Below are 113282 nucleotides of genomic sequence, written 5' to 3'. Positions count from 1 at the left end.
GAGGCGTCGGGGATGGTGGTCCATTCCACGCGGTCGAAATAGGCGACCTTGGGGCCGGCCGTGCCGCTCGGCGTGCCGCCCTCGCGCGGCCTGTAGCCGGCGAAGCGCTCATAGACGTTGCGCGAGCCCTGCAGCCGCTCATCCGCCTTGTAGCGGAACGGGCCGCTGCCGACGATCTCCTTGACCTGCTGCGTGGCGTCGGTCCTGGCCAGGCGCTCGGGCATCATCGCCGGCATGTAGACGGGCGACTTGCCCAGCGCGTCGGGCAGCAGGGGGAAGGGCTTCTTCAGGCGGAAGCGGATGGTGCGGTCGTCGGGCGCCGAGAGTTCGTCGGTCGCGCGCATCAGCGCGCCGCCGAAGGCATCCCGCTGCGCCCAGCGGCGGATGCTGGCGACGCAGTCGCGGGCCAGCACCTTCTCGCCATCGTGCCAGAGCAACCCCTCGCGCAGGCGCAGCGTCCACAGCCTGCCGTCGTTCTCGACGGTGTGGCCCTCGACCATCTGCGGCGCGGCGGCGAAGTTCTCGTCCTGCCCGTAGAGCGTGTCGAAGACCATGAAGCCATGGTTGCGGGTGATGTTGGCCGTGGTCCAGTGCGGGTCGAGAAAGGCGAGGTCGACATGCGGCACGTGGCGCAGCGTGCGGGCATCGGCGCCGCGCGAGACACGCGGCATGGCGATGGACAGTGCGGCCGTTCCGGCTGCCTGCAAGAGCGAGCGGCGACGCATGGCTTTTCCTCCGGCTGTTGCTTGTGGTGCCTTTCCGCCGGCAGGTTACCGCCGCGGCGGCGGGACGCAACCGCGCCGCCGCCGGAAAGGCCGCCGCCCCGGCCCCCTCGTGCGAGGGCCGGCACGGCGCTCATGGCCTCACGCCCAGACGCTGTCGCCCACGGGCGTGTGGAAGGCGACGCCCTCGTACTGGAAGCCGGGCAGGGTCTGGATCACGGCGTCCTTCTCCTCCGCGCTGGCGGTGAAGAAATGCGATCCGGTCTGGGTGTTGAAGAAGCGGTGGACCGCCGTCATCCCCTCGCCGCCCGTTGCCGCGGCGTGGAAGCCCACGCCCTCGAAGCGGTATTCGGGTAGCCGGGCGATGATGCTGTCCCGCTCGTCCTCGGAGATGGTGAAGAAGTGATAGCCGACCGAGGAATTGTAGAAGCGCCACATCTGCTCGGCACCCGGGGTGCTGGCCGTCAGCGTCTGGAAGCCCACGCCCTCGTAGCGGTAGGCGGGGAGGGTGGCGATGACGTTGTCCCGCTCCGCCACGCTCGGCGTGTAGAAATGCGTGCCGTTCTCGGTGTTCCAGAAGCGGTGGGCGGCCACGGTGGGGTAGGCGACAGGTCCCTCCGGCTCGGGCGGCGCCGGGTCGTTGTCCTGCACGGTGAGCGCGGCCGAGGAGCCGACGCCGGGCGGCGCCGCGTCGGCCACCTCGCCATTGTACCAGAAGGTCGTGGCCTTCACGATGGTGGCGGTCAGCGTCTGCGTGCCCTGATGGGTCGCGTCGTCGGGGAGCGCCAGCTCGATCGGCCTCGACTTCTCGCCATAGCCGAAGCTCAGCTCGATGAGGTCGTCGGAGGCGCCGTAGCGGCTGAGCGGGTTGCGGGCCGTGTCGGCGGTGTCGAGCTTGATCCACACCTTGGTGCTCTCGACGCCCGGCGCCTGCGTGTTGGAGCGGAAGACCTCGAAGGAGATCTTCTGGTCCGCGCCCTCCTCGACGGTCCATTCCCGCGCGCCGAGGCTCAGCGTGGGCAGGTTCTCGTTGTCGTGGTAGGCCACGGGGAAAAGCGTGCCGCCATTCCCGTCGGCCGAGGTGTAGGTGAGCTCCGGCCCCGTGATGCCGGTGACATTCTGGCCCGGCCGCAGGTACCAGGCGATGTAGTCCGGCCCCGGGCCCGCGATGTCGTCGTCCGGCACGTCGATGGTGAGGAACTTGGAGGAGGCGTCGCCGGCTTCCCACACCACCTTGAAGGGGTTGGCCGGGTCGTAGCCGAGATACTCCCGCGCGAACCCCTCATGCTCCGCGCCGGGCTGGAAGAACACCTCCATGCGCTCCCAGGCTTCCGTCCGGTCGAACTGCCAGCGGATCTGGCCGCCCTCGTTGGCGTACACAGCCGAATCGCCCGGCTGCCCGCTCAGCAGCGTCGCCCGCACATTGGGGGAATCGTTCTCCGCGATGCTGATCTGGAAGTAGGCGGGATAGTTCGGGTCGGTCGGGTAGCCGAAGACGTCGAAGCTGTCGCGGGAAGTGCCGGCGCCGGGGACGATGTCGAAGTTGAGGATCTCGCCATAGGACTTCGCGACGCGGTCGTCCAAGGCCTGCAATTCGATGATCTGGGGCTGGTTGTCGCCCGCGGCGAAGCGCACCTTCAGCGGCGCGCGGAAGTCGTAGTTGGTGATCGCGTCGGGCGTGGCCCAGTCATGGATCTGGCGCCACCTGATCTCGAATTCCTGATCCGCCGAGAAGTCGTCCCGGAATACCGAGATGACGAACTTGTCGCCCTCCGTGCCATTGAGCACCCCATAGCTGGGGCTTGACGGCGAGGTCAGGAAAATTTTCGACATGCGTGCCTTGGCTGGAAGATATTGCCGCGTCGAAATGGCGCGAGAAGAACAAAATACTGGCTCCTTCCGGCCGGGGCCTCCTGACGTTTTTGGGAGTGGTGGCGGGCTCCCGAGTTCCCCGCATTTGGTTCGGAACGGCTCCCCACCGCGCCGTTCCGCGGCCTTCCCGCCGCCCTCCGCCCCGGGGCGGGCCTGAGCTTGGCGGTTAATGTCCGTGCCCTGCCGCGCGGGAGGCGGCGAGGGGGCAGGGCGGGCGCCTCTAACCCCAGGCGCCCGGCTCATGCCCGCCCGGCGCCGGGGCCCGTGGAAATCCGTTGCAGGAGACGGGCATCCGCTCTACGGAAGGAACCGTTGTAACTTTCTCGCGAGTTCCGGGCTCCGGCGCCGGCAAGCTGGTCAGGAAGGCCCCCCGGGAGCTGCCATGTCAGGCCGGCACACGCACCAGATGCCCATCCCTCAGATGCCCCCCCACCCCATGCCCGCTGGCGAGGACTTCCTCCTTTCCATCCTGGAAGGCAGCACCGACTGCATCAAGGTGCTCGACACGGAAGGGCGCGTGCGGTTCATCAACGGCCCGGGCCTCCGCCTGTTCGAGGCGGGGGGCGCGGCCGAGGTGATCGGCGCCGACTGGGTGGCGTTCTGGCCGGAGCCGCTCCGCGGCACCGCGCGCGCGGCCGTCCGCGCCGCCGCCCGCGGGCGGGCGCTGCGCTTCGACGGCGCCTGCCCCACCCTGCGCGGCACGCCGAAGCAGTGGGACAACGCGCTGGCGCCGATCGCGGACGAGAGCGGCGCCGTCGCCTGCATCGTCTGCATCTCGCGCGATGTCAGCGAGCGGCGCGCGGCCGAGGAGAAGCTGCGCGTGACGCAGGACTTCCTCGACCAGATCCTCGAGCACGTCCCGGTCGGCGTCTTCGTCAAGAGCGTGCCCTCGGGCATCTATGAGCGGGTCAACCGCACCGCCGAGCGCATCTTCGGCCTCGGGCGCGGCGGCTGGATCGGGCGGACCGATGCCGAGCTCTTCCCCGCCGACCAGGTGCGCTTCTTCCGTGAATGCGACCGCCGCGCCGCCGAGACGGGCGAGACGGTGGTGATCGAGGAGGAGCCGCTGGACACGCCCGACCGCGGCACGCGGCTGATGCGGACGAAGAAGGTCCCGCTGCGCCACGAGGACGGGACGCCCCTGCACATCGTGGGCGTCACCGAGGACATCACCGAGAGCCGGCGCACGGAAAAGGCGCTGCGCGAAAGCGAGGAGCGGCTCGCCCGCGCCATCGCGGCGGCGCGGATGGGCGTCTGGGAATGGTACGCGGCCACGGACGCGTTCCACGCCTCCAACGGCCTGGAGGCGCTCTACGGAATGCCGCCCGGCTCCATCCGCAGCCGCACGGATATCCACGCCGCGATCCACCCTGAGGACCTGCCCCGCGTCCAGGCGGCGATGGCGCGGTGCATCGCGGGCGCGGATGACGACGCCTTCACCCAGGAGTTCCGCACTACCCCCGCCCGCGGCCCCGTGCGGTGGCTGCGGGTGACGGGGCGGGCGGAGCGGGACGGCGATGGCACGCCCTTCCGCCTCAGCGGCGTGACCCAGGACATCACCGAGAAGCGCGAGGCCGAGGAGCGGGTGGCCTACATGGCCCACCACGACGCGCTGACCGGCCTGCTCAACCGGGCCGCGCTGCGCGAGCGGCTCGTCGAGGCGATCGGCCGCAGCCGGCGGGGCGTGCGCTGCGCTGTGCTGCACCTCGATCTCGACCGCTTCAAGGAGGTCAACGACGCCTTCGGCCACGCGGCGGGGGACGAGCTGCTGCGCTCCGTCGCGGCCCGGCTGCTGGCCTGCGTGTGCCGGGGGGACGTGGTGGCCCGGCTCGGGGGGGACGAGTTCGTCATCCTCCGCCACGGCCAGGAGCAGCCCGAGGGCGCGGCGCGGCTTGCCGCCGGGGTGATCGCCGCGCTCAGCCGGCCGCACGCGGTCGATGGCCGGCAGGTCTCGGTGGGCGCGAGCATCGGCGTGGCCGTGCTGCCGGAGGACGGCGCCGACGCGGCCCAGGTGATGCGGCACGCCGATCTCGCGCTGTATGGCGCCAAGCGCGAGGGCGGCGGGCGCTTCCGCTTCTTCGAGCCGGGCATGCAGCTCCGCGTCCAGGCCCGGCGCCAGCTCGAGGAGGACCTGCGCCGCGCGCTGGAGAAGGGCGAGTTCGAGCTGCACTACCAGCCGCTGGTCAACCTGGCGGAGGGCTCGGTCGGCGGCTTCGAGGCGCTCCTGCGCTGGCGCCACCCGCAACGCGGGCTGGTCTGCCCCGACGAGTTCATTCCCGTGGCCGAGGCGATGGGCCTCATCGTGCCGCTCGGGCGCTGGACCCTCGCGCGCGCCTGCGCCGATGCCGCCTCGTGGCCCCAGCCGCTGAGGGTGGCGGTGAACCTTTCCGCCGCGCAGCTCGCCGACCCGGCGCTGGAGGAGACGGTGGCCGCGGCCCTGGCGGCGGCCGGGCTGCCGCCGCGCCGGCTGGAGCTGGAGATCACCGAATCCCTGCTGCTGCGGGACACGGAGGACACCATCGCCCTGCTGCGCCGGCTGCGCGCCTCCGGCGCCGCCATCTCGATGGACGATTTCGGGACGGGCTATTCCTCGCTGAGCTACCTGATCAAGTTCCCCATCGACAAGGTCAAGATCGACCGCAGCTTCGTCCTCGCCATGGATGAGAGGCCGGAGGGCGCCGCCATCATCAGCGCCATCGCGGGGCTGTGCCGGACGCTCGGGATCGTCACCACGGTGGAGGGGATCGAGACGCCCGCGCAGAGGCGGCAGGTGGCGGGCCAGGGCTGCACGGAGGGGCAGGGCTACCTGTTCAGCCCGCCCTGCCCGGCGCAGGCCATCCCGGCCCTGCTCGAGCGGTGGGAATGCCTGGTGTGCCCCGGCGGTTGATGTCTGGCGGTTGATGTCTGGCGGCTGATGTTGGGTGGCTGATGTTCGGCGGCGCCCGGCCGGACGGAAGCGGCCGGCCGGGCGCCCATCCGCTTCAGGGCTGGGCGGGGCAGTCCATCCCCACCAGGATGAAGCCGTAATCGTCCTTTTCCGGGTCCCCCGTGGCGGTGCCGATCGGCCGGGCCTCGGCGGAATAGCGCGGCTGGCAGCTTGCCGGGCCGCCATCCCGCGCGCCCAGGTCGATTTCGGTCTCGCGCCTGTCGTCCGGCGCCCGCGTCTCGGGCGCGCTCATGGCCGGGGGCGTTCGCACGTCCACGGCGCCGGGAGCCTGGGCCCAGCCCGGCCCGGTCACGGCCACCAGGCCGATCACCGGCAGGAGCCGAGTTCCGGCGGTGCCATATGTCATGACAAGCCCTCCTGCACGAATGCAGACCGGCGGGGCGATGGATGGGTGGGAAGGCAGGCTCCGCGGCTGCCGTGCGGCGCATTCTGTGCGCCTTTGCGGGCCGTCTTGCACCTGTGTTCGGCCCGGCCGGGCGCCGTTCCCGCTTTTGTGCGCCCGCCCGCCCGCCGGACGCCGCGCCCCGGAGCGGTTGCCCTTCGCCCTGGCTCCCGGCAACCCGTCCCGCCCTTTCTCCGGGCAAGCAGATCGCGCCATCCGCTGACGGGGCCGGCTCGGCATCTGCTCTAGCCGGGCGCGGCCTTCAGCAGCGAGGCGACGCAGCGGGCGAGCTCCGGGCCGATCACCGGCTTGCGCAGCAGGCTGAAGCTCGCGCCCTCGGCCTCGCCGCCCCGCAGCTCGGCCGCATCGCCCGCGAAGCCGGTGAGCAGGATGGCGGGCAGGCCGGGCCTCCGGCGCTGCGCCTCGCGGATCAGGGCGACGCCGTTCATGCCCGGCATGGACAGGTCGGAGACAAGCAGGTCGATCGTCTCCCCCGCCTCGACCAGCGCCAGCGCGGCCACGCCGTCCTCGGCCTGGACCACCTCGTAGCCGGCATCGGACAGGTTCTCGGCCAGCATCTCCCGCATCAGGTCGTAGTCGTCCACGAGCAGGATGCGGCGCCGCTCCGCGGCCGGGGGGGCGGCACCCTCCGCCCGCTCCGCCGGCGCCGCGCCCGCATCGGCCACGGGCAGCCAGAGCGTCACCGTGGTGCCCTGGCCGGGTGCGCTGGCGATGTGCAGGCCCCCCCCGCTCTGCTCGGCGAAGCCGCGGGCCATGGCGAGGCCGAGCCCCGTGCCCTTGCCCGGCTCCTTGGTGGTGAAGAACGGTTCCGTGGCGCGCGCCAGGGTTCCGGCATCCATGCCATGGCCGGTGTCGGAGACGGACAGCCGCACATAGCGGCCGGGCTTCAGCGCCACCGGGTAGCTCGGGCCGCCGCGGCCCGGATAGGTCTCGGCCGCGGCGAGCAGGGCGAGGGTGCCGGAGCCGCCCATGGCGTCGCGGGCATTGGTGGCCAGGTTGACCAGCACGGTCTCGAGCTGCCCCTTGTCGGCCAGCAGCGGCGGCAGCCCGGCCTCGGCCTCCACCCGCACCGCGACGCCGGCGCCGAGGCTGAGGGGCAGGATCTCCCGCAGGTCGGCGAACAGGTCGGCCGGCTCCAGCGGCTCGCCCCGCAGCTCGTCGCGCCGCGAGAAGGAGAGCAGGCGCCGGGTGATCGAGGCGCCGCGCCGGGCGGCGTCGATGACCATGCCGGCCAGGTGGCGCACCGCCTCGGGCTTGCCGGCCCGCCGCTCGATCAGCCGCGCCCCGTCCTCGATGGCCTGCAGGACGTTGTTGAAGTCGTGCGCGATGCCGCCCGCGAGCTGGCCGAGCGCCTCGATGCGCTGGGCGTGGGCGAGCTGGGCCTGGGTCTCGCGCAGGTCCCGCGTGCGCTCCTCGACCAGCCGCTCGAGCTCCGCCTTGCCGCGGGCGATGATCGCCTCGGCCTTCTTGCGCTCGGTGATGTCGAGCGAGGTGCCGACGAGGCCGATGGTCCGCCCCGCCTCGTCGCGCAGCGGCGCCTTGGTGGAAAGCCAGGTGATGGGCTGCCCGTCGCGGAAGCCCAGCTCCTCCTCGAACTGCTTGGCATTGCCCGTCTCCATCACCGCGCGGTCGCTCTCCATCAGCGCCGCCGCCTGCTGGCCGTCGTCGATGAACTCGCCGGCGGTGCGGCCGATGAAGGCCCCGGACGGCTTGCCGATCAGGGCCGTCAGCCCCTCATTGGCGAAGAGCATGCGCCCCTCGAGGTCCTTGGCGTAGACGATGCCCGGCACCGCCTCGATGAAGCTGCGCAGCAGCGCCATGGCGCTGTCGCGGTCCGCCTCCGCGGCGCGGCGCTCGGTCACGTCGAAGGTCAGGCCGAGCAGGCGCACCGCCCGCCCATCCGGCCCGGGAAGCGCCCTGCCATAGTCGGTGAGCCAGCGCGTGACGCCGCCCGGCAGCTGCACGCGGTATTCGCACTCATAGGTGCCGTCGCCCGCCTCCACGGCGCCGCGGACCGCCGCCTCCAGCCGCGGCCGGTCCTCCGGGTGCACCATGGCGAGAAAGGCGTCGAGGCCCGGCTCCTCCGTGTCGGCGCCCAGGCCGAACAGCTCGAACCGCTTCCTGTCCCATCTCCACCGCCGGGCGACCAGGTCCCAGTCCCAGGCCCCCATCCGCCCCGCCTCGAGCGTCAGGCGCAGCCGCTCGCTGCTCTCCTCCAGCGCGCGCTGGCTTTCCTGCAGGCGCTCCAGGATCAACCGGCGCTCGGTGACGTCGAAGGTTGCGCCGTAGATCGAGCCGGGGCGGCCCGGATCCGCCGCCATGCGCGCGCGGCTGCACAGCCAGCGCACCGCGCCGTCCGGCAGCAGGACGCGGTATTCGATGTCGGTGGAGCCGCCCTCGCGCAGCAGGCGCTCGAAGTCCTCCCGCAGGCGCGCGCGATCCTCCGGATGGACGGAGGCGAGCCACCGCGCATGGTCCAGCTTGTCGCCCGGCGGGATGCCGAACAGGCCGCGCAGGCCGTCGTCGCAGCGGGCGACCCGGTCGGAGCCGAGCTCGAACAGGTGGACGTCGCCCGCCTCCTGGGCCCGCAGCAGGCGGGTCGTCACCTCGGCACTGGCGCCGCCTTCCCCGGCGGCGGCCTGCCGCGCGTCATGTTTCAAGCCGGACACCTTTGGCGATGGGGCTGACAGTGCGAATTCCTTAACGGAGCATTTCCGTTAGCCAACCTATTGCGATTTGAGAACAGATTCGCGGGGAAAGGGTTTCCCGCGGGCCAGCGGTTCCGCGCCCAGGGGTTCTGCGCCCAGGGGTTCCGCGCCCAGGGGTTCTGCGCCCAGGGGTTCTGCGCCCAGGGGTTCTGCGCCAGGACGGGTGGCCGGGGGCCGGGAAAGCGGGCGGCGGGGCCGGCGCGAGCGGGGCGCTTCCGGGCGCGGACCCGGGGATCGGGCCGGAACGCGCGGGCCGCCGCGTTGACATCCCCCCCGCCGGAACCAAGTTCCAGGAAGCCGGGACCCGTCCTGTCGGAGGATCGGGCCGGGCGATGATGGAGGGTGCGAGAATGGCCTGGACCAAGCCGCGGATCGTCGAAGTCTGCCTCGGGATGGAGATCAACTGCTACGAGGGCGCCGAGCTCTGAGGCCGCGCGCGGCGCGGGCCGCGCGGGGGTGCCGCGAAGGGGAGGGGGAATGATGCCGGCCGCCGATCCGCCCCCTGCCCAACCCCTGGCCCAACCCCTGGCCCAACCCCTGGCCCAGCCCCCGCCCGCAGCACTTCCGCCCCTTGAGCCACCGCTGGGCCTGCTGGCGGAGCTGACGCATCGCTGCCCGCTGCGCTGCCCCTATTGCTCCAACCCGCTGGAGCTGGAGCAGGCCGCGCGGGAGCTTTCCGCCGCCGAATGGGGGCGGGTCTTCGAGGAGGCCGCGGCGCTCGGCGTGCTGCAGCTGCACCTGTCGGGCGGGGAGCCCGCGGCGCGGCGCGACCTCGAGGCCATCGTCGCCCATGCCAGCCGCGCCGGCCTCTACACCAACCTGATCACCGCCGGCGTGTCGATCGACGCCGCCCGCCTGGCCGCCCTGGCGGCGGCCGGGCTCGACCATGTGCAGCTCTCCATCCAGGCGCCGGACGCCGCCACGAGCGACCGCATCGGCGGCATGCCCGGCGGCCATGCGCGCAAGCTCGCCTTCGCCCGGATGGTGCGCGAGGCGGGCCTGCCGCTCACCGTCAATGCCGTGCTGCACCGGCAGAACCTCGACGCGGTGCCGGAGATGATCGCACTCGCCCTGGAACTGGGCGCGGGGCGGCTGGAGCTGGCGCATGTGCAGTACCATGGCTGGGCCTACCGGAACCGCGCGGCGCTGCTGCCGGAGCGCGGCCGGCTGGAGGCCGCCAACGCCGCCATCGCGGCGGCCCGCGCGGCGCTGCGCGGCCGGCTGGCGATCGACGAGGTGGCGCCCGACTACCATGCGCGACGCCCCAAGGCCTGCATGGGCGGCTGGGGACGGGCCGTCATGGTGGTCAGCCCCTCGGGCGCGGCGCTGCCCTGCCACGCCGCCGCCGAGCTGCCCGGCTTCACCTTCCCCAATGTGCGCGACGCCACGCTGCGCGACATCTGGGAAGGCTCCGACGCCTTCAACCGCTTCCGCGGCACCGGCTGGATGCCGGAGCCCTGCCGGGGCTGCGACAGGCGCGAGCGGGACTGGGGCGGCTGCCGCTGCCAGGCCTTCGCCCTGACCGGCGACGCGGCGGCGACCGACCCGGCCTGCGCCCTGTCCCCGCATCACGGGCTGCTGGAGGCGGCGCTGGCGGAAGCGGCGGCGAGCGACGGCGCCTTCCACTACCGCGAGATGCGCCGTCAGCCCGGCGCGACGACACCCTTGTCGGCCAGCTCCTGCAGCAGCGGCAGGATGTCGGCCTCGATCACGCCGGGCGGCGCGGCGTAGCGCCGGGCCAGCTCCTCCGCGACCTGCGCCACGCTGCGCTCGCCATCGAGCAGGCGCAGCACCTCGAGCGCCGTCGCGTCGGGGACGAACATGCGCTCGGGCGCCAGGATCACCCAGCGGCCCCGCGCCGTGTCCTGCCGCAGCCGCGCCCCGCGCGCCAGGCGCGGCCGGCTGGCCGCCTCCAGCCGGGGCACGGGGCCCGTTGCCGGTTGCGCTGGAGGTCCCGCCGGCATGTCACCCATGGCCCATGCTCCCGCCGCTCGATCCACCTCTCCCCGGTGCGCGCGCGGCGCGGGCCGGGGCGGCCGAGACTAGGGCAGATCCCGCCCCGGTGGAATCGCCTGGCCGCGCGAGGATGCGCGCCAGGGCGGCAGGGCCGCGCGCAGCCGGAGCGGAGCGGTTGACAGAAGGATGGGGGCCAAACGATACTCGGTCCCAATCCCGCGGGAGAGAGAGGCCACCGCCTCCGCCGAAGGCGCAAGCTCCCATAATCGCTCAGGCAGGTCGAACCGCGGGAGCGTCATGTGTCGTCTGGAGAGAGGCCGGTGCCGCGTGTTCCGCGCGCCCCGGCCCACCGAAGGGGCAGGCGCCGCGCGCGCCGAAACTCTCAGGTAAAAGGACAGGGGGAGAGGCACGCCAGGACCGCCCGAGGGGGTGGCGCCTGGCTCCGTCCGGAGCCCTTCCCGTGCACGCCTTCCTTCACCCCGAATCCGTCATGACCGGGATCTACCTGGTCGCCATCACCGCCGAGGCCATGTCCGGCGCCCTCGCGGCGGGGCGGCGCAACATGGACATCTTCGGCGTCGCCGTCATCGCCTTCGTCACGGCGCTGGGCGGCGGCACCATCCGCGACGTCATGCTGGGGCGCTTCCCCATCGGCTGGACCCAGCACCCGGAATATGTCTACCTGGTGATCGGCGCCGGGCTGCTGACCACGGCCATCGCCTTCCTGATGCACAACCTCAAGCGCCTTTTCCTGCTGCTCGACGCGATGGGGCTGGTGGCGTTCTCGCTGATCGGCTGCGGCGTGGCGCTCGGCATGGGCTACCCCACGGTCGTCGTCATCATGTCGGGCATGATCACCGGCATCTGCGGCGGCATCCTGCGCGACGTGCTGTGCAACCAGGTGCCGGTGGTGTTCCGGCGCGAGCTCTATGCGAGCGTCTCCCTCGCCACCTGCGCCCTCTTCCTTGGCCTGCACCATCTCGGCCTCGGCACGAACCTGAACACCGCGATCAGCTTCGCGGCCGGGCTGGCGCTGCGCCTGCTGGCCATCCGGGGGGCGTGGCGGCTGCCGGTGTTCTCCTACCGGCAGCGCTGGGACTGAGGCGCGGCGCGGCCGGGCGGCGCCGCCCGGCCCGCCTCAGGGCGCGCCGCCCCGCAACCCGCCACCCCGCAGGCGATCACCCTGGCCGTCACCCTGGCCATCCTCCTGGCCGTCCTCCTGGCCGGAGGGCCCGAGCGCCCGCTCATACTCGCCCCTGAAGGTGCGGAGCGAGGAGGCCAGCACCGTGGCCGCCCCGTCCACCAGCCCGCAGCGGCCGCTGCCGGGCAGCAGCCCGGCCAGGTTCTCCAGCGCCCGCAGGTCGCCGGGGCGGCCCGCCCCCGCCTCGACCCGCTCCAGGATGCGCGAGACCTGGTGCGTGCCGATCTTGCAGGGCGGGCACTGGCCGCAGGAATTGGCCGCGAAGAAGGCGACGTATTCCGCCGTCTTGCGCAGGATGCTGGTGCCCTCCCCCACCACGATCATCGCCCCCGTGCCGAGGCGCGAGCCGCGCGCGCGGAGGCTGTCGAAGTCGAGCGGCACGTCGAGGTCGGCGGCCGTCAGCAGGGTGTTGGAGGGGCCGCCGGTGAACACCGCCTTGAAGGCCCTGCCGGCCAGCACGCCGCCGCCATGGCCGAAGACCAGGCTGCGAAGCGTGGTGCCCATGGGCAGCTCGTGCAGCCCGGGGCGCAGCACGTCGCCCGAGAGCGAGAACAGCTTGGTGCCCGGCGCGCCGCCGAGGCCGAGGCCGCGATACCATTCCGGCCCCTGCGCCAGGATGTGCCCGGCATGGGCCAGGGTTTCCACGTTGTTCACCAGCGTCGGCGCGTCGCCCACCCCGCTTTCCGCCGGAAAGGGGGGCTTCAGGCGGGGAAAGGGGAAGCCGCCCATGACGCTGGCCACCGCCGCCGTCTCCTCCCCGCCGATGTAGAGGCCCGAGCCGGTGACCACGCGCAGGCGCGGCGCCTCGCCCAGCGCCCCGGCGAGGCGGGCGAGAAGCGGGTGCGCCTCCCATTGCGCCACGGCCTCCCGCGCCACGGCCACGGCCGCCGCCTCGCGCGGGTTGATGTAGAGGACGATGTCGGCCGCCCCCACCGCCAGGGCCGCGACCAGCGCCCCCTCGATCACCTGGTGCGGCGTGCGCGACAGCAGGAAGCGGTCCTTGAAGGTGCCCGGCTCGTCCTCGTTGCCGTTGCAGATCACCCATTTGCCGGGGCCGGGCTGGGCCGCCACGGCCGCCCATTTGCGGTGGGTGGCAAAGCCCGCGCCGCCCAGGCCGCGCAGGCCCGCGGCCTCGATGGCGGGGATGATGCCGCCGCGGTCGGCCAGGGCGCGTTCCAGCCCGGCGCCGCCGCCCGCCGCCATCCAGGCGCCGAGATCGGCGCCGACGCAGCGGCGCTCATCGGTGAGCACCCTCATGCCGCCCGCCCCCGGTCCTTGGCCATGTCGAAGTTGCCGTAGGGCGGAAAGACCAGCGGCGCCTTGCGGGCGAGCGGCAGCCCTTGCGCGATCAGGGCGCGGCGCCAGTCGGCCAGGTGCGTCAGCCCGATGTTGCGCGGCCGCTCGGCCCGGGCGTCGGCGGCGGCGGCGGCCCCGGCGCGGCGGCCGAACGCCACCAGCTCCAGCAGGGCATTGCCCATCATGCGGTTGCGGCCATGCAGCCCGCCCGTCACCTCGCCGGCGCAGAGCAGGCCGGGCACGCCGCTCCACCCGTCGGGGCCGATGGCGATGCCGCCGTTCTGGTAGTGCAGCGTGGGGCGGACCAGGAAGGGCTCGGCCGCCGCGTCGAGGCCGGCGCGATGCGCGAGATGGGTGAGGGTGACCAGGCTGCGGCCGAGGATGCCGGGCTTCGCCCGCTCCAGCCCCGGCGTGTCGAGGAACACCCCCGCCTGGCCGTCCCGCGCCACGCCGCGCCCCTCGGCGATCTCGCGCAGGATGGCGGCGGCGACCACGTCGCGCGTGTCCAGCTCGTCCACGAAGCGCTCGCCCAGCCCGTTGACCAGGGCGGCGCCGGAGGCGCGGGCCGCCTCGCTCACCAGCTGCCCCGCCATGCGCGGCGGCCAGGCGATGCCGGTGGGGTGGTACTGGAAGCTGTCCACCTCGCGCAGCGCGGCGCCGAGCCGGTAGGCCAGCACCAGCCCGTCCGCCGTGGCGCCGTAGTGGTTGGAGGTGGGAAAGCCCGCGACGTGCAGCCGCCCCGCCCCGCCCGTGGCCAGCACCGTGGCCCCGGCGCGGGCCAGCACGGGGCGGCCGCGCGCCAGCTCGTGCAGCACGGCGCCGGCGCAGCGGCCGCGGTCGTCGGTCAGCAGCTCCAGCGCCGGGTGGCGCTCCAGCAGGGTGATGCCGGGGGCGAGCAGCACCGCCTCGCGCAGCGCCCGCATCATCTCGAGCCCGGTGAAGTCGCGGTAGGAGAGCAGCCGCGCCGCCGTGGCGCCGCCGGGCTTCCTGCGCAGCAGGTTGCCGCCCATGCGGTCGCTGCCCTCGGCGAGGTCGAAGCCCATGCCCTCCTGGATCAGCCAGCGGATCACGCCCGGCCCGTCGGAAACCAGCGCCGCCACCAGCGCCTTGTCGGCGGCGAAGTGGCCGGCGCGCAGCGTGTCCTCGAAGTGCCGCTGCAGGCTGTCCTCGGGCCCCATGGCGGCCTGGATGCCGCCCTCGGCCATCACCGTGTTGCTGTCGCCCAGGCGCAGCTTGGTGGCGAGCAGCACCCGCGCCCCCGCCCGCGCCGCCGTCAGCGCCGCGACGCAGCCCGCGCCGCCGCCGCCGATCACCAGCACGTCCGCATCGAGCAGCGGCGCGCCGGCGATGTCCTCGTCCTCCACTAGCGCGTCGGATTGCAGCAGGGCGGCGAGCTCCGCCCGGCAGGGCAGGCCGGCGCTGGCGCCGACGCGGAGCGGCACCATGGCGCCGGGCCGCCGGTCGGGGTGGAAGCGCTCCAGCAGCTCCGGCGCGGGGAGCGCCAGGGCGCGCGGCGGCGCGGGCGCCCGGCCGCGCCAGGCCGCCAGCGCCGCGGCGTGGGGGATGCCGTGGGCCGCCGCGGGGGCGCTCATGGGCCGGGCGGGGGATTGGCGCCGGGCGCCTCGGGGTCGATCGGCTGCCCGCCGCGCTCGATCTCGCGCAGCCGCGCGATCAAGTCGCCGGGGCGCAGCGTCAGCGCGGCGCTCATGCGGCGCACGAACTGGCCAAGATGGGCCGGGTCGATATGCTCCGGGCAGGCGGCGACGCAGAGGTTGCACATCACGCAATGGTCGAACAGCGCGGCGGCGGCGAAGGCCTCGCCCCCGGCCGCGAGGTTCACCATGCGCTGCACCTCGATGCCCTTGGGGCAGGCGCGGTCGCAGCCGCTGCAATGGCGGCAGTTCTTGGCCTCGGGAAAGACGGCGTCGATCTGGTCCAGCGCCGTCCAGCTGTCGGTCAGCGCGCGGAGGTCGTAGGCATGCGGGCGGCGGGCGGGGAAATGGTCCAGGAAGGAGACCTGCATCCCCTCCTCCGCCGGCGTCTCGCAGGCCAGCGCGGTGTCGGCCAGGCGCTCGCCCTCGCGCCGCACCAGCACGCGGCAGGCGCCGCAGACGCCCTGGCCCATGCAGCCCACATTCTCGGTCAGCGGCAGGCCGGCGGCGGTCCAGGCCTGGAGCAGCGACGCGCCCGCCTCCGCCTCGATCGCGTGGCCGTCGAACATGAGGCGCACGCCGGCGCCACCCTCCAGCCCATCCTCCCGCACAAGCGCCTCCTCCGGCCCGCGTCTTGCCGGCCCGTGTCTTGCCGGCCCGCGTCTTGCTGGCCGCCCAAGCCCCGCCCCCGCGGGGGCGGCGTGATCCGGGCGGCAGTTTGAACAAGCCGGGCGCCAAAGGCAAAGGCCGTGGAGGAAGGAGGGGCGGGCCCTTTCCCGGCCTGGGCTGGACGAAACGGCCGCCCTGCGGAAACTAGGCGGGGCAACAGCGCGGGCGGAAAAGCATCGTGTCCCTTGAACTGGCCCTCGTGCTCGCTCTGCTGGGGGTGGCGGTCGTGATGTTCGCGCGGGGCTGGCCGCGCACGGACGCCGTCGCGCTGATCATGCTCGCGGCCCTGCCCATGACCGGGGTGCTGACGGTGCAGGAGGCCCTGTCGGGCTTCAGCGATTCCAGCGTGGTGCTGGTCGCCATCCTGTTCGTCATCGGCGAGGGGCTGGTCCGCACCGGCATCGCCGGGCGGCTGGGGGACTGGCTGGCGGCGCGCACCGGCGGCAGCGGCGTCCGGCTGATGGCGATGCTGATGCTGGCCGTGGCGGCGCTGGGCTCGATGATGAGTTCCACCGGGGTCGTCGCCATCTTCATTCCCGTGGTGCTGCGCATCGCGGCACGGCTGCGGATCGCGCCGGGGCGGCTGATGATGCCGCTGGGCTTCGCCGCCCTCATCAGCGGCATGTTGACGCTGGTGGGCACGCCGCCCAACCTGGTGGTGAACAGCGAGCTGCTGCGGCACGGCCATGCCGGCTTCGGCTTCTTCAGCTTCACGCCCTTCGGCGTGCCGGTCCTGCTGCTGGCCATCGCCTACATGGCCGTGGCGCATCGCTGGCTGAGCGACGAGGCGCCGCCCGAGGCCGCGCGGGGCGGCGGGCTGACCCTGGCGCAGCTCATCCGGGACTATGGCCTGGCGGAGAATTCCTGGCGCCTGCGCGTCGGCCAGACCTCGCCGCTCGCGGGGCGGAGCCTCGCGGCGCTGCGGCTGCGCGCCAGCCACGGGCTGAACGTCATGGCCATCGAGCGGCCGCAGCGCTTCGCCACCCGCGTGCTGCACGCCGCCGGCGAGGCGGTGCCGCATGTGGGCGACGTGCTGATCGTCCACTTCACCGGCGCGGAGGAGGAGCTGCGCGCGCTGTCCGGCCGGCTCGGCCTGCACGCCCTCTCCTTCGACGATTTCGACCCCGTCCGCGAGCCGCGCCCGCTGGGGCTGGCCGAGGTGATGATCCCGCCCGATTCCTCCCTTTGCGGCAAGTCGGTGCTGGAGGCCGAGTTCCGCTCCGCCTACGGGCTCACGGCGATCGGCCTGCGGCGCGGCCGGGCGGCCTGGGGGGAGGGCTTCCTGGAGGAGAAGCTGCAGCCGGGCGACACGCTGCTGCTCACCGGCCCGTGGAAGGAGCTGCGCCGCTCGCAGCGGGGCAAGCGGCCCTTCCTGCTGCTCAACCAGCCGGACGACCTGGAGGAGCTTTCCCCCGCCGCCGACCGGGCGCCGCACGCCCTGCTCAGCCTCGGCGTGGTCGTCGCGCTGATGGTCAGCGGCGTGGTGCCGCACGCCCAGGCGGCGCTGATCGGCGGGCTGATGATGCTGGGCTTCCGCTGCATCGACCTGGACGGCGCCTACCGCGCCATCCACTGGCCCACGGTCGTCCTCATCGGCGGCATGCTGCCCTTCTCGCTGGCGCTGCAGAAGACGGGCGGCACCGCCCTGGCGGCGGAGGGGCTGGTCGGGTTGATGGGCGCGGCCGGGCCCCATGCCCTGCTGGCCAGCCTGTTCGCCGCGACCGCCGTGACCGGCCTGTTCATCTCCAACACCGCGACCGCCGTGCTGATGGCGCCCGTGGCCCTGGCCGTCGCGGAGGAGATGGGCCTCTCGCCCTATCCCTTCGCCATGATCGTGGCGCTCGCCGCCTCGGCCGCCTTCATGACGCCGGTCTCCTCGCCGGTGAACATGCTGGTGCTGGGGCCGGGCCGCTACCGCTTCGGCGACTTCGTGCGGGTCGGCGTGCCCTTCGCCGTGCTGGTCATGGCGCTGAGCGTGGCGCTGGTGCCCCTGCTGCTGCCCCTGCGCTGAAGGTCACCACCCTTCCGGCGGGGCCGGAACCATGCCAACCCGCCCCGCGCGCCCCATCTCTGGACCCATCCGGGAGAAACGCCATGTCCGCCACCCCGCCGCCCGACGCCGCCAGCCAGGCCAGCCCGGCCTGGCACGCCCTGCCGGCGGAGGAGGCGATCCGGCGGCTGGGCTCCGCCGAGGGGGGCCTCGCCGCCGCCGAGGCGGCGCGCCGCCTGGCGGAGCACGGCCCCAACCGCCTGCCCGAGACGAGGCCGCGCTCGGCGCTGCGCCGCTTCCTGGCGCAGTTCCAGAACCTGCTGATCTATGTCCTGATCGCCTCCGCGGCGGTGACGGCGCTGCTCGGCCATCCGGTGGACACCGCCGTCATCATCGGCGTGGTGGTCATCAACGCGGTGGTGGGCTTCATCCAGGAGGGCCGCGCCGAGGAGGCGCTCCACGCCATCCGCAACATGCTGACGCCGCGCGCCTCCGTGCTGCGCGGCGGCCGGCGCGCGACGGTGGACGCGGCGGAGCTGGTGCCGGGCGACATCGTGCTGCTCGAGCCGGGGGACAGGGTGCCGGCCGACCTGCGGCTGGTCCACGCCCGCGGCCTGCGCATCGAGGAGGCGGCGCTCACCGGCGAGTCCGTGCCGGCCGAGAAGGCGGCGGAGCCGGTGGCCGCCGCGGCGGCGCTGGGCGACCGCGCCTCCATGGCCTTTTCCGGCACGCTGGTCACCATGGGGCAGGGCGTGGGGGTGGTGGCCGCCACGGGGGCGGCAACCGAGCTGGGCCGGATCAGCGCCATGCTCGGCGAGGTGCGGCAGCTCACCACCCCCCTCCTGCGCCAGATGGACATCTTCGCGCGGCGGCTGACCGTGGTGATCCTCGGCGTCGCCGCCCTCGTCTTCGCCATCGCCTGGCTCGGCCACGGGCAGCCGGCGGAGGAGGTCTTCCTGGTGGTGGTCGGCATCGTCGTCGCGGCCATTCCGGAGGGGCTCCCGGCGGTGCTGACCATCACCCTGGCCATCGGCGTGCGGCGCATGGCGGCGCGGCGCGCCATCATCCGCCGGCTGCCGGCGGTGGAGACGCTGGGCGCGGTTTCCGTCATCTGCACCGACAAGACCGGCACGCTGACGCGCAACGAGATGACGGTGGCCGTGGTGGAGACGGCGCTCGGCCGCTTCGGGGTGCAGGGCCAGGGCTACGCGCCGGAAGGCGGCGTGCTGTGGCCGGACGGGCGGCGAAGCGACGACGCGGCCCGGCTGCTCGTGGAGATCGCGCGCGTCGCCGCGCTGTGCAACGATGCCGGGCTGTGCCAGGAGGGCGGCGCCTGGCGGACGGAGGGCGACCCGATGGAGGGCGCGCTGCTCGCCTTCGCCGCCCGCGCGGGCGAGCCGCACGAGGCGCTGCGCGCGGGCTTTCCGCGCGGCGACGAGATCCCCTTCGATTCGCGTCACCGCTACATGGCCACGCTGCACATGCGGCCGGACCATGGCCTGGTCTGCGTCAAGGGCGCGCCGGAGCGGCTCATCGAGATGTGCACCCGCCAGCGCGGCGCGGATGGCGAGGCGGCGCTGGACGCGGCGGCGTGGCATGCGCGGGTGGAGGCGCTCGCGGCCGGCGGCATGCGGGTGATCGCGGTGGCCATGCGGCAGGTGCCGCGCGGCACGGGGCGGCTTTCCCCGGCCGAGACGGAGCGGGAGCTGGTGCTGCTCGGCCTGCTCGGCCTGATCGACCCGCCGCGCGAGGAGGCGGTGGCCGCCGTGGCGGAGTGCCAGCGCGCCGGCATCCGCGTGAAGATGATCACCGGCGACCATGCCGCGACCGCCGGCTCCATCGCGCGCCAGGTCGGGCTGCGCGGGGCGGGCGCCGTCGTCACCGGGCACGAGCTCGACACGCTGGACGACGCGGCGCTGCGCCGCCGCGTGCGGGAAAGCGACGTCTTCGCCCGCACCAGCCCCGAGCACAAGCTGCGGCTGGTCGAGGCGCTGCAGGCGGACGGGGCGGTGATCGCCATGACCGGCGACGGCGTGAACGACGCGCCGGCGCTCAAGCGCGCCAATGTCGGCGTGGCCATGGGGGTGAAGGGCACGGAGGCGGCCAAGGAGGCGGCGGAGATGGTGCTGGCGGACGACAACTTCGCCACCATCGCCGCCGCCGTGCATGAGGGCCGCACCGTCTACGACAACGTGCAGAAGGTCATCGCCTGGACGCTGCCGACCAATGGCGGCGAGGCGCTGACCGTGATCGCCGCCATCCTGCTCGGCCTGACCCTGCCGCTGACGGCGGTGCAGATCCTCTGGATCAACATGGTCACCACCGTGACGCTGGGCCTCGTCCTCGCCTTCGAGCCGGCGGAGGCCGACATCATGCGCCGCCCCCCCCGCCCGCCCTCAGAGCCCCTGCTGTCCGGCCTGCTGGTCTGGCGCGTGGTGCTGGTGTCGCTGCTGGTCATGCTGGCCGCCTTCGGCATCTTCGCCTGGTCCGAGTGGCGGGGGCTGCCGGTGGAGACGGCGCGCACGGCGGTGGTCAACGCCATCGTGGTGCTGGAGATCGCCTATCTGCTGAGCGTGCGCAGCCGGGGCGGCGCCTTCTTCACCGGGCGCGGCAGGCTGGCCACCCCCGCCCTGCTGGGCGGCGTGGGCGCGGTGGTGGTGCTCCAGCTCGCCTTCACCTACGCGCCGCCCTTGCAGGCGCTGTTCGCCACCCGCCCCCTCGAGCCGGTGGCCGACTGGCTGCCCATCCTGGCCGCGGGCCTGGTGCTGATCCTGGTGCTGGAAGGGGAGAAGGCGCTGCGCCGGCGCCTCGGGGCGCGGCGCGGCGCGGGCGGGTGAGGCGGGGGAGGGGGAGCCGCCCCTCCCCGGGTTCTCCCGGCGCCGGGCCGCCCGGGGGGGGACAGCCCGGCCCGCCGTCAGGGCGTGCCGAGCAGGAAGGGCGGCGTGGGCGCGAGGTCGAGCCGCACCTCCTTCACGCCGGCCACCCCCTCGGCCAGCACGCGCAGCGCCCGCATCACCTCCTCGGAGCGGCAGAAGCCGCGAAAGGTCACGACGCCGTCCTTCACGTCGGCGAAGAGGTAGTAGGCGTCCACCCAGGGCTGGGCGCGCATCTGCGCCAGCACCTCGCGGCGGATGCGCGCATCCGGGGGCGCCTCGCCGGTGAGCTGCTGGGGCGGCGATTGCAGCGCCAGCATCATGTCGGCGCGCGAGACGACGCCGACGAGCCGCCCGTCGCGCACCACCGGCACGCGGCGGATGCCCTTCTTCTCGAGCAGGGCGGCGACCTTGCCGATGTCGTCGTCCTCCTGCGCGGTGACCACGTCCTGCGTCATCAGGTCGCGCGCCCGGCGCCCCTGGGTGCGCGCATAGTGCTCCGCCTGGCGCGGCGCCGCGTCGAACAGGCTCCAGAGCCAGGAGCGCGGGCGGTCCTCGGTCGCGGCCAGGCGGCGCACCAGGTCGCCCTCGGTCACCATGCCGAGGAGCTTGCCGTCGGTGTCCACCACCGGGGCGCCCGAGATGCCGCGCTCGGCGAAGAGGCTGGCGATGGCATGGACGGGCGCGTCCGGGGGCAGGGTGGCCACGGCGGCGGACATGATGTTGCGCACTTTCATTCCAGGCATTTCCTTCCTCGCTTTCAGCATCCGCCGGGCCGCGCCGCTGGGCGGGCCGGCCATCGCGCGTAGAGTAGGGCGATGATTGACCACGGATGTTGATATATCTCAATTCGTTTTCATGAAATGGCAATGTTTCGGGGCGTGCCGCCAGAGGCGCGGCGGGCTTTTCCGGCCAGCCGCCAACGGCGCGGCGCCCGGCCGCTTCACCGGGGCATGGCCGGGATGGAAAGAGAGGGGGCGCGGCCCGCGGGCGTTTGGCGCTTGCTCCCGCCTGGGGTCTCGTCTAACCAGCGGGGGCCGGTTTCCGAGAGGAACTAACAGGGAATCCGCCACGTCCCGCGAGGGGCGTGAACCGGAACTGCCCCCGCAACTGTAGGCGGCGAGACCGCGTCCGATGATGCCACTGGGAGCGATCCCGGGAAGGCCGGCGCGGGCGGCGACCCGCCAGTCAGGAGACCTGCCGGCGCGCGTTCGTGAACCAGCCGGCGGGGTGTCCGGGGAAGGATGTGGATGACGAGACCGAAGCCGCGCCGCGCCCTGCGGCGCCGGGCACTGGCGGCTGGCGCCGTCGCGCCCTTGCCATGTGAGGCCGCTCCCGCTCCGGCACCGCCCTGAGCGAAGGAGCCCATCATGCGATCATCCGTGCTTCTGCTGGCCATGGCGGCGGGCCTCGGCCTCGCCGCGCCCGCCCTGCGCGCCGAGCCCACCCGCTACCCGCTCGAGATCGGGAATTGCGGCCACACGCTGCGCTTCGAGGCGGCGCCCCGCAACGCCGTCACCATCGGCCAGTCCGCGACCGAGATCCTCTACGCGCTCGGGGCCGGCGACCGCATGGCCGGCACGGCGCTCTGGTTCAACGCGGTGCTGCCCGAATACGCGGAGGCGAATGCGCGCGTGCCGCGGCTCGACAACAACGCGCCGAGCTTCGAATCCGTTATCAACAAGCGCCCCGGCCTGGTGGCGACGCAGTTCGAGTGGATGATCGGGCCGCAGGGCGTCGTCGGCACGCGCGAGCAGTTCCACCAGCTCGGCGCGCCCACCTATGTCATGCCCGCCGATTGCCAGGGCAAGAACAACCTGGTCGGCGCCGACGGCACCCGCACCGCGCCCTTCTCGACCGAATCGCTCTACAAGGGCATCACGCAGCTCGCCGCCATCTTCGACCGGCAGGAGCGCGGCGCGGCGCTGGTGGCCGATCTCCGCGCCCGCGAGGCGGCGGCCATCGCCCGCGCCAGGGGGCTGAACCTGGCGGACGCCTCCGCCGTGTTCTGGTTCTCCAGCGCCGACATGGACCTCGACCCCTATGTGGCGGGGCAGAAGGGCATCCCCGGCTACATGATGCGGATGCTGGGCCTGCGCAACGTGGTGCAGTCGGACGAGGAATGGCCGACCGTGGGCTGGGAGCGGATCGCCCGCGCCAACCCTTCCGTCATCGTCGTGGCCCGCATGGACCGCCGCCGCTTCCCCGCCGACGAGGTGGAGAAGAAGCTCGCCTTCCTGCGCGCCGACCCCGTGACGAGCCAGATGGAGGCGGTGCGGAACAACCGCATCGTCATCCTCGACGCCCATGCCATGCAGGCCACCATCCGCCTTGTCGGCGGGCTGGAGGCGCTGACCGACGCCATGGCCAAGCTGCGCCCGTGAGGGAGAGCCCGTGAGGGAGAGCCCGTGAGGCGCGCGGCATGACGCGGCTGGCGGCGCGCTGGCTGGGCCGGGCGGCGCTGGTGGCGGTGCTGCTGGTGCTGGCGGTGCTGGCCGGCACCAGCATCGGCGAGACCGCCATCCCGCTGCCGGTGGTGGCGCAGACGCTGGCCAACAAGCTCTACGGCGCCGGCTACCCGCTGGACCGGATCGACGAGGGCATCGTCTGGAACTACCGCCTGACGCGCGCCATCGTCGCCGCCTGCTGCTGGGCGGGGCTGGCGGTGGCCGGCATCATCCTGCAGGCGCTGCTGCGCAACGCCCTGGCCGACCCCTACCTGCTCGGCATCTCGGCCGGCGCCTCCACGGGGGCGGTGCTGGTCACGGTGGCCGGGGTGGGGGCGGGGGCGGTCTCGCTCTCGCTCGGCGCCTTCGCCGGCGCGGTCACCGCCTTCCTGCTGGTGGCGCTGCTGGCCCGCGCGGCGGGGGGCGGGCAGGGCGCGCGCGGGGCGGGGCAGATCGTGCTGGCGGGCATCGCCGGCTCGCAGCTCTTCAACGCGCTCACCGCCTTCATCATCACCCGCTCGGCCAGCGCCGAGCAGGCGCGCGGCATCATGTTCTGGCTGCTCGGCAACCTCAGCGGCGCGCGCTGGGACAATGTGGCGACCGCGCTGCCCGTGGCGCTCGGCGTGACGCTCGTCTGCCTGTGGCATGTGCGGGCGCTCGACGCCTTCACCTTCGGCGCGGATTCGGCCGCCTCGCTCGGCGTGCCGGTGCGGCGCGTGCAGGTGCTGCTGATCCTGGCCGCCTCGCTGGCGACGGCGGTGATGGTGAGCATCGTCGGCGCCATCGGCTTCGTCGGGCTCGTGGTGCCGCACGCGGCGCGCCTCATGGTCGGCGTGCGGCACACGCGGCTGGTGCCGGCGGCGGCGCTGATGGGCGCGATGTTCCTGATCGCCGCCGACGTGCTCTCGCGCATCCTGGTGCCGGGGCAGGTGCTGCCGATCGGCGTGGTCACCGCGCTGGTGGGCGCGCCCGCCTTCGCGCTGATCCTGGCGCATGGCAGGACAGCGCGATGAACGGCCCAATCGACGCCCCGCCGAGCCTGGAGGCCGAGGCGCTGTGCTGGCCGGCGCGGCGCGCGCCCATCCTGCGCGGGGTGAGCCTCGCCGTGCGGGATGGCGAGATGCTGGGGCTGGTCGGGCCCAACGGCTCCGGCAAGTCCACCCTGCTGCGGCTGCTGGCGGGGCTGCTGCCGCCGGCGCGCGGCGAGGTGCGGCTGCTCGGCCGGCCGCTGCGCCGCACGCCGCGGCGCGAGGTGGCGCGGCTCGTCGCGCTGGTGGAGCAGCAGGCGGAAACGCTGGAGCGCATCACCCTGCGCGACGCGGTGGAGCTTGGCCGCACGCCCTGGCTGTCCGCGCTCCGCCCCTGGGGGGCGGAGGATGACGGGATCGTCGCCGGCGCCATGGCGGCGGTGGACGTGCAGCATCTCGCGGCGCGGGACTGGGCCAGCCTCTCGGGCGGCGAGCGGCAGCGCGCGCACATCGCCCGCGCCCTGGCGCAGCGCCCGCGCATCCTGCTGCTCGACGAGCCCACCAACCACCTCGACATCCACCACCAGCTCGCCCTCCTCGAGCTGGTGGCGGCGCTGCCGGTGACCAAGGTGATCGCGCTGCACGACCTCAACCAGGCGATGCGCTGCGACCGGCTGGCGGTGCTGCAGGCCGGCCGGCTGATCCGCCTCGGCCCGCCCGCCGAGGTGCTCACCCCGGAATTGCTGCGCGACGTGTTCGGCGTGCGCGCCGCCTTCGTCACCGACCCGGAGGATGGCGCGCGCCTCCTCCGCTTCCTGTCGATATCATGAGGACCGCCCGATGCGCCCGATGCTCGGCCTGCTGCTGCCCCTGCTGCTTCTCGCCCCCGCCGCGCGGGCGGAGCTGCACGAGGGGAGGATGCTCAACCGCAACGCCACGGGCGGGATGGTCTATGAGCCGGACTTCCTGCGGCTCCGCCCCGGCGACCGGGTGCGCTTCCTGGCCACCCACGCCACGCACAACGCGGCCTCGATGCCGGAGATGCTGCCGGAGGGCGCGGCACCCTTCAAGGGCGGCATCAACGAGGAGATCGAGGTCACCTTCACGCAGGAGGGCCTCTACGGCATCAAGTGCATCCCGCACTACGCCATGGGCATGGTGATGCTGGTGCAGGTGGGCGACGCGCCGGTGACGCCCGCGCAGATCCCGCAGGCGCTGCCCGAGCGGGTGAGGCAGCGCCTCGGCGAGATCCTGCGCCGCGCGGAATGATCCGCGGCCGGCCGCGCGGCGCCGCATGTTGTTAGCTGCCGCGGGGCGCCCGGCGGTGTAGCAGGGGGCATGCACCGGCCCTCCCGATCCCCGCTGGCGACACCTTTGCAGCGGCGGCATTTCCTCGCATTGCTCGGCGGCGCGGCCGCCATGCCGCGCGATGCCACGGCGCTGGAGCTCGCCGATGCCCACCGGCTGATCGCCGAGAACCGCGAGGACGGCGTGCGGATCCTCGGCGCGCGGGGCGAGTTCGTCGGCGCGCGCGGCGCCTATTACGGGCCGCCCGTGCCCTTCGCGCAACTGCCCCGCCATCTCATCGACGCGCTGGTGGCCAGCGAGGACCGCCGCTTCTACGAGCATTGGGGGCTGGACCCGCGGGCCATGGCGCGGGCCGTGTGGTCGACGCTCACCGGCCGCACCCAGGGCGGCAGCACGCTGACCCAGCAGACCATCAAGGAGATCTACCTCAAGGAACACAGCCCCATCGTGCGCAAGCTGCTGGAGGAGCCGGTGCTCGCGCCGATCCTGGAGATGAACCTGAGCAAGGACGACATCCTGTTCGTCTACCTCAACCGGGTCTTCTTCGGCGGCAACGCCTATGGCATCGAGGCCGCCGCGCGCGTCTATTTCGGCAAATACGCGCGCAGCCTGGGCATCCTCGAATCCGCCATGATGGTCGGGCTGCTGCCCGCGCCCAACCGCTACAACCCGCACCGCAACTTCGCCCTCTCGCGCGACCGCGGCTTGCGCGTCATCGAGCAGATGGTGGATGCGGGCTCTCTTTCGCGCCGCGCGGCGGACCGCGCGAAGCGGCAGGAGGTCGCCATCGCGCCGTCCCGCTCCGCCTGGGGCGGGGTGTATCCGCGCGGCACGCAGATCGGCTGGTTCGCGCGCTGGGCGGAAAGCGAGGCCAACGCCAACGCCGCGCCCGCGGCCCGCAGCGGGACGAGGACCATCTCCACGACGCTGGACCTGCGGATGCAGGAGGCGGCGGAGCGGATCCTGCGGCAGGCGCTGCGCCAGCACGCCGAGGCGCGGCGGATCGAGGAGGGCGCCATCGTCGTCATGCGGCACGACGGCGCGGTGGTGGCGCTGGTCGGCGGCCGCGACTACCGGGAAAAGGAATGGGACCACGCCACCCAGGCCAGGCGGCAGCCGGGCTCCATCGCCAAGCTGTTCGTGTACCTGGCGGCGCTCCAGCAGGGCGATGGGCCGGACAGCATGGTGAGCGACGCCGCGCTGACGCTGGGCGGCCGCGCCGTGCGGAACTTCGACGACAGCTATCTGGGCGAGATCCCGCTCTCGGCGGCGCTGGAGAAGTCGTCCAACACGGCGGCGGTGCGGCTGGCCATGGAGCACGCCCCGGCGGTGCGGCGCCTGATCCGGACGCTCAACATCGCGGAGGCGCCGGAGGGCGAGGCGGGCGACCTGGCGCTCGGCACCTACGAGGCGAGGCTCGTGGACCTGACGGCCGCCTTCGCCAGCGTGGCCAACCAGGGCCGGATGGTGGTGCCCTATGCCGTGCGGAAGGTGCAGGATTCGGCCGGCACCGAGACGCTGACGCGCGTCTTTCCGGAAAGCTCGGAGATCCGGCAGGTCATGGCGCCGCAGCACGCCGCCGCCATGCGGCAGATGCTGGCCGGCGTCGTCCGGCGCGGCACCGGGCGGGCGGCCGACCCCGGCTTCTGGGCCGCCGGCAAGACCGGCACCACCAGCGCCAACCGCGATGCCTGGTTCATCGGCTTCACCGAGCAGTATGTGGCCGGGGTATGGCTCGGCAACAGCGACAACCGGCCGATGCTGGGCGTCTCGGGCGGCGGGCTGCCGGCGCAGATCTGGCGCGCCCTCATGCTCGGCGCGGGGCCGGCGGAGGACTCCGCCTCCTGACCCGCCGGCGTCCCGCCGTGCCTTGCACCGCCTCGCCCGGTCTCAGCCCATGGCGTGGATCCGCCGCGCGACGTCGAGATGGCGCTCCGCCGCCGCCCTGTTGCCCGGCCGCAGCCTGGTGCGCTCGGCCAGCAGCATCCGCGCGCGGGACAGGCGCCGGGCGCGCAGATTGGCCTCGATCAGGTACTGGTCGATGATGTCGCGCTGCGCGTGGCTCGCGCCGATGGCCGCGTCGTTGTTGTGGAGCGGCTCGAGCAGCGCGGCGGCGCCCGCGTGGTCGCCCTGCTCGAACAGCAGGATGGCGCGGCACAGCGGCAGGCCGAGCTTGCGGACCACCTCGGCGCTGTCCGGCCCCTCCTGGGCGGCGAACTCCTCCATGGAAGCCAGGAGTCGCGCGGTGGCCCCGAAGCGGCGCTCGCGGGCGAGGGCCATCATGTAGTGCAGGTCGGTGAAGATGAGCCCGTGGTCGCCGATGGACTTCTCCGCGAAGTCCGCGAGCCCCGCCCAGCGCTCGCCGACATCGACGCCCAGCAGCTCGAGCCGCGCCAGCAGGGAGGCCGCGTTCTGGATGTCGAGGTAGAAGGTCGATCCGTCGTTCCGCACGGAGCGGTCATAGAGCGACAGCACCTCGCCATGGTTCCCGCTTTCCAGGTGGAACAGCGCCAGGTGCCACCAGAGATGGCCCTTGAAGGGGTTGCGGTCGGACCAGTGGTCCTGCGGCCGCGTCAGCCAGGCGATGCCTTCCTCCTGCCGGTCCTCCATCTCCAGCACATGCGCGACGGCGTGGATGGCCCAGAGGTCGTCCGGGTTGTGGCGCACCGCTTCCCGCCCGAGGCGCTCCGCCTCGCGGTACTGGCCGCATTCCTCGTGGCCGAAGGCGAGCATGCCGAGGACGTTGCCATAGCCCGGCACGGCGCTCGACCAGCTGCCGAGCACCGAGGCGGCGCCGCCGCGCAGCGATCGCTGGCGCCCCGTCCAGAAGCAGTTGAAGTGGTGCAGGCGCAGCGCGACGATGTCGAGCGGGTGGTCGCTCAGGATCTGCTCCCAGACCAGGATGGCCTGGCCCGTGCGCCCCTCCGTCCAGGCGCGCAGCGCCCCGACATGCATCCGCTCGCGCGGGGTGGCGCCCTCGGCCTGCGCGCTGGCCTCGCGCAGCGCCGCCCGCGCGCTGCCCAGCACGGAAAAGGAGCCATACATCATGAACTGGTAGCCGCGCAGGCAATGCGCCATGGCGAAGCACGGATCCGCCTCGATGGTGTCCTTGATGGACTGCATCGTGTTCAGGCGGTACTCGAGGAGGTTCTGCTGCGCGGCATTGTAGCGCCGCGCCGCCTCCTCGCTGGCGGTGGTGAGGCGGTGGCCCTGGGCATCGCGCATGGCGATCCTCCCTCGATGTCTCGCCGCGCCCGGCGGCGGCTTCACCGGCCCGGAGGCCATGGCGCGGCCGGAGGCGTCATCCGGCGGCCCGTCCCCTATTCCGCCGCCGGCCGCAGCGCCTCGCCCCGGTAGCCGTCGCGGCCCTGCGGGAACTTGCGGCCGAGGATGCGGCTGGCGATCTGCGTCCGCAAGATCTGCGCCGTGCCGCCGCCGATCGTGAACATCCGCGCGTCCCGCACCATCCGCTCCAGCGGCAGGTCGCGGGAATAGCCGCGCGCGCCGAAGACCTGCAGGGCGTCGTTCGTCACCCTGATGGCCATTTCGGAGGCCAGGACCTTGGCCTGGGCGGCGAGCAGCGGATCGGGGAAGGGATCGGCGCTGGCCGCCGCGTCGTGGAGCGAGAGCCGGGCGGCATTGAGCTGGATGGACATGTCGGCCAGCATCCATTGCAGGCCCTGGAACTCCGCGATGGGGCGGCCGAACTGCTCGCGCGCGCCTGCATGGTCCAGCGCCAGCTCATAGGCGCCCTGCGCGATGCCGAGGGCCACGGTGCCCGCGCCCACGCGCTGGCTGTTATAGGCGTCCATCAGCTCGGCGAAGCCGCGGCGCCAGCCGCCCGGCGGCCGCAGCGCCATCGAGGCCGGCACCTCGGCATCCTCCAGGATCACCTCGCTCTCCGGGATGCCGCGCAGCCCCATGGTCGGCTCGCGGCGGCCGATGCGGAAGCCCGGGGTTTCCGGCACCCCTGGCACGTCGCGGGCGATGATGAAGCCGCCGATGCCCTGCTCCTGCCCCGCCTCGTCGAAGACGCGCGCGAAGACGAGGTGGAGCTTCGAGACACCCGCGCCGGTGATCCAGTGCTTCCGCCCGTTCAGCACATAGGTGTTGCCGTGGCGGACGGCGGAGGTCGTCATCTCGGTCGCGGCGGAGCCGGCGCCGGGCTCGGTGATGCAGATGGCGGGCTTGTCGCCGGCCAGCACGATGCGGGCGGCGAGCTGCTTCTGCTCCTCCGTGCCGTACTGCATCACCGCGGAGATCGCGCCCATGTTGGCCTCGACCGCGATGCGGCCGCTGACGCCGCAGACGCGCGCCATCTCCTCGACGATGAGCACCGCGTCGAGGAAGCTGCCGCCGGCGCCGCCATAGGCCTTCGGGATGGTGTGGCCGATCAGCCCCGCCCGCGTCATCTCGCGCAGGTTCTCCCAAGGGTAGGCTTCGGTGCGGTCGGTCTCGGCGGCGCGGGCGCGGATGGAGCCTTCCGCGACCTCCCGGGCCAGTCCCCGCAGGCGCGCCTGCTCCGGCGTGAGCTTGATCGGCATCGGCCATGTCCCCCCTGAGGCTTTTCTTGCCGGCAGGATGGCAGAAAAGCGCGCCGGCCGAAGGGGCAAAATGAGCCGGGTCGCGGCGACGCGCGGGCCGCCACGGGCTGCGCCGCCTCCATTCGGAACGGGAATTGCTATTCCGTATCGGAAATGTATGTTCCCCGCCATGCCGGCGGGCGCCTGCCTCCCCCGTGGGCGCAGGCGGAGCCAGGGCGCTGGTTTTCCTCGCCTCTCCCACGCGGAAGGCCGGAATCTCCGCGCTCCAGGTCGTTCATTCCAGACCCGGGATCGCACCGCGCCTCCGCCGGGGGGGGCGGCAAGAACCGTCCAGCACAAGAAGAACATTCAGAGGGAAGAACCATGGAAGAGAAGTTGAGCGGCGCGGCCACGCCCGCCGGACCGGCCCTGTCCCGCCGCGCCCTGCTCGCGGCCGCCATCGCCACCCCCCTCACGGGCGTCATCGCCCGCTACGGCAACGCCCAAGGGGCGCCCACCATCCGGATCGGCGTCCTGGCCGACATGTCCGGCGCCTATCGGGACACGGGCGGCCCCACCTCGCTCGCCTGCGCGCAGCAGGCGGTGGAGGATTTCCGCCCCGCCGAGCGCGGCATCAATGTCGAGATCCTGGCGGCCGACCACCAGCAGAAGGCCGATGTCGGGGCGGCGCTGGCGCGCCGCTGGTACGACCTCGACGACGTGGACGTGATCGTGGAGGTGAACAACAGCGCCGTGGCGCTGGCCGTCGGCAACGTCGCCCACGACAAGAACAAGATCCACCTCAACACCGGCGCCGTTTCCTCCGACCTGACGGGGCGCCACTGCAACCCGAGCCTGCTGCACTGGACCTCGGACAGCTGGATGTGCGCCAACGCCATCGCGCCCCATCTCGTCCGCGACGGTGGCAAGGACTGGTACTTCATCGCGCCCGACTACGCCTTCGGCCATTCCCTGCAGCGCGACACGGCGCGGATGGTGGAGCAGGCGGGCGGCAAGGTGCTGGGCCGCACCTTCTATCCCTTCCCCAGCACGACGGACTATTCCTCCTACCTGCTGCAGGCGGTCCGCAGCGGCGCCAAGGTGCTGGGCTTCGCCAACGGCGCGGGAGACCTGCAGAACTCGCTCAAGCAGGCGCATGAGTTCGGCCTGCACCAGCGCGGCATCCGGATCACCAGCCTCGTCACCTTCATCACCGACATCCACTCGGTCGGGCTCGAGATCACGCAGGACCTGGTGCTGACCGAGAGCTTCTACTGGGACCTGAACGACCGCACCCGCGCCTTCACCCGGCGCGTCCTGCCCAAGACGCCGCGCAACTACCCGAACCAGGAGCACGCGGCGACCTATTCCGGCGTGCTGCACTACCTGAAGGCCGTGGCCGAGATCGGGCCCGCGAAGGCCAAGGCCTCGGGCCAGGACACCATCGCCGCGATGAAGCGCCTGCCCACGGATGACGACTGCTTCGGCGCCGGGCGCCTGCGCGAGGACGGCCGCAAGATCAACGCGACCCACCTCTTCTCGGTCAAGAAGCCGTCGGAGAGCAAGGGCGCCTGGGACTACTACAAGCTGATCTCGACCATTCCCGCCGAGGAGGCGTTCCGCCCCGTGGCCGAGGGTGGCTGCCCCTTCATCCAGCGCTGAGCGGAACCGACAAGCGAAACCCGGGAGGAAACGCCATGGATGCCTATGCCGTCGTCGAGAATGGCAAGCCGCTGCAAAGGATGGAGCTGCCCACGCCCGAGCCCCAGGGCGAGCAGGTGCTGCTGGAGGTGACGCATGCCGGCGTCTGCCATTCCGACCTGCACATCTGGGAGGGCGAGTACGACATGGGCAGCCATGGCAAGCTGCGCATGGCCGACCGGGGCCTCGTCCTGCCGCTGGTGATGGGCCACGAGATCGTCGGACGCGTCGCGAAGCTGGGGCCGGAGGCGGAGGGCAAGGGCGTGGCCGTCGGCGACATCCGCCTGGTCTACCCTTGGGTGGGCTGCGGGCATTGCGCCTTCTGCCAGGCCGAGGAGGGCAACATGTGCGCGACGCCGCGCTCGCTCGGCGTCGCGCAGCATGGCGGCTATTCGAGCCATGTGCTGGCCATGAGCTGGCGCCACCTGATCGAGATCGACGGCCTCGACCCCGCGCTCGCCGCGACCTATGCCTGCTCGGGCGTCACCGTCTATTCCGCGCTCCGCAAGATCCTGCCGCAGCCGCCGGACGAGCCCATCGTGATCGTCGGCGCGGGCGGGCTCGGCATGAACGCCATCGCCATCCTCCGCGCGCTCGGGCACCGGCGCATCTGCGTGGTGGACATCAGCGCCGAGAAGCTGGAGGCGGCGCGCAGGCAGGGCGCCACGGAAACCGTGCTGGCCGGGAGCGACGGCACGGCGGAAGCCATCGTCGCGGCCTGCGGCGGGCCGGTGATCGGCATCGTCGATCTCGTCAACGGCACCCAGACGGCCCGCTTCGCGCTCGGCGCGCTGCGCAAGGGCGGCCGGCTGGTGCAGGTCGGCCTGTTCGGGGGGGAGATGCAGGTGCCGCTCCCCCTGATGCCCATCCGCGCCCTGACGGTCCAGGGAACCTATGTCGGCAACCTCAAGGAGTTGCGCGAGGTCGTCGAGCTCGCGCGCAACGGCAGCCTGCCGCCCATCCCCGTCAGCACGGAGCCGATGTCCGAGGTCAACAACGTCCTCAACCGCCTGCGCGACGGCCATGTGGTGGGGCGCGTGATCCTGACCGCCGCGTAGGGCGGGGGTGCCGCCCTGGCCGCGCGGGCACCGTGCGGCCAGGGCCGAGATCCCGCCTGGCACAGACAGGCCGCCCCCAGACAGACAGGCCGCCCCCAGGCTGCCCTGGCACGAACCGGGCTGGGCGGCCCCTTCCTTTCCGCCGGCCCGCCCGCCCGGGCGCGGCCTGTGGCTCAGCCTGCCGGCGCCCCGGGCCGGGTTCGCGTGTCCGCCCGCATCTCGGCCAGCATGTCGGCCAGCACGGCGCCGTGCTCGCGCAGGTCGCGCGTCACGGCGGCGCGGGCGGCGGCCGGGTCGCGCGCCTCCAGCGCCGCGAGCAGCGCCACATGCGGGTGGTCCTGCGGCGCCACGGGGCGGGGCACGGTGAACAGCAGGTTGATGGTGGGGCCGGCCTGCACCCACAGGCTTTCCACCATGCGCCGCAGCACCGGCATCCGCGCCAGGCCGATGGTGTGGAAGTGGAACAGCTCGTTCTCGGTCAGCACCATGCGCGCATCGTGGCGCAGCCGCCCCTCGGCCACGCGGGCATGGATGGCGCGCAGCACGGCGATGTCCTCGGGCGTGGCCAGCTCGGCGGTGCGGGCGGCGGCGCGGCCTTCCAGCTCCACCCGCAGCTCCATGATCTCGTGGTAGCGCTCCGGCGCCAGCCGCGGCACCCAGGCGATGCCGCGCGCATCGAGATCGAGCCCGCCTTCCGAGACCAGCCGCAGCAGCGCCTCGCGCACCGGCGTCGGGCTGACCTGCATCTCCTGGGCCAGCAGCCGGTGCACCAGCTTCTGGCCCGGCGAGAGCCGGCCGGACATCAGGGCCGCGCGCAGGCGGCGATAGACCTTGCCCGCGAGGCTTTCCTCGCGATCGACGGGCGCAAGCGGGGGGAGGGCATCCATGGCGGCGCAGTCATCGTCGGGCGGCCTTGACGTGTCAAGCGAATCGCAATTTGCTATAGCAAACATCAAGACACTTCGAGGAAACGCCCGGATGCCTGACAGCGCCCCCTCCCTCGCGGCGAACGCGACCGTCGCCCTGCGCCTGGCCGAGGCCCTGGCCCGCCATGGCGTCACCCTGACTTTCGGGCAGAGCCTGCCCTCGGCCTTCCACCTCGCCGCGCCGCATGCCGGCATCGAGCAGAAGGTGTACCGGCAGGAGAACATGGGCGGCACCATGGCCGACGGCTATGCCCGCATCTCGGGCAAGGTCGGCGTCGTCACGGCGCAGAACGGGCCGGCGGCCACCCTGCTGGTGCCGCCGCTGGCCGAGGCGCTGAAGGCCAGCGTGCCGGTCATCGCGCTGGTGCAGGAGGTCACGCGCGACAGCACGGACCGCAACGCCTTCCAGGAATTCGACCACCTGAAGATGTTCGACCCGGTGGCCAAGTTCGTCCGCCGCATCGACCGCGCGGACCGGCTGGAGGACTATGTGGACATGGCCTTCGCCGCCGCCACCTCCGGCCGGCCGGGCCCCGCCGTGCTGCTGCTGCCGGCCGACCTGCTGCTGGAGCGCGCCGCCCCCGTGGCGCGGCGCCGCGCCAATCTCGGCAGCTACCCGCTGGACCGGGTGCGGCCCGAGGCCGCGCGCATCGAGGAGGCGGCGGCGCTGCTGGCGCGGGCCGCGCGCCCCGTCGTCATCGCCGGCGGCGGCGTTCACCTCTCGGGTGCCGCGGAGGAGCTGGCGGCGCTGCAGGAGGAGGCGCACCTGCCCGTCGCCACCACCTTCATGGGCAAGGGGAGCGTGGCGGAGACGCATCCGCTCTCCATCGGCGTGGTCGGCAACACCATGGGGCTCGGCGCCCGCGCGCGCGCGCTGCGGCCGCTGGTGGCGGAGGCCGATGTGGTGCTGCTGGTGGGCAACCGCACCAACCAGAACGGCACGGACAGCTGGACGCTCTACCCGGCCGATGCCCGCTTCATCCACATCGACCCCGACCCGCTGGAGATCGGCCGCAACTACGAGGCGCTGCGCCTGACGGGCGACGCGCGCGCCACGCTGGCGGCGCTGCGGACCGCGATGGCGGGGCAGGACCTCGCCGCCCGCGCCGCCGCGCGCCCGGCGCTGGAGCGGCGCATCGGCGCCGCGGTGGAGGAATGGCGCGGCCTGGTCGCCGGCGTCTGCGCGCGCGACGGCGGGCCGGTACGCCCCGAGCGCGTCGCCGCCGAGATCGACCGCCGCCTGCCGGAGGACGGCATCATGGTGGCCGACGCCTCCTATTCCTCCAACTGGATCAACATCTACATGACGGCCCGGCGGGCCGGGCAGCGCTTCCTGACGCCGCGCGGCCTGGCGGGCCTCGGCTGGGGCGTGCCGCTGGCGATCGGCGCGCAGGTGGCGGCGCCGGAGCGGCGCGTGGTCTGCCTGTGCGGCGATGGCGGCTTCGGCCATTCCTGGGCGGAGCTGGAAACGCTGCAGCGCCTCGCGCTGCCCGTCACCGTCGTGGTGCTGAACAACGGCATCCTCGGCTTCCAGAAGCACGCCGAGGACACGAAGTATGGCGAGCACACCATCGCCTGCGACTTCGGCGCGGTGGACCATGCCGCCATCGCGCGGGCCTGCGGCATCGCCGGGCACCGCGTGGCGAGGGGCGAGGAGCTGGGCGCGGCGCTGGACGCGGCCTTCGCCTCCGGCGCGCCGGCGCTGATCGAGGTGCTGACCGACCCCGACGCCAAGCCGCCGCTGACCATGTATCACGGCCACTTCCCCGAGCCGTTCTGATGCTGGCGCTCCGCAAGACGCGCGCGGCGCCCGGGCTGGAGGCGCTGGACGCGCCCGAGCCCGGCCCGCCCGGCCCCGGCGAGGTGCTGCTGCGGATCGAGGCGGTCGGCATCTGCGGCAGCGACGTGCACGCCTATGAGTGGACCGAGGGGTATGGCCACATGGCGCCGCACCTGCCGCTGACCATGGGGCACGAGATGGCGGGCCGCGTGCTCGCCGCCGGCCCCGGCGCCGGCATCGCCGAGGGGACGCGCGTGGCGGCGCATCCCGGTCTCGTCTGCGGCGCGTGCCCGGCCTGCCGGCGCGGCGAGCCGCGCGGCTGCGAGCGCCGCCGCACGCTGGGCCTGACCTGCGACGGCGGCTTCGCTTCCCTGCTGCGCCTGCCCGCCGCCAATGTGCTGCCGCTGCCCGAGGCGGTGGATGCCGAGCTGGGCGCGCTGGTCGAGCCGCTCTCCGTCGCCGCCGAGGCGGTGCGGGTGGGCGAGGTCTCGCTCGGCCACACGGTGCTGGTGCTGGGGCCGGGCACCATCGGCCAGGGGCTGGCGCTGATGGCGCGCGCCGCCGGCGCGGGGCGGGTGATCGTCGCCGGCCGCGCGGACGCGCCGCGCTTCGCGGTGCTGGAGCGCCTGGGCTTCGCCGATGTGGCGGACGTGGCGGAAGGGCCGCTCGCCGGGCAGGTGCTGGCGCTGACCGGCGGCCGCCCCGTGGACGTGGTGCTGGAGGCCACCGGCCACCCGCCCTCCGTCGCAGAGGCGCTGGGCGTGCTGCGGCGCGACGGCGTGCTGGTGGTGGCCGGCATCCACGCCGCGCCGCTCGCCCTGCCGCTCACCGACTTCGTCCGCAACCGCCACCAGCTCCGCGCCTCGCACGGCTCGGCGCGCGGCACCTGGGACCGGGTGCTGGCGCTGCTGGCGCGCGACCCGGAGGGCTTCCGCCCGATGATCACGCACCGCCTGCCGCTCGAACGCGGCCTGGAAGGGTTCGAGCTTTCCCGCCAGCGCGCCGCCAGCAAGGTGATCCTGACGCCATGAGCCTTCCCGCCATCCAGCCCGATGACCGCGTCGCCCTCGTCACCGGCGCGGCGCGGGGCCTCGGCGCCGCCATCGCCCGCGCCCTCGCCGCCGCCGGCCACCCCGTCATCCTGGCCGACGTGCTGGACGGGGCGGAGGCGGTCGCGGCGGAGCTGAACGCCGCCGGCCACCGCGCCCGCGCCCTGCGTCTCGACGTCGCCGACGAGGCCGCCATCGCCGCCCTGCCGGAGGTGCTGGGCCCCTGGTGGGAGGCGCTCGGCGTGCTGGTGAACAATGCCGGCATCTCGCCCAAGGTCGAGGGCCGCAAGCGCCTGGTCGAGGAGATCCCGACCGCCGAGTGGCGCCGCGTGATGGACGTCAACCTCACCGGCCCCTTCCTGCTCTCGCGCGCCGCCATCCCCGTGCTGAAGCGGCGGCGCTGGGGCCGCATCGTGATGATGACCAGCCAGGCCGCGCATGTGCCGAGCAGCATCACCGGCGCCTATTACGGCGCCTCCAAGGCCGGGCTGATGGGCTTCGCGCGCAACCTGGCGGCCGAGCTCGGGCCATTCGGCATCACCGTCAACAGCGTGGCGCCGGGCCGCATCGCGACCGACATGGTGGCCGGCGCCGCGCCGGGGATGAACGAGGCCTTCATCGCCCGCATCCCGCTCGCCCGCCTGGGCGAGCCGGCCGAGGTGGGGGCGGTGGTCCGCTTCCTGGCCTCGGACGACGCCGGCTACCTGACCGGCACCACCATCGACGTCGGCGGCGGCAGCTACATGCCCTGACGCGCCGGCCCTGGCCCAGGCGCGGGAAAGCGCCGGGCCTTCCATCCCGGGAGGAGAGAACACCATGCAACGACGCACCCTGCTGGCGGCCGCGCCCGCCGCGCTGCTCACCCCGCGCCTCGCCCGCGCCGCCACCTGGCCGGAGCGCGAGATCACCGTCATCGTCCAGTACGGGCCGGGCGGCTCGACCGACGTCTCCACCCGCGCCATCGCCGCCGAGGCGGAGAAGATCCTGGGCGTGCCGGTGCAGGTGGTGAACCGCCCCGGCGGCCAGGGCACGGTGGGGCCGCAGCAGGTGGCGGCGGCGCGGCCGGATGGCTACACGCTGGGCACCACGGGCCTGGCCGGCCTCGCCATCGCCCCGCACATGCTGGACGTGCCCTACACGTCCGACAGCTTCACCTTCCTGCCCGCCTTCGCGCGCTACCTCTACGGCATCGCGGTGCGCGCGGAATCGCCGCACAAGACCATCGAGGAGCTGATCGCCGCGGCGAGGGAGAAGCGCACCACCTTCGGCGCCACCGGCGCGCCCAACAACATCGGCATGTTCGAGCTGGGGCGGAAGGTGGGGGCGCGCTTCCAGTTCGTGCCCTTCGGCTCCGGCGCCGAGGCGGTGACGGCGGCGCTGGGCGGGCATGTGGAGGCGGTGATCCAGAACCCGCCCGAGATGCTGCCGGCGCTGCAATCGGGGCGGCTGCGCCTGCTCGCCTCGGCCAGCGCGGGCCGCTGGAAGGAATACCCCGACGTGCCGACGCTGCGCGAGCGGGGCCACGACGTGGTGGTCGATTCCATGATCGGCTTCATCGCTCCCAAGGGGGTGCCGGAGGAGCGCCGCGCGGTGCTGAACCGCGCCTTCCTGGAAGCCGCGCGGAAGCCGGCGCTGGCGGAGATCCTCGGCCGCTTCGGCATGGTGCCGACGCTGATGCCGGCCGACGAGTTCGAGCGCACGGTGCGCGCGGCGCATGACCGCTTCGGGCCCGAGCTGCGCGAGGCCGGCCTGGCGCGGAAGCGTTGAGCGCCGCCATGACGCGCACCGCCCGCTGGGTCGCGCTCGGCGGCCTCGCCTTCGCCCTGCTCGGCTGGCAGGAGGCAGCGCGGCTGGAGCGCTGGGGCTGGGACGGCCCCGGCCCCGGGCTGGTGCCGCAGGTGCTGCTGGTGCTGATCGGCCTGGCGGCGCTGGCGGTGCTGGCCTGGCCGGGCGATGCCGCGGCCGAGCCGGAGGGCGGCGCCGCGCCGCACCGCAACCGCACCTTCCTGGCCTATGCGGGCGCCATGCTGGGCGTGGCGCTGGTGCTGCCCCATGCGGGCTTCATCCTGCCGATGCTGGTGGCGGTGCTGCTGATGCTGCGGCTGGGCGAGGGCGCCCGCTGGTCCACCGCCGGCCTCTACGCCGCGGGGCTGACGGCGGGCACGGTGCTGCTGTTCGGCACGCTGCTCGGCGTGCCCTTCCCGCCCGGGCCGGTGGAGCACGCGCTCTCCGGCCTTGGCCTGCTGCGGGGAGGCTGAGGCCATGATGGACGGGCTGCTGCACGGCTTCGCCGTGCTGTCCACCTGGCAGAACCTGAGCCTCTGCCTGCTGGGCGCGGTGCTCGGCACGGTGGTGGGGGTGCTGCCGGGGCTCGGCCCCGCCACCACCATCGCGCTGCTGCTGCCGATCACGCTGAAGCTCGACCCGACGGGCGCCATCATCCTGCTCGCCGGCATCTATTACGGCGTGGCCTATGGCGGCACGCTGACCTCGGTGCTGATGCGCATCCCCGGCGAGGCCTCCTCCGTCGTCACCTGCCTCGACGGCTACGAGATGGCGCGCAAGGGGCGGGCGGGGGCGGCGCTCGGCATCGCGGCCCTCGGCTCCTTCTTCGCGGGCACGGTGGGCATCCTCGGCGTCATGCTGCTCTCGCCGCCGCTGGCCGAGCTGGTGATCGCCTTCGGGCCGTGGGAATACGCGGCGCTGATGCTGGCGGGGCTGTCGCTGATCGCCTTCTTCGCCGCCTCGGGGCTGGCCAAGGCGGCGCTGATGGCGCTGCTCGGCCTGCTGCTGGGCTCGGTGGGCATCGACCCCATCGCCGGCACGCCGCGCTTCACCTTCGGCATCCCGGAGCTGGTGGACGGGATCAACATCACGCCGCTGGCGCTCGGGCTGTTCGGCCTGTCGGAGCTGCTGTTCCTGGCGCTGGTGCCGGCCGCCAAATCCGAGATCCTGCGCCCGCCCGCCTCGCTGCTGGGCTTCCTGCCGAGCCGGGAGGAGGCGCGCCGCTCCGTGGCGCCGGTGCTGCGCGGCACCGGCCTCGGCTTCCTGGTGGGGCTGCTGCCGGGGGGCGGCGCGGTGCTGGCCTCCTTCCTGTCCTATGCGGTGGAGAAGCGGCTGGCGCGGCGCCCGCAGGAGTTCGGCCGCGGCGCGGTGGAGGGCGTGGCGGGGCCGGAGGCCGCCAACAACGCCGGCACGGCGGGCGCCTTCATCCCGCTGCTCACCCTGGGCATCCCGGCCAACGCGGTGACGGCGCTGCTGCTCGGCGCGCTGCTGATCCATGGCGTGCAGCCGGGGCCGATGATCCTGGAGCGGCAGCCGGAGATCTACTGGGGCGTGATCGCCTCCATGTATCTCGGCAACGTCCTGCTGCTGGTGCTGAACCTGCCGCTGGTCGGGCTGTTCGTGCGCGCGCTGGAGATCCCGCGCCGCTTCATGGCGGCGGCCATCCTCTCCATCTGCGTCATCGGCGTCTACAGCACCAACCTCGCCAGCTTCGACGTGCTGCTGGCGGTGGGCTTCGGACTGCTCGGCTTCGTGCTGCGGCGCGGCGGGTTCGACCTCGGGCCGCTGGTGCTGGCCTATGTGCTGGGCCCGACCTTCGAGCGCTCGCTGCGCCAGGGGCTGCTGATCTCGGATGGCGACCTGACGGAGCTGCTGCACCGGCCGATCGCGCTCGGCTTCATCGCCGCCGCCGTGCTGACGCTGCTGGCCGCCGTGCTGCTGCGCAACCGCGCCCGGGTGGCGGACTGACCCGGCCCGCCCGGCCCGGGCCGCCGCCCTGAGTGCCCCCTGGGCCTAGCCCGGGGGGCGGAGCAGGCGGCGGGCCGCCTCCACCACCGCCGCGCGGTGCCGCGCCAGCGTCGGCTCCGCGGCGCCGGCGAGCTGGCACACCTCCTGCGGCATGTGGCACCAGCTGCGGGCGAGGGCGATGAGCAGGCCGAGCAGCGCCACCGGGTCCCAGCCCGGGTCGATCAGCCCGGCCCGCTGCGCGGCCCGCAGCTTCTCCAGCTTGGCGCGGTAGGCGGCGAGCCGGGGATGGTCCTCCGGCAGGGCCTGCCCGGCATCCTCGAGCGCGCACCAGGCGGCGATGCGGTGATGCTCCGGGTGGCGGCGGAAATGGTCGAACAGGCGGCCGACATAGCCGGGCAGGTCGTCGGGATCCATCGGCACGGCGCGGGCGATCTCGGCCATCTGCTGCGCCTTGATGGTTTCCAGCAGCTCCTCCTTGTCGCGGAAATAGGCGTAGAGCCGCTCCTTGCTGGTGCGCGCCGCCGCGGCGATGCGGTTGATGCGCGCGCCCGCGATGCCGTGGCGGGCGAACTCCGCCAGCGCCGCCTCCAGGATTCGTGTTCGCGTCGTCTCGTCCGCCGGTGACATCGTCCTGACCCGCCCCTGCTGGTGGCTCACCTGGGCCGGCCCGCCCGAACCATTCGGTTTGACAGGCCGGGCGGGATTTGGCTAAATCCGAACCATCCGGTTCCGCCCTTCCGGTCCACCCTTCCGGCCTCCTCCTGTGTAGGGCCTTCCCGCCGGGCGCGACAGGGCCGGAGCCGCCTTTTCCCTGGTCCCGCCGGGCCCTGCCGGCCGGCGGCGCCAGCCACCGACCGAACCCTCTCCCCTGAAGGACGGCCCTCATGGAACTGATCATCAACGGCACGCCCCGCCGCGTCAACTCTGAGGCCGACACCCCCCTGCTCTGGGTGATCCGCGACGAGCTCGGCCTGACCGGCACCAAGTATGGCTGCGGCGCCGCGCAATGCGGGGCCTGCACCGTGCTGGTGGACGGCCAGCCGACGCGCTCCTGCGTGACGCCCGTGGAAAGCGTGGCGGGCCTGCCCGTCACCACCATCGAGGCGATCGGCGAGGATCCGGTGGGCCGCCGCGTGGTGGAGGCGTGGGTCGCCGCCCAGGTGCCGCAATGCGGCTATTGCCAGTCCGGCCAGGTGATGGCGGCAACCGCCCTGCTGAAGCAAACGCCGCGGCCCACCGAGGAGGACATCGCCGCAGCCATGACCAATCTGTGCCGCTGCGGCACCTACAACGCCATCGCCGCCGCCACGCGGCAGGCCGCGCAGGGCTGAGGGAGGAACGCGCCATGGACGCCATCACCCCTCCCGCCCTGGTCGAGGCCCTCGCGCTGCGCGACGCGTTGCCCGCGGACCGGCCGCTCAACCTGTCCCGCCGCGGCCTGCTCGGCGCCTCGCTCGGCGCGCTGGTGCTGGGCGTCGCGCTGCGCGGCGCGCCGGCCCGCGCCCAGGCGGCCGCCGCTGGCGGAGCCGCGAAGCCCGGCACCCGCGTGCCCGCCTTCCTGGAGATCCGCCCCGACGGCGCCATCCTGCTCCGCAGCCCCTTCGTCGAGGGCGGCCAGGGCGTTTCCACCGCCATGGCGCAGATCGTCGGCGAGGAGCTGGACGCCGACCCCGCCCGCTTCGTCGTGGAATGCGCGCCGCCCGGCGCGGACTACATGGTGGTGAACGGCCGGCGCCTGACCGGCGGCAGCTTCTCCGTCCGCAGCAGCTACGCCACCATGCGCCAGCTCGGCGCCAGCGCCCGGCGGATGCTGCTCCAGGCCGCCGCCACGCGCCTCGGCGTGCCGCTGGACAGCCTTTCCACCGAGCCGGGCCGCGTGGTCCATGCCGGCTCCGGCCGGACGCTCGACTACGGCGCCCTCGCCGCCGAGGCCGCCGCGCTGCCGGTGCCGGACGGCGCGCCCCTGCGCGCCGAGGCGGATTTCCGCTACATCGGCAAGCCCGTGGCGCGGCTCGACGCGCGCGAGAAATCCACCGGCAAGGCGGTCTATGCCATCGACCTCGCGGTGGAGGGCATGCTGCAGGCTGCCGTGCAGCACGCGCCGCGCCTGGGCTGCGAGCCCGGCGCCATCGCCAACGAGGCGGCGGTGAAGGCGATGCCGGGGGTGCATTCCATCCACCGCCTGCCCGGCGCCGTGGCCGTGGTGGCGGACCGCTGGTGGCGCGCCCGCCGCGCGGCCGAGACGCTGGAGGTCGCCTGGAGCGAGCCGGCGGCGGATGCGCGCAACGTGATGCCGGCGGATTTCTCCTCGGACGGGATGCGCGCCGCGCTCGCCGCCGCTTCCGGCCCGGGCAACACGGCCGAGACCGTGGGCGACGCCGCCACGGCGCTGAAGGGCGCCGCGCGCACGGTCGAGGCCAGCTATGACGCGCCCTACCTGGCGCATGGCCAGCTCGAGCCGCCCTCGGCCATCGCCCGCTGGAACGCCGATGGCACGCTCGACCTCTGGCTGCCCAACCAGGCGCCGGAGATGTTCCAGCGCGTCGCGGCCCAGGTGGCCGGCATCGCGCCCGAGAAGGTGAACATCCACTCGCCCATGCTGGGCGGCTTCTTCGGCCGCCACTTCCTCTACGACGCGGCCAGCCCCTTCCCGCAGGCCATCCAGCTCGCCAAGGCGGTGGGCCGGCCGGTGAAGCTGATCTGGAGCCGCGAGGAGGAGTTCCTGCGCGACGCGCTGCGGCCGATGGGGCTGGCGCGCTTCCGTGCCGGCATCGGCGCCGACGGGCTGCCCGTGGCGCTGGAGGCCGAGGCGGTGGGCGAGGGGCCGATCGGCCGCTGGTTCGGCACCAAACCGGGCGCCGCCGACCCCTCGGCGGTGGAGGGCATCTCGGGCAAGCCCTACGCCATCCCCAACCGGCAGGTGGCGCATGTGCCGCTGAGGAACCCGGCCGTCATCGGCTTCTGGCGCTCCGTCGGCCATTCGATGAACGACTTCTTCTACGAGGCCTTCTTCGACGAGATGGCCGATGCCGCCGGCCAGGACCCCTATGCGCTGCGCCTGCGGTTGCTGGCGGAGAAGCCGCGCCACAAGGCGCTGCTGGAGGCGGTGGGCGCGCTTTCCGGCGGCTGGAAGCGCGGACCCTACGAGGCCGCGGACGGCACCCGGCGCGCCCGCGGCGTCGCCATGGCCTCGCCCTTCGGCAGCGAGGTGGCGACCATCGCCGAGGTGTCGCTGAAGGAGGGCGAGGTGGTGGTGCACGATGTCTGGGTGGCGATCGACCCGGGCCGCATCGTCAACCCGGCGATCATCGAGGCGCAGGTGAACTCCGCCGTGGCGCTCGGCCTGTCCTCGGCGCTGCTGGAGGAGGTGGTCTATGCCGATGGCGCGCCGCAGGCCCGCAACTTCGACGGCTATCCGATCCTGCCGCCGGACCGTATGCCGCGCGTGCATGTGCGCATCGTGGAAAGCGGCGCGCCCATGGGCGGCATCGGCGAGCCCGGCCTGCCCGGCGTGCCGCCGGCCGTGGTGAACGCGGTGGCCGCGCTGACCGGGCAGCGCATCCGCAGCCTGCCCCTTTCCAAGACCCGCCTGGGAGCCGCCTGATGCACCGTGCCTTCGCCCTGAAGCTGTCCTCCACCCTGCTGCTCGCCGCGCTGGCTTCCCTGCCGGCGCGGGCGCAGGAAGCGGAGGGGGATGCCGCACGGGGCCGTACCCTGTTCCAGCGCCAATGCCAGTTCTGCCACCAGGTGGCGCAGCCGCGCAACGGCGTCGGCCCCACGCTGCAGGGCGTGATGGGCCGCGCCGCCGCCGGCGTGCAGGGCTACAACTATTCGCCGGCGCTGAAGGGGCTGGACCAGAGCTGGACGCCAGACACCCTGGACGCCTTCCTGGCCAACCCGACCGGCGTCGCGCGCGGCACCCGCATGGTGCAACGCGTGGCCGCCGCGCAGGACCGCAAGGACATCATCGCCTTCCTGGCCGCGCCCTGAGGGGTTCGTGCCCCGGGGCGCGGCCGGAAAGGCCGGGCCCTGGAATGCGGAACGGCCCGCCGCGCGATGCGCGGCGGGCCGTTCCCGTTTCAGGAGCCCCCCGGGAGCAGGTCCGGTCAGGCGGTTCCGCCTGGCCGGGATCAGGCCCAGGTGGCGCCGGGCCTCAGAAGCGGCGCTCGAACACCGTCACGACATCGCCGGGCTGCAGCAGGGTCTGGCGCTCCGTGCGGTATTCGCGGGGCTGGCCGTCCTCGCCGATGCGGGTGAGGCCCACATACTCGGTCACGGCGCGGTAGTTGAAGCCGCCCGAGACGGCCACGGCGGCGAGCGCCGTCATGCCCGGCTGGTAGGGGGTCTGGCCGCCGCGCTCGACCATGCCGAGCACGAAGACGGGCCGGTATTCCTGGATCTCGACCGCCACGGAGGGGTCGTTGAACAGGTTGCGGCTGCGCAGGCTGCGCACGATGGCCGTCTCGGCCTCGGCGGTGGTGCGGCCGGAAACCGGGATGGCGCCCACCAGCGGCAGGGCGATGGTGCCGCTGTCGGTGACGCGGAACTCGCCGGTCAGCCGCGGGTCGTTGAACACGGTGACGCGGAGCTGGTCGCCGGGGCCGAGCTTGTAGGGGCCGGCTACGGTCTGCGGCAGGGGAGGGAGGTCGGCGCCCGGATTCGCGCAGGCGGCCAGCAGGAGCGCGGCGCCCATGGCCAGTCCACGCAGACCTGCGCGCACACCCTTCATCGAAAAAGCAGAACGAGGCATCTCTCACTCCCGGAATCTGGAAATATGAGACAAATATCTACATATCGACGCAGCGTGGACGAAGCAGAAAGGCGCCGTCTCTCGATCAATAGTTGATGATTTCCCGACTCATTACAGGGAGAAGCGCAGGCGCACCTGGAACTGGTTGATGCCGTATTCCCGCACCCCGTCCGGCGCCTCCAGCCGCTCGGTGTGCTGGTAGCTGGCCAGCACCGCCATGTTGCGGTTGATCAGGTACTGGGCGCCGACCAGCGCGATGCCGTCGGTGACCTTGCCGCGCTCCGGGTAGTCGCGGTGCTCGGCGCGCAGCTCGCCGGTCAGGATCACGTTGCGCAGCAGCTCGTGATCGACGGTGACGCGGCCCAGGGTGCGGGTGTAGCTGACATTGCTGGCGCGGATCGATTCCTCGATCGTGCGCTGCACCGCGAGGGTCACGGTGGTCAGCTGCGAGGGCACCATGATCAGCTGGCCCTCGAAGGCGAGGCCGGACAGGTTCTTCAGCGTCGGGTCGTCGTAGTCGCGCTCGCGGTAGCCGGCGGTGAGGCGGGCCTGCCACAGGCCGGTCAGGTCGTACTGGAAGCCGGCCTGCGCCTCCCAGGTGAAGGAGTCGCGGCCGCGCTGCTCGGAGCGATCATAGGCGATGTCCTGCACCCGCACGAGGGCCAGCAGGTGCCGGCCCTCGACGACGGTGTAGTCCGCCTCCAGCTCGCCCTGGAGCGAGTTGTAGTCGTTCCCCGAGTTGATCTCCCGCTGGTCCCCGCTGGTGCGGTCCTCGTAGCGGATGATGCGGTACTCGGCGGAGGGCTTCAGCGCCAGGCGGTTGAAGGCGGCGACGCCGCCCACCTCGAAGATGTGCTGGTCATACGGGACCGGGCGGCTGAAGCCGCTTTCCTGCACGTCGAAATTGTCGACGTCGAGATGCGAGCGCTGGTAGTTGTAGCTGCCGAAGACCGAGGAGGCGCGGCCGATGTCGTAGCGCCCGTTCACCCCCACCGCGTAGTCGTTCCAGTTCAGGCTGCTTTCGCGGATGTGCTGGCGGGTGGACTGCGAGGCGGTCAGGCCCAGGGCGTGGCGCGTCCAGAAGCTGTTGGCCGAGACGCTCAGCGCCTCGGTGAAGAAGGCGTCGCCCTTCTCGTTCTCGCGGCCGGGCTGGAGGTTGTCGTCATAGCCCATGCCCAGCTCGAGGGCGCTGTCGATGCGGAAGCCGCCCAGGCGCACGCCGGCCGGGTCGTAGTCCGGGCGGGGGCGGGTCATCACGGTGACGCCGCGCGCCGTGGCCTCCGGCCCGATCGTGGCGGTCTGCGCCGCGGCGCCGGCGGGCGCCAGGGCCAGCAGGGCGGCGCCGGCGGGCGCCAGGGCGAGGAAGCCGGGCAGGCAGAGCAGGCTCAGCGCGGCGGGGAGGCGGCGGGCGCGGGCCGCGCCCTTCTCCGTGCCGGGGCGGACCGCTGCGATGTCTCCCATGTCATTCCTGAGCGTGTTCTTTGAAGGCATCGGAGCGATCCCAACTTCAGTTCGGCCGTGGCACCGCTCCCGCATGGAGACGGCGAAATATTTTTTCACGGAATCAGCCCAGATCAAGCCTTCTCTGCGCCGTCCCGGCCCCGGGCCACGCGGAGTTGCGCTTTTCCGTGGCGCCGCGTCCCGGAGGCAACGCCCCACCCTGTCGCGGAAGGGGAAGGCTGGCAAGGCCGGCAAGCCCCGCGCCTTCCGCCGCCGGCCATTTTCCCCCGCCCCTGTGGCCGCCCTGCGCCAGCGCCGCCCGGAGCCTCATTGGCAGCCCCGCCTAGAGTCCCGCCGGCATCCTCAGCCGGGCAAGGGACCGGTGCCGTCCTCCAGCGCCATCAGGCTGGCATTCCCCCCCGCCGCGGCGGTGTTGATGCTGACGGAGCGCTCCAGCACCAGCATCTCCATCGGCAGGTGGCCCTCGGCGCCGGCGGCCAGCACGGGGACGATCGGGCCCTCGCCGGCGGCAGCCGCCTGGCACAGGGCGAGCAGCGACGCCGCGTCGCCCTCGTGCAGGACCACGTCGCAGCCGGCGGGGTCCGGCGCGGCGACGGGCGTCACCCAGGGGCGCAGCGCCTCCGGCAGTGTTTCCGGCAGCGTTTCCGGCAGCACCCCGGGCGGGGCATGCAGCCGCACCCGGTTGCCGGCCAGCAGCGCGGCATCGGCCAGCCGCGCCAGCCCTTCCCGGGTGGCGGCGGCGCAGAGCACGGTGCCGCGCGAGTGCAGCCCGTGGCGGTTCTCCTCGCCCACCGGACCGGGCAGCAGCCGGGGCGGGGCCAGCGGCGCGGGCGTCGCGGGGAGCGGCAGGCCCTGGGAGGCGAGCCAGCCGCGCCACAGCCGCGCCGCCTCGGGCGGCGTGCCTTCGGGCAGGCCCATGGCGGGCGGGCAGGCGGCCAGCAGGCGGCGCAGGTAGAGCGGACCGCCCGCCTTCGGCCCGGTGCCCGAAAGGCCGTGCCCGCCAAAGGGCTGCACGCCCACCACGGCGCCGATGATGTTGCGGCTGACATAGACGTTGCCGGCCGGCGCCTGCTCCGCGAGCCGCCGGATCGTGGCGTCGATGCGGGAATGGATGCCGAAGGTCAGCGCGTGGCCGGTGGCCCGCAGCTCGGCCATCAGCCCGTCCAGCGCCTCGCGGCGGAAGCGCAGGACGTGCAGCACGGGGCCGAACACCTCGCGCTCCAGCGCTTCCACGCGGTCGATCTCGATGAGGGTGGGCGCGACGAAGCTGCCATGCCGGCACGCTGCCGGCAGGGGCAGGGCGTGCACGGCGTGGCCGCGCCGCCGCATCGCGGCCACATGGGCCAGGATACCCTCCCACGCCTCCTCGCCGATGACGGGCCCGACATCGGTGGAAAGCCGCGCCGGATCGCCGGTGGAAAGCTCCGCCATGGCGCCCTTCAGCATCTCCAGGAGCCGATCCGCCGCCTCCTCCTGCACGCAGAGCAGGCGCAGCGCCGAGCAGCGCTGCCCGGCGCTGTCGAAGGCCGAGGCCAGCACGTCGGCCACCACCTGCTCGGCCAGCGCCGAGCTGTCCACCACCATCGCGTTCAGCCCGCCCGTCTCGGCGACCAGCGGCACGGGCCGGCCATCGGCGCCGAGGCGCCCGGCGATCCGCCGCTGGATGCGGCGGGCCACCTCGGTGGAGCCGGTGAACATGACGCCGCCCACGCGCGGGTCGGCCACCAGCCGCGCGCCCACCGCGCCGTCGCCCGGCAGGAGCTGCGCCGCCCCGGGCGGCACGCCCGCCTCGTGCAGCAGGCCGATGGCGAGGCCGGCGGTGAGCGGCGCCTCCTCGGCCGGCTTGGCCAGCACGGCATTGCCCGCCGCCAGCGCCGCCGCCACCTGGCCGGTGAAGATGGCCAGCGGGAAGTTCCAGGGCGAGATGCAGGCGACCACGCCGAGCGGGCGGTGGGTCGCGGCGGCGAAGCCCCGCGCCTCGGCGGCGTAGTAGCGCAGGAAGTCCACCGCCTCGCGCACCTCGCCCACCGCGTTGGGCAGCGACTTGCCGGCCTCGCGCACGATGGTGCCGAGCAGGGCCGGCAGGCGCGCCTCCATCAGCTCCGCAGCGCGCTCCAGGCGGGCGGCGCGCGCGGCGCCGGACAGGGCGGCCCAGCCGGGCGCGGCCGCCACGGCGCGGGCCAGGGCGGCGTCCACCGCCTCCGGCGCCGCCTCGGCGACATGGCCCACCACGTCGCGCCGGTCGGCCGGGTTGCGCACGGGGCGAGGCGGGGCGGTGCCCTCCGCCAGGGTGGGCGCGGCACGCAGCGGCGCGGCGTTGGCGCGGAGGGTTCCGGCGAGTTCGGCGATGCGGTGCTCGTCCGCCAGGTCGAGCCCGGCCGCGTTGCGCCGCGCGGCGCCGAACAGGGCGGCGGGCGCGGCAATGGCGTCATGCGGCCGGCCCGGCGGCACGAGAGCGGCGGCGGCGGCCACGGGGTCCGCCACCAGCGCCTCCACCGGCACGCCAGGGTCGTTGATCCGGTTCACGAAGGAGGTGTTGGCGCCGTTCTCCAGCAGGCGCCGCACCAGATAGGCCAGCAGCGTCTCATGCGTGCCGACGGGGGCATAGATGCGGCAGGGCCGGTCCAGCCCCGCGGGCCCGACCACCGCCTCGTAGAGCGGCTCGCCCATGCCGTGCAGGCACTGGAACTCGTACTGGCCCGGCCGGTAGCGCTCCGGCCCGGCCATGGCGTGGATGGCGGCCAGCGTCCGCGCGTTGTGCGTGGCGAATTGCGGGAACACCGCGTCCGGCGCCTCCAGCAGCTTCCGCGCGCAGGCGAGGTAGGAGACGTCCGTGTGGACCTTGCGGGTGAAGACGGGGAAGCTTTCCAGCCCGTCCTGCTGCGCGCGCTTGATCTCGCTGTCCCAGTAGGCGCCCTTGACCAGCCGCACCATCATGCGCCGCCCCGTGCGCCGGGCGAGGTCGATCAGGAAGTCAATGACGAAGGGCGCGCGGCGCTGATAGGCCTGCACCACGAAGCCGACGCCGTCCCACCCCGCCAGCCGCGTATCGTGGCAGAGCGCCTCCAGCAGGTCGAGGGACAGCTCCAGCCGGTCCGCCTCCTCGGCGTCGATGTTGAGGCCGATGTCGTGGTGGCGGGCCAGCGCCGCGAGGCCGGCCAGGCGGGGCAGCAGCTCCGCCATCACCCGGCCGCGCTGCGCCCGGGCATAGCGCGGGTGCAGGGCGGAGAGCTTGATGGAGATGCCCGGCCCTTCCTGGATGCCGCGCCCGGCCGAGGCCTGCCCGATGGCGTGGATGGCCTCCTCGTAGCTGCGCCGGTAGCGCGCCGCGTCCGCCGCCGTGGCCGCGGCCTCGCCCAGCATGTCGTAGGAATGGCGGAAGCCCTGCCGCTCCCGCGCCCGGCCATTGGCCAGGGCCTCCGCGATGGTCTGGCCGGTGACGAACTGCTCGCCCAGCATGCGCATGGCGAGGTCGACGCCGCGGCGGATGGCGGGCTCCCCCGCCCGGCGCAGCAGGCGGGTGAGGGCACTGGCCAGCCCCGCCTCGCCCTCGGGCGAGGCCAGCCGCCCCGTGACCACCAGCCCCCAGGTGACGGCGTTCACGAAGAGCGAGCCGGAACGGCCGAGATGGGCGCGCCAGTCGCCGCCCGCGATCTTGTCGCGGATCAGCGCGTCGCGCGTCGCGGTGTCGGGGATGCGCAGCAGCGCCTCGGCCAGGCACATCAGCGCCACGCCCTCCTGGCTGGACAGCGAGAACTCCCGCATCAGCGCCTCCACCCCGCCCTGGCGCGGCCTGGCGCGCAGGCCCAGCACCAGGCGGCGCGCCAGCGCCGCGGCCTGTTCCTCCTGCGCGGGGGACAGGGCGGCGGCGGCCAGCAGGGGCGGCAGGCATTCCGTTTCCGGCCGGCGCGTGGCGCGGGTGATGGCATCGCGCAGCGGGGCCGGCGGCCGGACCTCCTCCGCGAGGGCCTGGAAGGGCGGGGGCAGAAGGTCGGTGCTCATCATGCACTCTCTCGGCGGGTCGGCGGGACAAGGGGATGGTAGCCGCGCCGCCGGCCGATCAACACGGGACTTTCGCGCATCCAGCCGTATGATCGGCGCCGTTAAGCCCATTTCCTGGTGAAAGATACCGATGACCGACCGGACGGACCGCATGATCCTTTCCGTCCTCCAGCGCGAGGGGCGGATCACCAACCTGGAGCTGGCCGAGCGCGTGGGACTGTCCCCCACGGCCACCAGCGAGCGGATGCGGCGGCTGCTGCGGGAAGGCTTCGTGACCGGCTTCGGCGCGCGGCTGGACCCGCACCGGCTGGGCTTCGGCCTGCTGGTCTTCGTCGAGGTGCTGCTCGACAAGACCACGCCGGATGTCTTCACCCGCTTCGCCGAGGCGGTGAACCGGGCGCCGGAGGTGCTGGAGTGCCACATGGTGGCGGGCGGCTTCGACTACCTGGTCAAGACCCGGGTGCGGGACATGGCGGCCTATCGCCGCTTCCTGGGCGACGTGCTGCTGGCCCTGCCCGGCGTGCGCGAAACGCGGACCTATGCCGTGATGGAGGAAGTCAAGAGCGACGGCCTGCTGCCGCTCTGAGCCCCTCGTGCGGCGGGAAAGGCGGGGGTCGCCCCGCCCGCCGGGCGCGGGCATGGTGGCGGCGCCGGCGCCATGCCGGCCAACGCGGCGGCCCGGCGGCCAGGCCCCGGGCGCGGAAGGGAGGACCGGCCATGCCCGGACAGGACGAGGACAGCTACGAGATCCATGCCGTGAAGTATGCGCGGCATGACCGCCCGGCGCATGAGAACTTCATCGGCGGCGACCCGCACGACAACGCGCCGATGCCGCTCGACTACTTCGTCTGGGCGGTGGTCGGGCGGCGGCGGAGCTTCATCCTCGACACCGGTTTCAGCGCCGAGGTGGCGGCGCGGCGCGGCCGCCGGCTGCTCTGCACCCCGGCCGAGGGGTTGCGGCGCATCGGCATCGAGGCGGCGGAGGCCACCGACGTGGTGCTGTCGCACATGCACTACGACCATGCGGGCAATGCCGGCATGTTTCCCGGCGCGCGCTACCACATCCAGGACCGGGAGATGGCCTTCTGCACGGGGCGCTGCATGTGCCACGGGACGCTGCGCGCGCCCTTCGAGGCGGAGGACGTGAAGGCGATGGTGGACCGCGTCTTCGCCGGCCGCGCCAGCTTCCACGACGGCAGCGTGGAGCTGGCCCCGGGCGTCAGCCTGCACCATGTGGGGGGGCATTCGCTGGGGCTGCAGGTGATGCGCGTACGCACGCGGCGCGGCTGGGTGGTGCTGGCCTCGGACGCCACGCATTTCTACGCCAATCTCGAGCAGCGCCGGCCCTTTCCCATCGTGGCGGACATGACGCAGGTGCTGGAGGGCTACGACGCGCTGCACCGCCTGGCCAGCTCGCCCGCCCACATCATCCCCGGCCACGACCCGCTGGTGCTGGAGCGCTACCCCGCCTCCGCGCCGGGGCTGGAGGGCATGGCGGCGCGGCTGGACGCGGAGCCGCGGCCGGGGTGAGGCGGGCGGCATCCTGGCAGCCCACATTCATTCCGATCCCGAAGTCTTTAGGATTCCATGGGGTCGCTGGCGCCAGTGGCCGTTGCATCGCAGCGAAGCATCTCGCTATGCTCGCGCACCAGTGACATGCCCTGTGGCGTCTCCGGTGATGAACGGAGTGTCGATGACCAGCCCAGCCCTGCGCCACGCCACGGCGGGTGGCGAACCGCGGGAAGCGGATGCCAGGCTCCGGGCGCTCGCCGCAGGGCTCGAGGCCTGCCCCCTGGCCTATTGCGTCTTTGGCGCCGACCGGCGGCCCTTCGCCCTCAACAAGGCGATGGTCGCGCTCATCGGCGGACCGGAGGCGCCCAGCGTGGGCGTGGGCGCGGGCGCGAGTGGGGGCGCCGGCGGGGGCGGTGCGGCGAAGGCGCTGGCGGCGCTTTCCGCCGCCCTGTCCGATCCGCTGGAAAGGGTGCTGCGGCTCGGCTGCCTCGCCACGCTGGACTGGCCAGGCCGCGCGGGCGGCGCCGGGGAGCGCGACCGGCCCGCCCTGCGGCTCACCCTGAGCCCGGTGGAGGGGGAGCGGGGGGGCACGGAGGGGGTGCTGTGCGCGGCCACCGCCATCGCGCTCCCGGGGGAGGCGGAGGAGGCGCTGGGCCTGCTGTTCCGGCACAACCCGGTGCCGATGTGGGTGCATGACCGGGAAACCATGCGCTTCCTGGCCGTGAACGATGCCGCCGTGGCGGCCTATGGCTGGTCGCGCGAGGCCTTTCTCGAGATGGCCGTGCCGGATCTCCGCGCCGGCATCCAGGCCCCCGGGGAGCGCGAGGCGGCCTGCGCCACGCCCGCCGCGCCCCGCCGCGCGGTCCGGATCTGCCGGAACTGGCGGCATGTGGACGCGCTGGGCGGCGAGCGGATCGCCGACATCCTGTCCCGCCACTTCGTCTTCGAGGGGCGGGAGGCGGTGCTGGTCGCGGGCTGGGACGTGACCGACCGCGCCCGCGCCGAGGAGGCCCTGCGCGAGAGCGAGGAGCTGACCCGCAGCGTCATCGAGAGCAGCACCGGCTGCATCAAGCTGCTCGACCTCGCCGGCCGCGTGCAGTTCATGAACGGCCCCGGCGAGATCCTCATGGAGGTGGGCGAGCCCGCCCTGCTGCTCGGGCGGGAATGGGCCGGCCTGCTGCCGCCGGAGATGGCCGGCGAGGCCCGGCGCGCGCTGGACGCCGCCAGGGCCGGCCTCGCCGCCCGCTTCACCGGCTTCTGCCCGACCCTGAGGGGCGCGCCCCGGTGGTGGGACGTGACCGTGTCGCCCGTGCGCAACGCCGGCGGGGCGGTGGTCCGGCTGCTCGTGGTGTCGCACGACATCAGCGAGAAGCGGAACGCCGAGCAGCGCGCCGCCTACCTGGCCTGCCACGACCCGCTGACCGGCCTGCCGAACCGGCGGCAGTTCCACGCCGAGCTGAAGCGGCTCCTGGCCGAGCCGCGGGATGGGCGGGCCATGGCGCTGCACTATCTCGACCTCGACCACTTCAAGGGCATCAACGACGCGCTGGGCCACACGGCGGGAGACAGCCTGCTGCAACAGGTGGCGGACCGGCTGCGGACGCTCCAGCCGGCGGGCGGCGGCGTCTTCCGCCTGGGCGGCGACGAGTTCGCGCTGCTCCAGACGAGGCTGGCGGCGCCGGAGGAGGCGGCCGCCATGGCCCGCCGCCTCGTGGCGCTGCTGGACGAGGACTACCACCTGGAGGGGCAGCTCGTGGCGGCGGGCACCAGCATCGGCCTGGCCCTGGCGCCCGCGCATGGCGACACGCCGGAAAGCCTGATCAAGAACGCCGACATCGCGCTCTACCACGCCAAGTCCGGCGGGCGCGGGACCTTCCGCTTCTTCGAGCCCACCATGGACGAGGCGGTGCGGCGCAGGCAGATGCTGAAGGCGGGGCTGCGGAGCGCGCTGAAGCGCGGCGAGCTTTCGCTCCACTTCCAGCCGCTCGTCGACCTGCGCAACGGCCGCGTCACCTGCCTCGAGACGCTGCTGCGCTGGCGCCACCCGCTCTACGGCCCGGTATCGCCCGCGGAGTTCATCCCGCTCGCCGAGGAGAGCGGGATGATCATCCGCCTCGGCGAGTGGATCCTGCGCAATGCCTGCCGCGCGGCGACGTGCTGGCCGGACACGGTGAATGTCGCGGTCAACCTCTCGGCGGTGCAGTTCCGCGACCCGGGCCTGCTCCGCGCCCTGTCCGAGACGCTGTGCGTGACCGCCCTGCGGCCCGGCCGGCTGGAGCTGGAGATCACCGAATCGACGCTGCTGCAGGACGACCCGGCCAACATCGCCACGCTCGACGCGCTGCGGGCGCTGGGCGTGCGGATCGCGCTGGACGATTTCGGCACCGGCTTCTCGTCGCTCGGCTATCTGCTGCGGATCCGCTTCGACAAGATCAAGATCGACCGCTCCTTCATCGCCGGCCTGCCGGGACGGGTCGAGTCGAAGGCCATCGTCAGCGCCGTGGTGGGCATGGGCCACAGCCTGGGCCTGTCGGTCACGGCGGAGGGGGTCGAGACGGCGGAGCAGCTCGAGGCCCTGCGGCAGCTCGGCTGCACCGACGCGCAGGGCTACCTGTTCAGCCCGCCCGTGCCGGCGGCGGAGGTGGCCGCCCTGCTGTGGCAGCCCTGCTCCGGCCCCGCCCAGGATATGGGCGAGGATCCCGCCGGATAGGGCCCGGCGGGAGGCGCGGCCTCAGATGGCCTTGATGTAGCGGGTGCGGGCACGCTCCAGCACGGACAGGGTGCGGATGAGCGGCGCCAGGGCCGGGACGCGGTACTTGAAGTACATCAGGGACTGGATGGCGTTGCGCCGCAGGATGCGGCCGCGGCAGGCGCGCCAGATCTCCGGCGGCAGGCGGCGGCGGAGTACCTGCGCCATGGGCAGGTGCGGCATCCAGCGGTAGAGCCGGCGCGGCTGCCGGCGCACCAGGGTGCGGTGGTAGTGGTCGGCGTCGTGGTCCTCGCGCGCCAGCAGCACCTCGGGCAGTTCGAGATGCTCGCCTTCCAGCAGGTTCAGCGCCATGACGATCCAGTCATAGCCGAAGACGTCGATGTCCTCGGGGAAGGAGCGCTTCAGCGCCTCGGTGCGGTAGACGCCGTAGAAGCGCGACACCTCGCCCGGGTCCCAGAAGAAGGCGCGCAGGCGGTCGGCCGCCGGGCCCTGGAGCGCGAAGGTGCCGTTCGACATCGCCCGCCGCCCGTCGGGCGTCACCATGGCGACGCGCGAGGTGCTGGCCACGGCCTGCGGGTTGCGCTGCAGGTTCTCCAGGTTCTTCTGGATGAACTCGGGCGCCCAGACGTCGTCATGGCAGGCCCAGAGGAAGAAGGGGGTGTCGGCCTGCATCAGCACGAAGCGGAAATTGCCGCAGATGCCGAGATTCTCCGGCTGCTCGTGCAGGGTGACGCGGCTGTCGCGGCGGGCGTATTCGCGGCAGATCTCGCGCGTCTCGTCGGTCGAGCAGTTGTCCGAGATGACGAGCCTGATGTTCCTGTGCGTCTGCGACAACAGAGAATCGATCGCGGTCCGGATCTGCTGCCCGCCATTCCGGACAGGCATGCCAATCGTAACCTGCGTGTCTTCAGTCATGCTGCTCAATTCCTTGTCCGGCCTTCACACAGAACGCATGGCCTGCCGATCAGCGCGTTGCGGCAGTCTAAATTTTTTGGAATCGCTCCCAAAAAACAAGCAGAAACAGAACAAATTTATGAGATCAGGCAAAAGGCGCCATGCCGGCTTCGTGACCGTTTCGGCAGCCGCAGGACGAATAGCTCGGGCAAGCCCCTGGTTGTGGTTGTGGAATAACAATTTCGTATTGACTATTTGGTGATCCCGTTCTCCCTAGGCAAACCCGGTCTCATAAATCACACTGCGAATATGTCTTGGGACAAATCATCCTGGGATTTCCAAATGCCGCTCCAGCAGCGAAGGTTCTGAGATATGAAGGCAGTCATCTTGGCCGGTGGACTGGGAACCCGCCTTGCCGAGGAGACCTCGGTTCGCCCGAAACCCATGGTTGAGATCGGCGGCCGTCCTATCCTTTGGCACATCATGAAAATCTACAGTGCCCATGGCATCAACGACTTTGTTGTGTGTCTCGGCTATCGCGGCAACGTCATCAAGGAATATTTCAAGAACTACTTCATGTACATGTCCGACGTGACGTTCGATCTCGAGCGGAACAGCATGGAGGTCCACAACGCCCGGGCGGAGAACTGGCGGGTCACGCTGGTGGACACGGGCGAGGACAGCATGACGGGCGGGCGCATCAAGCGCGTCATGCCCTACCTGAAGGACGAGGACGCCTTCTGCCTGACCTATGGCGACGGCGTCGGCAACATCGACATCACCGCCACCATCGCCCTGCACAAGGCGGAGGGGCGCCTGGCCACCATGACGGCCACGCAGCCCGCCGGCCGCTTCGGCGCGCTGCAGATCGAGGGCAAGCAGGTCACCGCCTTCAAGGAGAAGATCCAGGGCGATGGCGGCTGGATCAATGGCGGCTTCTTTGTGCTCAGCCCGAAGGTGAGCGACTACATCGAGGGCGACTCCACCGTCTGGGAGGACCAGCCGATCGAGCGCCTCTGCGCCGACGGGCAGATGTCGGTCTACCAGCACCATGGCTTCTGGCATCCGATGGACACCATCCGCGACCGGAGCCATCTCGAGGGATTGTGGGCTTCCGGCAAGGCGCCGTGGCGCGTTTGGGGGTGCTGAAACCATGCGTATCCTGATCACCGGCAATATGGGCTATGTCGGTCCGGTCGTCGTCCGGCACCTGCGGGACGCCTTTCCTGACGCCACGCTGATCGGCTACGACCGCGGCTGGTTCGGCCACTGCCTCACCACGCGCGACCCGCTCCCCGAGACCCTGCTCGACGAGCAGCGCTTCGGCGACGTGCGCGACCTCGGCACCGAGGATCTGCGCGGCTTCGACACGGTGGTGCACCTCGCCGCCATCTCGAACGACCCGATGGGCCAGCGCTTCGAGGCGGTGACGGACGCGATCAACCACCGCGCCAGCGTCGACGTCGCCAAGGCCGCGGCCGAGGCGGGGGTCCGGCACTTCGTCTTCGCCTCCTCCTGCAGCGTCTATGGCTTCGCCGCCGATGGCCGGGCGCGGGTCGAGGAGGACACGCTCAACCCGCTCACCGCCTATGCGCGCTCCAAGATCGACACCGAGAACTCGCTGCGCGCGCTCGACAACGGCGAGATGGTGATCTCCTGCCTGCGCTTCGCGACCGCCTGCGGCATGTCCCCGCGCCTGCGGCTCGACCTGGTGCTGAACGACTTCGTGGCCGGCGCCCTCGCCAATGGCGAGGTCAGCGTGCTGAGCGACGGCACGCCCTGGCGGCCGCTGATCCATGTCCGCGACATGGCACGCGCCATCGAGTGGGCGATCACCCGCCCGGCCGAGAATGGCGGCAACTTCCTGTCCGTCAATGTCGGCGCCGAGCGCTGGAACTACCAGGTGCGCGAGCTCGCCGAGGCGGTCGGCCGCGCCATGCCGCAGGCGAAGGTTTCCATCGCCACCTCCGCGCCGCCCGACAAGCGCTCCTACAAGGTGGACTTCTCGCTCTTCGCCCGGCTGGCGCCCGACCACCAGCCGCGCGAGACGCTGGACGGCGCCATCGCCGAGCTGCGCGACGAGCTGGCCGCCCAGGGCTTCGCCGACCGCAACTACCGCAACTCCGCCGCCATCCGCCTGGTGACGCTGGAGAAGCTGATCGCCTCGGGCGCCGTGGACAGCAATCTCGAGCCGCAGAAGGCCGTGGCATGAAGTTCCACAAGACGCCCCTGCAGGATGCGCATGTGATCGAGATGGAGCCGCGCGCCGATGAGCGCGGCTTCTTCGCCCGCGCCTTCTGCGAGCAGGAATTCGCAGGCGCCGGGCTGGTCAGCCGCTACACGCAGGTCAACAACTCCTTCAACCCCCGCAAGGGGACGCTGCGCGGCATGCACTACCAGCTGCCGCCGGCGGCGGAGGTGAAGCTGGTGCGCTGCCTGCGCGGCGCGCTCTACGACGTCATCGTCGACATGCGCCCGGATTCGCCCAGCTACGGCCAGCACTTCGGCATCGAGCTGAGCGAGGACAACCGCCAGATGCTCTACGTGCCGCGGGGCTTCGCGCATGGCTTCATCACCCTGCGCGACGACACCGAGGCCTTCTACATGGTCAGCGACGCCTACATGCCGGGCGGCGAGCGCGGCCTGCGCTTCGACGACCCGCATCTGGGCATCGACTGGCCGATCCAGCCGGAGCTGGTGTCGGAGAAGGACCGGAGCTGGCCGCTTTTCGACGCCGGCTTCCATGCCGTCGAACAACTGCGCGGCGTGCGCTGAGCCGGCCGGAGACGCATCATGATCTATGACACGCTGCTCAGGAAGCGCGCGGCGGACGGCAGGCCGGTGCGCGTCGGCATGTTCGGCGCCGGCTTCATGGCCAAGGGCATCACCAACCAGATCGTCAACTCCGTGCCCGGCATGGAGCTTTCGGTGATCTGCAACCGCAGCATCGAGCGCGCGCGGCAGGCCTTCGAGCTGGCCGGCGTCACCGATGTCGCGGTGGTGGAGACGGATGCGGCGCTGGCCGAGGCGATCGCCCAGGGCCGCCCCGCCATCACCCAGGACCCGATGCTGCTCTGCCGCTCGCCGGCCCTGGAATGCCTGGTGGATGCCACGGGCGCCATCGAGTACGGCGCGCAGGTCACCATGGCGGCGATCGAGAACCGCAAGCACATGGTCTCGATGAACGCCGAGCTGGACGGCACGGTCGGGCCGCTGCTGAAGAAGAAGGCGGACGCCGCCGGCATCATCTTCACCGGCGCCGATGGCGACCAGCCCGGCGTGCAGATGAACCTGTTCCGCTTCGTCCGGTCGATCGGCCTGACGCCGCTGGTCTGCGGCAACATCAAGGGCCTCCAGGACCCCTACCGCAACCCGACGACGCAGGAAGGCTTCGCCAGGCAGTGGGGGCAGGACCCCTACATGGTGACCAGCTTCGCCGACGGCACCAAGATCAGCTTCGAGCAGGCCATCGTCGCCAATGCCACCGGCATGACGGTGAACCAGCGCGGCATGATCGGGCGCGACCACCGCGGCCATGTGGACGAGCTGACCGGCCTCTACGACATCGACATGCTGAAGGAGAAGGGCGGCATCGTCGACTACGTCGTCGGCAGCAAGCCCGGCCCGGGCATCTACGTCCTGGCCACGCATGACGACCCGAAGCAGAAGCACTACCTGAACCTGTACAAGCTCGGCACCGGCCCGCTCTACAGCTTCTACACGCCCTACCACCTCTGCCACTTCGAGATCCCCATCTCGGTGGCCCGCGTGGTGCTGTGCGGCGACGCGGTGCTGCAGCCGATCGACGGCCCGCGCGTCGATATCGTCGCCACGGCCAAGAAGGACCTCAAGGCCGGCGAGGAGATCGATGCCCTCGGTGGCTACATGACCTACGGGCAGTGCGAGACCTACGGCATCTCGCGCCGCGAGAAGCTGCTGCCCATGGGCATGGCCCAGGGCTGCCGCCTGAAGCGCGACATCCCGAAGGATGCCGTGCTCACCTATGACGATGTGGAGATCCCCCCCGGTCGCCTCATCGACATGCTGCGGGCCGAACAGGACAAGATGTTCCCCGCGGCGTGACCCTCGGGCCGCGGGGGCCCTCAGACCCCTATGGGGGTCCCCGCGGGCGAGGAGCCTTTCTCCAGGCGCCGGATCGTGCCGAGCAGCAGCACCAGATAGGCCAGCGCCTCGCAGCCATACAGCGCCACATAGCCGGCGATGAACAGCTCGACCGGCCAGCCCTGCCACGCGGTGAGCGCGGCGAAGCCCAGCATGGCCAGCAGCGTGAGCGAGGCGCGCCGGGCAAGCGGCGCCAGATGCCCCGTCGCCGCCAGCACCGCGCCCGACAGGGTCTGCACCAGCATCAGCGCCAGCATGACGCAGATCGCCGCCCGCACCGCCGGCGACACCACGCCCGCATCGCCCAGCAGCAGGCCGAAGAAGCGCTCCCCGAACAGGCCGATCACGCCGATTCCGCCCAGCATCGGCACCAGGCCGAGCAGGAAGGCCAGGCGCAGCGTGCGCCACAGCCCCGCGATGTCGCCCGCGTGCCAGGCGCGGGTCTGGTGCGGCAGCAGCGTCTCGGACACGGTGAGGTAGGCCGTGGTGGCGAAGCGGGTGACCTTGTAGAACATGTCGAAGGCGACGAGCGCCAGCGCGTCGCGGTGCATCATCGGGATGGCGTAGTAGGGAAAGATGTAGATCAGGAACTCGGAGATGGAGAGCTGCGCGGAGGCTGCGATGCCGTGCAGGTCCCGCCGCAGCACGGCGAATCCGTGCCCCGCGCGCAGCCCGGCCTGGGCGAGCAGCGGCACGCGCCGGCGCGCCAGCAGGAACAACAGCAGCAGCCCCGCCAGCCACAGCGCCACGAAGGCGAGCGAATAGGCCATCAGCGGCAGGCCGGCGAGCAGCGCCAGGGTCAGCCCGAACAGCGCGGAGCGGCGCACGAAGTCGATCGCCTCGGTCATCACATAGGCGTCGAAGGCATTGGCGGTGACGCGCAGGATCATCCAGGGCAGCGGCAGGGCGGAGCCCAGGAAGAGCAGCAGGTAGAGCGGGCGGTAGGCCTCGTTGCCCAGCCCGGCGGCCCAGACCACCAGCCCGAACACCAGCGTGGCCAGCACCGCGAGCGCGGCATAGGACCAGAGCGCGGCCATGGCGGCGCTGCCGAGATCCTGCCGCGAGGCCTGGCCGGGATGCAGGAAGTCCTGCCGCATGCGGCCGAAGAGGCGGATGGAGATGCCGAGATCGGCCTGCAGCACCAGGGAGGCGAAGGCGATCACCGTGGCGAAGAAGGCGTAGTCCTCCAGCCCCACGATGCGCACCAGGCTGTAGGCGAGCAGGAAGCTCCACAGCGTCGCCAGCGCGGTGTTGGCGGATTTCAGCAGGAAGAAGGTGAGCGACTTGCGCAGCGCGGCGTTGCGCAGCATCAGCGCCGCCCCAGCCAGCGCTCGGCCCGGTCGCGCAGCCGGTGGCGCCCGGCATAGGCGGCGAACTTGGCGTCGCGCACCCAGCGCATCACGCGCGGCGGCAGGGGCAGGGAGCGCAGCTTGCCCACCGCCGAGACCGCGCTCGCCTCAGGTGCCAGGTCGATCAGCAGCCCGGCGGCCAGGGCGCGGTTGCACCATTCCAGGTCCTCCGCCTCGTCCCAGGCGACGTCCTCGTTCAGCGGGCAGCGGTCATGGACGTCCTTGCGCAGCATGAACAGGCCGCCATCCACATAGGGGTAGCCCTGCTCGTAGAGGTCGAGATAGCGCTCGGGCGTGGCGCGGCGCAGGCTGGAGGGCGTCAGCCGCGGGGCGTGGCCCGGCATGCCGCTGTCATGCACGCCGAGCGAGAGATAGTCCTCCATGCCCGCCGCCCCCTGCGACAGCACGCGCGGCGTGATGATCTCGAACTCTGGCGGGACGTGGCGCAGCGTGTCGGGCGCGAGGACGATGCGGCTGTGCATCACCGCCACGCGCGGCCCGCGCAGGGCGCGGATCAGCGCGTTCTTCTTGCCGCAGATCATCACCCGCGGCCCGGGCGGCATCTCGTGGACGTGGTAGCGGACCTGCGGGTAGCCCTCCAGGCAGCCGGCCGCCGCGGCCGGGCCGCTGACCATGATCTCGCCCCCGTTCTCCGCCAGCAGCTCCGGCTGGCGCAGCAGGGCGTCGAGGCATTCGCGCAGGCGCGGCAACTCGGCCGCCTGGCCGGAGAAGACCACGCCCGCGCTCCAGCCAGGGGGCGTGTGCGGCCGGGTGCGGACCAGCTCGATCTCGCCCGCCGCGGCATCGAGCCGCACCGGCGCCGCGTCCCGCGCCAGCGCCTTGTAGGTCCATTGCCGGATCAGCTTGAAGGACACGAAGCGCGGCCAGAGGTCGAACACGTTGGGCGAGCGGTCGCGCACCAGCAGCGTGCCGCCGGGCTCCAGCGCCCACACGCCATACTTCAGCGCGTGCATCATCAGGTTGCGGTAGACGAGGCGCTGCGTGTGGATGACGACGCGCGAGAGGCCGCGCATCCGCTTCAGGCGGTAGAGGTCCTCGCGTGCCGAGACGACGAATTCCGTCATGGCGTCAGCCTTCCGGTTGCTGCGGCGCCGCTCCGGCGGAGCGGGGCCTGTTCAGGGGGCGCGCCGTTCAGGCGGAAGCGACGATGCCGCGCGCCCAGTCGCGGAAATCGGCGAAGGCGTGGAAGGTGGCATCCACGCCGTCATGCACATGCTGCGCGCTGGCGCCAGGGTGCAGCTTCTGGAAGGTGGCGGCGTTCAGCACCTTCTTGCTGGCCACCACGTCGCACTCGGCGTCGCCGATGAACCAGATGCGGTCGCCGGGCTGCAGCTCCAGCTTGGCGGCCGCCACCTCGAAGGGCTTCAGCCCCACCTTGTCCACGCCCGCCTCCTCGGAGGTGACGACGATGTCGAAATAGCGGTCGATGCCGAAATAGACGAGCTTGCGGAACTGGATCTGCGCCGTCAGGTCGGTGACGAGGCCCAGCGGCAGGCCCGCCGCGCGCAGCTCGATCAGCGTCTCCTCGGCGCCCGGATGGAGGCGCGCCGTGGTCATCAGCGTGCGCCAGTAGGTCTGCTCCAGGTCCAGCGCGATGGCGGGCTGGCTGTTCAGCCCGAGCAGCTCGATCATGCGCTGGAAGTAGAGCAGGCGGTTGTGGGAACTGGCCGTGCTGCCGAGCGCCCGCTTCACCTCCTCGCGCGCCTGGCGGAAGGCGTGGTTGAACTGGCTGGGCACCACCTTGAGGGAGCGCTCCACCTTGGAGCGCACCGCCGCCATCGCCCGCTCATGCGGCCCGGCATATTCGTAGAGCGTGTCGTCGAGGTCGAAGAGGATGGCGCGCGGCTTCTCGCGCAGGGCGTCGGGGTTCAGGATCTTCATCGGTCTCGTCCTCAGCGCCGCTTGGAGGTCAGCTCGGCCAGTTGCAGCAGCACGATGAGCTGCATGATGCCGGTCATGCCCGGCTGCCAGGCCGGGCGCCGGGCCAGCAGCTCCTCCAGATGCGGCACAAGCTGCAGTGCGGTGAAGTGGATGTCTTCCGGCTTCACGTCGCTGCCGTCGATCACCAGCTCGGCCATGGTGTTGGCGCCCGCCTGCGTCACGTCCACCTGCGCGCCGCACAGCGCGATGAGCAGCCGCGCGAGGCGGTCCAGGCTGGTGGCGCGGCGCATCCGCACCCGCAGCTTCAGCGGCATCGGGCCGGCATGGTCGGGGTCCTCCAGCAGCACCGGGTCGGCCGGCAGCAGCGAGAGGACGACGTCGGCATGGTCCCGCTGCGGCCGGATGAAGGCCTCGTAGTCCGGCATGCGGCGCTCGATGGAGGCCAGCACGCGCTCCAGGCTGTGGCCGCGCTGGCCGACGTCGCGCCGGATCTTGAAGAAGCGGCGCAGCCCCTCGTCCATGTCGAGATAGAGGCCGACATCGAGCCGCTCGCGCAGGGCGGGGGGGTAGAGGGCGTGCAGGCCCGTCACCATCACCACGTCGCTGGCCTGGATGCGGCGCGGCGGGGTGAACAGGCCCGTGGCGTGGTCGTAGTGGCGGCACATGATCGGCCGCCAGGCGAGCAGCGAGAGCGCGTCGCGCGTGAAGGCCTCGAGGTCGTTGGCGCGGGGGTCGAGATGGGTGAAGGCCTGCCACAGCTTCCCGCGCCGCTCGAACAGGTGGTAGTCGTCGCCCGAGATGCCGGTGACGGCGCCCTCGCCGAACAGCCCGGCCATGGCCAGCGCCAGCGTGTCCTTGCCCGTGCCGCTGTCGCCGGCGATGCCGATGGCCAGCGGGCGCTGCGACAGGCCGAAGAAATCGTTCTCGTCCAGGCCACGCCGCAGCATGGTCAGCGCCAGCACGATGCCGAGGCCCATCAGCACGGAGGCCATCAGCGAGTTCAGCCGCAGCGAGGTCATCATGTCGGCCGGCAGCAGGCTGAGCCAGCCCAGCGGCAGGCCCAGCAGGGGCACGGCGGGGGCGGCGGTGATCAGTGTCTTGGCGGCGATCAGCACCAGGGTGAAGACCAGCACCAGCCCCGCGGCGCGTGGCCCGGCGCGCAGCTGGAAGGCCACCAGGAAGGGGATGAGCCAGAGATACCAGCCGACGGCCGAGGGCGTGAGCAGCAGCACCACCAGATAGGCCACGCCCAGCACGGTGTGCAGCAGGCCGAAGCTCATCCGCCCGACCTTCCAGGCGCCATACAGCCCCAGCAGGTAGACGATGGGCATGATGTAGAGCTTCTGCCCGCCGCCCAGCATGATGTCGACGTCGAGGATGGAGGCCATGCCGGGATTGGCCACCAGCAGGCGCGGATTGCTCGCCAGCATCTGCTGCAGGGCGGGCGAGAACAGCAGCGGCGGCACGAGCAGCAGCAGCGCCACGCCCGCGCAGGCCAGCAGGAAGCCCGGCATGGTGTCGCGGTGCCGGCGGTGGCTCCACAGGAAGATCAGCAGGAAGGGCACGACGGCGAGGATGCTGACCTTGGCGCCGATGCCGAGCCCCAGCACCACCCCCGCCATGCGCGGCGCGTTGCGCTGCAGCAGCAGCAGGGAAAGCGCCAGCAGCAGGGTCGGCACCAGGTCCGTGTCGCCGTGCCAGTAGGTGATGAACAGCACCAGCGGCGAGAGCCAGTAGAACAGCAGGACCCGCTCCTCCTGCCCCTCATGCATCCGCCGCAGCACGAGGAGCAGGGCGAGGTCGGCCGCCAGCAGGCTGAAGCCGAGCGCGATGCCGGTGAAGGCCGTGCCGCTGCCGGCCAGGCGGTCGGCCAGCAGGCCCAGCGCCGTGAAGGGCGCGTGGAACAGGTACATGACCGGGCCGTAGAAGAACTCCGGCACCTGCCCGCCATGGTGCAGGAAGCCGGTCCACGGGTCGAGGCCGGGCGCGGCCAGGGTCCTGGCCATGAAGGGCGTGAACCACTGCGCCTGCACCTCGGGCACCAGCATCACCACCGCCGCGACGCGGATGGCCAGCCCGAGCAGGAACCAGCGGTTGGTCCGCAGATCGAGGGGGATCAGCGCCAAAGATCGGGTGCCTTCGTGCAGACGGCCTGCGCCTCGATGCCCTCCCGCGCCAGCAGGGCGCGCAGGGCGGCGATCTCGGCCGGGTCGGTGCGGCCCTGCAGCTCGGGCGAGACGAGGCAGAGCCGCATCCCCGCCGCGCGCAGCCGCTCCGCGTCGGGGCGGGAGAGGGGGAAGCGGGTGAAGCAGTCCACCCACACCCACTCCACCATGCCGGCCAGGCTCAGCGCGGTCTCCACCGTCTCGAACTCGGAAACGCGCACCGCGCAGCGCCGCTCGCCGCGCCGGGCGGTGCGGATGAGGAAGGGGAAGGACTGGTCGAGGAAGAAGAAGTCCTCGATGCCGCGCGCGGCCATCAGCGCCAGCAGCCGGTCCTCCAGCCCTTCCTCCTTGACGTTGAGGATCAGCGTGCCGTGCCGGTAACCCGCCAGCCATTCCTCGAAATCCGGCGCATCCGCCACGAAGGGGTCGTGGTGGATGACCAGCCGCTCGCCCTGGCTGCGGATATCGACCTCCACCCCCAGCTCCGCCGGCGTCGCGGCGAGCTGTTCCGGCGTGTTGCGGCGATGGGCGATGCGGATCATGCGCGGTCCTCGTTCTGTGGCGCGGCCTGGCGGGGGAGCGACCAGGAAGGGGCCCGGGCGGGCTCGGGGCGGGGCGGGCGGGGCGCCGCGTAACGAGCCTCCAGTGCCGCCACGGCGGCGGGCGGCACGCGGCGGTCGCGCTCCAGCCGGTAGGGGTGCTGCGGCCATTTGTGGAAGCAGGACTGCCAGTAGGCGAAGCTGCGCAGCTCGTCCGGCGTGCCCCAGCCGAGATAGTGCCCCACCTCGAACAGCGCGCAGGAAAGGCCCATCTCCACCGCGTCGTTGACGCAGGTGTCGATGTAGAACTCGCCGTTCACCCGCACCCCCCGCGCGATCATGCGCTCCGCCGCCGCCACGAAGTCGCGCGCGCGGCGGAAGGTGAAGGCGCCGATCACGATCGGGTCCCGCGCCGGGTCGGCCAGCGGCTCCTTCACCGCCACGCGGCGGATGCGGCCCTCCGCGTCGGCGTCGATCCAGCCATAGGAGTTCGGGCGGCGGGCGGCGGCGGGATGGCCGCGCACGCCCCACACCAGCACGTCCGGCCCGCCCTCCGCCATCAGGGCGGAAAAGCGGCCGGCATCGAACAGCACGCCATTGTCGCAGGCGCCGATGGTGAGCGGCGCGTCGAGGTCCAGCCCCTCCATGCCGGCGAGGCAGGTGCTGGCCTGGCCCTCGGTCAGCGTCTCCAGCAGCACCGTCTCGGCGCCGGGGATGCCCTGCTCCAGCGCGCCGGTCACCGTCTCCAGGAAGGGCAGGTCGCGGCGCAGGATGAAGCGGCGGCGCTCCGCCCGCGGCAGGTCGAGCGCCGCCTGCACCGCCATGGGGCGGCCGGAAACGGGGATCAGCGGCTTGGGCCGCTCGTAGCCGGCATCGCGGAAGCGCTGGCCGGCGCCGGCCATCGGCACCAGCACCGCGCCCGGCTGCGCGGGCGGGACCGGCCCTTCCGCCAGCGCCGCGAAGGCGCGCGACCAGCGCCGGTATTCCTCCAGGTCGTCCGGCGTGCCCCACTGCATGAAGTGCTGCAGCTCATACACCGCGACCGGCAGCCCGTCGGCGAAGATCGGCTTGTAGACGAGGCTGGCATAGTACTCGCCATTCACCTGGATGCGCTGCCGCATCGTCTCCTCCGCGTAGTGGCGGAGCAGGGCGGCGGAGGCGAAGTAGTAGGTGCCGGAGGAGGCGTATTCCTCCATCGGCCGGTCGGTGAAGGGCTGCTTCTCCTGGATGTCCTTCGCCCAGCCATTCTCGTGCCGCAGATAGGCGTAGAAGGTGGAGCCCAGCGAGTGCGGGTGGAAGCCGCGATAGGCGGGGATGGCGCCGGCGCAGGCGGTCTCGCGGGTGAACGCCTTGAAGTCCTGCCAGTCCCAGAAGCAGGTGAAGTCGCAGTAGTTCACCACCGTGGGCTTGGCCGGGTCGAGATGCGGCATGGCCTGCAGCACGGCGTGCACCGGGCCCAGCTTGTGCGGCGCCACGCTGACGATGCGCCCCGTCGGGCACAGCCCGCGCAGGATCTCCTCCATGCGGTAGGAGGGCTCGGCCAGGTGGTCGGCGTTGCAGATGAAGGTGACGTCCGTCTCGCCCGGGAAGAGGTCGAGCACATGGGCGATGATCGGCTTGCCATCCACCTCGATGAGCGGCTTGGGCACCGGATAGCCGGCGCGCCGGAAGCGCTCCCCGAAGCCGGACATGGGGATGACGATCTGCATGCTCTGGCGGTCCATATCTATGGGTGGGCTGCGTTCAGCGACTGCCGGTACTTCTCCGCGTCCCAGTCCAGCAGCTCCGCCTCCTGCGCGGGGCCGAGGACGGTGAGGGGCGCCGCGGGGTCGAGGCGCGGCAGCACCAGCCCGAGGCAGGCGGCCATCTCCTCCGCGCCCGCGCCGAGGTCCGCCCGCAGCAGCGCCCCGGCGCCGCCCACCAGCACCAGGGCGGGCGCGGAGAGGAGCGGGGGCGGCTGGCGCAGCCATTCCGCCGCCCGGTCCGGGGCAAGGGTGGGGATGGGGGCGGGGCCGAGGAAGACCACATGGTCCGGGTAGAGCGCGCCGCGCCCGGCCATGGCGAAGCTGGCGGCCTCGGTCGCCGCCGCATGGGCCTCGGCCAGCCGCGCCGGGCGGTAGCGGCCGCCCGAAAGGCCGGCCAGCCGCTCCAGCAGGGGCAGGTCGGCTGGCGGCGCGGGGCGGGCGGGGGTGGCGAGGCGGCGCTCCACCTCATCCAGCCGGGCCTCCGCCTCCTCCGTGCTGCCGCCGCCCACCACCAGGCCGTGGTTGCCGAGCACCAGGATGTCGGGCGCGGACGCCATGCGGGCCTGCACCGCGCGGGTCAGCGGCAGGCCGGGCTTGGCATAGGGGATCCAGGCCCAGCGCAGCCCGGCGAGGCGCCCGGCCACCAGCGCCTCCCCGTCGGCGCGCGGGGCGAAGGCCAGGGCGTTGACCGAATGCACGTGCAGCACCACCCGGTGCGGCAGCAGCGCGTGCAGCGTGGTCTCGATGGAGGGGCGCAGCGTGCCGGCGGGGTCCAGCAGCGCCGGCAGGGCGGGCTCGGCCTCGCCCGCTGCCATCCGGCGCAGCAGCCCGGGCAGGTCGAGCCCGACGAAGATGGGCTGCCGCTCCGCCGCCGAAAGCCAGGTGCCGGAGGCCTTCACCCACAGCTCCGCCTCGCCCCGCTTCAGCGAGGTGTTGCCGCCCGCCCCCTGCACCAGGTCACGGTTCATGCCCAGGCGCGCGGACAGGGCCGCCAGCGGCGCCAGCACTCCGGCGAGCGAGGAGGTCATCGGCCGGGGTCAGGCCTTGCCGGGGTTGGGCGTGGCGCGGAGCGGCACATAGTCCGGCTGCGGCGAAAGGCCCGCGCCGCGCGCGGCCGCGCCGCGGCGCCCGGCGATGGCGTCGCGCAGCAGGCGGCCGCGCTCGCGCCAGTCGAAGGCGTGCTGGGCGGCGGCGAAGGCGCGCTGCTGGCGGCGGTTGAGGTCCGCCACGTCGTCGATGCCGGCGATGACGCGCCGCATCAGCCCGTCCAGCTCCGGCTCCAGCAGCATCTCGGCGCGCACATCCTCCGGCAGGCCGCTGGCGCAGGCGGTCAGCGCCGCCACGGGCACGCGGTTGAACACGTATTCCAGCAGCTTCATCTTGAAGCCGCCGCCGATCGGCTCGGCCAGCACGGCCATGCGCGCGCCGGCGAGGTGCGGCGCCGGGTCGTCCACGAAGCCGGTGAAGCGCGCTGAGCTGTAGCGGCCCTCGAGCTGCTGGCGCAGCTCGTCCGGCATGTCGCCGACGACGCGGATCTCGATCCCCGCCTGGGACAGCACGGGGTCGGCATGGTCGAGGAAGATGCGGAGATTGGCCTGCTTGGCGGACCAGCGATAGGAGCCGAACAGCACCACCGCGCGCGGCGTCCCGGCCGTGATCTCGCGGCTTTCCACCCGCACCCCGTCATAGCCCGGCACCAGCGGCAGCATGGCGACGCCCGGCGCGTTGGCGGCGAAGAGGTCGGCGTCGTGCTGGGTGATGGTGGTGACGAGGTCGGAGCGGCGCGCGATCCAGCGCTCGAACCAGCGGGTCTTGAGGTAGTTCTGGCCGAGATAGAGGCGCTTGGCGGGGCTGGCCGTGGCGTCCTCCCACTGCATCCGGGTCACGCTCTCCTCGTGGTCGTGCGTGACGAAGACGAAGGCGGGGCGGCCGGCCTCGAACAGGTGGCGGTGCCGCAGCACCCAGCCCATGCCGTACTGGTCCACCACCACCACCTGCCACGGCCCCCTGGCCGCCAGATCGCGCAGCGCGGCGCGGTAGGCGGGGGTGTCGTGGCGCGCGGCGACCAGCGGCATCGGGCTGGCCAGCGCCGGCACGCGGCCGCGCGGGCCGCCCGGCACGGTGTGCCAGGCGATGCCGGGGATGGGCTGGACCGGCGCGTCGCCCGCGAAGCCCGCGAAGGTGATCTCCACCCCCGCCGAGGCCAGCGCGCCCGCCAGCTTGGCCGTGTAGATGCGGTCCCCGGCCGTCAGCGGGAAGGGCAGGCTGCGGGCGAGCCAGAGGCAACGGGTCATCAGGTCAGCTCCGGGACGGCCTGGGCGGCGGGAGCGGCGTCGCGCGCGGCGCAGGCCTTCAGGTGATCGGCCAGCCGCAGGGCGAGGGCGACGATCGTCAGGGTGGGGTTGGCGTGGCTGCTGGTGGGGAACACCGCGGCGCTGGCCACATAGAGGTTGGGCACGCCATGCACCGCGCAATCGGCGTCCACCACGCCCTCATGCGCCGAGGCGGCCATGCGCGCCGTGCCGATATGGTGGCCGCCCACGGGGGTGGAGGCGCGCACCTCGTCCTCGATGGTGGCGTCGTCGAATTCCAGCGTGGCGGTGCCGGAGCGGGCGAAGGCGTCGCGCGCCACGCGCATGCTGCGCACCAGGCTGTCGATGTCCTGGGGGTGCAGGCGCCAGTCCACCTGCAGGCGCGGCAGGCCGAAGGCATCCCGCTCGGCGGTCAGGGTGACGCGGCTGTCGGGGTTGGGCACCTGCTCGGCATTGACGTCGAGCGGGTAGCTGCCATCGCGCGAGCGGACCACCACGAAGGGCAGCTTGCGGCTGGCGAAGGTGCGCTTGCGCAGCCAGGCCTGGCCGAACTTCAGCACGCCGGGCGAATCCAGCACCACATTCGCCATGTGGCGCGCCCAGAAGGCGGCGTCGCGCTTCATCCGGCCGCGATTGGCGATCTCGATGGTGGCGAGCTTGCGCCGGTATTCCGGCAGGATGGCGTCCTTCACCAGATACATGGCGGACAGCACGCCGCTGCCATGCGCCGGGTCGGCGATCAGCGGGTAGTGCAGGCGGAAGATGGTGTTCAGCAGCCCCTCGCGGCGCTGCGCGGCGGCGGACAGGCCGAACTTGCGGCGGACATAGGTGCCGTCCTCCGTCACCTCGAAATCCAGCGCGACGGGGCGGCCGGCCGGGTTCAGGCGCAGCCGGCCGAGCGTGTTCTCGGCGTGGCACATGTAGAAGCGGCCGAGCGCGCCGCCCTCGTTGCCCAGGCCGCCGCGCCGCGAATCGTCGGAGGCCATCAGCAGGCGCGGCACCTCCAGCCCGCCCGTGGCCAGCACGTAGCGGCGCGCGCGCACGGTGAAGCCGCGGCCCGGGGCGCTGGCGCCCTCCAGCCGCTCCACCGGGCCGCCATCGGCGGCCAGCCGCACCGCATGGGCGTTCAGCAGGATACGCACCCGCGCCGCGGCGGCGAGGCGGGCGAAGGTGGACTTGCCGAAATCGGTCGGCCGGCTGAAGCGCTCCAGCCGGTCCGAGACGAGGTCGGGATCGCTGAAGCCCTCGATGGTGGGCGGCGCGCCGGGCGGCAGGGCGGTGCCGACGTCATAGGCATAGGCGCCGGCCTCGCAATGCTCCTGCGCCGCCGGGTAGTAGGAGGCCAGCTCCTCCCAGGGGAGGGGCCAGCCGCTTCCCTCCACCCAGTCCCGCCGCTCCAGGTCGATCGGGTCGAAGGGCACGCAGCGCCCGCCCCAGATGGCGGTCGCGCCGCCGAGCACGCGGCGGCGGTACATGTGCGGCGGCGAATGGCTGGAGCCGGGCGCCACGCTGCCCTGCAGGCCGTCCTGCGACTTCGGGTCGAACTTGCGTCCGCCGGCTTCCAGCAGCAGCACCGAAAGGCCCGAATCCTCCAGCGCGCTGGCCAGGGTGAGGCCGGCCGCGCCGCCGCCGACGATGCAGAGATCGGCCTCCAGCGCCGTGCCGGGGGGAAGGGAGAGCGCGTCGAGGATCACGCGGGAAGCTCCAGGGTCTGGCGCGCGTGGCGCAGCGCCTCGTCGAGATGCGCGGGCGAGGTGGTGCCGACCAGGGCGATGGCGTTGCGGTGGCCGAGCGCCTCGGCAATGGCCTGGGCCCGTGCCGCGGCGGAGGCGGCCTGGCCCGCGAAGATCTCGCGCAGCATCAGCCCCGCGCCCTGGGCCGCCGCGTGGTCCAGCGCCGGGTGCATGGCGCGGGCCACCGCCAGCGGCACCTGCAGCACGGCGGCGGAGGGCACGCGCAGCGCCGCCTCCACCGTTTCGGCGTCGTCGCAGGAGATGCCCCAGGCGCGCAGCTTGCCCGCCTTCACCTGCGCGTCCAGCATCGTGAAGGCGGCGCCTTCGCGCACCATGGCGGCGCTGGGGCTGTGCAGCAGGAAGAGGTCTATGCGGTCGGTCCGCAGGCGGCGCAGGCTGGCCTCGATGGAGGCGCGCAGGTGCTCCGGCGAGACGTCGCGCGGCAGGAGGCCGGCGCGGCGGCCGGCGATGGCCCGGCGCAGCGCCGGCACATGGCCGGCCAGGAAGCGCAGCGGCGCCTTGACCAGGCTGGCCGCGCGCTGCGCGGGCGTGAAGCGCTGCCCGGCCTTGGTGACGAGCACGACATCGTCGCGCCGGCCCCGCACCGCCTCGCCGATCAGGCGCTCGCTCTCGCCCTGGCCGTAGATGTTGGCGGTGTCGAGCAGGGTGACGCCGGAATCGAGGGCGTGGCGCAGCAGGCGCAGCGCGTCAGGCCCGGTGCAGCCGCCGAGGGTGGAGCCCAGCCGGCTGCACCCCAGGCCGACCGCGGAGGCGCGGAGCCCGCCACGATGGCCGAGGGAGATGAGGGGAAGTGTCATGCGGCATGCCGGCTGTTGAAGGTGGGGGCCCAGCTCGGGCGCTCATGTGCGGGCGCGGCGGCGGGCTGCTTCGGCCAGACGCAGAACACCAGGATCATGATCTGCAGCCTCGGATCGAGCAGCATGCCGCCGAAGGTGAAGTAGCCGATCAGCAGCGCCGTGCTGATCCAGCGCGAGGGCGGGTTGCTGAACAGGGAGATGAAGAAGAAGGGCCAGAAGATGGCCGAGCCCATCAGCCCGTACTCGAACAGCATCTTGGCCCAGGCCGGGTCGTGCGCCTCGTAGGAGACGAGCGGCGTGTGCTGGGCGTAGGAGCCAGGGCCGAGGCCGAACACGACGTCGCGCGCGGAGGAAAGCAGGAACTCCCCGATCAGCCAGGCGCCGGCGACGAAGCGGGCATTGGCGCTCGAATCCTCCGACTGGAACTCGTTGATGCGGTTCAGCAGCACCTCGATGTTCCACAGGCTGCCGAAGATCACCGCCACGCCCACGAAGGCCAGGCCGCCCACGATGGCGCCATAGGCGCGCAGGTGCAGCAGCAGCCAGGGCAGCAGGAGCAGCAGCAGGATCAGCCCCGTGCCGGAATAGGAGGTGGGCAGGGCGACGGCGAAGGCCAGCAGCCGCAGGGTCACGCCGTAGAAGAGCAGCTCCAGCACGATGGCGATGGCCAGGTACTGCGAGAAGGTGGAGGGCTCCAGCAGGAAGAAGCCGTTGCTCTTGTAATAGGGCGAATCCCAGGTGAGCGGGTTGGCGGTGTTGAAGTTGGGCAGCAGCAGGGATTCGGGGACGAGGCCGTGGAAGGTGAAGAGGTTCTCGCTGCCCACCACGAACTGCGCCACGAACTGCGCCACGCCGCACACCGCGCAGACCAGCACCATCTTCTGGAAGGCGCTGACGCAGCCGCGGAACACGCCGTCGGTGACGTTCAGCGCCAGCACGAAGGGCGCGTACATCACCAGCATCAGCACCATCGACGGCAGCGACGCGTTGCCCGCGTTCAGCGCCGTGCTGAGCGAGATGGCCGTGCCCAGGGCGAAGAACATCACCGTCCGCACGGGGTCCAGCGTGAAGGCGCCGCGGATGGCGAGCAGCGCCAGCACCCCCAGCGTCACCAGAAGGTTGATGGCCAGCCCATCCTCGCCGATGGGGATCGCGAAGCGCTGCAGGAAGATCGAGGCGAACAGCGCCGCGACGAGGCAGCGGCGCACCATCCGGGCATCCCCGGATTCCGCTGAAATCCGCAGGCCCGGCCGCAGGGGTGGCATCATGGGTGGATTTGCACCGTCAGGAGGGGAGAGATCACGCGAATGCGCGATGAACCGGGCGATCCGGGGCGTCTTACCGATTTTTTTGCGCTGCACAAAACACTATGCTGGGACCAGAAGGGCAAGGCCCGGCCGCTTCCCCCCGCGCGGCGGTCGCACACCGATGCGTTTCCGCGGGCGGCCGATCCGGAAAGGGCAGTCGGGACCAACAACATTCCGTTCTCCAGGCGTGAAGTGCCGGATTTCGCGGCGCGGCAAGCAAGGCGCCGGGCAGGTGGGCATCAGGCGGGCGGACATCACGAGCATGCGCCGGCGGGAGGCCGGGACAGGGCTCAAATTGACGTCACGCGATCTCTAGACAGACACATTATCAATCACCAGCCACTTTTGTGTGAGGCTAGGACGATTATTTGGACAGACCGTAAAGGTTGTGTTTACTAAACGCTGAACCCTGCGGGCCTCAGCATGGCGCCGGATCTTCCTGCGCTCCGCCGCTGCCCAGCCTTGGCAACTTCCGCGATTGTCCAGTGGCCTTATGAGGCAAACCCTATGCGCCTGACCGATCTCCTGAGCCTTTTGTGGCGACGCAAACTGACGCTGGCCCTCGCCGCCTTCGTCACGGCCGTGCTCGGCTTCGCCATCGCGAAGTCGCTGCCGGTCCGCTTTGCCAGCGAAGGTCTGCTGCTGGTCGAGAACCGCGAGCCACCCATCCCCGAGCTGAACCAGACGGTGGCGAACGCCCCCGCCGGCATGCAGCGGATCCGCACGGAGGCGGACATCCTCCGCTCGCGCCGGCTGGCCGAGGAAGTGGTCCGCACGCTGGGCCTCGACCAGCAGGAGAAGCCCGAGAGCGGCCTTTCCCGCGCGGTGGGCGAGGCGGCGGACTGGGCGCGGGGGCTGGTGGCCTCCGCCGGCCGCTGGTGGAGCGAGACGATCGACGGCCTGCCGCCCCTGCCGGCCGAGGCGGAGCAGCCGCTCGACCGCATGGCGCTGGCGATCGAGGAGATGCAGCGGCGGCTCGAGATCCGCACCGCCGACAACAGCAACGTGGTGCGCGTGCGCTACCTGTCGGACTCGCCCGACGAGGCGGCGCAGGTGGTGAACACCCTGATGGACCGCTACATCTCGCTCGAGGTGTCGGCCAAGCGGGACACCACCCTGCAGGCCAATGAGTGGCTGACCGAGCGGCTGAACGCGCTGCGCGAGGATGTCGAGCAGGCGGACCGCAAGATCCAGGCCTTCCGCCGCGAGAGCGGCCTGCTGGAAACCGCCCAGGGCTCGCTCGGCGCCCTGCAGCTGAACGAGCAGCAGGCCCGCGTGGCGGTGGCCCGCCAGGAGCTGGCCCGCGCCCAGGCGGCGCTCGACAGCGTGAACCGCTCCGGCGGCCGCGGCAGCGCCTCCACCGAGGCGCTCGCCTCGCCGGTGATCCAGAGCCTGCGCGACCGCGAGGCGGAGATCGTGCAGCGCGCCGCGACGCTTGGCCAGCGCCTTGGCCCGCGCCACCCCGACCGCCTGGCCGCCGAGGCCGAGCTGCGCGACCTGCAGCGCCAGATCGCCGGGGAGACGGGCCGCATCGTCGCCTCGCTGCGGCGCGAGGTGGATGCCGCGCGCGACCGGCTCCAGGACGCGCAGGCCGCGCTGAACACCACCACCACCGCCGCCCGCAGCGGCGCGCAGGCGGAGGTGATCCTGGCGCAGCTGACGCGCGAGGCGGATGCCAAGCGGCAGGTCTACCAGGCCTTCCTGACCCGCACGGAGCAGACGCGCCTGGCATCCGCCCAGTTCCCGGCCGCCCGCGTCATCTCGCCCGCCGCCGTGCCCTTCCGCCCGAACGGCCCGCCGGCCTCGGTCGTCGCGGTGTTCAGTGGCTTCATCGGCCTCTTCCTGGCCGGCGGCCTGCTGGTGCTGCGCCGGATGACGCATGGCACGATCAACTCGGTGCAGGACCTGGTGACGCTGACCGGCATCCAGAACGCCGGCAGCCTGCCCGCCCTGGGCAGCGGCCGGCGCCGTCGGATGCCGGGGCTGGTGATGGAGCAGGGCCAGTCCGGCATCGCCGAGACGCTGCGCGCCCTGCGCCTGACCATGCAGTCCGTGGCCGGCGGCGGCCCCGCCAACACGGTGCTGGTCACCTCGCCCGGCATCGGCGACGGCAAGAGCACGGTGGCCGCCTCCATGGCCCGCCTTTCCGCCGCCGACGGGCTGCGGGTGCTGCTGCTGGAGACGGACATGCGCCGGCCGCAGATGTCCACCATCTTCGGCGCGCCCTGGCCGGGCCGCAGCATCGAGGCGGTGCTGAACGGCGAGACGCGCTTCGAGGACGCGGTGCAGGTGGATGAGCGCTCGGGGCTGCACACGCTGCTCTCCGACCGCTCCTCGCCCAACCCGCAGGCGCTGATCGAATCCCGCCAGTTCGCCGAGCTGATCAGCCGGGCGCGGCGCGAATATCACCTGGTGATCATGGACAGCCCGCCGGTGATGCGGGTGGCGGACGCGGTGGTGCTGTCGCAGCACGCGGACTCCGTGCTGTTCGCGGTCGGCTGGGAGCGGGCGCCGCGGACCATGGTCCTGGAGGCCATCCGCCGCCTGCCGCGCTCCATGCGGGCGCGCATGGCCACGGTGCTGACCCGGGTGCGGCCGGGCCGGCTGGACCCGCTGGGCTACTACGCGGGCTATGCCCGGAGCACGACGCCGGACCTCAAGCGCCTGCCCGCGCCGGGCGCCTGATCCGGCCCCTCTGTTCCGCGGCGACGCCGCCGGCTCCCAGCCGGCGGCGGCTTTTTTCAGGGCGCGCCACCAGTCCGCCTCAATATTTTCGCATTATTTATGAAACTGAGCGCGGGCGCAGGAATTTGCTTCCGTCTCCTCAAGGCTCCATACTGATGCTGCATCGCACCACAAAGATGCTGATCGCCGAAAAGGCGAGTTTGCGGCAGATGCGCAAGAGGAAGACCGGTGGATCAAAAGACACAACTGATGGTTGCGGTGTTCCTGAAGTGCAACTCATGAGATTTACTGGCTGTAAACACAGACAGTTGAAAAGCCCGCCGCTCGGTTTTTCAAAAACATTCTATCTTAACCAACCAATTTGTGTATTTTTAGACAATCAAAGACGGATAATTTCCCGGCCAGATGTAATCGGAGTTGCCCCATGACCCATGCAAATTGGCCAAATAATATCCAGCTCGACAAGTCTTCCCCCCTGGACGCTTCCGTGTACGGGATCGCGAAGGGCAAGAACAATTCCTGGCATCATGCTGCCAAGCGGTCGCTGGATATTTTGGCTTCTGGCATGGCCCTGGTGGTGCTGGCACCTCTCTTCCTGATCGTCATGGCCATCGTGGCGGCCGATGGCGGGCCGGCCATCTTCGGCCATGCGCGCATCGGGCGCGGCGGCCGGAGCTTCCGCTGCCTGAAGTTCCGCAGCATGATGCCCAACGCCGCCGAGGTGCTGGCGCAGCTCCTGCAGAACGACCCCGAGGCGGCGCGCCTCTGGGCCACCACCCGCAAGCTGCCGCGCGACCCCCGCGTCACCCGCATCGGCCGCTTCCTGCGCGCCACCAGCCTCGACGAGCTGCCGCAGCTCATCAACGTGCTGCGCGGCGAGATGAGCCTGGTGGGCCCCCGCCCCGTGGTGCAGGAGGAGCTGGACCAGCATTACGGCGTGGCCGCGTCCAGCTACCTGATGGTGCGCCCCGGCATCACCGGCCTGTGGCAGATCAGCGGCCGCAGCGACACCAGCTATGGCGAGCGCGTCTCGCTGGATTGCCGCTATGTCCGCGAGTTCTCCTTCTGGGGCGACCTGAAGATCCTGGTGAAGACGGTTCCGGCCGTGCTGCTCAGCCGCGGCGCCTATTGAGGTCCGGACGGCCGCACCGGAAGGGCAAGGCTTCGGAGATGGCTTCGCGACAGGGCGAAGCCATTTTTCGTTGAGGCGCCCCGCCCATCCGGTGGGCGGCTGCCCAGGACGGTCATTCCCTTTTGCGCAGACAAGGTCCGACGACGAACATGATGGCTCGCAACGTCCTGGCCAACCTGGTTGGCATGGCGGTTTCCATCGCGGTGCAGGCCGGGCTGGCCTTCGGCGGCTACCGCCTCGCCGGCGCCGAGCAGTACGGGCTGATCGGCTTCTTCACCGTGATGATGACGGCGGCCGCCATCTTCGACGCGGGCCTCGGCCAGACCGCGACGCGCGCCGTGGCGCGCCAGCAGGTGGAGGACGCCGCCGGCACCGGCTCGCTGGTGTTCAGCTTCCTGCTGATCTACCTGGCGCTCGCCCTGGCGCTCATCCTCGCCGTCTGGGCGGGCTCGGGGCTGCTCGCCACGCACTGGCTGAAGCCGCAGAACATCGAGACCTCCTATGTGGCCTCCAGCCTCGTGCTGATGGGGGTGGCCATCGGCATCCAGCGGCTGCGCGGCGTGTTCCAGGCCACGCTGGAGGGGCTGGAGCGGCAGGTCACCTGCAACCTGCTGCTCGCCTCCACCGGCATGCTGCGCCTGGTGCTGGGCCTCGGCGCGCTGGCGGTCGAGCCCAGCGCGCACGCCTTCTTCTGGAGCCAGATCGCGGCCAGCGTCGTCGAGACGGGCAGCTTCGCGCTGGCGGTGGGGCGGGTGGTGCCGGGCGCGTTCCGGCCGCGCCGGCCGGAGATGGCCACCATCGGCCAGACCATGGCCTTCGCCGGCACCAACATGGCCTCCGCCGCCACGGGCACCTTCGTGCAGATCGCGGACTCCCTTGTTGTCAGCGCCATGCTGCCGCTTTCCGTCTTCGGCACCTATTCGCTCGTCTCCACCATGTGCTCGGCCATGGTGCGGCTGACCACGCCGCTGATCACCGCCGCCTTTCCGCGCATGTCGGCCCATGTGCGCGGCGAGCGCGTCCAGGAGCTGCGCGTGCTGTTCTTCACCGCCTCGCAGGCCACCTTCGTGCTGATGCTGACGGCGGCGGGCGCGCTGGTGTTCTTCGGCGGCGCCTTCATCGAGCTGGTCAGCGGCCGGCCGGACGCGGCGCGCGACTTCGCGCCCGTGCTGGCGGCGCTGGCCGTGGCCTATGCGCTGAGCGGCCTTTGCCGCCCTTCCCACGCCCTGCAGATGGCCGAGGGCGACCCGGCCACGGCGCTCAAGTCCAACCTCGTCACCGGCGCGCTCTACCTGCCGGCCATCCTGCTGCTGACGCCGCGCTACGGCGTCATCCTGCCGGCGCTGTGCCTGATCGGCGCCAATGGCCTGGCCTTCGCCATCTTCACCGCAACGGCCTTCCGCAACCGCCTGAAGGGGCTGGCGGGGAGGTGGCTGCGCGGCAGCGTGCTGCCGCAGCTCCTGGCGGTGGCCGCCGCCTATGCGCTGGTGCGGGCGGTGACGCCGGAAAGCCTGCCGCTGCTGACCCGGCTCGCCGTCGCGGTCGGCGCCTCGGGGCTGGCGCTCGCCGCGGCCGTGCTGGCGAGCGACCACCTGCGGGCGCACCTGCCCGGGCTGCGCCGCCCGGACGGGGCGCGGGCCGGCGCCTGAGGGGGCGGGCGGCGGCGGCCCTCAGCCGGGCCGCTTCAGCCCGCCGAGCGCCGCGCCCAGCTCCCGCGCCGCCTCCTGCAGCACCGGCAGCAGCTTGCGCACCACCTTCTCCTGGTCGATCGCGTCGCGCAGATACATCAGGTTGAGCGCGGCGATGGCCACGCCGCCTTCCAGCACCGGCACGCCGATGGCGCTGGCCAGCCCGCCATAGTCCCGGGCCGAATAGGCATCGTCCATCCCGGCATAGCCATCGGCGCGGATGCGCGCGAGCCGCGCGGCCAGCGCCTCGGGCTGCCGGGCGAGGTCGTTCCAGGGCTCCGGCAGGCGGGCGCTGCGCTCCAGCGCCTGGCGCCGGTCCTCCTCGCTGCAATGCGCCAGGAAGGCGAGGCCCAGCGAGGTCGCCAGGATCGGCGCCCGGAAGCCCGGGCGGCGCTCGAACAGGAAGCGCCCGCCCTCGCCGCGGCTGGTGTGCACCACCACCATGGCGTCGCCGTCGAACACGCCGATGTCGGACGGCCAGCCGATGCCGCGCCGCAGCCGCGTCATCACCGGCGTGGCGGCCAAGCCCACCTCGCGCTGCAGCTCATAGCCGGCGCTCAGCTCCAGCGTCCGGCCGGTGGGCATGTAACGCGGCTGGCTCGGCTGGCGCGCCACGAAGCCGGCATGGATCAGCGTTTCCAGCATCCGCACCACGGTGGGCTGGTTCAGCCCCGTGGCCTCGTGGATCTCGCGCACCGTGGCGCTGCGCAGGTGGTTCACCGCCCGCAGCACCTCCAGCCCGCGCAGCACGGCGGTGACAGGCTCGTAGGAAGGCATGGCCCGGCCGTCTCTCCCTGCAAATTCCGGAGGGCGCGAATTCCTGGTTCACGGCCCGTGTGGAGCATGCCATACTCCCAATGAAACGTCATTTCAAACAATGAAACAACGCGAGCGGCCGCTTGAGCAGGCCGCCGGAGCCCAGGGAGGAGAAGGCCGCATGCGCCACCCCGCGCCCGCGCAATGCCCCGCGACGGAGGAAAGCCACGCCCGGCCCGGCCCGCTGGCCGGGCTGAAGGTGCTGGACCTTTCCCGCGTGCTGGCCGCGCCCTGGGCCACGCAGATCCTGGGCGATCTGGGTGCCGAGGTGCTGAAGGTGGAGCAGCCCGGCGGCGGCGACGACACCCGCCGCTGGGGCCCGCCCTTCCTGGAGGACGGCTCCGAGCGGCCGGACGCCGCCTACTACCTCTGCGCCAACCGCAACAAGCAGTCCCTCGCCATCGACTTCGCGCGGCCCGAGGGCGCCGCGCTGGTGCGCCGCCTCGCGGAGCAGGCCGACGTGCTGGTCGAGAACTTCCGCACCGGCGGGCTGGAGAAGTACGGGCTGGACAAGGCCACGCTCTGCGCCGCCAATCCCCGGCTGGTCTATTGCTCCATCACCGGCTTCGGCCACACCGGCCCCTATGCCGCGCGCGGCGGCTACGACTTCCTGATCCAGGGCATGAGCGGGCTGATGAGCATCACCGGCCGCCCGGACGGGGTGGAGGGCGCCGGCCCGATGAAGGTCGGGCTGCCGGTGAGCGACCTCTTCACCGGCCTCTACGCCACCATCTCCATCCTCGCCGCGCTGCGCGAGCGCGACCGGAGCGGCCAGGGCCAGCACATCGACTGCGCGCTGCTGGACAGCCAGCTCGCCCTGCTGGTGAACCAGGGGATGAACTACCTGGTGGGCGGCGTGGTCCCGCGGCGCCTCGGCAACGACCACCCCAACGTGGTGCCCTACCGGGACTTCGCCGCGGCGGACGACTACATCATCGTCGCCTGCGGCAATGACGGGCAGTTCCGCGCCCTGTGCCGGATGCTCGGGCTGCACGAGATGGCCGAGGACCCGCGCTTCGCCACCAATTCCGGCCGCGCCCAGGAGCGCCGCGCGGTGGAGCTGGCGCTGGCCCGCGCCATCGCGCCCTGGAAGGCGGCCGACCTGCTGGCGGCCATGGCCGAGGCGGGCGTGCCCGGCGGCCCGATCAACACCATCGACCAGGTGCTGGCCGACCCGCAGGTGGCGGCGCGCGGCCTGCTGCAATCGATGCGCCGCGCCGACGGCACGCCGCTCACCGTGATCGGCTATCCCGGCCGGTTCTCCCGCACGCCGGCCAGCTACCGGCAGGCGCCGCCCTGGCTGGGCCAGGACACGGAGGCCGTGCTGGCGGAGACGCTGGGGCTGGCGACGGAGGAGATCGCGCGGCTGGCGGCGGCGGGGGTGGTGCAATGCGCGGCGCCCCGCGCCGCCCGCCAGGATGCGGAGCTGCCGGCATGACCCGTTCCAACGCCCTCGGCCGCCGCGCCCTGCTCGCCGCCACGGCGCTGCCGGTGCTGCTGGCGGGCGCCGCCGCCCGCGCGCAATCCTGGCCGCAGCGCCCCATCCGCCTGATCATCCCCTTTCCGCCCGGCGGCCCGACCGACATCGTCGCCCGCGTGCTGGCCGAGCGCATGGGGCGGGAGCTGGGCCAGCCGGTGGTGGCGGAGAACCGCCCCGGCGCCAACGGCAACATCGGCAACGACGCCGTGGCCAAGGCGGAGCCGGACGGCCACACCGTGCTCTACAACACCTCCTCCATCGCCCTCAGCCCGGCGCTCTACACCCGGCTGCCCTATGACGCGCTGCGCGACCTGCGCCCGGTGGCGCTGACCGCCACCATCCCGCTGGTGCTGGCGGTGAACGCCGAGCTGCCGGTGCGCGACGTCGCCGGCTTCGTGGCCCACCTGAAGGCGCGGCCCGGCCAGCTCACCTATGGCTCGGCGGGCAACGGCAACGTCACCCATCTCGGCGCCTTCCTGCTGCTGCGCGACCAGGGGCTGGAGGCGGTCCACTCGCCCTATCGCGGCAGCGCGCCGGCGCTGCTCGACGCCGCCGCCGGCCGCGTGCAGTTCCTCACCGACACGGTGAACTCCGCCCTGCCGCTGATCCGCGACGGCCGGCTGCGGGCGCTCGCCGTCACCAGCCCGCGCCGCATCGCGCCGCTGCCCGAGGTGCCCACCGTGGCGGAGGCGCTGATCCCGGGCTTCGAGGTCGGCGCCTGGCAGGGGATGATGGTGCCGGCGCGCACGCCGGACGCCGTGGTCGCGCGGCTGAACGCCGCCGTCATGGCGGCGCTTGCGGATGCCGATGTGCGCGCGCGCCTGGCCGAGCAGGGCACCGAGCCGCTGGGCGGCACGCCGGAAGCCTATGGCGACTACCTGCGCGCCGAGACCGCGCGCTGGGCCAGGGTCATCGCCGACAGCGGCGTGCGGCTGGACTGAGCGGAGGAGACCGAGAACACATGCTGACCGCCCTGCCGCTTTCCACCATTCCCGCCGCCGACGAGGCGCTGCGCCCGGCCATCCGCGCCTTCCTGGCCGAGCACGTGCCGGGGATCCCGCCCGAGATCCGCGCCCGCTCCTGGATGGGGTTCGATGCCGGCTTCAGCCGCGCGCTCGCCGCGAAGGGCTGGCTCGGCCTCACCTTCCCCAAGGAGTATGGCGGCGCCGGGCTCGGCCCCTTCGCCCGCTACGTGCTGGTGGAGGAGCTGCTCGCCGCCGGCGCCCCCGTCTCGGCCCACTGGATCGCCGACCGGCAGAGCGGGCCGCTGATCCTGCGCTTCGGCACCGAGGCGCAGCGGCGCTTCCACCTGCCGCGCATCTGCCGCGGCGAGAGCTTCTTCTGCATCGGCATGAGCGAGCCGGACACGGGCTCGGACCTCGCCAGCGTCTCCACCCGCGCGGTGCGCGAGGAGGGCGGCTGGCGGCTGAACGGCGCCAAGATCTGGACCACCAACGCGCACCACTCGCACTACATGATCGCGCTGGTGCGCAGCTCCGGCACCGCGCAGGACCGGCACAAGGGGCTGTCGCAGTTCATCATCGACCTGTCGCTCCCCGGCGTGACGATCAGCCCGATCCGCGACCTGGCGGGGGACGCGCATTTCTCCGAGGTGGTGTTCCGCGACGTGCTGCTGCCGGAGGACGCGCTGATCGGCGAGGAGGGCGGGGGCTGGGCGCAGGTGAACGCCGAGCTGGCCTTCGAGCGCAGCGGGCCGGAGCGCGTGCTGTCCTCTGTGGTGCTGCTCGACGCGTGGATCGGCTGGCTGCGCGCCGAGGGCGCGGCGGACGCGCAGTCCACCGCGCTGCTGGGCCGGCTGCTCGGCCACCTCGCCGTGCTGCGCGCCATGTCGGTGGCCGTGACGGACCGGCTGGTGCGGGGCGAGAGCCCGGTGGTGGAGGCGGCGCTGGTGAAGGATCTCGGCACCGAGTTCGAGCAGGCCATCCCGGCCCTGCTGGAGGACCGGCTGGGCGCCGACCCGGCGCGCGAGCCGCCCGCCGCGCTGCTGCGCACCCTGGCCTATACCAGCGCCATGGCGCCTTCCTATTCGCTGCGCGGCGGCACGCGGGAAATCCTGCGCGGCATGATCGCGCGCGGCATGGGGCTACGGTGAGAGGAGGGGGCTGATGGACGCCGTTGTGACCGACGACCTGCTGGCGCAATCCGCCGCCGAACTCTTCGCCCGCCACGCCACGCCCGCCGCGGTGCGCGCCATCCTCGGCGGCGGCCCGGCCGGCGTGCTCTGGTCGGCGGTGGAGGAGGCGGGCTTCGCCGACGCGCTGGTGCCGGAGGAGGCGGGCGGCGCCGGGCTCGGCCCCGCCGACGCGCTGCCCGTGCTGCTGGCCGCCGGCCGCGCCGCCGCGCCGCTGCCGCTCGGCGGGACCATGCTGGCCCGCGCCGCGCTGGCCCGCGCCGGCATGGCCGTGCCCTCCGGCGCCATCGCCCTGGCCGAGGCGCTGCCGGGGGAGGCGCTGCGCGGCCGGGTCGCGGCCCATGGCGCCGCCGAATGGGTGCTGCTGCCGCGGCCGGGCGGGGCGCGCCTGCTGCCGGTGGCCGAAGCGGAGCGGGACGACGCCTCGCCCTATGGCACGGTGCTGCGCTGGGCCTCGGCCGGCAACGCGCCCACCCTGCCGGAGGCCGACTGGATGGCCGCCGGCGCCTGGGCCACGCTCGCTGCCATGGCCGGCGCGATGGAGCGCATCCTGGAGGAGACGGTGCGCTACGCCACCGAGCGCCGCCAGTTCGGCCGCGCCATCGCCGCCTTCCAGGCGGTGCAGCAGCAGATCAGCGTGATGACGGAGGACGTGTTCGCCGCCCGCATCGCGGCGCAGCTCGCATCCCTGCCGGGGGAGGGCGGGACGGGTGTTGCGGGGCTCGACACCGCGCGCATCGCCGCCGCCAAGGCACGTATCGGCGAGGCGGCCTCGCGCGTCGCCGGCATCGCGCACGCGGTGCATGGCGCCATGGGCATCACCGCCGAGGTGGACCTGCATCTCTGGACCGGGCTGCTGCACCGGGGCAGGCTGCGCTTCGGAGCCGAGAGCCACTGGAATGCCTGGCTGGGCGCCGAGTTCCTGCGCGGCGCGGAGGCCCAGTCCCTGGCCTTCGTGCGCGCGCGGCTCGCCCCCCCGCTTGCAGAAAACCGGCCGGCTGAGGAGACGACGCCTTGAACGACTTCCTGACCATCGCCCGCGATGGCCCCATCGTCACCCTGACGATGAACATGCCCGAGAAGCGCAACGCGCTGTCCATCGAGGGCGGCAGCACGGAGGCCTTCACCGAGGCCTGCGCCTGGATCGCCGCCGAGCGGGACGTGCGCGCGGTGATCCTGACCGGCGCCGGCAGCGCCTTCTCCGCGGGCGGCGACCTCAAGGCGATGCGCGACCGCTACGGCATGCCGCCCGCCGAGATCCGCGACAGCTACCGCCGCGGCATCCAGAAGATCCCGCTGGCGCTCTACGAGCTCGAGGTTCCCACCATCGCCGCGGTGAACGGCCCGGCGATCGGCGCGGGGCTCGACCTCGCCTGCATGTGCGACATCCGCATCGGCGCGGAAAGCTCCTCCTATGCCGAGAGCTTCGTCAGCGTCGGCATCGTGCCGGGCGATGGCGGGGCCTGGCTGCTGCCGCGCGCGGTGGGCCAGTCCAAGGCCGCCGAGATGGCCTTCACCGGCGACCGGCTGGACGCCAGGGCCGCGCTGGCCTGCGGGCTGATCTCCCGCGTGGTGCCGGACGATCAGCTCATCGAGGAGGCGCGCTCGCTCGCGGCCCGCATCGCCCGCAACCCGCCGCAGGTGCTGCGCCTGACCAAGCGCCTGCTGCGCGAGGGGCAGCACATGAGCCTTGGCTCGCTGCTGGAGCTGTCCGCCGCCTACCAGGCGCTGGCGCACAGCACGCAGGACCACCACGAGGCGCTGCAATCCTGGTTCGAGAAGCGGCCGGCCGTGTTCCAGGGCCGCTGAGCGTGGAGCGCGCCATGCCCTCCGCCGCCGCTGAGGCGCTGCCGCGCCGCGTGGCGCTGGAAGGCTGCACCAACCTGCGCGACCTCGGCGGCTACCGCGCCGCCGATGGCCGGCGGGTGCGCTTCGGGCTGGTGTTCCGCGCGGCCGCGCTCGGCGCGCTGACGGATGCGGATCTGGTGACGCTGGGCCGGCTCGGCCTGCGCACCGTCTGCGACCTGCGCGGCGAGAAGGAGCGCGAGCGCGCCCCCTCCCGCCTGCCGGAGCCGGCGCCGGAGGTGGTCTCGCTGCCGATCGAGCCCACCGTCGGCGCCGCGCTGCGCGACATCCTGGAGCGCGCCGAGGCCACGGGCGAGGACGTGGTGTCGCTGCTCGGGCAGGCCTACCAGGCCTATGCCACCAGCAAGCTGCCGCAATACCGCGCGCTGCTCGGCCTGCTGTCCCGGCCGGAGCGGCTGCCGCTGGTGTTCCACTGCTCGGCCGGCAAGGACCGCACCGGCTTCGGCGCCGCGCTGCTGCTGACCGCGCTCGGCGTGCCGCGTGCGGTCGTCATCGAGGACTACCTGGCCACCAACCGCTTCTGGGAAGGCCGCGCGGCGCTGCCGCCCGGAACGCCGCCCGCCGTTTCCGAGGCGCTGAAGCGCGCCCATGCCCCGCTGCTGGAAGCGGCGCTGGACACGGCGCTGCGGGGCCATGCCGACGCGGAGGCCTTCATGGAGGCCGCGCTGGGGCTGGACGCGGCGCGGCTCGCCGCGCTGCGCGACGCCCTGCTGGAATAGCGGCGGGGAACCGCCGGACCGATCGCAGCCAGCGCCCGCCGCCTGAATGAGCGGACGCGGCAGGAGGAGGGAAGACAATGGAGAGACGTAGCATTCTGCGAGCGGCCACCGCCCTGGCCGCCACGGGCGCCGCCGCCGGCCTCGGCGCCCGGCCCGGCCCGGCGCGGGCGGCGGCCTTTCCGGCGCGGCCGGTGACCATCGTGGTCCCGTTCCCGCCCGGCGGCGCGACCGACGTCGCGGCGCGCACCATGGCGGACCGGATGGCGCCCATCCTGGGGCAGCCGGTGATCGTCGAGAACAAGCCTGGCGCGCAAACCATCCTCGGCGCCGAGGCGGTGGCCCGCGCGGCGCCGGACGGGCACACGCTGCTGATGTCCTCCGGCACCACGCTGACGCTGAACCCGCTGCTGCCGGACAAGCTGCCCTACAAGCCCGAGGACTTCTCGCCGGTCGTGCTGGTCTCCAAGCTGCCCTTCGCGGTCGCGGTGAAGAGCGGGCTGCCCAAGACCATCCCCGAATTCGTCGAGCTGGTGAAGAAGCAGCCGGGCCGGCTGAACTACGGCTCCAACGGCCCGACCAGCTTCAACAACATCGCCGCCATCGTCGCCTTCGAGGGGATGGGCATCCGCCTCACCGAGGTGACCTACCGGGGCGACGCGCAGCAGCTCACCGACCTGCTGGCCGGCACGCTGGACGCCATCGTGGTGGGCGGCAGCTCCGGCCTCGCCGCGCACCGCTCGGGCCGCGCCCACATCATCGGCTGGACCGGCGAGCAGCGGCTGGCCGTGACGCCCGACATCCCGAACTTCTCCGAGTTCGGGCCGAACATGGTGGCGCAGACCTGGTTCGGCCTGCTCGCGCCCGCGCACACGCCGCCCGAGGCGGTGGTGGCGCTGAACGCCGCCGCGCTCAAGGCGATGGAGGCGCCCGAGCTGCGCGACCGGCTGCTGTCCGAGGGCCAGTACGTCGCCGGCGGCTCGCCCGAGGACTTCGCCACCTTCCTGAGAACCGAGATGGAGCGCTGGCGGCCGCTGGTGCAGCGCCTCGCCGCCACGGCGCCCCGCTAGAGCCTGCCCGCCAGAGCCTGGACAACATGCCCGACACCCACATCCCCGCCTCCCGCCCGCTCTACCGCGCCGCCGAGCTGCGCCGGCTGCTCTCCCCCGGGAGCATCGCCGTGGTCGGCGCCTCGGCCCGCCAGGGCTCCTTCGGCGAGCGCACGGTGCACCACCTGTCGGGCTTCGCCGGCCGGCTGCACCTGGTGAACGCGCGCTACGACCGGCTGGGCGAGCGGCCCTGCCACCCCAGCCTCTCGGCGCTGCCGGAGGTGCCGGACCTGGTGGTGGCCGCGACGCCGATGGAGGCGGCGGAGGCGGTGCTGGAGGAGTGCGTGGCGCTCGGCGCCGGCGCGCTGGTGCTCTACGCGGCCGGCTTCGCCGAAACGGCGCGGCCGGAGCGCGTGGCGCTGCAGGCGCGGCTGGTGGCGCGGGCGCGGGAGGGCGGGGTGCGGCTGGTCGGGCCCAACTGCCTCGGGCTGGTGGACTATGCCAGCGGCGCCGGCGCCAGCTTCATGACGGTGCCGAGGCCCTGGCGGCCGCTGTCCGGGCCTGCCATCGGCATCGTCAGCCAGTCGGGCAACCTCGGCTTCGCGCTGGCCCAGTCCACCGAGGCGGGGGCGGCCATCGGCCGCATCCTCACCTGCGGCAATTCGGCCGATGTCGATGTCGCCGACTACGTGGCGGCGCTGGCGGAGGACCCGGCCTGCTCGGCCATCTCCCTGCTGTTCGAGGGCATGTCCGACCCGCGCCGGCTGCTGGAGGCGGCCGAGCTGGCCTGGGCCAGCGACAAGCCGCTGGTGGTGCACAAGCTGGCCACGGGCGCGAGCGGCGCGGAGGCGGCGCTGTCCCACACCGGCTCGCTGGCGGGCTCGGACGCCGCCTACCGCGCCGCCTTCGCGCGCTGCGGCGCGGTGATGGCCGAGCAGTATGAGGGGCTGCTGGAGCTGGCGAGCTTCCTGGCCAAGGCGCCGGCGCCCAGGGCCGCGGGGGTGGCGGTGGTGTCCACCTCCGGCGGCTCGGCCATCATGGCGGCGGACCGGGCGGAGGCGCGCGGCATCGCCATGCCGCAGCCGGGCGCCGAGGCGCGCGCCGTGCTGGAGGCGCGCATCCCGGAGTTCGGCTCCGCCCGCAACCCCTGCGACGTGACGGCGCAGGTGCTGACCGACCCGGAATCGCTGCGCGCCTGCGCCGGCGCGCTGCTGGCCGATCCCGCCTTCGGCACGCTGATCCTGCCCAATGGCTATGCCTACGACACCGCGACGCCCCGCTTCGCCATGCTGGACGCGCTGGCGGCCGAGCATGGCAAGCCCGCCTGCGTGGTCTGGACCAGCCAGTACCTGGAAGGCCCCGGCGCGCGGGAAGCGGAGGCGCTGCCGCATGTGGCGCTGTTCCGCTCCATGGACCGCTGCATGGCGGCGATCGGCGCCTGGCAGGCGCGGGCGGCGCTGCGGCAGGCGGGCAGGCCGGAGCGGCGCCGCGCCGCGCCCGCCGGCGCCGCCGAGGCCGTGGCGGCGCTGCTGGACCGTGCGCGCGGCGCCGTGCTGACCGAGCGCGAGAGCAAGGCGGTGCTCGCCGCCTATGGCATCCCCGTGGTGGCCGAGACGCTGGTGAACGACGCCGAGGCCGCCGTCGCCGCCGCCGGGGCGGCCGGCTATCCGGTGGTGCTGAAGGTCGAATCCCCCGACCTGCCGCACAAGACCGAGGCCGGCGTGATCCGCCTCGGCCTGCGCGACGCGGAGGCCGTGCGCGCGGCCTATGCGGCGGTGACGGAGAACGCCGCCCGCGCCGCGCCGCGGGCCCGCATCAACGGCGTGCTGGTGCAGCCCATGGTGCCCGCCGGCATCGAGATGGTGGTGGGCGCGACGCGCGACCCGCTCTTCGGCCCCACCGTGCTGGTGGGACTGGGCGGCATCCTGGTGGAGCTGCTGCGCGACAGCGCCGTGGCGCTCGCCCCCGTGGGCCACGCGGAGGCGCGGGCGATGCTGGGGCGGCTGAAGGGCGCGAAGCTGCTGGAGGGCTTCCGCAACCTGCCGGCGGTGGATCTCGATACGCTGGCCGGGATCGTGCAGCGCGTCTCGGAGCTGGCGGCGGACCATGCCGGGCGCATCGCCGAGATCGACGTCAACCCGGTGATCTGCAACGGCACGCGCCAGCTCGCGGTGGACGCGCTTATCGCGCTGCGCCCCCCGGCGGCGCAGCCGGGTGACCGGCCGGCGGCGTAGCCGCGTGCGTCAGCAGCACCAGCTTGCCGGTGGCCTGCCGCGCGGCGAGCGCCTCCAGCGCGGCCGCGGCCTGCTCCAGCGGGTAGGTGGCGGAAACATGCGGCGCGAGCCGCCCTTCCGCCACCCAGGCGAACAGCTCGGCCAGCAGGGCGCGGTTGGCCTCCGGCTCGCGCCGCGCGAACTCGCCGTAGAACACGCCGACAATGGCGCAGCCCTTCAGCAGCGCGAGGTTGAAGGGCAGGCGCGGGATCTCGCCGGCGGCGAAGCCCACCACCAGGTAGCGGCCGCGCCAGGCCATGGAGCGCAGCGCCGGCTCGGCCTGCGCGCCGCCCACGGGGTCGAACACCACGTCCACGCCGCGGCCGCCGGTGAGGCGCTTCAGCGCGTCGCGCCACCCTTCGGCGGTGTAGTCGATGGCGGCCTCGGCGCCCTGCTCCAGGCAGGCGCGGCGCTTCTCCTCGGTGGAGGCGGCGGCGATGACGCGGGCGCCGAGCAGCCGGCCGATCTGGATGGCCGCCATGCCGGTGCCGCCGGCGGCACCCAGCACCAGCAGCGTCTCGCCCGCGCGCAGCGCCCCGCGGTCGCGCAGCGCGTGCAGCACCGTGCCATAGGCGAGGCAGACCGAGGCCGCCGCCTCCGGCGCCACGCCCTCCGGCACCGGCACGATGCGCGCCGCCTCGATGGCCACCGCCTCGGCGAAGCCGCCCCAGGTGATCAGCGCCGCCGCGCGGCTGCCGACAGGCGGGCCGGACACGCCCTCGCCCAGCGCCGCCACGGTGCCGAACACCTCGCCGCCGGGCGCGAAGGGCAGGGGCGGCTTCTGCTGGTAGCGCCCCTCGACCAGCAGCAGGTCGGGGAAGTTCACGCCGCAGGCATCGACGCGCAGCAGCACCTCGCCGGGGCCGGGCGCGGGCTCCGGCAGTTCCCCCGCGCGCAGGCCGGAAGGCGGGCCGTAGGCGTGGCAGAGCATGGCTTTCATCGGCGGCGTCCTCCCGGGATATCTTGCCGCCCAGCCTGGACACGCGGCGCCATCCGCGCAAGCCTGCGCGCCATACCGCATGACTTGAACGACGAGACGGAGAGGAACGGATGGATTTCAGTCACTCGCCGAAGGTGACGGCGCTGCGGGAGCGGCTGCTGGCTTTCGTGGACGAGCACATCGCGCCGAACGACCATCTGCACCACGCGCAGCAGGCCGCGATGACCGATCGCTGGCAGCCGGTGCCGATCACCGAGGCGCTGAAGCCCAAGGCCCGCGAGGCGGGGCTGTGGAACCTGTTCCTGCCGGAATCCGGCCATGGCGCCGGCCTCACCAACCTCGAATACGCGCCGCTGGCCGAGATCATGGGCCGCTACCCGTGGGCGAGCGAGGTGTTCAACTGCTCCGCGCCCGACACCGGCAACATGGAGACGCTGGAGCGCTACGGCACCGAGGAGCACAAGGAGCGCTGGCTGAAGCCGCTGCTGGCCGGCGAGATCCGCTCCTGCTTCGCCATGACGGAGCCGGACGTCGCCTCCTCGGACGCCACCAACATCCAGACCCGCATCGCGCGCGACGGCGACCACTACGTCATCAACGGGCGCAAGTGGTGGTCCTCCGGCGCGGGCGACCCGCGCTGCGCCATCTTCATCGTCATGGGCAAGACCGACCCGGACGCGGAGAAGCACAGGCAGCAGTCGATGATCCTGGTGCCGCGCGACACGCCGGGCGTCACCATCAAGCGCATGCTGCCCGTCTTCGGCTTCGACGACGCGCCGCACGGCCATGCCGAGATCCTGTTCGAGGACGTGCGCGTGCCGGTGGGCAACATCCTGCTGGGCGAGGGGCGCGGCTTCGAGATCGCGCAGGGGCGGCTCGGGCCGGGGCGCATCCACCACTGCATGCGCGCCATCGGGCTGGCCGAGCGGGCGCTGGAGATGATGTGCCGCCGCTCGCTGGAGCGCCGCCCCTTCGGCAAGCCGCTGGCCGACCAGGGCGTGATCATCGACCGCATCGCGCAGTCGCGCATCCTGATCGACCAGTGCCGCCTGCTGACGCTGCACGCGGCGTGGCGGATGGACACGGTGGGCAACAAGGTGGCGCGCACCGAGATCGCCGAGATCAAGGTGGCGGCGCCGGACATGGCCTGCCAGGTGATCGACTGGGCGATCCAGGCGCATGGCGCGGCCGGCGTCACGGAGGATTTCGAGCTCGCCTACATGTACAAGATCGCCCGCACGCTGCGCATCGTCGACGGACCTGACGAGGTGCACAAGTTCCAGCTCGGCCGCATGGAGCTGAACAAGTACCGCGCGCCGCGCAACGCCCGCCCGGGGGAATCCGTATGAGCACCACCACAGCGGACCGCTCGCTGTTCGACCTGTCGGGGCAGGTGGCGATCGTCACCGGCGCCTCGCGCGGCATCGGCCGCGCCATCGCCGAGCGCATGGCGCAGCAGGGGGCGAGGGTCGTCGTCTCCTCGCGCAAGCTCGATGCCTGCCAGGAGGTGGTGGACGGCATCGCCGCGCGCGGCGGCGAGGCCTTCGCCCATGCCTGCAACATCGGCCGCAAGCCGGAGCTGCAATCGCTGGTCGATGCCACCATGGCGCGCTGGGGCCGCGTCGACACGCTGGTCTGCAACGCGGCGGTGAACCCCTATTTCGGCCCGGCCATCGACATGCCGGACGAGGCGTTCGACAAGATCATGGGCTCCAACGTCCGCTCCAACCTGTGGCTGGCGCACATGGTGATGCCAGGGATGGCGGAGCGCGGCGGCGGCACGGTGATCGTCGTCTCCTCCATCGCCGGGCTGCGCGGCTCGCCGGTGCTGGGCGGCTACGCCATCTCCAAGGCGGCCGACATGCAGCTCGTGCGCAACATCGCGGTGGAATGGGGGCCGCGCAACGTGCGCGCCAACTGCATCGCCCCCGGCCTGGTGCGCACCGACTTCGCCCGCGCGCTGTGGGAGAACCCGGAGATCTACCGCAAGCGCACCAAGGACACGCCGCTCCGCCGCATCGGCGAGCCGGACGAGATCGCCGGCGCCGCGGTGTTCCTGGCCTCGGCCGCCGGCAGCTTCATGACCGGCCAGACCATCGTCATCGATGGCGGCATCGTCGCCGGCCCGCCGCTGTCCGAGGAGGACTGACGCCATGGCGGACGCCACCCTGGCGGGCGCCCCCGCTCTGGTGCCGGTGCTGGAGAACCACCGCTTCGACGAGGCGGCGCTGCGGCGCCACCTCGCGGGGAAGCTGCCGGGCTTCGAGGGCGAGGTCGCCATCCGCCAGTTCCAGGGCGGCCAGTCCAACCCCACCTTCCATGTGGCGACGGCGGCCGGCGACTATGTGCTGCGCAAGAAGCCGCCGGGCAAGCTGCTGCCCAGCGCGCACGCGGTGGAGCGCGAATACCGGGCGATGCAGGCACTACAGGGCAGCGGCGTGCCGGTGCCGGCCATGCGCTGGCTCTGCGAGGATGCCGGGGTGATCGGCACGCCCTTCTTCCTGATGGACCACGTCCCTGGCCGCATCTTCCCCGACCGGGTGATGCGCAGCGGCACGCCGGAGGAGCGTGCCGCCATCTACCAGGACCTGGCGCGGGTGCTGGCGGCGCTGCACGCGGTGGACTGGCGCGCCGCCGGCCTCGCCGATTTCGGCAAGCCGGAGCGCTACATGGCCCGCCAGGTGGAGCGCTGGACCCGCCAGTGGCACGCCGCCCAGGTGGAGGAGATGCCGGAGATGGAGAAGCTGGCCGAGTGGCTGCCGCGCCACCTGCCGGCGGATGAGGAGACCACCATCGCCCATGGCGACTACCGCCTGGGCAACGTCATCATCCACCCCACCGAGCCGCGCGTGGTGGCGGTGCTGGACTGGGAGCTGGCGACGCTCGGCCACCCGCTGGCCGATCTCGGCTATGCCTGCCTGACCTACCACATGGCCCCCGGCCCGACCGGCGCCACCGGCCTGCTGGGCGAGGATTTCTCGGCCACCGGCATCCCCGACCAGGACGCCTTCGTCGCCGAATACGCCCGCGCCGCCGGCCGGCCCGTGCCGCGCGACCTCGACGTCTTCATCATCTTCTCGATGTTCCGCCTCGCCTCCATCGTGGCGGGGGTGTGGAAGCGGGCGCTGGACGGCAACGCCGCCGATCCGCGCGCCATCGGCTACCGGGACCGCTACCGGAACATGGCGGAGGCCGCCTGGGCCATCGCGCGACGCATGGAGGGGCGTGGCGCCGGCTGAGGCGCCGCCACCCTTCTCGCGCCGCTCAGCCCGCCGGCCCCGGCCCGGCGGGCGGCAGGAAGCGGAAGGAGACGCGGTGCCGCCCCGTCCCGCCCGGCGGCAGCCAGCGCATCGAGGGCTTGGCGGACAGCTCGCCGGTGAAGCCTTCCGGGTCGCCATGCCCCGTCCAGGCTTCCAGGCACAGAAAGGGCGCGCCGGGTGGCGACCACAGGGCCAGGTGCGGGAAATCCTCCAGCCGGAGGAGGATGCCGCCGCGCGCGCCGTTGCGGAAGCACACCGCCCGGCTCCGCAGGCCGAGGAAGCAGACCGCCTCCCGCGCCAGCAGCGCGCGGCCGAGCGGCAGGCGCCGCCCGTCCAGCGGCACGGCCCGCCATTGCGCGGAGAACAGCCCGCCGGGCGCGATCTCGGGCACCTCCGGACGTTCCTCGCGGCCGAAGCGGAGGGAATGGCCTTCCGCGCCCGGCTCGTCCGGGTCCCAAAGGAAGCCGGGATGGAGGCCCACCGCATAGGGCAGCGGCCGCGCGCCCGGATTGTGGATCTCGAAGCGGGCGGAGAAGCCGCGCGGCCACAGCCGGTAGGTCAGGGTGAGGCGGAAGGGGAAGGGGAAGCGGGCCCGGCTTTCGCCGCTGTCGCGGAGCGTGAGGCTCGCCCCGTCCGGCCCGCGCGGGGCGGCCTCGAACAGGCTGTCGGCGGCGAAGCCATGGACATCCATCGGATAGGCGCGCCCCTCGTGGCGGATCTCCTTTCCCCGGCACCAGCCGACCACGGGGAACAGCACGGGAGAGCTCCTCGGCCACCAGGCGGGATCGGCGTTCCAGAGCAGCTCCTGGCCGCTCACGCGCCAGGAGCGCGGCTCGGCGCCGCGGCGGGCGAGGGCCAGCGTCGCGTCGCCGCTGCGCAGCAGAAGAAGGTTGTCGTCCATGGCGCGGCTCCCGGGCGGCGGGCCGCACTCATGGCACGGAACGCCGGACCATGGAATCCGCGTGGCCGGCGTCGCCCCTACTGGGCGTAGTCGGGCTCCTCGCGGTCGAGGATGCGGCGCCAGGCATCGAGGTGGAGCCGCGCGTCCAGCTTCTCGCCCCAGGCGCCGTGGTGGTTGCGGCGCAGCCGGTCGGGCAGGCGGTGCAGGGGCTGGCCGGTCTGCATCGCCGTCATCTGGTACATGGCGGTGCGCTCGGCGATGTAGCATTCGTCGAAGGCGTCGTGCACGGTGGGCCCGACCACGGTGACGCCATGCCCGCGCATCACCATGACCGTCTTGTCGCCCATCAGCCGGGCGATGCGGTCGCCCTCCTCGTTCTGATGGACCGGCTCGTCGCCCTCGCGGTCATAGACGATGCGGTCGTTGAGCAGCAGGTTGTTGTGGTGCGACAGCGCCAGCTCGGCATCCCGCAGCAGGGACAGGGCGGTGAGCCAGCGCGGATGCACATGCACCACGCAGGCGGCGGCGGGGTTCTGCAGGTGGATGCGCGCATGGATGTGGAAGGCGACCTTGCGCAGCTCGCCCCGGCCCTGCAGCACGCGCCCGTCGAGGTCGCAGATGATGAGGTCGCTCGCGCGCAGCTCCTGGAACAGGTGGCCGCGCGGATTGATCAGGAAGCGCGGCGCGCTGCCCGGCAGCATCAGGCTGTTGTGGTTGCCGATGTGCTCGTTCCAGCCGAGCCGGGCGGCGACGCGGAACACCGCCGCCATGTCCCGGCGCATCGCCCATTCCGCCTCTTCCTCGGCGCTGCGGCTGAGGCTCTGGATCGTCGTGGCCATGCAGATCTCCCCTGCGGGCGCGGGGCGCGCCCCTGGCGGAAACACCGTAAGCGCGGCGAGGATCGGCGCGGGGAGGCCGGATGGCAAGCGGCAATTGCGCCGCGCGACGCCCCGCTTCGCGAGATCGATGCGGGGCGCGGGAGATTCCCAAGGTGCGGGAGGCGGAACGGCGCGCGCGTTCCGGACCGGCGCGCAAGCGGGCAGGGCGACCAGCCCTTGTGCAACGCAGCGCGTTCAGCGGCGCGAATGACGCGCGCGATGGAAGCGAAGGGCCTGGATTCCGATTGACGCGCCGCGCCGCTCACCGGCAGCCTTGAAGCGCCATGCTCCGACGATCCCGTCCAGCCATCGCCGGCCAGAAGGCCAGCCAGCCACCGGGGGAATGACGATGAAGCGTGCCTTGACGACAGGATGCGCCGCGCCGGCGCTGCTCGCGGCCAGCCTTTCCATCCTCCCGGCCATCCTTCCGGCCGGCCCGGCCGCCGCGGCGCCCTTTGCCTGCCCGAGCAGGGGCGGCAACCTGGTCTTCGGCCAGGAGGCCAACGTCAACAGCCTGGACCAGATGACGTCCAGCACCATCTCGACGCGCAACATCGCGATGAACATCTATGAGTCGCTGGTGACGCGGGACGAGAACAACAAGCCGATCGCCGAGCTGGCCGAGAGCTTCGAGGAATCGGCCGACCGGCTCGCCTACACCTTCCGGTTGCGGCAGGGCATCTCCTTCCACAACGGCAAGCCGATGACCTCGGCCGATGTGGCGGCCTCCTTCGACCGCTACAAGCGCATCGGGTTGCAGCGCAGCACGCTCGACAACGTGGCGGGCTGGGAAACGCCGGACCCGGCCACCTTCGTCATCCGCATGTCCAAGGTGCAGCCGACCTTCATCGAGGCGCTGTCCTCCTTCAGCGTGCCGATCGTGATCATTCCCGCCGAGCACAAGGACGACGCGCCGCAGCAGCTCCGCCCCGTCGGCACCGGCCCGTTCCGGCTGGTGGAGTTCGTCCCCGGCAGCCATGCGCGGCTGGCGCGCTTCGACAACTACAGGCCCAACGCCGCCTTCGAGGAGGCGACGGGCTTCGGCGGCTACAAGCAGGCCTGCCTCGACACCGTGACCTTCCGCATCGTGACCGAGGCCTCGGCGCGCGTGGCGGGGCTGGAAACGGGCGAGCTGCAGGGTGTCGAGGACATCCCGACGCAATCCGTCGAGGCGATGCGGAAGAACCCCAACGTCACCGTGCTGCCGCTGAAGAACTGGTGGATCCAGATCGCGCTGCCCAACACCGCCCACGCGCCGACCAGCAACCTCAGGTTCCGGCAGGCCGTCCAGGCCGCGCTCGGGATGGAGGACATCATGGATGCGGCGACCGACAACAACTACACGCTGAACGTGGGCTTCCAGTACCCGAACCAGCCCAGCTACACCGACGCGGGCAAGGAGACCTACAACATCAACGACCCCGAGCGGGCGCAGAAGCTGCTCCGGGAGTCGGGCTACAAGGGCGAGCCCATCGTCATCCTCACCAACCGCGACTACGCGCCGATGTACAACGCGGCGCTGGTCATGCAGCAGCAGATGCAGGCCGTGGGCATCAAGGCCGAGCTGAAGGTGGTGGACTGGCCGACCTCCGTGCAGATGTCGCAGAAGGTCAACAGCACCGAGTGGCACTTCTTCCACAGCGGCTGGGGCACCCAGCCGGCGCTCGGCGCGCTCGCCACCATGCAGTTCCTGGCCGCGCCCGGCGCCAACTACCGCCCGCGCGACGACAAGCCCGACCCCGAGGTCGAGGCCGCGTGGTCCGACATGAACACCAAGCCCACCGAGGCGGAACGCAACGCGGCCTTCGCGCGGATGCAGAAGCTCGTGCTGGAGCGGGCCTATGCCTACCCCTTCGGCTCGCTCACCAAGGTGCAGGCGGTGCGCGCCAACGTGCAGAACTTCCGCCCCTTCCGCATCCCGCGCTTCAGCAATGTCTGGATCAAGCCATGAGGGGTGAGGCGGAAAGGGGCGGGCCGTGATCGGCGTCGCCCTCCGCCGCGTCGGCAGCGCGGTGCCGGTGCTGCTGCTGGTCAGCCTCATCACCTTCGGGATGATGCGGCTGATCCCCGGCGACCCCGCCGCCGCCATCGCCGGGCTTTCCGCCACGCAGCGCGAGATCGAGCAGATCCGCGCCGATCTCGGGCTGGACGAGCCCTTCCTCATGCAGCTCCTCCACTGGTATGGCGGGCTGCTGCAGGGCGATCTCGGCCGCTCGATCCTGATGGGCAAGGGCGTGGTGGCGGTCACCTTCGAGCGGCTGCCGGTGACGCTCGGGCTGTCCGCCTACGCGCTGGTGCTGACGCTGATCATCGGCCTGCTGGCCGGCATCGTCGCCGCGCTGCGGCAGAACACGGCGGTCGACCAGCTCGCCATGATGTTCGCCATGATCGGCATCTCGGTGCCGAACTTCTTCCTCGGCCTGCTGATGATCATCCTGTTCTCGGTGCGGCTCGGCTGGCTGCCCACGGGCGGCTACATCCCCTTCACCGAGGACCCGCTGGGCTGGCTGCGCAGCAGCACCATGCCCGCCATCTCGCTGGCCATGCTCCAGGCGGGGCTGCTGGCGCGCATCACCCGCTCCACCATGCTGGAGGTGATGCGGCAGGACTACATCCGCACCGCCCGCGCCAAGGGGCTGCCGGCGCGGCAGGTGGTGTTCAAGCACGCCCTCGCCAACGCGCTGATCCCGATCACCACCGTGGTCGGCATCATCATCAGCCTGCTGCTGTCCGGCGCGGTGGTGACGGAGGCGCTGTTCTCCATCCCCGGCATCGGCGGGCTGCTGACCCAGGCGGTGCTGAACCGCGACTACCCGCTGGTGCAGGGCGGGCTGCTGCTGGTCACGGCCTTCCTCGTGCTCGTCAACATCGGCATCGACATGCTGTATGCCTTCCTGGACCCCAGGGTGCGCTATGAGTGAGACGGGAGCCCTGAAGCTGGAGGCCGCGCTGGCGGAGCCGGAGGCCGAGCCGGGGCGGCGGCACCCGGGCTGGGCCACGCTGCGCCGGCTGTTCCGGCACCGCCTCTTCGTCACCGGGCTGGTGCTGTTCGGCATCATCGCCTTCATGGCGGCGGCGGCGCCCTGGATCACGGACGCCAACCCCAACCGCCTGTCCATGCGCAACAAGTTCCTCCCCCCCGGCGGCGACTGGGTGATGGGGACCGACAATTTCGGCCGCAGCCTGTGGTCGCGGGTGGTGTGGGGCGCGCGGCTTTCCGTGATCATCGGCATCTCGGTGGTGGCGCTGAACGCCGTGTTCGGCACGCTGATCGGCGCGGCGGCGGGCTATTTCCGCCGGCTCGACAACGTCCTGATGCGGGTCAACGACGCGCTGATGGCCTTTCCCGCCATCCTGCTCGCCATCGGCGTTACCGCCATGCTGGGGCCCTCCACCGCCAACGTCATCCTGGCGCTGGGCATCGTCTACATCCCGCGCACCGCCCGCATCGTCCGCGCCTCCGTCATCGTGCTGCGGGAGATGGAATACGTGCAGGCCGCCGTGGCGGCCGGCGCCGGGCACTGGCGCATCCTGCGCCACCACATCCTGCCCAACGCCATGGCGCCGATGATCGTGCAGCTTTCCTTCCTGTTCGCCTATGCGGTGCTGTCGGAGGCCACGCTCTCCTTCCTGGGCCTCGGCGCCGTGCCGCCGACGCCGACCTGGGGCAACATCATGGCCGAGGGGCGGGACTTCATGCGCGACGCGCCCTGGATCATCGCCATCCCCGGCGTGACGCTGATGATCACGGTGCTCGGCCTCAACATGCTGGGCGACGGCCTGCGCGACGTGCTCGACCCGAGGCTGAGGATCCAGCAATGAGCCTGCTCGACATCCGCGGCCTCACCACCGCCTTCCAGACGGAGCGCGGCGAGATCACCGCCGTCGAGGACATCAGCTTCAGCCTGGAGGAGGGCGAGATCCTCGGCATCGTGGGCGAGAGCGGCAGCGGCAAGAGCGTCACGGCGCTGACCGTGATGGGGCTGCTGCCCAGCCCGCCGGCGCGCATCGCTTCCGGCTCGGTGCGCTTCGCGGGGCAGGAGCTGGTCGGCCTGTCCGACCGGCAGATGCAGAGGATCCGCGGCCCCGGCATCGCCATGATCTTCCAGGAGCCGATGACCTCGCTGAACCCGGTCTTCCGCATCGGCGAGCAGATCATGGAGACGATCCGCGCGCATGAGCGCCTCTCCCCCCGCGCGCTGCGCGACCGGGCGGTGCGGATGCTGGAGAAGGTCGGCATCCCGTCCCCCGCGCGGCGGATGGACGACTACCCGCACCAGCTCTCGGGCGGCCAGCGCCAGCGCGTGATGATCGCCATGGCGCTGGCCTGCAACCCGCGCCTGCTGATCGCCGACGAGCCGACCACCGCGCTCGACGTCACCATCCAGGCGCAGATCCTCGACCTGCTGATGGACCTGCGCGACGAGTTCGGCATGGCCATCATGATCATCACCCACAACATGGGCGTCGTGGCCGAGACGGCGGACCGGGTGATGGTGATGTATGCCGGCCGCGTGGTGGAGCAGGCGCCGGTGGAGACCCTGTTCGACGCGCCGCTGCACCCCTACACGCGCGGGCTGCTCGACTGCGTGCCCTCCCTCTCGGCCGAGAAGCCGCGGCTGGTGGCCATCCCGGGCAGCCTGCCCGAGCCCTCCCGCCGCCCCTCGGGCTGCCGCTTCCGCCCCCGCTGCGGCCTGGCGGTGCCGGCCTGCGCCGCCGCCATCCCGCCGCTCGACCCGCAGGGGCCGGCGCACCACGTCGCCTGCATCCGCGCCACGGCCGAGGTGCCGGCATGACGCGGCCGCTGGTCGAGGCCGTGGCGCTCCGCAAGCACTTCACCCTGGGCGGCGGCGGGCTGTTCCGCCGGCCGGGCGAGACGCTGCGCGCGGTGGACGGCGTCGATCTCCGCATCATGCCCGGCGAGACGCTGGGGCTTGTGGGGGAATCCGGCTGCGGCAAGTCCACCCTCGGCCGGCTGCTGATCCGGCTGATCGAGCCCTCGGACGGGCAGGTGCTGTTCGACGGCACCGACATCACCGGCCTTTCCCCCGCCCGGCTGCGCGCCACGCGGCGCGCCATGCAGATCATCTTCCAGGACCCCTATGGCGCCCTCAACCCGCGCATGGCGGTGGAGGACATCGTCATGGAGCCCATGGTGATCCACGGCGCGCGCCCCGATGCCGCGTCGCGCCAGCGCGTGGCGGAGATGCTGGACCTCGTGGGGCTGCCGCGGCGGGCGGCGCTGCGCTTTCCGCACGAGTTCTCGGGCGGCCAGCGCCAGCGCATCGGCATCGCCCGCGCGCTGGTGCTGAAGCCGAGCTTCATCGTCTGCGACGAGGCGGTCTCGGCGCTCGACGTCTCGGTGCAGGCGCAGATCGTCAACCTGCTGCAGGACCTGCAGCGGGAGATGCGGCTGACCTACCTGTTCATCGCGCACGATCTCTCGGTGGTGCGCCACATCTCGGACCGCGTGGCGGTGATGTATCTCGGCCGGGTGGTGGAGATCGCGCCCAAGGCCGCGATCTACGACGCGCCGATGCACCCCTACACCCAGGCGCTGATCGCCGCCGTGCCGGCGCCGCACCCCGCCGGGCGCGCCGCCCGCCGTGCCGCGCGGCTGCGCGTGGAGGGGGAGATGCCGAGCGCGCTCAACCTGCCGCCGGGCTGCCGCTTCCACACGCGCTGCCCCTTCGCCATGGAGGTCTGCCGCAGCGTCCCGCCGCCGCTCCGCGAATACGCGCCCGGCCACATGACCGCCTGCCACCTGCACGACCCGCAGCACCGCCCCGCCACCCTGGAGGAAGCCGCCGCATGAGCCAGACCGCCCGAACCCGCATCCTCTGCGACGTCGATTTCGACAGGGATGGGGTGCAGACCGGCTATCTGCGGCTGTTCCATTCCTCTCACGCCTCGGCCTATGGCTTCCTGCCCATCCCGATCGTGGTGATCCGCAACGGGGCGGGACCGACAGCGCTGTTCGTTTCCGGCAACCATGGCGACGAGTATGAGGGGCAGGTGGCGGTCAGCAACCTCGCCCGCTCCCTCAAGCCCGAGCAGATCACGGGCCGCGTCATCCTGCTGCCCACCGCCAACTACCCGGCCGCCATGGCCGGCAACCGCGTCTCGCCGGTGGACAACCTCAACCTCAACCGCATCTTCCCCGGCGACCCCGATGGCAGCGTGACGCAGCAGATCGCCTGGTTCATCGCCGAGCAGCTCATCCCGCGCGCCGACTTCGTGTGCGACCTGCATTCGGGCGGCTCGTCGCTGCTCTACGCGCCCTGCGCGCTCACCAACCGCGCCGCGGACGACGCGCTGTACGGAAAGCAACTCGCGGCGCTGAAGGCGTTCGGCGCGCCGCTCGCCTATGTGCAGGGCCGCGCCCAGGGGCAGGGCGGCAACCAGACGCTGGGCGGCGTCGCCGAGCGGCTCGGCATCCCGAGCCTCGGCAGCGAGCTGGGCGGGGCGGGCGCCGTCTCGCGCGAGGGGCTGGCCATCGCCGAGCGGGGGGTGCGCAACCTGCTCGTCCATCTCGGCATCCTGCCCCCCGGCCGGCGCATCGACGCGCCCGAGACGCGCATCGTGGCCGTGGGCGGGCAGGAGCACTTCGTCTATGCCGAGGAGCCGGGGCTGTTCGAGCCGCTGGCGGATCTCGGGGAGGCGGTGCGCGCCGGCCAGCCCGCCGCCCTGCTCCACACCCCCGAGACGCCGTGGAAGCCGCCGCAGGAATACCGCTTCCCGATCGACGGGCTGGTGCTGTGCAAGCGCCACCCCGGCCGCAGCCTGCGCGGCGACTGCCTCTTCGTGCTCGGCAGCGCCATGCCGGGCTGAGGCCGGCCCTCAGCCGCCGAGGCGGGCGCTCACCTGCCGGATCATCTCCAGCAGGTGCGGCCCCGCCGCCTCCAGCCGCCCCTCCTCCGGCGCCTGGCCGATCAGGGAGCAGCTGAAGCTGAACACGCCCTGGCCGCGCGGGTCGGTCAGCGGCGCGCCCACCGCCGCGACATCAGGCCGCAGCTGGCCGATGACGATGCAGAAGCCCCGCTCCTCGAGCTGCCGGAACGAGCGGAGGATCGAGGCCTGCTGCGCCGGCCAGTCCGCGCCCGCCCACTGGCGCAGCCGCTCCATCGTCTCCGCCCGCCGGCGCCGCTCCATGGCGAAGAGGGCGGCATGGCCGAGCGCCGTGCGGGCGGTGGGCAGGCGCGCGCCCATCCCGCTCGCCACCACCACCTGGCCCGCCATCTGCGCCAGCTCGAAATGCAGCATCTCGTCGCCCACCGGCATGGCGAGATCGACGGGCAGGTCGATCGCCTCGCTCAGCGCGCGCATCAGCGGCGCCGCCACGCTGCGGATGTCGAGCTGCGCCAGGCGCGACAGGCCGAGCCGCAGCGCCGCCGGGCCGAGCTGCCAGCCGCCGCGTTCCAGCCGCTCCAGATAGCCCAGCGCCGCCAGGCTCAGCGCCAGGCGGGACAGGGTGGAGCGCGTCAGCCCGAGCCGCTCGGCCAGGGCCTGGCCCGAGAGCGGGCGCGGCGCGGCGGCCACCGCCTCCAGGATCTGGAAGCTCTTGCGCACGGCGGTCGGCACGCCATCGGGGTCATGGGTCGTCACGCGCCGAGGATAGCAGGCGGGGCGCGCCCGTAAATCCCGCATTGTGGGAGCGGCTCCCGCATATTGACATTGTTGCCGGCGCGTCCTGTCCTGTGCGCCCCGGGCTCGATCCGTGAAAGGACGCCATGACGGTTCCGCTCACCGGCTATCTCGACCGCGTCTCCGCCCGCCCCGGCGAAAGGCTGGCGGTGAAGGTCTCCACCACCCTGCCGGGCGGCTACGAGGCCGATCTGGTGCGGGTCATCTCGGGCGATCCGAACCCGGCGGGGCCGGGGATGATCCTGCGCCCCGTGCAGGCCGCCTTCGCGGGCCGCTATCCGGGCCGCTTCCAGCCCACGCATGTCGGCTCCTGCGCGCTGGTGGCGGCGATGGAGGGGGTGGCGCTGCCGCGGCGGCTGACCATCGGCCTGCGCGTGCAGCCCTGGCTGCTGGCGGACCGCCCCGCCGTGCTGATGGCGCGGGAGGATGAAGCCGGCCATGGCTGGCGGCTCTGCCTTTCCAGGGAGGGCCCGGTGTTCGAGGCGCGCGGGGCGGGGGGCGTGGTCCGCTGCGCCCTGGCCGCGCCGCCGCGGCTCCGCGGCTGGTACGCGCTGACGCTGGAGGCGGGGAATGGCACGCTGCGCCTGACGCAGGCGCCGCTGCGCGGCATTTGGGGCGCGGAGGGCGATGCCGGCAGCGCCGAGGCGCATGGCCCCGGCCTTGACGCCTTGCCCGCCGCGCCGCTCAGCATCGGCGCCGCCTGGGGCGGGGGCGCGGCGCGGTCGGTGTTCGATGGCCGCATCGAGGACCCGTTCATCGCCACGGGCGGCGCCACGCCGGCCGGATCGGCTGAGGGACCGGTGGAGGGGCCGGGCCTGCTGGCCTGGTGGGACTTCTCCATCGGCATCGACACGCAATCCGTCATCGACCGTGGCGCGCGCGGGCTGCACGGCAGGCTGGTGAACCTGCCCACGCGCGCCGTGCGCGGCTCCCGCTGGGATGGCAGCGCGATGAGCTGGACCCAGGCGCCGCGCCACTACGCCGCCATCCACTTCCACGCCGACGACCTCGCCGATTGCGGCTGGGAAACGGACTTCCACGTGGAGATCCCGGCGGATCTCCCGAGCGGCGCCTATGGCGTGCGGCTGCGCGCCGCGGGCGCGGAGGGCGGCGCCGGGCAGGAGGACATCATCCCGTTCTATGTGCTGCCGCCGCGCGGCACGGCCACGGCGCGCGTGGCCTTCCTCGCCTCCACCTTCACCTACCAGGCCTATGCCAACCATTCGCGCGGCAATGCCGATGAGGCCTACCGCGCCCGCCGCGCCGAATGGGGCGCCTATCCGCACAACCCGCAGGACCATGCGGACTACGCCCATTCCACCTACAACCGGCACCCGGACAACAGCGGCGTCTCGCTCTCCTCCCGGCTGCGCCCCATCCTGACCTGGCGGCCGGGCTTCCTCACCTTCAACGACGCGCGCGGCTCGGGCCTGCGCCACTACCCGGCCGACACCCACCTGATCGCCTGGGCCGACGCGCTCGGCATCGGGATGGACATCATCACCGACGAGGATCTCGACAATGAGGGGGTGGAGCTGCTGCGCCCCTACAAGGTGGTGCTGACCGGCTCCCACCCCGAATACCACACCATCGGCACGCTGGACGCGCTGCGGGACTATGTCGGCACGGGCGGGCGGCTCTGCTATCTCGGCGGCAACGGCTTCTACTGGCGCGTGGCGCGGCGGCCGGACCTGCCGCACGTCATCGAGGTGCGGCGCGCCGAGGGCGGCATCCGCGCCTGGGCGGCCGATGCGGGCGAATACTACCAGCAGCTCGACGGCGGCTATGGCGGCCTTTGGCGCCGCAACGGGCGGCCGCCGCAGATGCTGGCCGGCGTCGGCTTCTCCAGCCAGGGCCTGTTCGAGGGCTCGCATTACCGCCGCCTGCCGGCCTCGCGCGAGCCGGGGCTGGCCTGGATCTTCGAGGGCATCGAGGAGGAGGTCATCGGCGATTTCGGCCTTTCGGGCGGCGGTGCCGCCGGCTTCGAGCTGGACCGCGCCGACCCCGCCCAGGGCTCGCCGCCCAACCTGCGCATCCTGGCGCGCTCGGAAGGGCACCAGGCGCATTTCGTGGCGGTGCCGGAGGAGCTGCTTTCCCACGTCAACACCGTGACGGGCGAGAAGCCCGCCGCGCTGGTCCGCGCGGAGATCGTCTATTTCGAGACGGCGCAGGGCGGCGCGGTGTTCTCCACCGGCTCCATCACCTTCTGCGGCAGCCTGCCGCACAACAACTTCGACAATTCCGTCTCGCGCCTGCTGCGCAACGTCGTCACCCGCTTCGCATCGGAGAGCCTGTCATGAGCCGCATCCTGCACCGCAGCCTGCGCAAGGACCCGCTGCTGGCCGTCTCGGGCCAGGGGCTGATGGTGCGGGGCGCGGAAGGGCCGCCGGTGATCGACGCCTCGGGCGGCGCCGCCGTCGCCTGCATCGGCCATGGCGACGAGCGGGTGGTGCGGGCCATCACCGAGCAGGCGCGGCAGATCGCCTATGCGCACACCGTCTTCTTCACCTGCGAGGCGGCCGAGGAGCTGGCCGAGCTGCTGGTGGGCGAAAGCCCGGGCGGCCTCACTCACGCCTATTTCGTCTCCTCCGGCTCGGAGGCGATGGAGGCGGCGCTGAAGCTGGCGCGGCAATACTTCCTGGAGATCGGCCAGCCGCGGCGGGACCGCTTCATCGCGCGGCGGCAGAGCTACCACGGCAACACGCTGGGCGCGCTCGGCCTCGGCGGCAACATGGCCCGCCGCGAGCCCTATGAGCCGATCCTGGCCGGCTGCTTCAGCCATGTCTCGCCCTGCTTCGCCTATCGCTTCCAGGGGGAGGGGGAGAGCGACGCCGACTACGTCGCGCGCCTCGCCGCCGAGCTGGAGGCCGAGTTCCAGCGCCTCGGGCCGGACAGGGTGGCCGCCTTCGTGGCCGAGCCCATCGTCGGCGCCACCACGGGCTGCGTCACTGCCCTGCCGGGCTATTTCCCGGCCATGCGGGAGGTGTGCGACCGGCACGGCGCGCTGCTGATCCTCGACGAGGTGATGTGCGGCATGGGCCGCTCCGGCACGCTGCACGCCTGGGAGCAGGAAGGCGTGACGCCCGACATCCAGACCATCGCCAAGGGGCTGGGCGGCGGCTACCAGCCGATCGGCGCCATCCTGGCGCAGGGCAGGATCGTGCGGGCCCTGGCGGAAGGCTCGGGCGCGTTCAAGCACGGCCATACCTACCAGGCGCATCCCGTGGCCTGCGCGGCGGCGTTGGCCGTGCAGCGCATCATCCGCGAGGACGACCTGCTGGCCAATGTGCGGGCCATGGGGGGGCGGCTGGAGGCGGGGCTGCATGAGCGCTTCGGCAACCACGCGCATGTGGGCGACATCCGCGGGCGCGGCCTGTTCTGGGCGCTCGAATTCGTCGAGGACCGCGCCAGCCGCCGCAGCTTCGATCCCGCGCGCAAGGTGAACGAGGCGGTGAAGGACGCCGCCATGGCGGCGGGGGTGATGATCTACCCGATGGGCGGCACCATCGACGGCCGCGTGGGCGACCATGTGATCATCGCGCCGCCCTACATCGCGGGGCCGGAGGACATCGACCGCATCGTGGAGCGGCTGGGCGAGGCGGTGGACCGGGCGCTGGCCTGAGGCCGCGCCCGAACCGCCACGCCGCCACGCCGTCAGCCCGTGGCGCGGGCCGCCCGCTCATGCTCGCGCAGGATGCGCAGCGCCACCTCGGCGGCGCTGCGGACATGGTCGCGGCAGGCCTGCCAGGCGCCCGCCGCGTCCCGCGCCTCGATCGCCTCCACCACGCGGCGCAGCTCGGCCACGGTGCCGCTCAGCCGCCCGGGATCGGACAGGGAGGTGGCGCGGAGCTGGGCGTTGCGGTTGATGATGGTCTCGAACATGCGGGCCACCAGCGGATTGCGGCAGCCGCGCATCAGCACCTCGTAGAATTCCCGCTTCAGGGCGAGCAGCGCCGCCTGGTCGGCGCCCCGCGGCGGCAGGGCGGCCAGCGCCTCGAGGACGCGGCGCAGCTCGGCCCGCTCGCCCGCCGAGGCGCGCTGCGCGAAGCCCTCGCCCGCCAGCGCCTCCAGCACGCCGCGCACCTCGTAGACCTGTTCCGCCTCGGCGGGCGAGAGGAAGCTGACGAAGGGGCCGCGATTGGGATAGGTGGTGACCAGCCCCTCCGCCTCGAGCAGCCGCACCGCCTCGCGCACCACGCTGCGGCTGGCGCCGAACAGCTCGCAGAGCAGGCGGTCGGGCAGGTGCTGGCCGGGCGCGAAGCGGCCGGTCATGATGGCGTCGCGCAGGCCCTCCTCGACCTGCTTGCGCATCGGCCGGGGCACCACGCGCAGGGCCATGTCCTTGGTCATCGGCGGTCCGTCGCCCCCTCCGGTTGCGGTCCGGCCCCCATCCTAGCCCGGCGGGCCGCCCGACCGGAAGATTGACGGACAAACCGTGCGGCGCGCTCAGCGGACCAGCACGACCAGTTCGGAATAGGGCGGCAGCAGGGGATCGGCCGTGTAGAGCCGCGCCGGCTCGGCCATGGCCTGGGCGATCAGCAGATGATCGAACGGGTCGCGGTGGTGCCGCGGCAGGCCCGCCACCAGCATGGCGGCGGCGGCGCGCACGGGCAGCTCGACAAAGCCGGTGTCGAGCGCCGCGCGGAAGACCTGCCCCGGGTCGAAGGCGAAGTCCGGCCGGCCGAGCCGCGCCTTGATGGCGATCTCCCACAGGCTCGCGGCGCTGAACAGCACCTCGTTCTCCGGCTCCTCCAGCACGGCCCGGATGTCCGGTCCCAGCCGTTCGGGCGTGGCCAGGGCCCAGAGCAGCACATGCGTGTCCAGCAGCAGCCGCATCAGCGCCCCTCGAAGCCGGCGAGGACCTCCTCCGGCAGCGGCGCGTCGAAATCCCCGGGAACGCTCACCTGGCCCGCCAGCCGCCCGAGGCGCCGGCGCGGGCGGACAGCCCTGTCCTCCAGCGGCACCAGCCGGGCAACCGGCCGCCCGGCGCGCGCGATGAGGATTTCCTCCCCCCCCGCCGCGGCATCGACCAGCCGGGAAAGATGCGTCTTGGCGGCGTGGATGTTGACCGTCGGCATGGCGGGTCCTCCTCGGTGTTGGATAGGACAAGGAGGCGGCCTTAGTCCAGTCTGGTCGCATCGGCGGGAAGGGCGCGCAGCAGCGGCAGCCCCTCCAGCCCCGGCTCCGCGTCGCCCGCGAAGCGGAGCTCCTCCAGCAGGAAGGCCGTGGCGTCGCGGATCTCCGCCTCCAGCTCGCGCGCCGCGGCGGCGCCCTGGCCCCGGCGAAGGGCGGCGAGGATCTGGGCGTGGCGGTGGGCGCTTTCCGCCGGCCGGCCCATCAGCACCCAGCGCGCTTCCCAGAACAGCGGGCCGCGCCGCAGCCACAGCCCCTCGATCATGCCCAGCAGCAGCGGCGCATCGGCCTCGCGGTAGAGGGTGAAGAGGAACTCGCGGTCCACCCGCAGGAAGTCTTCGGGCCGGCCGCTGGCGCGCACCGCCGCGTGCTCCCCCAGCAGCCGCTCCAGCCTGGCCAGCGTGGCGCCGCCCAGCCGGGGCGCTGCGAGGCGCAGGGCGAGCGGCTCCAGCGCCGCGCGCACCTCCCCCAGCTCCACGAAGGCCGCCCGGCTCAGCCGGGGCACGATGGCGGTGCCGGACGGGGTGAGGTCCAGCGCCTGCTCCGCCGCCAGCCGGCGCAGCGCCGCGCGCACCGGCATCGGGCTGGTGCCGAGCGAGGCCGCGACGCGCCGCAGGGACAGCTTGTCGCCCGGCGCGAAGGTGCCCTCGACCAGCGCCTGCCGAAGCCGGCGATAGGCCTGCTCCTCCAGGGGCGGCGATGCGGCATCCGGTATTGGCAGGCTCATTGAGATTCCTATTGCTGGCATTTCGTGATCACAATAGCATTCCTGTTGAGATGGCGTTGGCACCGATCCAGCCCGTCACACCCTGTTTAGCGTGCGCGGGACCGAAAGGCAGTCAGGGGCTGCCGGGGCCGCGCCGCGCAGCTGGAGAGACCCGCATGAGCTCGGCCACCACCTTGCGCCGCAACAGCGACCTCGGCACCGCGCTGGAGGAGGCGCGCGCGGCCTATGCCGCCGCCAGGCCCCGCAGCGCCGACCTGCACCGGCGGGCCACGGAGGTGATGCCCGGCGGCAACACGCGCTCCGTGCTTGCCTACGCGCCGTTCCCCGCCGCCATGCAGCGCGGCGAGGACTGCCGGCTGTGGGACATCGACGGCCATGCCTATCTCGACCTTTGCGGCGAATACACGGCGGGGCTGTTCGGCCATTCCGAGCCGCGCATCCACAAGGTGCTGCACGCCACGCTGGAGGGCGGCATCAACCTCGCCGCGGTGGGGCAGGGGGAGGAGCGGCTGGCGCGCCTGCTCTGCGGCCGTTTCCCCTCGCTGGAGCGGCTGCGCTTCACAAACAGCGGCACCGAGGCCAACCTGATGGCGCTGACGGCGGCGCGCGGCTTCACCGGGCGCAACACCATCATGGTGATGCAGGGCGGCTACCATGGCGGCGTGCTGACCTTCCCGCTGGCAGGCCCGAGCCCGGCCACCCTGCCGCTGCCCTTCCTGCCCACCCCCTACAACGACAGCGCCGAGGCCACGCGCCTCGCCCGCGCCCACGCGCAGGACCTCGCGGCGATCATCGTCGAGCCCATGCTGGGCGGCGGCGGCTGCATCCCGGCCACCAAAACGTTCCTCGCCACGCTGCGCGCCCTGGCCGACGAGACCGGCGCCGTGCTGATCTTCGACGAGGTGATGACCTCGCGCATGTCGGGCGGCGGGCTGCAGGCGCGGCTCGGCATCACGCCGGACATGACCTGCCTCGGCAAGTATATCGGCGGCGGCATGAGCTTCGGCGCCTTCGGCGGCCGGGCGGACATCATGGCGCAGTTCGAGAGCAAGGTCCCGCATGCCGGCACCTTCAACAACAACGTGCTGACCATGGCCGCCGGTTCCGTCGCGATGGGCGAGATCTTCACCGCCGAGGCGGCCGAGGCGCTGTATGCGCGCGGCGAGGCGCTGCGCGCGCGGCTGAACGCGGTGGGCGAGGCGGCGGGGCTGCCGCTGGGCTTCACCGGCCTCGGCTCGATGATGACGGTGCATTTCCGCCGCCCCCTGCCGGACCGGCCCTATGCCGCGACAGCCGGGGAGGAGGGCCTGCGCGAGCTGTTCTTCTTCGACATGATGGCGGCCGGCCTCTACCTGGCGCGGCGCGGCATGGTGGCGCTGAGCCTGCCGGTGGGCGAGGCGGATCTGGACCGCTTCGTTTCCGCCGTGGGCGAGTTCGCCGAATCCCGCGCCGAGCTGCTGCGCGCCGGCGGGGTCGGCTCCTGATGCGGAGGTGGGTGCTGGGGGCGCTGGCCGGCTGATGATGCGCTGGCCCTGGCAATAGCCGCCTCCGGCGATGGCCGCCCGCGCGGCGGCTCCCGGAACGAACGAGCTTGCACGAACAAGGCCGCAAAGGCCGGAACGACAGGAAAACGCCGTCCGACATGCCGGGGAACGCCGGGCGCATGGCGGCCGTGTTGGGAACTCCAGGAGAGCAAGGATGCATCGTCGTCAATTCATCGGGGCCGCCGCCGGCATCGCCGCCGCCGGGCTGGCCCGGCCATCCCTCGCGGCGGGCTCCGCCGCGCGCGTGCTGCGCTTCGTGCCGCAGGCCAACCTGACGGCGCTGGACCCGCTCTGGACCACCGCAGCCGTCACCACCAACCATGGCTACAACGTCTTCGACACGCTCTACGGCCTGGACGACGCGCTGCGCGTGCGGCCGCAGATGGCCGAGGGCCACACCGTCTCGCAGGACGGCCTGACCTGGGAGGTGCGGCTGCGCGAGGGCCTGCGCTGGCACGATGGCGAGCGCGTGCTGGCGCGGGACTGCGCCGCCAGCCTGGAGCGCTGGACGCGGCGCGACCCCTTCGGCCAGTTCCTCGCCGCGCGCGTGGCGGAATGGGGCGTGGCGGATGACCGCACGCTCCGCATCCGCCTGCACCGGCCCTTCCCGCTGATGCTGGAGGCGCTCGGCAAGAGCGCCGCCGTCATCCCCTTCATGATGCCCGAGCGCCTGGCGCGCACCGATCCGTTCAAGCAGGTGCCGGAGATGGTGGGCTCCGGCCCCTACCGCTTCCTGCCCGACGAATATGTTTCCGGCAGCCGCGTCGCCTATGCGCGCTTCGAGGGCTACGTGCCGCGCCAGGAGGCGCCGCAGCGCACCAGCGGCGGCAAGGTGGCGCATTTCGACCGCATCGAGTGGCATGTGATGCCCGATGCGGCGACCGCCGCCGGCGCGTTGCAGGCCGGCGAGATCGACTGGTGGGACCAGGTGCATCCGGATCTCGCGCCGCTCCTGCAGCGGAACCGCCGCGTGAAGGTCGCCGTCAACGACCCGATGGGCTATATCGGGACGCTGCGCTTCAACTGCCTGCACGCGCCCTTCGACAAGCCGGCCATCCGCCACGCCATCCTCCACACCACCGAGCAGGAGGACTATCTGCGCGCGGTGACGGCGAACGACCCGGAGCTGTTCCGCCGCTGCCCCTCCATGTGGCCCTGCGGCACGCCCTACGGCACCGACGCCGGCTCCGAGCCGCTGCAAGGCCCGCGCGACCTCGACCGCGTCAAGGCGATGCTGCGCGAGGCGGGCTACAAGGGCGAGCGCGTCGTCATCCTCAATCCTTCCGACATGCCGAGCATGGCGCCCTTCGGGCTGGTGACGGCCGACCTGCTGCGCCGCCTCGGCATGAATGTGGAGCTGGTGGAAACCGACTGGGGCTCGGTGGTGCAGCGCCGCGCCAGCCGCGCGCCGGTGGAGCAGGGGGGGTGGAGCATCTTCCACACCTGGTGGCCCGCGCTCTCCATCTACACCCCGGCGATCAACCCGGTGCTGCGCGGCCAGGGGGACAAGGGCTGGTTCGGCTGGTACGAGAACGCCGCCGTGGAGCGGATGGCGGAGGAATGGCTCAACGCGCCGGACGACGCCACCCGCGCCGCCGTCGCCGAGCGCATCCAGCGCGCCTCCTTCGAGCAGGCGCCGATCATTCCGCTGGGCCAGTTCTTCATGCGGACCGCCTACCGCACCGACCTGAGCGGCTTCCTGACCGGCACCGCGCCCTATGCGTGGAACGTCCGGCGTGGCTGAGGCGGCGCGGAACCCATCGAGCAAGGAGAGACAGGACGACATGGCGAGGCTGACGCGCGACGAGATGCGGGGCAAGGCGCAGACGGTGCTGGGTCTGATCGACCCGGCCGGGCTGGGCTCGACCCTGATGCACGAGCACCTGATCTGGAACATCACGCCGCCGCCCGCGCGCGGCGAGCCGCTGAAGGAGCTGGACCTCGGCCAGTGGTGGGACCTGCAGACCCGCACGGTCAAGGACTACCGCAACTCGACGCAGCTCGATGTCGGCGTGGCCACGCGCGCGGCGGCCGAGGTGGTGCAGCATGGCGGCCGCACCATCGTCGAGCTGACCATCGGCGGGCTGATGCCCGATCCCGAGGGGCTGGCCCAGGCCGCGCGCGACAGCGGCGCCCATATCGTGATGGGCTGCGGCCACTACGTCCATGACTACCAGGACCCGGCCAACGAGCACCGGAGCGTGGACGAGCTGGCGCGGGAGATGGCGGACCAGATCCAGCTCGGCGCCTGGGGCACGGATGTGCGCGCCGGGCTGCTCGGCGAGATCGGCTGCCAGTGGCCCTGGACCGACCTCGAGAAGAAGATGCTGCACGCCGCCTGCCTGGCGCAGCAGGAAACCGGCGCGGCGCTGACCATCCATCCCGCCCGGCACCAGGACCACCCGTGGATGCTGGTGGAGTTCCTGCGCGAGCACGGCGCGGATCTGTCGCTCACCATCATCGACCACATCGACCGCACCATCTTCGACGACGACCGGCTGTTCCGCCTGGCCGATGCCGGCGTCATCCTGGAATGGGACCTGTTCGGGCAGGAAAGCTGCTACTACCAGCCCAACCCGGACATCGACCTGCCCAACGATGCCGGGCGGCTGCGCGACATCCGCAAGGTGATCGACCGCGGGCATGGCGACCAGGTCGTCATCAGCCACGACATCTGCCACATCGTGCAGATGACCGAGTTCGGCGGCCATGGCTACGCGCATATCTACAAGAAGGTCATCCCGCTGATGCGCCGGCGCGGCTTCAGCGAGGCGGAGATCGACGCCATCATGGTGGGCACCCCGCGGCGGCTGCTGACCTTCGTCTGAGGCGGCCGCGGGAAGGGCCCCGTCCTTCCCGTGCCCTGGCGCGCCGGCTCTGGGAAGTCCGGCGCGCCAGGGTGGGTGCCGCCCCTGGCCGGCCAGGATAATTTCCATAAGATCAATTATCGGCTTTCTGCGGGCGGGCGAAGGGTCCGGCCGGCAGGCCCGGTCCCTCCCTCGTCCTCAGGCCGCCAGGGCCATGCCGTCCCGCTGCGGGTCGGCGCCGCCCTCGATCCGCCCGTCCGGCAGCACCCGCAGGCCGTGCGGCGCGCCGAAGGCGTGGCTCTGGTAGGAGCGCGCCACGGGGTAGCCCATCCCCTCCAGCGCCCGCGCGATGCCCTGGGGGATGCGGTTGGCGATGTCGATGGTGTCGCTCAGCGCCACGATGCGCGGCGCCGCCACGGCCTCGGCCATGCTCATGCCGAAGTCGATCACGTTCATCAGGGCCTGGGC

Annotated in this window: 93 protein-coding genes and 2 riboswitches (2 of these 95 cut by a window edge); of the genes, 55 read left to right on the top strand and 38 right to left on the bottom strand. The window is 72.7% G+C overall.

From position 1 onward, the window contains the following. Together CR162_RS08460 and CR162_RS08455 are read right to left on the bottom strand one after the other, a co-directional pair. A protein-coding gene (locus CR162_RS08460) for an ABC transporter substrate-binding protein (RefSeq protein ID WP_099095100.1) crosses the window boundary here: on the bottom strand, window positions 1-725 show its 5' portion. It extends 862 nt beyond the left edge of the window; only the first 725 of its 1587 coding nucleotides appear in the window; its start codon is at window positions 723-725; its stop codon lies off the left edge, out of view. A 138-nt stretch (window positions 726-863) separates the two neighbouring features. Continuing rightward, window positions 864-2555 (bottom strand): hypothetical protein, encoded by a 1692-nt coding sequence (locus CR162_RS08455; protein WP_099095099.1) that lies wholly within the window; start codon window positions 2553-2555, stop codon window positions 864-866. A 475-nt stretch (window positions 2556-3030) separates the two neighbouring features. On the opposite strand from CR162_RS08455, the gene CR162_RS08450 reads away from it, so the two are divergent. Continuing rightward, complete coding sequence (locus CR162_RS08450) at window positions 3031-5481, top strand: sensor domain-containing protein (RefSeq protein ID WP_176559774.1); 2451 nt, start codon at window positions 3031-3033, stop codon at window positions 5479-5481. Between the two features lie 94 nt (window positions 5482-5575). Here the strand turns inward: CR162_RS08450 and CR162_RS08445 are convergent, their stop codons facing one another. Together CR162_RS08445 and CR162_RS08440 are read right to left on the bottom strand one after the other, a co-directional pair. Beyond that, window positions 5576-5887 carry a hypothetical protein gene (locus tag CR162_RS08445; RefSeq protein ID WP_099095097.1) on the bottom strand — a complete coding sequence of 104 codons (312 nt, stop codon included), beginning with the start codon at window positions 5885-5887 and terminating at the stop codon, window positions 5576-5578. Between the two features lie 281 nt (window positions 5888-6168). Further along, window positions 6169-8604 (bottom strand): hybrid sensor histidine kinase/response regulator, encoded by a 2436-nt coding sequence (locus CR162_RS08440; RefSeq protein WP_141563110.1) that lies wholly within the window; start codon window positions 8602-8604, stop codon window positions 6169-6171. 383 nt (window positions 8605-8987) lie between these two features. Here CR162_RS08440 and pqqA point away from each other — a divergent pair, with 383 nt between their 5' ends. Further along, window positions 8988-9080, top strand: coding sequence for a pyrroloquinoline quinone precursor peptide PqqA (gene pqqA / locus CR162_RS08430; protein WP_218014855.1), 93 nt, complete (start codon window positions 8988-8990; stop codon window positions 9078-9080). A gap of 52 nt (window positions 9081-9132) precedes the next feature. After that, window positions 9133-10383 carry a pyrroloquinoline quinone biosynthesis protein PqqE gene (pqqE, locus tag CR162_RS08425; protein ID WP_099095131.1) on the top strand — a complete coding sequence of 417 codons (1251 nt, stop codon included), beginning with the start codon at window positions 9133-9135 and terminating at the stop codon, window positions 10381-10383. Here the strand turns inward: pqqE and pqqD are convergent. Next, window positions 10296-10577 carry a pyrroloquinoline quinone biosynthesis peptide chaperone PqqD gene (gene pqqD / locus CR162_RS08420; RefSeq protein ID WP_245870205.1) on the bottom strand — a complete coding sequence of 94 codons (282 nt, stop codon included), beginning with the start codon at window positions 10575-10577 and terminating at the stop codon, window positions 10296-10298. The two genes, pqqE and pqqD, sit on opposite strands and share 88 nt — an antisense overlap. A gap of 240 nt (window positions 10578-10817) precedes the next feature. Next, window positions 10818-10905, top strand: a riboswitch (glycine riboswitch). A 193-nt stretch (window positions 10906-11098) separates the two neighbouring features. Here pqqD and CR162_RS08415 point away from each other — a divergent pair. Further along, entirely contained in the window at window positions 11099-11710 is a 612-nt protein-coding gene (locus CR162_RS08415) for a trimeric intracellular cation channel family protein (RefSeq protein WP_099095129.1), read from the top strand. 36 nt (window positions 11711-11746) lie between these two features. Here CR162_RS08415 and CR162_RS08410 read toward each other — a convergent pair whose 3' ends face one another. From CR162_RS08410 to CR162_RS08400, 3 genes are read right to left on the bottom strand one after another with little or no spacing between them, the layout of a single operon-like run. After that, window positions 11747-13066, bottom strand: coding sequence for an NADH-ubiquinone oxidoreductase-F iron-sulfur binding region domain-containing protein (locus CR162_RS08410; protein ID WP_099095093.1), 1320 nt, complete (start codon window positions 13064-13066; stop codon window positions 11747-11749). Next, window positions 13063-14697 (bottom strand): FAD-binding protein, encoded by a 1635-nt coding sequence (locus CR162_RS08405; protein WP_099095092.1) that lies wholly within the window; start codon window positions 14695-14697, stop codon window positions 13063-13065. Before CR162_RS08405 ends, CR162_RS08410 begins: the two co-directional genes overlap by 4 nt. Then, a complete protein-coding gene (locus CR162_RS08400; RefSeq protein WP_245870204.1) occupies window positions 14694-15368 on the bottom strand; it encodes a 2Fe-2S iron-sulfur cluster-binding protein in 675 nt (224 codons plus the stop codon). The genes CR162_RS08405 and CR162_RS08400 overlap by 4 nt, the downstream gene beginning before the upstream one ends. 236 nt (window positions 15369-15604) lie before the next feature. Here CR162_RS08400 and CR162_RS08395 point away from each other — a divergent pair, with 236 nt between their 5' ends. Beyond that, on the top strand, window positions 15605-17437 hold the full coding sequence (locus CR162_RS08395) for an SLC13 family permease (RefSeq protein WP_099095091.1): 1833 nt from the start codon (window positions 15605-15607) through the stop codon (window positions 17435-17437). A gap of 83 nt (window positions 17438-17520) precedes the next feature. Continuing rightward, window positions 17521-20253 carry an HAD-IC family P-type ATPase gene (locus tag CR162_RS08390; protein WP_099095090.1) on the top strand — a complete coding sequence of 911 codons (2733 nt, stop codon included), beginning with the start codon at window positions 17521-17523 and terminating at the stop codon, window positions 20251-20253. A 77-nt stretch (window positions 20254-20330) separates the two neighbouring features. Here the strand turns inward: CR162_RS08390 and CR162_RS08385 are convergent, their stop codons facing one another. After that, entirely contained in the window at window positions 20331-21026 is a 696-nt protein-coding gene (locus tag CR162_RS08385) for a CBS domain-containing protein (RefSeq protein WP_099095089.1), read from the bottom strand. 284 nt (window positions 21027-21310) lie between these two features. Then, window positions 21311-21508, top strand: a riboswitch (cobalamin riboswitch). A gap of 151 nt (window positions 21509-21659) precedes the next feature. Between CR162_RS08385 and CR162_RS08380 the strand changes: the two genes are divergently transcribed. The 5 genes from CR162_RS08380 (at window position 21660) to CR162_RS08360 (ending at window position 26860) form a co-directional block, all read left to right on the top strand. Continuing rightward, window positions 21660-22673 (top strand): ABC transporter substrate-binding protein, encoded by a 1014-nt coding sequence (locus tag CR162_RS08380; protein ID WP_099095088.1) that lies wholly within the window; start codon window positions 21660-21662, stop codon window positions 22671-22673. Window positions 22674-22711: 38 nt separating this feature from the next. Then, a complete protein-coding gene (locus tag CR162_RS08375) occupies window positions 22712-23749 on the top strand; it encodes a FecCD family ABC transporter permease (protein ID WP_099095087.1) in 1038 nt (345 codons plus the stop codon). Next, window positions 23746-24534: an ABC transporter ATP-binding protein gene (locus tag CR162_RS08370; RefSeq protein WP_099095086.1), complete on the top strand. Its 789-nt coding sequence runs from the start codon at window positions 23746-23748 to the stop codon at window positions 24532-24534. The genes CR162_RS08375 and CR162_RS08370 overlap by 4 nt, the downstream gene beginning before the upstream one ends. Before the next feature lie 10 nt (window positions 24535-24544). Then, window positions 24545-24973: a pseudoazurin gene (locus CR162_RS08365; RefSeq protein ID WP_099095085.1), complete on the top strand. Its 429-nt coding sequence runs from the start codon at window positions 24545-24547 to the stop codon at window positions 24971-24973. 150 nt (window positions 24974-25123) lie between these two features. Then, window positions 25124-26860, top strand: a complete 1737-nt coding sequence (locus CR162_RS08360) for a transglycosylase domain-containing protein (RefSeq protein WP_176559773.1) — start codon at window positions 25124-25126, stop codon at window positions 26858-26860. Between the two features lie 42 nt (window positions 26861-26902). On the opposite strand, the gene CR162_RS08355 is transcribed toward CR162_RS08360, so the two are convergent. Both CR162_RS08355 and acdA read right to left on the bottom strand, forming a co-directional pair. Then, complete coding sequence (locus CR162_RS08355) at window positions 26903-28237, bottom strand: tetratricopeptide repeat protein (protein ID WP_099095083.1); 1335 nt, start codon at window positions 28235-28237, stop codon at window positions 26903-26905. A gap of 95 nt (window positions 28238-28332) precedes the next feature. Then, window positions 28333-29556, bottom strand: a complete 1224-nt coding sequence (acdA, locus tag CR162_RS08350; RefSeq protein WP_099095082.1) for a 3-sulfinopropanoyl-CoA desulfinase — start codon at window positions 29554-29556, stop codon at window positions 28333-28335. A 363-nt stretch (window positions 29557-29919) separates the two neighbouring features. On the opposite strand from acdA, the gene CR162_RS08345 reads away from it, so the two are divergent. Together CR162_RS08345 and CR162_RS08340 are read left to right on the top strand one after the other, a co-directional pair. Beyond that, the gene (locus CR162_RS08345; RefSeq protein WP_099095081.1) at window positions 29920-31197 is read left to right on the top strand and encodes an ABC transporter substrate-binding protein; all 1278 of its coding nucleotides are present in this window, start codon (window positions 29920-29922) and stop codon (window positions 31195-31197) included. A 35-nt stretch (window positions 31198-31232) separates the two neighbouring features. Then, a complete protein-coding gene (locus CR162_RS08340) occupies window positions 31233-32294 on the top strand; it encodes an alcohol dehydrogenase (RefSeq protein ID WP_099095080.1) in 1062 nt (353 codons plus the stop codon). 173 nt (window positions 32295-32467) lie between these two features. Here CR162_RS08340 and CR162_RS08335 read toward each other — a convergent pair whose 3' ends face one another. Further along, window positions 32468-33181, bottom strand: a complete 714-nt coding sequence (locus CR162_RS08335) for a GntR family transcriptional regulator (RefSeq protein WP_176559772.1) — start codon at window positions 33179-33181, stop codon at window positions 32468-32470. Window positions 33182-33272: 91 nt separating this feature from the next. Here CR162_RS08335 and CR162_RS08330 point away from each other — a divergent pair, with 91 nt between their 5' ends. The 6 genes from CR162_RS08330 to CR162_RS08305 all read left to right on the top strand — a co-directional run bounded on the left by CR162_RS08330 (window position 33273) and on the right by CR162_RS08305 (window position 39802). Beyond that, window positions 33273-35000: an acetolactate synthase catalytic subunit gene (locus CR162_RS08330; protein ID WP_099095078.1), complete on the top strand. Its 1728-nt coding sequence runs from the start codon at window positions 33273-33275 to the stop codon at window positions 34998-35000. After that, window positions 35000-36031 (top strand): zinc-dependent alcohol dehydrogenase, encoded by a 1032-nt coding sequence (locus CR162_RS08325; protein WP_099095077.1) that lies wholly within the window; start codon window positions 35000-35002, stop codon window positions 36029-36031. Before CR162_RS08330 ends, CR162_RS08325 begins: the two co-directional genes overlap by 1 nt. Beyond that, window positions 36028-36801, top strand: coding sequence for an SDR family NAD(P)-dependent oxidoreductase (locus CR162_RS08320; protein ID WP_218014854.1), 774 nt, complete (start codon window positions 36028-36030; stop codon window positions 36799-36801). The genes CR162_RS08325 and CR162_RS08320 overlap by 4 nt, the downstream gene beginning before the upstream one ends. 64 nt (window positions 36802-36865) lie before the next feature. Continuing rightward, window positions 36866-37816 carry a tripartite tricarboxylate transporter substrate binding protein gene (locus CR162_RS08315; RefSeq protein WP_099095076.1) on the top strand — a complete coding sequence of 317 codons (951 nt, stop codon included), beginning with the start codon at window positions 36866-36868 and terminating at the stop codon, window positions 37814-37816. 8 nt (window positions 37817-37824) lie between these two features. Next, window positions 37825-38307: a tripartite tricarboxylate transporter TctB family protein gene (locus CR162_RS08310; protein WP_099095075.1), complete on the top strand. Its 483-nt coding sequence runs from the start codon at window positions 37825-37827 to the stop codon at window positions 38305-38307. A 4-nt stretch (window positions 38308-38311) separates the two neighbouring features. Beyond that, window positions 38312-39802, top strand: a complete 1491-nt coding sequence (locus CR162_RS08305; RefSeq protein WP_218014853.1) for a tripartite tricarboxylate transporter permease — start codon at window positions 38312-38314, stop codon at window positions 39800-39802. A gap of 45 nt (window positions 39803-39847) precedes the next feature. On the opposite strand, the gene CR162_RS08300 is transcribed toward CR162_RS08305, so the two are convergent. Continuing rightward, a complete protein-coding gene (locus CR162_RS08300) occupies window positions 39848-40429 on the bottom strand; it encodes a TetR/AcrR family transcriptional regulator (RefSeq protein WP_099095074.1) in 582 nt (193 codons plus the stop codon). 257 nt (window positions 40430-40686) lie between these two features. On the opposite strand from CR162_RS08300, the gene CR162_RS08295 reads away from it, so the two are divergent. From CR162_RS08295 to CR162_RS08285, 3 genes are read left to right on the top strand one after another with little or no spacing between them, the layout of a single operon-like run. Further along, window positions 40687-41133, top strand: a complete 447-nt coding sequence (locus tag CR162_RS08295) for a (2Fe-2S)-binding protein (protein ID WP_099095073.1) — start codon at window positions 40687-40689, stop codon at window positions 41131-41133. A gap of 14 nt (window positions 41134-41147) precedes the next feature. Next, on the top strand, window positions 41148-43406 hold the full coding sequence (locus CR162_RS08290; RefSeq protein ID WP_099095072.1) for a xanthine dehydrogenase family protein molybdopterin-binding subunit: 2259 nt from the start codon (window positions 41148-41150) through the stop codon (window positions 43404-43406). After that, window positions 43406-43792, top strand: a complete 387-nt coding sequence (locus CR162_RS08285) for a c-type cytochrome (RefSeq protein WP_099095071.1) — start codon at window positions 43406-43408, stop codon at window positions 43790-43792. Before CR162_RS08290 ends, CR162_RS08285 begins: the two co-directional genes overlap by 1 nt. Before the next feature lie 163 nt (window positions 43793-43955). Here CR162_RS08285 and CR162_RS08280 read toward each other — a convergent pair whose 3' ends face one another. The 3 genes from CR162_RS08280 to putA all read right to left on the bottom strand — a co-directional run bounded on the left by CR162_RS08280 (window position 43956) and on the right by putA (window position 50015). Then, complete coding sequence (locus CR162_RS08280) at window positions 43956-44495, bottom strand: polysaccharide biosynthesis/export family protein (protein WP_245870203.1); 540 nt, start codon at window positions 44493-44495, stop codon at window positions 43956-43958. A 168-nt stretch (window positions 44496-44663) separates the two neighbouring features. Then, window positions 44664-46013 (bottom strand): outer membrane beta-barrel protein, encoded by a 1350-nt coding sequence (locus CR162_RS08275; RefSeq protein WP_141563109.1) that lies wholly within the window; start codon window positions 46011-46013, stop codon window positions 44664-44666. A 342-nt stretch (window positions 46014-46355) separates the two neighbouring features. After that, window positions 46356-50015 (bottom strand): bifunctional proline dehydrogenase/L-glutamate gamma-semialdehyde dehydrogenase PutA, encoded by a 3660-nt coding sequence (gene putA, locus CR162_RS08270; RefSeq protein WP_099095068.1) that lies wholly within the window; start codon window positions 50013-50015, stop codon window positions 46356-46358. 130 nt (window positions 50016-50145) lie between these two features. On the opposite strand from putA, the gene CR162_RS08265 reads away from it, so the two are divergent. From CR162_RS08265 to CR162_RS08255, 3 genes are all read left to right on the top strand, one after another. Continuing rightward, entirely contained in the window at window positions 50146-50601 is a 456-nt protein-coding gene (locus CR162_RS08265) for an Lrp/AsnC ligand binding domain-containing protein (RefSeq protein WP_218014852.1), read from the top strand. Window positions 50602-50732: 131 nt separating this feature from the next. After that, a complete protein-coding gene (locus tag CR162_RS08260) occupies window positions 50733-51545 on the top strand; it encodes an N-acyl homoserine lactonase family protein (protein WP_099095066.1) in 813 nt (270 codons plus the stop codon). Between the two features lie 163 nt (window positions 51546-51708). Next, entirely contained in the window at window positions 51709-54237 is a 2529-nt protein-coding gene (locus tag CR162_RS08255) for a putative bifunctional diguanylate cyclase/phosphodiesterase (RefSeq protein WP_176559771.1), read from the top strand. Window positions 54238-54258: 21 nt separating this feature from the next. Here the strand turns inward: CR162_RS08255 and CR162_RS08250 are convergent, their stop codons facing one another. Next, complete coding sequence (locus CR162_RS08250; RefSeq protein ID WP_281254960.1) at window positions 54259-55122, bottom strand: glycosyltransferase family 2 protein; 864 nt, start codon at window positions 55120-55122, stop codon at window positions 54259-54261. Between the two features lie 381 nt (window positions 55123-55503). On the opposite strand from CR162_RS08250, the gene rfbF reads away from it, so the two are divergent. Genes rfbF through CR162_RS08230 form a run of 4 tightly spaced genes read left to right on the top strand, consistent with a single transcriptional unit; the run spans window position 55504 to window position 59214 of the window. Further along, on the top strand, window positions 55504-56280 hold the full coding sequence (gene rfbF, locus CR162_RS08245; RefSeq protein ID WP_099095063.1) for a glucose-1-phosphate cytidylyltransferase: 777 nt from the start codon (window positions 55504-55506) through the stop codon (window positions 56278-56280). A 4-nt stretch (window positions 56281-56284) separates the two neighbouring features. Then, on the top strand, window positions 56285-57343 hold the full coding sequence (locus tag CR162_RS08240; RefSeq protein ID WP_099095062.1) for an NAD-dependent epimerase/dehydratase family protein: 1059 nt from the start codon (window positions 56285-56287) through the stop codon (window positions 57341-57343). Next, complete coding sequence (gene rfbC, locus CR162_RS08235) at window positions 57340-57906, top strand: dTDP-4-dehydrorhamnose 3,5-epimerase (protein ID WP_099095061.1); 567 nt, start codon at window positions 57340-57342, stop codon at window positions 57904-57906. The genes CR162_RS08240 and rfbC overlap by 4 nt, the downstream gene beginning before the upstream one ends. An 18-nt stretch (window positions 57907-57924) precedes the next feature. After that, a complete protein-coding gene (locus CR162_RS08230) occupies window positions 57925-59214 on the top strand; it encodes an NAD(P)H-dependent oxidoreductase (protein ID WP_099095060.1) in 1290 nt (429 codons plus the stop codon). 20 nt (window positions 59215-59234) lie between these two features. On the opposite strand, the gene CR162_RS08225 is transcribed toward CR162_RS08230, so the two are convergent. The 11 genes from CR162_RS08225 to CR162_RS08175 form a co-directional block, all read right to left on the bottom strand. Beyond that, window positions 59235-60563, bottom strand: a complete 1329-nt coding sequence (locus CR162_RS08225) for a hypothetical protein (RefSeq protein ID WP_099095059.1) — start codon at window positions 60561-60563, stop codon at window positions 59235-59237. Then, window positions 60563-61687 carry a glycosyltransferase family A protein gene (locus tag CR162_RS08220; protein WP_099095058.1) on the bottom strand — a complete coding sequence of 375 codons (1125 nt, stop codon included), beginning with the start codon at window positions 61685-61687 and terminating at the stop codon, window positions 60563-60565. The genes CR162_RS08225 and CR162_RS08220 overlap by 1 nt, the downstream gene beginning before the upstream one ends. A 67-nt stretch (window positions 61688-61754) precedes the next feature. Then, window positions 61755-62504, bottom strand: a complete 750-nt coding sequence (locus tag CR162_RS08215) for an HAD family hydrolase (protein ID WP_099095057.1) — start codon at window positions 62502-62504, stop codon at window positions 61755-61757. 11 nt (window positions 62505-62515) lie between these two features. Further along, window positions 62516-64630: a glycosyltransferase 87 family protein gene (locus CR162_RS08210; RefSeq protein WP_099095056.1), complete on the bottom strand. Its 2115-nt coding sequence runs from the start codon at window positions 64628-64630 to the stop codon at window positions 62516-62518. Beyond that, on the bottom strand, window positions 64621-65211 hold the full coding sequence (locus CR162_RS08205) for a phosphatidylinositol-specific phospholipase C/glycerophosphodiester phosphodiesterase family protein (protein ID WP_099095055.1): 591 nt from the start codon (window positions 65209-65211) through the stop codon (window positions 64621-64623). The genes CR162_RS08210 and CR162_RS08205 overlap by 10 nt, the downstream gene beginning before the upstream one ends. Continuing rightward, complete coding sequence (locus CR162_RS08200; RefSeq protein WP_099095125.1) at window positions 65208-66917, bottom strand: NTP transferase domain-containing protein; 1710 nt, start codon at window positions 66915-66917, stop codon at window positions 65208-65210. Before CR162_RS08200 ends, CR162_RS08205 begins: the two co-directional genes overlap by 4 nt. 17 nt (window positions 66918-66934) lie before the next feature. Further along, window positions 66935-67981, bottom strand: coding sequence for a class II aldolase/adducin family protein (locus CR162_RS08195; RefSeq protein ID WP_099095054.1), 1047 nt, complete (start codon window positions 67979-67981; stop codon window positions 66935-66937). A gap of 9 nt (window positions 67982-67990) precedes the next feature. After that, a complete protein-coding gene (locus CR162_RS08190) occupies window positions 67991-69247 on the bottom strand; it encodes a glycosyltransferase (RefSeq protein ID WP_099095053.1) in 1257 nt (418 codons plus the stop codon). Further along, window positions 69247-70959 carry an FAD-dependent oxidoreductase gene (locus CR162_RS08185; protein WP_099095052.1) on the bottom strand — a complete coding sequence of 571 codons (1713 nt, stop codon included), beginning with the start codon at window positions 70957-70959 and terminating at the stop codon, window positions 69247-69249. Before CR162_RS08185 ends, CR162_RS08190 begins: the two co-directional genes overlap by 1 nt. Then, window positions 70956-71816: an aldo/keto reductase gene (locus tag CR162_RS08180; protein WP_099095051.1), complete on the bottom strand. Its 861-nt coding sequence runs from the start codon at window positions 71814-71816 to the stop codon at window positions 70956-70958. Before CR162_RS08180 ends, CR162_RS08185 begins: the two co-directional genes overlap by 4 nt. Continuing rightward, on the bottom strand, window positions 71813-73027 hold the full coding sequence (locus CR162_RS08175) for a hypothetical protein (RefSeq protein ID WP_099095050.1): 1215 nt from the start codon (window positions 73025-73027) through the stop codon (window positions 71813-71815). Before CR162_RS08175 ends, CR162_RS08180 begins: the two co-directional genes overlap by 4 nt. 603 nt (window positions 73028-73630) lie before the next feature. Here CR162_RS08175 and CR162_RS08170 point away from each other — a divergent pair. The 4 genes from CR162_RS08170 (at window position 73631) to CR162_RS08160 (ending at window position 78589) form a co-directional block, all read left to right on the top strand. Continuing rightward, window positions 73631-75808 carry a GumC family protein gene (locus CR162_RS08170; RefSeq protein WP_176559770.1) on the top strand — a complete coding sequence of 726 codons (2178 nt, stop codon included), beginning with the start codon at window positions 73631-73633 and terminating at the stop codon, window positions 75806-75808. 155 nt (window positions 75809-75963) lie between these two features. Further along, complete coding sequence (locus CR162_RS21985; RefSeq protein WP_141563108.1) at window positions 75964-76236, top strand: hypothetical protein; 273 nt, start codon at window positions 75964-75966, stop codon at window positions 76234-76236. After that, entirely contained in the window at window positions 76233-76940 is a 708-nt protein-coding gene (locus tag CR162_RS08165; protein ID WP_099095048.1) for a sugar transferase, read from the top strand. The genes CR162_RS21985 and CR162_RS08165 overlap by 4 nt, the downstream gene beginning before the upstream one ends. Before the next feature lie 152 nt (window positions 76941-77092). Further along, entirely contained in the window at window positions 77093-78589 is a 1497-nt protein-coding gene (locus tag CR162_RS08160) for a lipopolysaccharide biosynthesis protein (RefSeq protein WP_176559769.1), read from the top strand. A gap of 21 nt (window positions 78590-78610) precedes the next feature. Here the strand turns inward: CR162_RS08160 and CR162_RS08155 are convergent, their stop codons facing one another. Further along, the gene (locus CR162_RS08155) at window positions 78611-79405 is read right to left on the bottom strand and encodes an IclR family transcriptional regulator domain-containing protein (RefSeq protein ID WP_099095046.1); all 795 of its coding nucleotides are present in this window, start codon (window positions 79403-79405) and stop codon (window positions 78611-78613) included. Window positions 79406-79565: 160 nt separating this feature from the next. On the opposite strand from CR162_RS08155, the gene CR162_RS08150 reads away from it, so the two are divergent. The 8 genes from CR162_RS08150 to CR162_RS08115 all read left to right on the top strand — a co-directional run bounded on the left by CR162_RS08150 (window position 79566) and on the right by CR162_RS08115 (window position 88941). Next, window positions 79566-80882, top strand: a complete 1317-nt coding sequence (locus tag CR162_RS08150) for a CaiB/BaiF CoA transferase family protein (RefSeq protein WP_099095045.1) — start codon at window positions 79566-79568, stop codon at window positions 80880-80882. Next, window positions 80879-81865 carry a Bug family tripartite tricarboxylate transporter substrate binding protein gene (locus CR162_RS08145; protein ID WP_099095044.1) on the top strand — a complete coding sequence of 329 codons (987 nt, stop codon included), beginning with the start codon at window positions 80879-80881 and terminating at the stop codon, window positions 81863-81865. The genes CR162_RS08150 and CR162_RS08145 overlap by 4 nt, the downstream gene beginning before the upstream one ends. Window positions 81866-81885: 20 nt before the next feature. Next, window positions 81886-83037, top strand: a complete 1152-nt coding sequence (locus CR162_RS08140) for an acyl-CoA dehydrogenase family protein (protein ID WP_176559768.1) — start codon at window positions 81886-81888, stop codon at window positions 83035-83037. Between the two features lie 13 nt (window positions 83038-83050). Further along, window positions 83051-84094 (top strand): acyl-CoA dehydrogenase family protein, encoded by a 1044-nt coding sequence (locus CR162_RS08135; RefSeq protein WP_099095043.1) that lies wholly within the window; start codon window positions 83051-83053, stop codon window positions 84092-84094. Further along, window positions 84091-84885 carry a crotonase/enoyl-CoA hydratase family protein gene (locus CR162_RS08130; RefSeq protein ID WP_099095042.1) on the top strand — a complete coding sequence of 265 codons (795 nt, stop codon included), beginning with the start codon at window positions 84091-84093 and terminating at the stop codon, window positions 84883-84885. Before CR162_RS08135 ends, CR162_RS08130 begins: the two co-directional genes overlap by 4 nt. A gap of 14 nt (window positions 84886-84899) precedes the next feature. Next, window positions 84900-85661: a tyrosine-protein phosphatase gene (locus CR162_RS08125; protein WP_141563107.1), complete on the top strand. Its 762-nt coding sequence runs from the start codon at window positions 84900-84902 to the stop codon at window positions 85659-85661. 77 nt (window positions 85662-85738) lie between these two features. Next, window positions 85739-86728, top strand: a complete 990-nt coding sequence (locus tag CR162_RS08120) for a tripartite tricarboxylate transporter substrate binding protein (RefSeq protein ID WP_099095040.1) — start codon at window positions 85739-85741, stop codon at window positions 86726-86728. 26 nt (window positions 86729-86754) lie between these two features. Beyond that, window positions 86755-88941, top strand: coding sequence for an acetate--CoA ligase family protein (locus CR162_RS08115; protein ID WP_099095039.1), 2187 nt, complete (start codon window positions 86755-86757; stop codon window positions 88939-88941). Here the strand turns inward: CR162_RS08115 and CR162_RS08110 are convergent. Beyond that, window positions 88889-89920, bottom strand: coding sequence for an NADPH:quinone oxidoreductase family protein (locus CR162_RS08110; protein WP_099095038.1), 1032 nt, complete (start codon window positions 89918-89920; stop codon window positions 88889-88891). The two genes, CR162_RS08115 and CR162_RS08110, sit on opposite strands and share 53 nt — an antisense overlap. Before the next feature lie 110 nt (window positions 89921-90030). Between CR162_RS08110 and CR162_RS08105 the strand changes: the two genes are divergently transcribed. The 3 genes from CR162_RS08105 to CR162_RS08095 are packed head-to-tail and all read left to right on the top strand — an operon-like array spanning window position 90031 to window position 93159. Next, window positions 90031-91269: an acyl-CoA dehydrogenase family protein gene (locus CR162_RS08105; protein ID WP_099095037.1), complete on the top strand. Its 1239-nt coding sequence runs from the start codon at window positions 90031-90033 to the stop codon at window positions 91267-91269. Continuing rightward, complete coding sequence (locus tag CR162_RS08100) at window positions 91266-92069, top strand: SDR family NAD(P)-dependent oxidoreductase (protein WP_099095036.1); 804 nt, start codon at window positions 91266-91268, stop codon at window positions 92067-92069. Before CR162_RS08105 ends, CR162_RS08100 begins: the two co-directional genes overlap by 4 nt. 4 nt (window positions 92070-92073) lie before the next feature. After that, a complete protein-coding gene (locus CR162_RS08095) occupies window positions 92074-93159 on the top strand; it encodes a phosphotransferase family protein (RefSeq protein WP_099095035.1) in 1086 nt (361 codons plus the stop codon). A gap of 25 nt (window positions 93160-93184) precedes the next feature. On the opposite strand, the gene CR162_RS08090 is transcribed toward CR162_RS08095, so the two are convergent. Both CR162_RS08090 and CR162_RS08085 read right to left on the bottom strand, forming a co-directional pair. Continuing rightward, a complete protein-coding gene (locus CR162_RS08090; RefSeq protein WP_099095034.1) occupies window positions 93185-94081 on the bottom strand; it encodes an aldose 1-epimerase family protein in 897 nt (298 codons plus the stop codon). A 77-nt stretch (window positions 94082-94158) separates the two neighbouring features. Beyond that, entirely contained in the window at window positions 94159-94920 is a 762-nt protein-coding gene (locus tag CR162_RS08085; RefSeq protein WP_099095033.1) for a class II aldolase/adducin family protein, read from the bottom strand. Window positions 94921-95320: 400 nt separating this feature from the next. Between CR162_RS08085 and CR162_RS08080 the strand changes: the two genes are divergently transcribed. Genes CR162_RS08080 through CR162_RS08055 form a run of 6 tightly spaced genes read left to right on the top strand, consistent with a single transcriptional unit; the run spans window position 95321 to window position 101790 of the window. Next, complete coding sequence (locus CR162_RS08080) at window positions 95321-96910, top strand: ABC transporter substrate-binding protein (protein ID WP_141563106.1); 1590 nt, start codon at window positions 95321-95323, stop codon at window positions 96908-96910. 25 nt (window positions 96911-96935) lie between these two features. Then, window positions 96936-97880, top strand: a complete 945-nt coding sequence (locus CR162_RS08075) for an ABC transporter permease (RefSeq protein WP_245870201.1) — start codon at window positions 96936-96938, stop codon at window positions 97878-97880. Further along, window positions 97873-98781, top strand: coding sequence for an ABC transporter permease (locus tag CR162_RS08070; protein ID WP_099095031.1), 909 nt, complete (start codon window positions 97873-97875; stop codon window positions 98779-98781). The genes CR162_RS08075 and CR162_RS08070 overlap by 8 nt, the downstream gene beginning before the upstream one ends. Further along, window positions 98778-99755 carry an ABC transporter ATP-binding protein gene (locus CR162_RS08065; protein WP_099095030.1) on the top strand — a complete coding sequence of 326 codons (978 nt, stop codon included), beginning with the start codon at window positions 98778-98780 and terminating at the stop codon, window positions 99753-99755. Before CR162_RS08070 ends, CR162_RS08065 begins: the two co-directional genes overlap by 4 nt. Next, entirely contained in the window at window positions 99752-100774 is a 1023-nt protein-coding gene (locus CR162_RS08060; protein ID WP_099095029.1) for an ABC transporter ATP-binding protein, read from the top strand. The genes CR162_RS08065 and CR162_RS08060 overlap by 4 nt, the downstream gene beginning before the upstream one ends. Beyond that, entirely contained in the window at window positions 100771-101790 is a 1020-nt protein-coding gene (locus tag CR162_RS08055; RefSeq protein ID WP_099095028.1) for a succinylglutamate desuccinylase/aspartoacylase family protein, read from the top strand. The genes CR162_RS08060 and CR162_RS08055 overlap by 4 nt, the downstream gene beginning before the upstream one ends. A 9-nt stretch (window positions 101791-101799) precedes the next feature. Here the strand turns inward: CR162_RS08055 and CR162_RS08050 are convergent, their stop codons facing one another. Beyond that, window positions 101800-102564, bottom strand: coding sequence for an IclR family transcriptional regulator (locus CR162_RS08050; protein WP_176559767.1), 765 nt, complete (start codon window positions 102562-102564; stop codon window positions 101800-101802). A 125-nt stretch (window positions 102565-102689) separates the two neighbouring features. On the opposite strand from CR162_RS08050, the gene CR162_RS08045 reads away from it, so the two are divergent. Both CR162_RS08045 and CR162_RS08040 read left to right on the top strand, forming a co-directional pair. Continuing rightward, the gene (locus CR162_RS08045; protein ID WP_099095026.1) at window positions 102690-104903 is read left to right on the top strand and encodes a N,N-dimethylformamidase beta subunit family domain-containing protein; all 2214 of its coding nucleotides are present in this window, start codon (window positions 102690-102692) and stop codon (window positions 104901-104903) included. Beyond that, on the top strand, window positions 104900-106225 hold the full coding sequence (locus CR162_RS08040; protein ID WP_099095025.1) for an aspartate aminotransferase family protein: 1326 nt from the start codon (window positions 104900-104902) through the stop codon (window positions 106223-106225). Before CR162_RS08045 ends, CR162_RS08040 begins: the two co-directional genes overlap by 4 nt. Window positions 106226-106257: 32 nt before the next feature. On the opposite strand, the gene CR162_RS08035 is transcribed toward CR162_RS08040, so the two are convergent. The 4 genes from CR162_RS08035 to CR162_RS08020 form a co-directional block, all read right to left on the bottom strand. Continuing rightward, window positions 106258-106953, bottom strand: coding sequence for a GntR family transcriptional regulator (locus CR162_RS08035; RefSeq protein WP_099095024.1), 696 nt, complete (start codon window positions 106951-106953; stop codon window positions 106258-106260). Window positions 106954-107049: 96 nt separating this feature from the next. Then, complete coding sequence (locus tag CR162_RS08030) at window positions 107050-107439, bottom strand: type II toxin-antitoxin system VapC family toxin (protein WP_099095023.1); 390 nt, start codon at window positions 107437-107439, stop codon at window positions 107050-107052. Then, window positions 107439-107681 carry a type II toxin-antitoxin system Phd/YefM family antitoxin gene (locus tag CR162_RS08025; RefSeq protein WP_099095022.1) on the bottom strand — a complete coding sequence of 81 codons (243 nt, stop codon included), beginning with the start codon at window positions 107679-107681 and terminating at the stop codon, window positions 107439-107441. Before CR162_RS08025 ends, CR162_RS08030 begins: the two co-directional genes overlap by 1 nt. 41 nt (window positions 107682-107722) lie before the next feature. Next, window positions 107723-108463: a GntR family transcriptional regulator gene (locus tag CR162_RS08020; RefSeq protein ID WP_099095021.1), complete on the bottom strand. Its 741-nt coding sequence runs from the start codon at window positions 108461-108463 to the stop codon at window positions 107723-107725. Between the two features lie 155 nt (window positions 108464-108618). On the opposite strand from CR162_RS08020, the gene CR162_RS08015 reads away from it, so the two are divergent. From CR162_RS08015 to CR162_RS08005, 3 genes are all read left to right on the top strand, one after another. After that, a complete protein-coding gene (locus CR162_RS08015) occupies window positions 108619-109947 on the top strand; it encodes an aspartate aminotransferase family protein (protein WP_099095020.1) in 1329 nt (442 codons plus the stop codon). A 214-nt stretch (window positions 109948-110161) separates the two neighbouring features. Next, window positions 110162-111751, top strand: coding sequence for an ABC transporter substrate-binding protein (locus CR162_RS08010; protein WP_099095019.1), 1590 nt, complete (start codon window positions 110162-110164; stop codon window positions 111749-111751). A gap of 40 nt (window positions 111752-111791) precedes the next feature. Beyond that, window positions 111792-112835: a phosphotriesterase family protein gene (locus CR162_RS08005; RefSeq protein ID WP_099095018.1), complete on the top strand. Its 1044-nt coding sequence runs from the start codon at window positions 111792-111794 to the stop codon at window positions 112833-112835. Between the two features lie 177 nt (window positions 112836-113012). On the opposite strand, the gene ggt is transcribed toward CR162_RS08005, so the two are convergent. Beyond that, window positions 113013-113282, bottom strand: partial view of a gamma-glutamyltransferase gene (ggt, locus tag CR162_RS08000; protein ID WP_099095017.1) — the end only. Its footprint extends 1347 nt past the window's final position; the window shows 270 of its 1617 coding nt (coding positions 1348-1617); its start codon lies off the right edge, out of view; it ends in the stop codon at window positions 113013-113015.

It is taken from the genome of Teichococcus rhizosphaerae (assembly GCF_002631185.1).
Lineage (GTDB): Bacteria > Pseudomonadota > Alphaproteobacteria > Acetobacterales > Acetobacteraceae > Pseudoroseomonas > Pseudoroseomonas rhizosphaerae.
The sequence above is the reverse complement of the archived record's forward strand: the minus strand, read 5'-3'. Positions and strand labels throughout refer to the sequence as shown.

Excerpts from the sequence above, each read along its gene's own strand:
- CR162_RS08015 (WP_099095020.1), top strand. The coding sequence starts at position 108,619 with ATGAGCTCGGCCACCACCTTGCGCCGCAACAGCGACCTCGGCACCGCG.
- CR162_RS08225 (WP_099095059.1), bottom strand. The coding sequence starts at position 60,563 with ATGCTGCGCAACGCCGCGCTGCGCAAGTCGCTCACCTTCTTCCTGCTG.
- CR162_RS08215 (WP_099095057.1), bottom strand. The coding sequence starts at position 62,504 with ATGAAGATCCTGAACCCCGACGCCCTGCGCGAGAAGCCGCGCGCCATC.
- CR162_RS08165 (WP_099095048.1), top strand. The coding sequence starts at position 76,233 with ATGACCCATGCAAATTGGCCAAATAATATCCAGCTCGACAAGTCTTCC.
- CR162_RS08260 (WP_099095066.1), top strand. The coding sequence starts at position 50,733 with ATGCCCGGACAGGACGAGGACAGCTACGAGATCCATGCCGTGAAGTAT.
- CR162_RS08320 (WP_218014854.1), top strand. The coding sequence starts at position 36,028 with ATGAGCCTTCCCGCCATCCAGCCCGATGACCGCGTCGCCCTCGTCACC.
- CR162_RS08155 (WP_099095046.1), bottom strand. The coding sequence starts at position 79,405 with ATGCCTTCCTACGAGCCTGTCACCGCCGTGCTGCGCGGGCTGGAGGTG.
- CR162_RS08265 (WP_218014852.1), top strand. The coding sequence starts at position 50,146 with ATGACCGACCGGACGGACCGCATGATCCTTTCCGTCCTCCAGCGCGAG.
- CR162_RS08275 (WP_141563109.1), bottom strand. The coding sequence starts at position 46,013 with ATGGGAGACATCGCAGCGGTCCGCCCCGGCACGGAGAAGGGCGCGGCC.
- CR162_RS08090 (WP_099095034.1), bottom strand. The coding sequence starts at position 94,081 with ATGGACGACAACCTTCTTCTGCTGCGCAGCGGCGACGCGACGCTGGCC.
- CR162_RS08285 (WP_099095071.1), top strand. The coding sequence starts at position 43,406 with ATGCACCGTGCCTTCGCCCTGAAGCTGTCCTCCACCCTGCTGCTCGCC.
- CR162_RS08055 (WP_099095028.1), top strand. The coding sequence starts at position 100,771 with ATGAGCCAGACCGCCCGAACCCGCATCCTCTGCGACGTCGATTTCGAC.
- CR162_RS08355 (WP_099095083.1), bottom strand. The coding sequence starts at position 28,237 with ATGCGCGATGCCCAGGGCCACCGCCTCACCACCGCCAGCGAGGAGGCG.
- CR162_RS08345 (WP_099095081.1), top strand. The coding sequence starts at position 29,920 with ATGGAAGAGAAGTTGAGCGGCGCGGCCACGCCCGCCGGACCGGCCCTG.
- CR162_RS08295 (WP_099095073.1), top strand. The coding sequence starts at position 40,687 with ATGGAACTGATCATCAACGGCACGCCCCGCCGCGTCAACTCTGAGGCC.
- CR162_RS08020 (WP_099095021.1), bottom strand. The coding sequence starts at position 108,463 with ATGAGCCTGCCAATACCGGATGCCGCATCGCCGCCCCTGGAGGAGCAG.
- CR162_RS08385 (WP_099095089.1), bottom strand. The coding sequence starts at position 21,026 with ATGAAAGTGCGCAACATCATGTCCGCCGCCGTGGCCACCCTGCCCCCG.
- CR162_RS08200 (WP_099095125.1), bottom strand. The coding sequence starts at position 66,917 with ATGCAGATCGTCATCCCCATGTCCGGCTTCGGGGAGCGCTTCCGGCGC.
- CR162_RS08445 (WP_099095097.1), bottom strand. The coding sequence starts at position 5,887 with ATGACATATGGCACCGCCGGAACTCGGCTCCTGCCGGTGATCGGCCTG.
- CR162_RS08040 (WP_099095025.1), top strand. The coding sequence starts at position 104,900 with ATGAGCCGCATCCTGCACCGCAGCCTGCGCAAGGACCCGCTGCTGGCC.
- CR162_RS08025 (WP_099095022.1), bottom strand. The coding sequence starts at position 107,681 with ATGCCGACGGTCAACATCCACGCCGCCAAGACGCATCTTTCCCGGCTG.
- CR162_RS08035 (WP_099095024.1), bottom strand. The coding sequence starts at position 106,953 with ATGACCAAGGACATGGCCCTGCGCGTGGTGCCCCGGCCGATGCGCAAG.
- CR162_RS08370 (WP_099095086.1), top strand. The coding sequence starts at position 23,746 with ATGAACGGCCCAATCGACGCCCCGCCGAGCCTGGAGGCCGAGGCGCTG.
- CR162_RS08160 (WP_176559769.1), top strand. The coding sequence starts at position 77,093 with ATGGCTCGCAACGTCCTGGCCAACCTGGTTGGCATGGCGGTTTCCATC.
- pqqE (WP_099095131.1), top strand. The coding sequence starts at position 9,133 with ATGCCGGCCGCCGATCCGCCCCCTGCCCAACCCCTGGCCCAACCCCTG.
- CR162_RS08300 (WP_099095074.1), bottom strand. The coding sequence starts at position 40,429 with ATGTCACCGGCGGACGAGACGACGCGAACACGAATCCTGGAGGCGGCG.
- CR162_RS08380 (WP_099095088.1), top strand. The coding sequence starts at position 21,660 with ATGCGATCATCCGTGCTTCTGCTGGCCATGGCGGCGGGCCTCGGCCTC.
- CR162_RS08085 (WP_099095033.1), bottom strand. The coding sequence starts at position 94,920 with ATGGCCACGACGATCCAGAGCCTCAGCCGCAGCGCCGAGGAAGAGGCG.
- CR162_RS08125 (WP_141563107.1), top strand. The coding sequence starts at position 84,900 with ATGCCCTCCGCCGCCGCTGAGGCGCTGCCGCGCCGCGTGGCGCTGGAA.
- CR162_RS08190 (WP_099095053.1), bottom strand. The coding sequence starts at position 69,247 with ATGACCCGTTGCCTCTGGCTCGCCCGCAGCCTGCCCTTCCCGCTGACG.
- rfbC (WP_099095061.1), top strand. The coding sequence starts at position 57,340 with ATGAAGTTCCACAAGACGCCCCTGCAGGATGCGCATGTGATCGAGATG.
- CR162_RS08410 (WP_099095093.1), bottom strand. The coding sequence starts at position 13,066 with ATGAGGGTGCTCACCGATGAGCGCCGCTGCGTCGGCGCCGATCTCGGC.
- rfbF (WP_099095063.1), top strand. The coding sequence starts at position 55,504 with ATGAAGGCAGTCATCTTGGCCGGTGGACTGGGAACCCGCCTTGCCGAG.
- CR162_RS08010 (WP_099095019.1), top strand. The coding sequence starts at position 110,162 with ATGCATCGTCGTCAATTCATCGGGGCCGCCGCCGGCATCGCCGCCGCC.
- CR162_RS08045 (WP_099095026.1), top strand. The coding sequence starts at position 102,690 with ATGACGGTTCCGCTCACCGGCTATCTCGACCGCGTCTCCGCCCGCCCC.
- CR162_RS08060 (WP_099095029.1), top strand. The coding sequence starts at position 99,752 with ATGACGCGGCCGCTGGTCGAGGCCGTGGCGCTCCGCAAGCACTTCACC.
- CR162_RS08070 (WP_099095031.1), top strand. The coding sequence starts at position 97,873 with ATGAGTGAGACGGGAGCCCTGAAGCTGGAGGCCGCGCTGGCGGAGCCG.
- CR162_RS08455 (WP_099095099.1), bottom strand. The coding sequence starts at position 2,555 with ATGTCGAAAATTTTCCTGACCTCGCCGTCAAGCCCCAGCTATGGGGTG.
- CR162_RS08375 (WP_099095087.1), top strand. The coding sequence starts at position 22,712 with ATGACGCGGCTGGCGGCGCGCTGGCTGGGCCGGGCGGCGCTGGTGGCG.
- acdA (WP_099095082.1), bottom strand. The coding sequence starts at position 29,556 with ATGCCGATCAAGCTCACGCCGGAGCAGGCGCGCCTGCGGGGACTGGCC.
- CR162_RS08030 (WP_099095023.1), bottom strand. The coding sequence starts at position 107,439 with ATGCGGCTGCTGCTGGACACGCATGTGCTGCTCTGGGCCCTGGCCACG.
- CR162_RS08095 (WP_099095035.1), top strand. The coding sequence starts at position 92,074 with ATGGCGGACGCCACCCTGGCGGGCGCCCCCGCTCTGGTGCCGGTGCTG.
- CR162_RS08195 (WP_099095054.1), bottom strand. The coding sequence starts at position 67,981 with ATGACCTCCTCGCTCGCCGGAGTGCTGGCGCCGCTGGCGGCCCTGTCC.
- CR162_RS08415 (WP_099095129.1), top strand. The coding sequence starts at position 11,099 with ATGACCGGGATCTACCTGGTCGCCATCACCGCCGAGGCCATGTCCGGC.
- CR162_RS08360 (WP_176559773.1), top strand. The coding sequence starts at position 25,124 with ATGCCGCGCGATGCCACGGCGCTGGAGCTCGCCGATGCCCACCGGCTG.
- CR162_RS08100 (WP_099095036.1), top strand. The coding sequence starts at position 91,266 with ATGAGCACCACCACAGCGGACCGCTCGCTGTTCGACCTGTCGGGGCAG.
- CR162_RS08390 (WP_099095090.1), top strand. The coding sequence starts at position 17,521 with ATGTCCGCCACCCCGCCGCCCGACGCCGCCAGCCAGGCCAGCCCGGCC.
- CR162_RS08135 (WP_099095043.1), top strand. The coding sequence starts at position 83,051 with ATGGACGCCGTTGTGACCGACGACCTGCTGGCGCAATCCGCCGCCGAA.
- CR162_RS08250 (WP_281254960.1), bottom strand. The coding sequence starts at position 55,122 with ATGCCTGTCCGGAATGGCGGGCAGCAGATCCGGACCGCGATCGATTCT.
- CR162_RS08290 (WP_099095072.1), top strand. The coding sequence starts at position 41,148 with ATGGACGCCATCACCCCTCCCGCCCTGGTCGAGGCCCTCGCGCTGCGC.
- CR162_RS08175 (WP_099095050.1), bottom strand. The coding sequence starts at position 73,027 with ATGGTGCGCCGCTGCCTCGTCGCGGCGCTGTTCGCCTCGATCTTCCTG.
- CR162_RS08110 (WP_099095038.1), bottom strand. The coding sequence starts at position 89,920 with ATGAAAGCCATGCTCTGCCACGCCTACGGCCCGCCTTCCGGCCTGCGC.
- CR162_RS08140 (WP_176559768.1), top strand. The coding sequence starts at position 81,886 with ATGCTGACCGCCCTGCCGCTTTCCACCATTCCCGCCGCCGACGAGGCG.
- CR162_RS08220 (WP_099095058.1), bottom strand. The coding sequence starts at position 61,687 with ATGACGGAATTCGTCGTCTCGGCACGCGAGGACCTCTACCGCCTGAAG.
- CR162_RS08240 (WP_099095062.1), top strand. The coding sequence starts at position 56,285 with ATGCGTATCCTGATCACCGGCAATATGGGCTATGTCGGTCCGGTCGTC.
- CR162_RS08170 (WP_176559770.1), top strand. The coding sequence starts at position 73,631 with ATGCGCCTGACCGATCTCCTGAGCCTTTTGTGGCGACGCAAACTGACG.
- CR162_RS08205 (WP_099095055.1), bottom strand. The coding sequence starts at position 65,211 with ATGATCCGCATCGCCCATCGCCGCAACACGCCGGAACAGCTCGCCGCG.
- CR162_RS08145 (WP_099095044.1), top strand. The coding sequence starts at position 80,879 with ATGACCCGTTCCAACGCCCTCGGCCGCCGCGCCCTGCTCGCCGCCACG.
- CR162_RS08150 (WP_099095045.1), top strand. The coding sequence starts at position 79,566 with ATGCGCCACCCCGCGCCCGCGCAATGCCCCGCGACGGAGGAAAGCCAC.
- CR162_RS08005 (WP_099095018.1), top strand. The coding sequence starts at position 111,792 with ATGGCGAGGCTGACGCGCGACGAGATGCGGGGCAAGGCGCAGACGGTG.
- CR162_RS08180 (WP_099095051.1), bottom strand. The coding sequence starts at position 71,816 with ATGACACTTCCCCTCATCTCCCTCGGCCATCGTGGCGGGCTCCGCGCC.
- CR162_RS08255 (WP_176559771.1), top strand. The coding sequence starts at position 51,709 with ATGACCAGCCCAGCCCTGCGCCACGCCACGGCGGGTGGCGAACCGCGG.
- CR162_RS08065 (WP_099095030.1), top strand. The coding sequence starts at position 98,778 with ATGAGCCTGCTCGACATCCGCGGCCTCACCACCGCCTTCCAGACGGAG.
- CR162_RS08280 (WP_245870203.1), bottom strand. The coding sequence starts at position 44,495 with ATGGGCGCCGCGCTCCTGCTGGCCGCCTGCGCGAATCCGGGCGCCGAC.
- CR162_RS08335 (WP_176559772.1), bottom strand. The coding sequence starts at position 33,181 with ATGGATGCCCTCCCCCCGCTTGCGCCCGTCGATCGCGAGGAAAGCCTC.
- CR162_RS08325 (WP_099095077.1), top strand. The coding sequence starts at position 35,000 with ATGCTGGCGCTCCGCAAGACGCGCGCGGCGCCCGGGCTGGAGGCGCTG.
- CR162_RS08120 (WP_099095040.1), top strand. The coding sequence starts at position 85,739 with ATGGAGAGACGTAGCATTCTGCGAGCGGCCACCGCCCTGGCCGCCACG.
- CR162_RS08105 (WP_099095037.1), top strand. The coding sequence starts at position 90,031 with ATGGATTTCAGTCACTCGCCGAAGGTGACGGCGCTGCGGGAGCGGCTG.
- pqqA (WP_218014855.1), top strand. The coding sequence starts at position 8,988 with ATGGAGGGTGCGAGAATGGCCTGGACCAAGCCGCGGATCGTCGAAGTC.
- CR162_RS21985 (WP_141563108.1), top strand. The coding sequence starts at position 75,964 with ATGCTGCATCGCACCACAAAGATGCTGATCGCCGAAAAGGCGAGTTTG.
- CR162_RS08340 (WP_099095080.1), top strand. The coding sequence starts at position 31,233 with ATGGATGCCTATGCCGTCGTCGAGAATGGCAAGCCGCTGCAAAGGATG.
- CR162_RS08305 (WP_218014853.1), top strand. The coding sequence starts at position 38,312 with ATGATGGACGGGCTGCTGCACGGCTTCGCCGTGCTGTCCACCTGGCAG.
- CR162_RS08230 (WP_099095060.1), top strand. The coding sequence starts at position 57,925 with ATGATCTATGACACGCTGCTCAGGAAGCGCGCGGCGGACGGCAGGCCG.
- CR162_RS08450 (WP_176559774.1), top strand. The coding sequence starts at position 3,031 with ATGCCCGCTGGCGAGGACTTCCTCCTTTCCATCCTGGAAGGCAGCACC.
- CR162_RS08330 (WP_099095078.1), top strand. The coding sequence starts at position 33,273 with ATGCCTGACAGCGCCCCCTCCCTCGCGGCGAACGCGACCGTCGCCCTG.
- CR162_RS08315 (WP_099095076.1), top strand. The coding sequence starts at position 36,866 with ATGCAACGACGCACCCTGCTGGCGGCCGCGCCCGCCGCGCTGCTCACC.
- putA (WP_099095068.1), bottom strand. The coding sequence starts at position 50,015 with ATGAGCACCGACCTTCTGCCCCCGCCCTTCCAGGCCCTCGCGGAGGAG.
- CR162_RS08115 (WP_099095039.1), top strand. The coding sequence starts at position 86,755 with ATGCCCGACACCCACATCCCCGCCTCCCGCCCGCTCTACCGCGCCGCC.
- CR162_RS08405 (WP_099095092.1), bottom strand. The coding sequence starts at position 14,697 with ATGAGCGCCCCCGCGGCGGCCCACGGCATCCCCCACGCCGCGGCGCTG.
- CR162_RS08310 (WP_099095075.1), top strand. The coding sequence starts at position 37,825 with ATGACGCGCACCGCCCGCTGGGTCGCGCTCGGCGGCCTCGCCTTCGCC.
- CR162_RS08365 (WP_099095085.1), top strand. The coding sequence starts at position 24,545 with ATGCGCCCGATGCTCGGCCTGCTGCTGCCCCTGCTGCTTCTCGCCCCC.